Raw genomic sequence first — 114,115 nt, 5'->3', positions numbered from 1 at the left:
GATCATCGGCAGCCGGTCGCCCATGGCGGGCAGTTCGCCCGCCTCCGTCTCGTCCAGGCCGAGCGCGACCCCGAGGTGCTGGTTGATGTCCGCGTCGATCGCGACGACCGGTGCGCCGTCGGCCGCGAGATGCCGGATGAACAGGGAGGACAGCGTGGTCTTGCCACTGCCGCCCTTCCCGACGAAAGCAATTTTCATGTTCACGAAGGGTAGTGCGGCGATAGCTGTCGGTGGCAGACGGGCGTGAAGAAGACCACTCCATCGTGGGGTGCGCGCCCGGTGTGGCTAGTGTCGTACTCATGAGTACGACAGGTGCGGCCGCCGATCCGCTCGCGGCCCTGGGCTCGCTGCCCACAGTGGCCGAGTCCGTGGAGTCCGTGCGCAAGGCCGTGGACCGGGTCTACGGCCACCGGATCATGCGGCGCCGCAGCAACGAGATCACTTCCGAGGCGGCGCTGCGCGGCGCCCGCGGCTCCGGGGCGCTGTCCGGTGCCGACTGGGCCCTCGAAGAGGTGCGCCGGCGCACCGACTTCAGCGGCGACGACGAGGCCCGCACGATGGGTGCGGCCCTCAGGCTGACCGCGGAGGCGGGTCAACTCCTGTCCGTCTGGCGGCAGTCACCGCTGCGTGTGCTGGCCAGGCTGCATCTGGTGGCCGCGGCGAGCGACTCCGACGAGGTCGGGCGGCCCCGCCAGGAGGGCGAGCCGGTCGACGAGCCGCTGGTCGAACTGGAGCTGCCGAGCGCGGCCGAAGTGTCGGGGCGGCTGGACGGCCTGTCCGAGCTGATCATCGCGGGGAGTTCCGCACCCGCACTGGTCACGGCCGCGGTCGTGCACGGGGAACTCCTCGCGCTGCGGCCCTTCACCTCCCACAACGGCCTGGTCGCGCGCACGGCCGCGCGCATCGTCCTGGTCGGCAGCGGTCTCGACCCGAAGTCGGTCTGTCCGGCGGAGGTCGGCCACGCGGAACTGGGCCGCGCCGCCTATCTGGCGGCGCTCGACGGCTATGTCTCGGGCACTCCGGAGGGCATGGCCGCCTGGATCGCCCACTGCGGCAGGGCTGTCGAGCTGGGAGCGCGCGAGTCGGTGGCGGTGTGCGAGGCGCTGCAGCGCGGGGCGGCGTAGCAGGTGAGTCGCGGGGCCGGCGCAGTAGGAATGCAGTAAGAAAAGGCGCATGAAAAAGCCCCCCGAAGGGGGCTTGAAGGGTTGCGGCGGTACGAGTCCTCGTACCGCCGCTGGCATGTCCACCGGGGTACCAAGCGTCCTCGAGATATTGCCCATCAGGTCGGGACTTCGCCCGTCACCTGGTGCGGCTGGCCCGTAATCGACGGGTCGACGTCGCGTGGGTGCCCGGTGTCCATGCTCGGTCCGTGGGGCCAAATGCGTTATTAAGGTGATCCTCTCGGATGTCCTTGGTCTCGCGGGCCGTTGAGTCCTTTGTACTCCAGGTCCCGGGTAAGCGGAAGTGGTGGCTGCACTTCTTTACTTTTATGTTCAAAGGCGTACTAAACGGTCGCCGATATGTCGAGCACGCGCGCGTGGCGGCGACGGAGCAGGTCAGGCAGCTGTGGCCCGACGCCGGCTGGCGTACCAGACGAGGCCCGCGGTGGCCGCCGCGGCCCCTATGGCGGCTGCCGCGACCAGCGCCGGACGCGACGGTACGGAGAGGGTGGGCATCCGCTGCTTGAGCCGTACCGGGCGGTGGAAATCCAGGATCGGCCACCCGCGCGCGAGTGCTTCACGGCGCAGCGTGCGGTCCGGGTTCACGGCATGGGGGTGGCCGACCTCCTGAAGCATGGGCAGATCGGTCGCCGAGTCGCTGTAGGCGAAGCAGCGCGCGAGGTCGTACCCCTCGGATTCGGCCAGCTCCCTGACCGCTTCGGCCTTCGTCGGCCCGTAGGCGTAGTACTCCACCTCCCCGGTGAAGCAGCCGTCGTCGCCCACGACCATGCGGGTGGCGACCACCCGGTCCGCGCCGAGCAGTTCGCCGATGGGCTCGACCACCTCGGCACCCGACGTGGACACGATCACGACGTCCCGTCCTGCGGTGTGGTGCTCCTCGATGAGGGAGGCGGCCTCGTCGTAGATGATCGGGTCGATCAGGTCGTGAAGGGTCTCGGCCACGATCTCCTTCACCTGCTGGACGTTCCAGCCGCGGCACATCGCGGACAGGTACTTCCGCATCCGCTCCATCTGGTCGTGGTCGGCGCCGCCCGCGAGGAAGACGAACTGGGCATATGCGGTGCGCAAGGCGGCCCTGCGGTTGATCAGCCCGCCTTGGTAGAACGACTTGCTGAAGGTGAGCGTGCTCGACTTCGCAATGACCGTCTTGTCCAGGTCAAAGAAGGCCGCTGTGCGGGGCAAGGAGTGGTTTTCCACAACCCTGAGCATAGGGGGAGCCCATTCGGCGTAAGGTGGGCGCGTGGGTTTGCCTGAGAGGGCTCTCGGGTACACCATGGAAGTCACGGATCGTTCGCGACCGTGCTAACCCGGTCCGGCTCCTCCCCCCCCCGAGTCGGCCGTGGAGACGACCCCCGCTCTCCCCCCCGGCGGGGGTCGTCGCATGTCCGGATGCGTTTTCCTCCCTCTGTTCACGGCCGTAGGGCCATCGCGAGGCAGTCGCCCCCGGGCCATTGGCATGCTCATGATCTGTGACTGCGTGTAGTCGTGGGACTGCTCTGTGGAAGTCGCACAGCGAGCAGTACAGGGGTCACCGGTATGGGTGACGGCGATATTCACAACCGTCGAGTTGTCCACAGTTATCGACCAAGATCCACACGATTTCCCGGTTCGCTGCACCGTGATTCCAGCGCGCCCCGACCGGGCCGACTTCATGGCCGGTTCCGGTTTGTCGGGCGTGTTTGGCCGGTTCCTATCGGCCGTCCATATGGAGGCCGGATGCCGGTTCTTCACACGTTTGGGAATCGCGGGGCCTCAGGGGCTGCGCGAGAGGTGTGTCGCGGGTCCTGTGTGGGCCCGCGGGAAGGGGGATGGACATCGTGGCCGCAGCCGTCACTCACGATCCGCAGCCCACCGCCGGAGGGCGACAGGGCGGACCGCTGATCGTCACGGAAGACGCCGATCTGCTCGACGACCTGCTGCGCCTGTGCGCGGCGGCCGGTGCCACACCCGAGGTGCACCACGGGGTGCCCGAGCCCAGAGGCCGCTGGGAGGCGGCGCCGCTGATCCTCGTCGGGGACGACGCGGTGCGGCGGGTGCGCGGGGCCGCGCGCAGAAGGGGCATCGTGCTCGTCGGCCGGGACCAGGACGACCCCGGCGTCTGGAAACGGGCCGTCGAGATCGGCGCCGACCATGTGCTGATGCTGCCCGACGGCGAGCAGTGGCTGGTGGACCGCATCGCCGACGTGGCGGAGGGCGTGGGGCGTCCCGCGCTCACCGTGGGCGTCATCGGCGGCCGTGGCGGGGCCGGCGCGTCCACGCTCGCGTGCGCTCTCGCCGTCACCTCAGCGCGGGAGGGGTTGCGCACCCTCCTCGTCGACGCCGATCCGCTGGGCGGCGGACTCGACGTCCTCCTCGGTGGCGAGACCGCCGAGGGCCTGCGCTGGCCCGCCTTCGCCGCCTCGCGCGGGCGGGTCGGCGGGGGCGCCCTGGAGGAGTCGCTGCCGCGGCTGCACTCGCTGCGGGTGCTCAGCTGGGATCGCGGCGACCGTATCGCCGTCCCGCCGCAGGCCGTACGCGCGGTGCTCGCCGCCGCCCGACGCCGGGGCGGCACGGTCGTGGTCGATCTGCCCCGCCGTATCGACGACGGCGTCGCCGAGGTACTCGCGCAGCTCGATGTCGGGCTGCTCGTGGTGCCCGCCGAACTGCGCGCGGTCGCCGCCGCCGGGCGGGTGGCCTCCGCCGTCGGCATGGTCCTGCGCGACCTGCGGGTGGCGGTGCGCGGACCGTACGCGCCCGGCCTCGACGACCGCGAGGTGGCCCGGCTGCTCGGACTGCCGCTGGCCGGCGAAGTCCCCGTGGAATCCGGGCTGCTGCGTCCGCACGAGAGCAAGTCGCCGCCCGGGGCCTCCGGACGCGGACCGCTGGCGCGGTTCTGCAAGGGGTTCTGGGAGCGGGCGCTGATGGAGGCGAACGCCGCATGAACACCTTCTCCGGGCCACTGCTGGACGGCGTACGGCAGTGGCTGGCCGAAAGCGGTGCCGAGCCGACACCCGCGCGCGTGGCACAGGCCCTGCGGGAGCAGGGGCGGGTGCTGGGGGACGCCGAAGTTCTCGGCGCGGCCCGGCAGTTGCGGTCCGAGCTGGTCGGCAGCGGCCCGCTGGAACCGCTGCTCGCCGACCCGTCGGTGACCGACGTCCTGGTGTCCGCCCCGGACCGGGTCTGGGTCGACCGGGGCGGCGGACTGGAGCTGACGACGATTTCCTTCACGGACGCGTCGGCCGTACGACGTCTTGCGCAGCGTCTGGCCGCGGTGGCCGGACGGCGGCTGGACGACGCCCGGCCGTGGGTGGACGCCAGGCTGCCCGACGGGACACGGCTGCATGCGGTGCTGCCTCCGGTCGCCGTGGGCTGTGCGTGCCTGGCCCTTCGAGTCGTACGGCCCCGGGCCTTCACGCTCGACGAGCTGGTGACGGCGGGCACGGTGCCGCCCGGCGGGGACCGGGTACTGCGGGCGTTGCTGGAGGCCCGGCTGTCCTTCCTGATCAGCGGCGGGACCGGCAGTGGCAAGACGACGCTGCTGAGCGCGCTGCTGGGGCTCGTCGGCTCCGGCGAGCGGATCGTGCTCGCCGAGGACTCGGCGGAGCTGCGGCCCGACCATCCGCACGTAGTACGGCTGGAGACACGGCCCGCGAATCAGGAGGGCGCGGGTCTGGTCACCCTCGAGGACCTCGTACGGCAGGCCTTGCGGATGCGACCCGATCGGCTCGTCGTGGGGGAGGTGCGGGGGCGTGAAGTGGTCGATCTGCTGGCCGCGTTGAACACGGGGCATGAGGGCGGCTGCGGGACCGTCCACGCCAACGCGGCCTCGGACGTGCCTGCCCGGCTGGAAGCGCTCGGCACGGCGGCCGGGCTCGACCGGGCCGCCCTGCACAGCCAGTTGGCGGCCGCCTTGGCGGTCGTACTGCATCTCGTGCGTGACCGGGCCGGGCGGCGGCGGATCGCCGAGGTCCATGTGCTGGAGCGGGACCCGTCAGGGCTGGTGCGGACGGTGCCGGCACTGCGGTGGGGCGAGGAGGCCTTTGTGCGGGAGCGGGGGTGGGGGCGGCTGCGGGAGTTGCTGGGGGATTCGGCGGACGAGTGCGGTGCCGGGGAGCGGAGGAGTGGTCGGGATGGGTGAGCTGTCGGCGGGGGCTGCTGTGGCGTGTGCCGGGGCTCTGGTCTGGCTGATGGGTGGCTGGCATTCCGGGGCGCGGCGGGCGGAGTTGCTGCTCGCGGGCGGCGGGGTGGTGGGGACCGGTTCGCCCGCGTGGCGGGATGCGGTCGGTCGGGTGCGGCGGCTCCGCGGTCGGCTGCGGGTCGAGTGGTGGGCGCCGGCCGCCGGGCTGGTGCTGGCGGTGCTGGGTGCGTCGGTGCTGCCGCTCGTCGCGGGGGCGGCCGGAGTGCCCTTGCTGCGGCGGCTGCGGCTGGCCGCGGAGGCGCGGCGGGCGCGGGAGTGGCGCGCGGACGGGGTGATCGCGTTGTGCGCAGCACTCGCCGGGGAGGTGCGGGCCGGGCGCCAGCCGGGTGAAGCACTCCTGTGTGCGGCACGCGACTCCGGCGGGCTCGGGGGCGCGCAGGCGGCGGTGCTGGCTGCGGCGAGGTTCGGCGGGGACGTTCCGGGCGCGCTGGCGGGCGCGGCGCGACAGCCGGGGGCCGAGGGGCTGCTTGGGCTCGCGGCCTGCTGGCGGGTGGCCGTGGACCAGGGGGCGGGGCTTGCGGCGGGGCTCGACCGGCTCGAGGCGGCGTTGCGTGCGGAGCGGGACCAACGGGCGGATCTGCGAGCGCAGTTGGCCGGCGCCCGTTCCACGGCGGTGATGCTCGCCGCGCTTCCGGCCTTCGGGCTCACCCTCGGGACGGCTCTCGGTGCGGACCCGCTGCATGTCCTGCTGCATACCGGGGCGGGGTTCGGGTGCCTGGTGGTCGGGGGGCTGCTGGAGGTGGTGGGGGTGTGGTGGGTTGCTCGGATTGTGCGAGGGGCGGAGGTGGTGTGAGCGGTGACGGCGGATGCAGTTGATGCCCGGGGTGAACTCGGTCGGAATCAGCTGGGGGACCAGACGAGATCGGTCGGCGTAAGGCGAGATCAGTCGATATCGGTCGGGATCGAGAAAAGGAGGCGGAGTGAGTGCGGAGGTTTTCCACAGGGTGGGGGCGGTTCTGGGGGCCGTGCTGGTGCTCGGGTGGGTGGTGCGGTGGGTCGGGGCGGTACGGCGTGAGCGGAGGGTGCGGCGGCGGGTCGCCGAGTTGCTGGGGCTGGAGGTGGCTTCCGCGGGGGTGCACGTCGATGTGCGGGGCGCCGTGCGGCGGTGGGCTCCGGTGGCGGGAGTTCTGGGCGCTGGGTGGGCTGTCGTCGGCGGGGTGGCCGGGGTCGTTGTGGGGCTTGTGTGTGCGGTCGGGCTGTGGCGGTGGCGTCGCCGGCAAGTGGGCGCTGGGCGGGGCGAGGAGATCGACGTCGGTGAGGCGGCGCGTCAACTCCCGCTCGCGGCCGATCTGCTGGCGGCCTGCATCGCCGCCGGTGCCGGTCCGGTGATCGCGGCGCAGGCCGTGGGCGAGGCCTTGGGAGGTCCCGTGGGGGAAGCGCTGGCGCGGGGTGCGGCGGAGGTACGGCTCGGCGGTGAGGCCTGGCGGAGGCTGGCGTCGTTGCCGGGGGCCGGGGCGTTGGCGCGGCTGCTGGAGCGGGCCGACGTCGCCGGGATCCCGGCGGCCGGACCCGTCGCCCACCTCGCGGCGCAGGCCCGCGCCGACTGGGCCCGAAGCGCGACCGCGCGGGCCAGACGGGCGGCCGTCATGGTCACCGTTCCGGTGGGGCTGTGCTTCCTGCCCGCCTTCATCGCGGTCGGTGTGCTGCCCGTGGTGATCGGGCTCGCGGGTGGGGTGCTGGGAGGGGGTGGTGGATGACGGTACGGCGCGTGTGAAGGACGTACGACCGACAGCGAGTGAGCAACAGAACCGAAGAGCAACAGAACCGAACCTTACGGGGGTTGAGATGTACAAGGCGGTATGGGCGCGGCTGCGTGCCCTGATGTGCGGGGCGCGGGCGGCGCGGAGGGACGCGGGGATGGTCACCTCCGAGTACGCGATGGGGATCGTCGCGGCGGTGGCGTTCGCGGTGGTCCTCTACAAGGTGGTCACGAGCGGGCAGGTCGACGCCGAGCTGCAGGCCATCGTGAAACGGGCGCTCGATGCGGGGATGTGAGCGGGAGAAGGACCGGGGATTCGTCACGGCGGAGTCGGCCGTGGTGCTGCCGGTGCTGGTGATCGTCGCGATGGCGTTGGTGGGGGCGCTGCTCGCCGTGGTCGCGCAGATCGAGTGTGTGGACGCGGCCAGGGCGGGCGCCCGCGCGGCGGCCCGCCAGGACCCGGCCGACGCTGTCGTGGAAGTGGCCCGCGAGGCGGCACCTCGCGGCGCGAAGGTCACGCTCAGCCGGGAGGGGGACCAGGTTCGCGTGGCGGTCGTGGCGAAGCCGCCGGCGCTGGACGGGTTGCCTTTCGAAGTACGGGAGGAGGCCGTGGCGTTGGCGGAGGACAGTGTGGGGGTGGGGAGTTGAGGACCCGGGGCATGGTGGGCGGTGTCGGTCTGCGCCGGGGCTTCGTCGCCCTTCGGTGTTCTGACCGTGGCTCTGTCGACCGGTGTTCGGATCGTGGCTCTGTCGACCGGTGTTCGGATCGTGGCTCTGTCGACCGGTGTTCGGATCGTGGCTCCGCCGACCGGTGTTCGGACGGTGGCTCCGCCGACCGGTATTCCGACCGTGGGTCCGCAACCGTCTGGACCGTCGGTGCGATCGCCGTGCTGTGTGTGGTGTTCGGTGTCGTCCTCGCCTTGGGGCAGGCCGTCGTGACCCGGCATCGTGCGGCGGGCGCCGCGGACCTCGCAGCGCTGGCGGCGGCCGATCACTGGGCGGAGGGCGGCACCGCGGCCTGCGCCCGGGCGGACCGGGTGGCGAGAGCTCAGGGCACGCGGCTGGCGCGGTGCGATGTCGTGGGCGAGATCTCGGACGTGACGGCGAGATCGGGCCGGGGCCCGTTCGCGGCGGAGGTCAGGGCACGGGCGGGACCTGCGGAGACGGTGCCGCTGGATCCTGGACCGGCTCCCGGGCCGGACCGTTCCTCGGGTCCTGGATCGGGCCAGGGACCGGTTCCTCGAACGGACCCTGCGTCGGTTCCTGGACCGGACCGCGCACCGGCTCCCCTACCCCACGTTGCGCCGGCTCCTGGACCGGACCAGGGATCCGCTCCATCCCCGGCTCCTCCTCCGCCTTCTCCTCCGGAGCCCTCCGCAGCAACACCGTGAGCAGTCGTACCGCGCCCCTCTTGTGCAGCGGATCGTTCCCGTTGCCGCACTTGGGGGACTGGATGCAGGACGGGCACCCGGCGTCGCACTCGCAGGACGCGATGGCCTGTCGGGTGGCCGTCAGCCAGGAGCGGGCGGTGTGGAAGGCGCGTTCCGCGAAGCCGGCGCCGCCGGGGTGGCCGTCGTAGACGAAGACCGTCGGGAGGAGGGTGTCGGGGTGCAGCGGGACGGAGACGCCGCCGATGTCCCAGCGGTCGCAGGTCGCGAAGAGGGGCAGCATGCCGATCGACGCGTGCTCGGCGGCGTGCAGGGCGCCGCCGAGGATCTCCGGGTTGATCCGGGCGGCGTCCAGCTGGTCCTCGGTGACCGTCCACCACACGGCACGCGTGCGCAGCGTACGAGGAGGGAGGTCGAGTTTCGTCTCGCCCAGCACTTCACCGGTGATGACACGTCGACGCAGGAAGGAGACGACCTGGTTGGTGACCTCGACGGAGCCGTAGCAGAGGCGGCCCTCGCCCCAGGGGATCTCGACGTCCGTCTCCAGGACGGAGATCGACGTCGTGTCGCGGGCGACCGTCGTGTACGGCGGGTTGGCCTCCTCGACCAGGGCGACCGAGTCGTCCAGGTCCAGTGAGCGGACCAGGTAGGTACGGCCCTGGTGGAGGTGGACGGCGCCCTCGTGCGCGGACGTGTGGGCGGCGCCCGCGTCCACCGTGCCGAGCAGCCGTCCGGTGCCGGACTCGACGATCTGCACCGGCTGACCGCCGCCTCCCCGGAGGTCGGTCAGGTCGGCGGCCCGTTCGCGGCGGGTCCAGTGCCACGCCTTGGTCCGGCGGCGCAGCAGCTTCGCGGCCTCCAGCTGCGGCAGCAGGCTCTCGGTCTCGGGACCGAACAGCTCCAGGTCGTCGTCGGTCAGCGGCAGTTCCGCCGCTGCCGCGCACAGGTGCGGGGCGAGGACGTACGGGTTGTCCGGGTCGAGGACGGTCGACTCGACCGGCTGGTCGAACAGAGCCTCGGGGTGGTGGACGAGGAAGGTGTCCAGGGGGTCGTCGCGGGCGACCAGGACGGCGAGGGCCCCCTGCCCGGAGCGGCCCGCCCGGCCCGCCTGCTGCCACAGGGACGCGCGCGTGCCCGGGTAGCCGGCGATGAGGACCGCGTCCAGACCAGAGACGTCGATGCCGAATTCGAGGGCGGTGGTCGCGGCGAGGCCGAGGAGTTCGCCGGAGTGGAGGGCCTGTTCGAGGGCGCGGCGCTCCTCGGGGAGGTAGCCGCCCCGGTAGGCGGCCACGCGCCGGGCGAGGGAGCGATCCACCTCGGCGAGCCGTTCCTGGGCGATCACCGAAATCAGCTCGGCGCCGCGCCGGGAGCGTACGAAGGCGACCGTGCGCACGCCCTGGACGGCGAGGTCGGTCAGCAGGTCGGCCGTCTCGGCGGTGGCGGTACGGCGGACCGGTGCGCCCTTCTCGCCCTGGAGCTCGGTGAGCGGGGGCTCCCACAGGGCGAAGACCAGTTCGCCGCGCGGGGAGGCGTCGTCGGCGACCTCGACCACCGGGAGGCCGGTGAGGCGGCGGGCGGCGACCGACGGCTCGGCGGCGGTCGCGGAGGCCAGCAGGAACACGGGCGAGGCGCCGTACCGCGCGCACAGCCGGCGGAGCCGGCGCAGTACCTGGGCGACGTGGGAGCCGAAGACGCCGCGGTAGGTGTGGCACTCGTCGATGACGACGTACTTCAGCGACTTCAGGAAGGAGGACCAGCGGGGGTGGGACGGGAGTATGCCGCGATGCAGCATGTCCGGGTTGGTGAGGACGTAGTTGGCGTACTGGCGGATCCACTCGCGTTCCTCGAACGGCGTGTCGCCGTCATAGACCGCAGGCCGGACCGAATTGCCCAGCGGTTGTGAAAGTTCCTTCACAGATCGGCGCTGATCCGCCGCAAGGGCCTTCGTGGGGGCCAGGTAGAGGGCGGTGGTGCCGCGGCCGTTCGGCGCCTCGGAGCCGTCCAGGAGGGTCGACAGGACCGGGACCAGATAGGCCAGGGACTTGCCGGACGCGGTGCCGGTGGCGACGACCACCGAGTCGCCGTCCAGGGCGTGCTCGGCCGCACGGGCCTGGTGGGCCCAGGGATGCTCGATGCCCGCTGCCTGCACGGCCGCGATGACCTCGGCACGGATCCGGTCGGGCCAGACGGCATGGCGACCCTCACGCGGGGGCAAGTGCTCCGTATGAGTGATGCGCGAAGCCCGGCTCGGCCCCGCGGCGAGCCGGTCCAGGACCGTGCTCGGAGCGAGGCGCGAGGCGGGGTCCGTCGAGGGTCGATCGGATCGGTGATTCTTGGCCATCGGCACCGAGTGTGTCACTGGCGTGACGGACAATGGGACCAAGGCGTCGTGCACGCCTGCCGTAAGTGATTGAATGCCATCGCGGCTGGCGAACCGTCCCGGGCCCTGCCGAGGTGACCCGAGGGGCGACCGCTCGATAGCAAGGTGCTGGAGGATCCGTGGACCTGTCCCTGTCGACCGAGACCGTCGGCGATCGCACGATCGTCAAGGTCGGTGGCGAAATCGACGTTTATACCGCGCCCAAGCTGCGCGAGCAGCTCGTCGAGCTGGTGAATGACGGGAGTTTCCACCTCGTCGTCGACATGGAGGGCGTGGACTTCCTCGACTCCACCGGTCTCGGCGTACTGGTCGGCGGCCTGAAGCGTGTGCGTGCCCATGAGGGCTCGCTGCGCCTGGTCTGCAACCAGGAGCGCATTTTGAAGATCTTCCGCATCACCGGCCTCACCAAGGTGTTCCCGATTCACACCTCGGTCGAGGAAGCGGTGGCGGCCACAGACTGACCGCCGCGCCCGGGCCAGTGATCAGTCGTCCGTGCCCGGGACGGAAGAAGTTCATGAGGGGGTCCGGGCTATCGGCAGCCCGGTCCCCCGACAGCACGCCCGAAGTTCCGAGGGGGATGCATGGCCACCGTTGAACTCCGCTTCAGCGCGCTGCCCGAGCACGTCAGGACCGCCCGACTGGTGGCGGCAGCGGTGGCGCGCAGGGCCGGAGTGGACGAGGCCGTCCTCGACGAGGTCAGACTCGCTGTCGGCGAGGCCTGCACCCGTGCCGTCGGACTGCACCAGAGCGGCGGCATCACGGCGCCGGTCAAAGTGCTGCTGATCGAGGAGGAGAAGCAGTTCTCCATCGAGGTCGGCGACGAGGCGCCGCGTTCGGCTCCCGGGCATCGCGCGCCCGGTGGCGCCGCCGAGGATCCCGACGCGGAGACCGAGGAGGACGAGATGGGCCTCGCGGTCATCAGCGGCCTCGTCGACGACGTGGAGGTCACCGCCGGCGAGCACGGCGGGTTGATCCGTATGACCTGGCCGACCACGCCGCCGACCGCGGTGCTCCCCTGAGTCCCACCACGCTTCACCACGAAGGGCCCTGCTGAGCAGGGCCCTTCGTGTTTTCTGTCGCAGCGCCGGGCAATTCGTGAAGGAATTCACGATCATTAACCGATAATTCGATCAAGGGTCAATGCAGGCGTCAATGCCTTTGAGGCATTACCGCTTTCGGGTTGTGTGGCGTGACGTCGATCATTTGCTGAAGAGCATGTGAAGGCTAATTCCGTTTACCGCGCACTGTTTTGATCAGGTCCGGGTACCTAGAATCCGTCCACATCTTGAGCTCAGCACAGGCGTCAAGGAGGACGAATGGCGGGGCTTTCTACCCCTCATCAGTTTGACCATCCCACTACCTTCGCAGCCGCAGTCCTGACCGACGACAACCGCATCCTCGTGATGGTCATCGGGGTCGTCGCGCTCGCGGCTCTCGTGGTCGCAGGCATCCTGGTGCGCCAGGTGCTCGCGGCAGGCGAAGGCACCGACAGCATGAAGGAGATCGCGACAGCCATCCAGGAAGGCGCCAACGCCTATCTGGCCCGGCAGCTGCGCACGCTCGGCGTATTCGCCGTCGTCGTGTTCTTCCTGCTCATGCTGCTACCCGCGGACGACTGGAATCAGCGCGCCGGCCGATCAGTGTTCTTCTTGATCGGCGCGGCGTTCTCGGCGGCCACCGGCTATATCGGTATGTGGCTCGCCGTACGGAGCAATGTGCGAGTCGCCGCCGCCGCGCGCGAGGCGACCCCCGCGGAAGGTGAGCCGGAAAAGGATCTCACCGCCGTCTCGCACAAGGCCATGAAGATCGCTTTCCGCACGGGCGGCGTCGTCGGCATGTTCACAGTGGGGCTCGGTCTGCTGGGCGCCTCTTGTGTGGTGCTGGTCTACGCGGCCGACGCGCCGAAGGTGCTCGAGGGATTCGGCCTCGGGGCCGCCCTCATCGCCATGTTCATGCGTGTCGGCGGCGGCATCTTCACCAAGGCCGCCGACGTCGGCGCCGACCTGGTCGGCAAGGTCGAGAAGGGCATTCCGGAGGACGATCCGCGTAATGCCGCGACCATCGCCGACAACGTGGGCGACAACGTCGGCGACTGCGCGGGCATGGCGGCCGACCTCTTCGAGTCGTACGCCGTGACGCTCGTCGCCGCGCTGATCCTCGGCTCGGCCGCCTTCGGCGACGCCGGACTCGGCTTCCCGCTGCTCGTGCCCGCGATCGGCGTGATCACGGCCATGATCGGCATCTTCGCCGTGGCGCCCCGCCGGTCCGACCGCAGCGGCATGACGGCGATCAACCGCGGTTTCTTCATCTCCGCGGTGATCTCGCTCGTACTGGTCGCGATCGCCGTCTTCATCTATCTGCCGTCGTCGTACGCCGAACTCGACGGCGTCACCGACGCGACCATCGCCGCCAAGGACGGCGATCCACGGATCCTCGCGCTCGTCGCGGTGGCCATCGGCATCGTGCTCGCCGCTGTCATCCAGCAGCTGACCGGCTACTTCACCGAGACCAACCGCCGGCCGGTCATGGACATCGGCAAGACCTCGCTCACCGGTCCCGCCACCGTCGTCCTCGCCGGGATCTCCGTAGGCCTCGAATCGGCCGTCTACACCGCCCTGTTGATCGGCCTCGGCGTGTACGGGGCCTTCCTGCTCGGCGGTACGTCGATCATGCTGGCGCTGTTCGCGGTGGCGCTGGCCGGAACCGGCCTGCTCACCACGGTCGGCGTGATCGTCGCGATGGACACCTTCGGGCCGGTCTCCGACAACGCGCAGGGCATCGCCGAGATGTCCGGTGACGTCACGGGCTCGGGCGCGCAGGTGCTCACCGACCTGGACGCGGTCGGCAACACCACCAAGGCCATCACCAAGGGCATCGCCATCGCCACCGCGGTCCTCGCGGCAGCGGCGCTCTTCGGGTCGTACCGTGACGCGATCACGACCGGCGCGCGGGACGTCGGCGAGAAACTGACCGGCGAGGGCGCGCCGATGACCCTGATGATGGACATCTCGCAGCCCAACAACCTCGTCGGCCTCATCGCGGGCGCCGCGGTCGTCTTCCTCTTCTCGGGGCTGGCGATCAACGCGGTGTCGCGGTCGGCGGGATCCGTGGTCTACGAGGTGCGGCGGCAGTTCCGTGAGCGGCCCGGGATCATGGACTACACGGAGAAGCCGGAGTACGGCAAGGTCGTCGACATCTGCACCAGGGACGCCTTGAGGGAACTCACCACGCCAGGCCTGCTGGCGGTCATGGCGCCCATCGCCATCGGGTTCACGCTCGGTGTCGGCGCGCTCGGCGCGTTCCTCGCGGGCGCGATCGGCACCGGCACGCTGATGGCGGTCTTCCTCGCCAACTCCGGCGGCGCCTGGGACAACGCCAAGAAGCTCGTCGAGGACGGTCACCACGGAGGCAAGGGCAGCGAAGCCCATGCCGCCACGGTGATCGGCGACACCGTCGGCGACCCCTTCAAGGACACCGCGGGGCCCGCGATCAACCCGCTGCTGAAGGTCATGAACCTGGTGGCCCTGCTGATCGCGCCCGCGGTCATCAAATTCAGCTACGGCGAGGACAAGAGCATCGGTGTCCGCATCGCGATCTCGGTCCTGTCGCTGCTGGTGATCATCGGCGCGGTCTACATCTCCAAGCGGCGCGGCATCGCCGTGGGTGACGAAGGCAACGCCGAAAGGGTGGCCAAGCCGGCCGATCCAGCGGTGGTTTCGTAGGCGGTCTTACGACGCCCAGCTCACGGGGCGGGCAGGCGGCGCGCATTGACGCGTCGTCTGCCCGCCCCGTGCGTGTTCACGCCCTGAGCCGTGACCCTTCTCTCTCTGGTGTAAATCGCACGAAAAGGGTTCTTACTGGGCCTTCGGTGTGTAGGTGTCGTCCGTCCGGCGTGTATGTTCCGGGGCCGAGAGCCACGGAAGGGACCAAACCGGTGAACAAGAAGCTCGCGGCCGCACTGTCCGGCGGTGCGGTACTGGTACTGGCGCTGTCGGCATGCAGCGGCGACGAGGGCAACGAGGAGCTCGACGCCTGGGCCAAGAAGATCTGCAACACGGCCACGGCGCCGAACGCGAAGATCGCCGCTGCCGACGCCGCGATCAACAAGGTGGCCACGGACAGCGAGCCCGAGGAGCTCCAGAAGGTCGATTCCAAGTCATTCGGAGACCTCTCCGATGGCTTCAAGGAGCGGGCGACCCACCTTCAGGACGCCGGAGCGCCTCCGGGTGTGGACGACGGTGCGACGAAGCAGCAGGACGCCGTCAAGAAGCTCAACGCCGTCTCCACGGCCTACGCCGACCTGAAGAAGCAGGTCGACGCGCTGAACACGAAGGACCAGGCGAAGTTCGCGTCCGGACTCAATGACCTGTCGGACGGCATGAAGGACGTGGTGACCCTGCGCAAGAACGCGGTCGCCGCGCTCAAGCAGCTCGAAGAGGGCGACGCCAAGGAGTCTCTGGTCAAGCAGGAGAGCTGCAAGAAGGCAGCCGCGTCGGCGCCGGCCACCGACAGCTGAGGGAGCCTCTGCGGCCCGGTGCGCGTCACAATGAGGGCGTGAGTAACTCCAGCCTGTCCTCGCTGCCCTCCATCGACCGCCCCGAGATCACCTCCCGTCTCCGGGACGCCCTGCTCGTGGCCTCCTTCACCGCCGACGGACTGCTCGAGCTGCTCGGTGCGCCCGCGTACGCGGCGCTCGCACGGAGCGAAACCGTGCCCGCGCTCCGGGCGACCCGCGGCGACACGCCGCTGGAGATGCTCGTACGGCTGTTCCTGTTGCAGCAGCCCGTGCCGCACGCGCGCGTGGAGGGCGTTCTGCCCGTCGACGCGTGCCTGAAGAGCGGGTGGCTGGTGCGTGCGGGCGCGGACGAGGTCGCGGCGGCCGTGGACGTACGGCCGTACGGCGGGCCCGGTGGCGAGGACTGGTTCATCGTGTCCGACCTGGGGTGCGCGGTCGGCGGGGCCGGTGGGATCGGCAGCCGGGACGAGCGCGTCGTCCTGGGCGTCGGCGGCGCCTCCACGACCCTGGCCGGCATCACCGTACGGACGCCCGTCTCCGCCGCGCTCGATCTCGGCACCGGTTCCGGGATCCAGGCGCTGCACGCCGCGCAGCACGCCACGCGCGTGACGGCGACCGACGTCAACCCGCGCGCGTTGCACATCACCGCGCTCACGCTGGCGCTGTCGGGCGCCCCGGGGGCCGACCTCCGGGAGGGCTCGCTGTTCGAGCCGGTCCGGGACGGGGAGACGTACGACCTGATCGTGTCGAACCCGCCGTTCGTGATCTCGCCGGGCGCCCGGCTGGCGTATCGCGACGGCGGGATGGGCGGGGACGATCTGTGCCGCTCGCTCGTTCAGGGGGCGGGGGAACGGCTGCGGGAGGGCGGGTTCGCGCAGTTCCTCGCCAACTGGCAGCACGTGGAGGGGGAGGACTGGCAGGACAGGATCCGGTCGTGGGTGCCGCGCGGGTGCGATGCGTGGATCGTGCAGCGCGAGGTGCAGGACGTCACGCAGTACGCCGAGTTGTGGCTCAGGGACGCCGGCGATCACCGGGGCGACCCGGCCGAGTACCAGGCGCGGTACGACGCGTGGCTGGACGAGTTCGAGGCGCGCAAGGTGAAGGCGGTCGGCTTCGGCTGGATCACGCTGCGCAGGACGGGGACGGCCGTGCCCTCGGTGACCATCGAGGAGTGGCCGCACCCGGTCGAACAGCCGCTCGGTGAGACGGTCCGGGCGCACTTCGATCGCCTCGACTTCCTGCGCGCACACGACGACGCCGACCTGCTCGAAGGCCACTTCCGGCTCGGCGCCGAGATCGTCCAGGAGCAGGTCGGGCTGCCCGGCGCCGAGGACCCGGAACACGTGGTGCTGCGCCAGCACCGCGGGATGCGCCGGGCCACCAAGGTGGACACGGTCGGCGCGGGCTTCGCGGGTGTCTGCGACGGCACGCTGAGCGCGGGCCGCATTCTGGATGCCATCGCCCAACTGATGGGTGAGGACCCGGTCTTGCTGCGCGACCGCACGCCCGCGCAGATCCGGCTGCTGGTGGAACAGGGGTTCCTCGATCCGGCGTAGGGACGAGGCCCGCGGTCAATGGGCACGGATGTGCTCCGTCGCCGAATGGAATGAGCCAGAAGAAGGGCAGCGACAACTCGATCATGTTGTGCCGCGACAAATTCGAGTCGATCTGGGAACCCGGTTCGGAGCCGGTCGAGATCGGGCCGAGACCGGTCAGTGGTTGTCGGCGGGTGATCCACAGCCGCGTCGGTCCCTCGTTCACCTGAGGTTCGCCGGGTCGCCGTCCGCACGTGTCAGCCTCCCGGCACTGGGCACGCGTGAACGGGAGAAAAGGGGCACAAAGGGCCATGGAGAGCGGACCGGCGATCTTCGCGGGTGTGGTGTTCGCCCTGTTCGGCGGCGGGCTGCTGGTGTGGACGGCGGTGCGCGTGCGACACCGCGAACCCGTCGCCCACGGTGTGAGCCCCGTCGCATCGGCGACGCTCGCGACCATCGCCGCGGTGATCGCGCTGATTCTCGGAACGTGGTGCTTCACCCGCGTCTGAGAACCGCCCGGGGACAGGGACTTCGATAAGAAGAAGGTCGTCCTCCGGATAGGTTCGAAAAGGCCGGTGGGCACTCCGGGCGGCAGGAATGGCGGGAGTCGGGTTACCGTTCGAGTGGCCGTTGCGGGCTTTTCCCGTTTGACACGGGGGCGGGATGTACCGTCACACTCCGCAGCGTCAGCATGACCCGACCCCGGGAACCAAGGCCTGGGGAGTGACCCCAGCGTCGACCGGAGAGAAGAGCGAAGTTGTCCCCGACCAGCGACACCGCACACGGCGGCCGCCGACTCGTCATCGTCGAGTCGCCTGCCAAGGCGAAGACGATCAAGGGCTACCTCGGCCCCGGCTACGTCGTCGAAGCGAGCGTCGGGCACATCCGCGACCTCCCCAACGGCGCCGCGGAGGTGCCGGAGAAGTACACCGGCGAGGTCCGCCGCCTCGGCGTGGACGTCGAGCACGACTTCGAGCCGATCTATGTCGTCAACGCCGACAAGAGGGCCCAGGTCAAGAAGCTCAAGGACCTGCTGAAGGACTCCGACGAGCTCTACCTCGCCACCGATGAGGACCGCGAGGGCGAGGCCATCGCCTGGCACCTCCAGGAAGTGCTCAAGCCCAAGGTCCCGGTCAAGCGGATGGTCTTCCACGAGATCACCAAGGCCGCGATCCAGGCCGCCGTCGCCAACCCGCGCGAGCTCAACCAGAAGCTCGTCGACGCCCAGGAGACCCGCCGCATCCTCGACCGCCTCTACGGCTACGAGGTCTCGCCGGTCCTGTGGAAGAAGGTCATGCCGCGCCTGTCGGCCGGCCGTGTCCAGTCCGTCGCCACCCGGCTCGTGGTGGAGCGGGAACGCGAGCGCATCGCGTTTCGTTCTGCTGAGTACTGGGACCTGACGGGCACCTTCGCGACCGGCCGCGCCGGGGACTCGTCGGACCCGTCGTCGCTGGTCGCCCGCCTCCAGACCGTCGACGGCAGGCGGGTCGCGCAGGGCCGCGACTTCGACTCCCTGGGACAACTCAAGAGCGCGAACACCCTCCACCTCGACGAGGCGAACGCCCGCGCCCTGGCCGCCGCCCTGGAGCAGACGCAGTTCGCCGTCCGGTCCGTCGAGTCCAAGCCGTACCGCCGCTCGCCGTACGCCCCGTTCCGTACGACGACGCTGCAGCAGGAGGCCAGCCGCAAGCTCGGCTTCGGCGCGAAGGCCACGATGCAGGTCGCGCAGAAGCTGTACGAGAACGGCTTCATCACGTACATGCGTACGGACTCCACGACCCTGAGCGACACGGCGATCGCCGCCGCCCGCGCCCAGGTCACGCAGTTGTACGGCGCCGACTACCTGCCGTCGTCCCCGCGGACGTACGCCGGGAAGGTCAAGAACGCGCAGGAGGCGCACGAGGCGATCCGCCCCTCGGGCGACCGTTTCCGCACGCCTGCCGAGACCGGACTGACCGGCGACCAGTTCAAGCTGTACGAGCTGATCTGGAAGCGGACCGTCGCCTCCCAGATGAAGGACGCGACCGGTAACTCCGTCACGGTGAAGATCGGTGGCACCGCCGCCGACGGCCGCGACGTCGAGTTCAGCGCGTCCGGCAAGACGATCACCTTCCACGGCTTCCTGAAGGCATACGTCGAGGGCGCCGACGACCCCAACGCCGAGCTGGACGACCGCGAGCGCCGGCTGCCACAGGTGCGCGAGGGCGACGGGCTCAGCGCCGAGGAGATCACGGTCGACGGGCACGCCACCAAGCCCCCGGCCCGCTACACCGAGGCCAGCCTGGTCAAGGAGCTCGAAGAGCGCGAGATCGGCCGTCCGTCGACGTATGCGTCGATCATCGGCACGATCCTGGACCGCGGCTATGTGTTCAAGAAGGGCACGGCACTCGTCCCGTCCTTCCTCTCCTTCGCCGTGGTCAACCTCCTGGAGAAGCACTTCGGGCGGCTCGTGGACTACGACTTCACCGCCAGGATGGAAGACGACCTCGACCGCATCGCGCGCGGCGAGGCGCAGGCCGTGCCGTGGCTGAAGCGGTTCTACTTCGGCGAGGGCACCGGCAACGGCGGCGCGGCCGAGGCCGGCAACGGCGACGGGGACCACCTCGGCGGCCTCAAGGAGCTGGTGACCGACCTGGGCGCGATCGACGCGCGCGAGGTGTCGTCGTTCCCCGTGGGCAGCGACATCGTGCTGCGGGTCGGACGCTACGGCCCGTACATCGAGCGCGGCGAGAAGGACTCCGAGAACCATCAGCGCGCGGACGTCCCCGAAGACCTGGCCCCGGACGAGCTGAGTGTCGAGTACGCGGAGGAACTGCTCGCCAAGCCGAGCGGCGACTTCGAGCTGGGCACCGACCCCTCGACCGGCCACCAGATCATCGCCAGGGACGGCCGTTACGGCCCGTACGTCACCGAGGTGCTCCCCGAGGGCACCCCGAAGACCGGCAAGAACGCCGTCAAGCCGCGCACGGCCTCGCTGTTCAAGTCGATGTCTCTCGACACGGTGACGCTCGAGGACGCGCTGAAGCTGATGTCGCTGCCGCGTGTCGTCGGCACCGATGCCGAGGGCCAGGAGATCACCGCGCAGAACGGGCGCTACGGGCCGTACCTGAAGAAGGGCACGGACTCGCGTTCGCTGCAGTCGGAGGAGCAGCTCTTCACGATCACCCTCGAAGAGGCACTGGCGATCTACGCTCAGCCCAAGCAGCGCGGGCGCGCCGCCGCCAAGCCCCCGCTCAAGGAGCTGGGCACGGACCCGGTCAGTGAGAAGCCGGTCGTCGTCAAGGACGGGCGCTTCGGGCCGTACGTCACCGACGGCGAGACCAACGCGACCCTGCGGTCCGGCGACAGCGTCGAGGAGATCACCCCGGAGCGGGGTTACGAACTGCTCGCGGAGAAGCGCGCGAAGGCACCCGCCAAGAAGACGGCGAAGAAGACGGCCGCGAAGAAGGCCCCGGCGAAGAAGGCTCCGGCCAAGAAGACGGCTGCCAAGAAGACCGCGGCGAAGAAGACAACGACCACGGCGAAGAAGACGGCTGCGAAGACGGCGGCCAAGAAGGCGACGGCTTCGAACTCGGCGGCGTCTTCGGCGGAGGACTGACGCTCACCGCGCGTCGTGTGAGCGTCCGTATCTTCACTTCTGCTTCGCAAAACGCGCGTCCCGGCAACGCTTTGGTGTCGGGGCGCGTGCACGTTCGGACGGGCCCGTCGGGCTGTCGGTGGCTGCCGATAGGCTGAATGCATGACCCGAGCCGAGCAGCCAACGGGCCCTCACCCGGCCCCCGACGACAGCCTGGTAGCGGATTCCCGCGAGCGTGCCGTCCGCGCCCTGCTGCGCCATCCGCAGCTCAAGCGCTTGTGGAGCGCGCACCTCGTCGGCGGAGTCGGTGATGTGCTCGCGCTGCTGGTGCTGGTCGTCCTCGCCCTCCAGGTGGCCATCGCCGAGGGCTCGTTCGGCGGCGGCTACCGTGGCGTGGCGTTCGCAGTGGCGACCGTCTTCGCCGTGCGCATCCTCGCGACGCTGCTCTTCGGAGCCGTGCTGCTGGGCCCGCTCACCTCGCTGACGTCCCAGGACGGTCCGCTCGACCGCCGCTGGACCATGGTCGGCGCGGACGGGCTGCGGGCCGCGCTGCTGATCGTCGCGCCGCTGTGGATCGACTGGATGCCGGACGACGCGCTGTCCGTCCTTCTGGTGACCGTCTTCGTGACCGGTGTCGCCGAGCGCTTCTGGACCGTGTGCCGGGAGAGCGCTGCACCCGCGCTGCTGCCGGCCCCGCCCCCGGAGGGGGCGACGGTGCGCCCGCTGCCGGACCACCTGGACGCCCTGCGCCGCCTGTCGATCCGTACGACCTTCGTGGCGATCCCCCTCGCGGCTGCCGCGCTCGTCGCGGCGGGCCTGCTCAACAACCTGCTGGGCGCCGGAATCGACTGGTTCGAGCAGCACCAGGCCGCCCTCGCCTCATATGTGGCGGCCGGTCTCTTCGCCGCCTCGCTGTCCGTGCTGTCCTTCCTGGAGCTGCCCGGAACCCGCACCCCGCGCGCGCGTTCGCCGCTCGAAGGGCTGCGCCGGCCCAAGACCGGCGCCGGTGTCGACCGGGGACGCACCGGCGTGCTGCCCCTGCTGGTGCTGGCCTGCGCCGCCGTCGCCGCGGCGATCGCGGCCGCCGTCGCGGTGTCGGTGCTGCACGCCAAGGACCTGGGCGGCGGCCCGGTGACGTACGGGCTGATGGTGCTCGCGCTGACCGGCGGTGTCGTCGTCGGCATCCGTACGGCACCTTCGGTGCTCCCCGCCCTGTCGCGCCGCCGACTGCTCGCACTGGCCATCGCCTTCACCGGGGTCGCGCTGCTCGCCGCCGGACTGGTGCCGGACCTGACCACGGTGCTGCTGATCGTCGCGCTGGCCGGTGTCGGGGCGGGCGTAGCCGCCAACACGGGGCACACACTGCTCGACCAGGAGGCCGAGGACCACCGGCGGGTGCGGACGACCGAGCATCTGCACGCGGTCGTACGGGTTTTCGTGGCGCTCGGCGCGGTGATCGCCCCGCTGGTGGCGGCGCTCATCGGGCCGCACCGGCTGGAGAACGGCAAGTTCGTGTTCGCGCACGGCGGCGCCGCGTTCACGCTGATGCTGGTCGGCGCGCTGCTGCTGCCGGTGGCCGCGCTGGTGCTGGCCAAGGTCGACGACCGCTCCGGTGTGCCGCTGCGGAAGGACCTGCGGGACGCGCTGCTCGGCGGGGACGACCCGGAGACGGTGCCCGCCGCGTCCGGCTTCTTCATCGCCCTGGAGGGCGGCGACGGTGCCGGGAAGTCCACCCAGGCCGAGGCGCTCGCCGAGTGGATCCGGGCCAAGGGGCACGAGGTCGTGGTGACCCGCGAGCCGGGTGCGACGCCGGTCGGCAAGCGGCTGCGGTCGATCCTGCTGGACGTGTCGTCGGCGGGGCTGTCGCACCGGGCGGAGGCGCTGCTGTACGCGGCGGACCGCGCGGAGCACGTGGACACGGTCGTACGGCCCGCACTGGAGCGTGGCGCGGTGGTCATCTCGGACCGCTACATCGACTCGTCCGTGGCCTACCAGGGGGCGGGGCGTGACCTGTCCCCGACAGAGATCGCCCGCATCAACAGGTGGGCGACGAACGGGCTGGTGCCGCATCTGACCGTGCTGCTGGACGTCTCGCCGGAGACCGCGCGCGAGCGGTTCACCGAGGCGCCGGACCGGCTGGAGTCGGAGCCCGCCGAGTTCCACACGCGCGTACGGTCCGGTTTCCTGACGCTGGCCGCCGCCGACCCCGGGCGGTACCTGGTCGTGGACGCGGGCCAGGAGCCCGAGGCCGTCACGACCGTCGTCCGCGCGCGGCTCGACCAGATGCTGCCGCTGTCCGAGGCCGAGATCCAGGCCCGCGAGGAGGCCCGCCGGAAGGCGGAGGAAGAGGCCCGACGCAAGGCCGAGGAAGAGGCCGCCCGCAAGGCCGAGGAGGAGCGGCTGGAGCGCGAGCGCCAGGAACAGCTCGAGCGGCTGCGCGCCGAGGAGGAGGAGCGCAAGCGGCGCGAGCTGGAGGAGGCGCAGCGGCGCGAGGCCGAACGGCAGGCGGAGGAGGCCCGGCTGCGGGCCGAGGAAGCGCGTCGGCGTGCGGAGGAGGAGCGGGTCCGGCTCCTCGCCGAGGAGAAGGCGCGCGCCGAGGAGGAGGCCCGCCGCAAGGCCGAGGAGGAGCGGCGACGCAAGCAGGCCGAGGAAGAGGCCCGGCTGCGCGCCGAAGCGGAGGCACGGCGCCTGGAGAAGCAGCGCAAGGCCGAGCAGGCGCTGCTGCGCGCCGAAGAGGCACGCCGGCTGGCGGAGCAGGCGGCGGCTGCGGCGGAGGCGGGGCCTCGGCAGGAGACGGCTTCTGGGACGCCGGGGGGAGTTCCGGGCGGGGCTCCGGAAGAGACGCCGGGTGGGAGTCGGGACGCGACGCCGGGTGCTGCTTCGGATGCGGCGCGCGGTGCGGCTCGGGAAGCGACGCCGGGTGTGGCTCCGGAAACGGCGCGGGGTGGGGCCCGGGGAGCGACGCCGGGTGCTGCTTCGGATGCGGCGCGCGGTGGGGCTTCGGACACAGGTCGCGGTGCGGCTTCTGACGCGGTGACGGTGCCTACGCCGGTTGTGACGCCGGAGGAAGCGGCGCGCAGGCGGTCGGCTGAGGATACGGCTGTGCTGCGGCCGGTGCGGGGGGATGCGGCTGAAGGCGGGACCGGCAAGGCTGGTTCTTCGGAGGCCGGATCTTCGGGAGAGGCCGCTGCTGGTTCCTCCGGGGCCGGCGAGTCCGAGGTGACGGCTGAGCTGCCCAAGCCGGAGGTGGCTCCGGGAGCCGCGGATGAGACGGCCGTGTTGCCGCCGGTGGTGCCTGGTGCCGCCGACGAGACGGCCGTAATGCCGCCGGTCGTCCCTGGTGCCGCGGACGAGACTGCGGTCCTTCCGCAGGTGCCGCCCGGTGCGGCGGACGAGACCGCGGTACTTCCTCCCGTACCGGGGGAAGATCCGGCGGACCGGGTTCCGCCGGGGTTCTTCCGGGACGAGTCGGCGGGGCCGCGGCCGGACGGGACCGAAGACCGTACGCGCGAGATGCCCCAGGTCGATGAGGAAGGGGCGCCTCGGCGGCGTACGCGGTCCGACTGGGCCGAGGAGACGCCGCTGGATGATCTGCCCACGCTGGCGGACGAATTGCTCGGGCCGCGCGAGGACGACGAGTTCGACGACGAGCGGGGTGGGGGGCGCGGTCGGCGGCGCTGAGCGCGGTTGGCGGGCCGTCCGTGCCGAGGAGGGCTCCCGGTGTCCCGGATATCTCGGTGGTCCGGCTGTCCCGGTGTCCCGGATATCTCGGTGGTCCTGGCTGTCCCGGCGTTCCGGATATCTCGGTGGTCCTGGCTATCCCGGCGTCTCGGCTGTCCCGGCCGTCTCAGGAACCCCGTTGTCAGTGCCACCCCCCACAATGGGTGGCACAGCACGGACCGTGACGAAAGGGCGGGGTGACCCATGACCGTATGGGATGACCTGGTCGGCCAGGAGAAGGTGAGCGCGCAGCTCGATGCCGCCGCTCGCGATGCCGATGCCCTGGTCACCGCCGTGGCCACGGACGCGCCGCCCCCTGAGGCGTCCAAGATGACGCATGCCTGGCTGTTCACCGGTCCCCCCGGCGCGGGGCGCATCCAGGCGGCGCGGGCCTTCGCCGCCGCGCTGCAGTGCGTCAGCCCCGACCGCGCGCTCGGCGGAGCCCCTGGCTGCGGGTTCTGCGACGGCTGCCATACGACCCTGATCGGCACGCACGCCGACGTCAGCACGGTGGTCGCCGTAGGAACGCAGATCCTCGCCGACGACATGCGGGACACCGTCCGCAAGTCGTTCACCTCGCCGGCGACCGGCCGCTGGCAGATCATCCTCGTCGAGGACGCCGAGCGGCTGAACGAGAAGTCGGCCAACGCCGTCCTCAAGGCCGTCGAGGAGCCCGCCCCCCGCACGGTGTGGCTGCTGTGCGCCCCCTCCATCGAGGACGTGCTGCCCACCATCCGCTCCCGCTGCCGCCACCTGAACCTGCGGACGCCCTCGGTCGACGCCGTCGCCGACATGCTCGTACGACGTGAGGGCATCGAGCCCCCGGTAGCCGCCGCCGCGGCCCGCGCCACCCAGGGACACATCGACAACGCCCGCCGCCTGGCCACCGACCCGGCCGCACGCGAGCGCCGGGCCGCCGTGCTCAAGCTGCCGCTTCGCGTCGACGACATCGACGGCTGCCTCAAGGCCGCCCAGGAACTCGTCGACGCGGCGGCCGAGGACGCCAAGCAGCTCGCCGCCGAGAGGGACGACAAGGAGACCGACGAGCTGAAGGCGGCGATGGGCGCGTCCCAGGGTGGCCGGATGCCGCGAGGCACGGCCGGCGTGATGAAGGACCTGGAGGACAAGCAGAAGCGCCGCCGGACGCGTACGCAGCGGGACAGTCTCGACCTCGCCCTGATCGACCTCACCGGCTTCTACCGCGATGTCCTCGCCCTCCAACTCGGCTCCCGCGTGGCCATAGCCAACGCCGACGCGGAGGACACCCTGCAGCGCCTCGCCCGCGCCGGCTCCCCGGAGTCCACACTCCGCCGCATCGAAGCCATCGCCGCCTGCCGAGACGCCCTCGACCGCAATGTGGCCCCGCTGCTGGCCGTGGAGGCGATGACGATGGCACTGAGAGCGGGCTGACGGGCACCGGTCCGGCGACCTCGAGCATACGGGGGCTGCGGGGACGGCCGATGTGTTGACGACGTAACTCTTACGAGGCACAACTGCAGCAGCCGTCCGAGGCGGGACGGGCGGTCGTGCGGGACAGGCCCAGCACCTGTCCGAGGTGGAACTCGTACCGGTACGTGGCTGGCCCCGCACGTGTCCGAGGCGTAACCCGTACCCGCCCGGGGCGCACCGCAGGCCCGATCGTTGGCCAGCCTGCGTCCGACCTGCGTCCGACCTGCGTCCGACCTGCGTCCGACCTGCGTCCGACCTGCGTCCGACCTGTGTCCGGCCTCAGGCCTGCGTCCGACCGACAGCCGACCCGCATCCGACCGAGACCCGACCCGCACACCTACGAGCCACACCTTGCACGCACAGCAACCAACCCACCGCTCAGGGTTACGCTCGCTGGATGCACATCAGGCGCGCCTCCCGACCGACCAGCCGGAGCCCGAAGCCCGAGCCCAGGTTCCAGCCCCCCGCCCGCCACGCCATGGACACGGCAGGCACCCCCCGCACCACCCCCCGCACCACAACTACCACCGCTGCTGCCGCCCTCCTCACCGCAGTCGCCCTGCTCGCCTCCGCCTGCTCCTCCGGAGGTGGTGCGACGACGTCGGCCGGTACGGCGGCCGAGGCGGCGCTGGTCGCGCTGCCGCAGGCGACGCCGGCGGCGCTCTCGCGGTTCTACGAGCAGAGACCGGGCTGGCGCGGCTGCGGGGTCCCCGGGTTCGAGTGCGCCACGATCAAGGCACCGCTCGACTACGACCGGCCCGACGCCGGCGACATCCGGCTCGCCGTCGCCCGCAAGAAGGCCACGGGACCGGGCAAGCGTCTCGGTTCGCTGCTGGTGAACCCGGGCGGGCCGGGCGGCTCGGCGGTCGGTTACCTGCAGGCGTATGCCGGTGTCGGCTACCCGGCGCAGGTCCGTGCCCGCTACGACATGGTGGCGGTGGACCCGCGCGGGGTCGCCCGCAGTGAGCCCGTCGAATGCCTCGACGGGCGGGAGATGGACGCGTACACCCGGACGGACACCACGCCCGACGACGAGCGGGAGACGACCCAACTCGTCGACGCGTACAAGAAGTTCGCGGAAGGCTGCGGCAGCGACTCGCCCGAACTGCTGCGTCATGTCTCGACTGCCGAGGCGGCGCGGGACATGGACATCGTGCGGGCGGCGCTGGGGGACCGGAGGCTGAACTTCGTGGGGGCGTCGTACGGGACGTTCCTCGGTGCGACGTACGCGGGCCTCTTCCCGGACCGGGCCGGGCGGATGGTGCTGGACGGCGCGATGGACCCGTCGCTGCCCGCACGCCGACTGAACCTCGACCAGACCGCGGGCTTCGAGACGGCGTTCCAGTCGTTCGCGAAGGACTGCGTGCAGCAGCCGGACTGCCCGCTCGGCGGCAAGGGCACGGCGCCGGCGAAGGTCGGCGCCAACCTCAAGGCCTTCTTCACGAAGCTCGACGCGCAGCCCATCCCCACCGGCGACGCGGGCGGCCGTACGCTCACCGAGTCCCTCGCCACCACCGGCGTGATCGCGGCGATGTACGACGAGGGAGCGTGGGCGCAGCTGCGCGAGGCGCTGACCTCGGCGATGAAGGAGAAGGACGGCGCCGGCCTGCTCGTCCTCTCCGACAGCTACTACGAGCGTGACGCCGACGGCCGTTACACGAACCTGATGTTCGCCAACGCCGCCGTGAACTGCCTCGACCTCCCGGCCGCCTTCGACACCCCCGAGGAGGTGCAGAGGAACCTCCCCACCTTCGAGAAGGCCTCCCCGGTCTTCGGTGAAGGGCTCGCCTGGGCCACCCTGCCCTGCGCGTACTGGCCGGTGGCGCCCACGGGCGTACCGCGCCGCATCGAGGCCAAGGGCGCCGCCCCGATCGTCGTCGTCGGCACCACCCGCGACCCCGCGACGCCCTACCGCTGGGCCCGCGCCCTGGCCGGCCAGCTGTCCTCCGCCCGCCTCCTGACCTACGAAGGCGACGGCCACACCGCCTACGGCCGCGGCAGCGACTGCATCGACTCCACGATCAACGCCTACCTGCTCCGCGGCACCCCTCCGACAAAGGGAAAACGCTGCTCATAAGCCACCCCACCGGCCCCGGGACGGGCGGCCCGGGGCCGGTACGGAGCACCCACCGAAACTGTGTAGACTTACCGACGTTGCTGATCGCACCATAGTGCGGACAGCGCGCCGCCTTAGCTCAGATGGCCAGAGCAACGCACTCGTAATGCGTAGGTCTCGGGTTCGAATCCCGAAGGCGGCTCTGTGGAAGCCTCAGGACTCACTCGCCGTGACCTGGGGCTTTTGCTTTTAGCGGATGCGGCGGCGACGGCGAGCGTGGGCCGCGCGGCTGTCAGCGGTCTCAGTTCTGGTCTCAGTGGGGCCCGGAATAGGGTCCGGGGGAGCGGGTGCGAAGAACTCGTCCATGCGCCGCATCGCGTCCTTCGACAGGTGTGATCTGCCCTTCACGTAAGGCCGGGTCTGACTGATCTGGGTGTGCCGCAGGATCTCCATGATCGTGGCCATGTCGACCCCCAGCTCGTTCAGAATCGTGCCCGCTGTGTGGCGGCTCCCGTCGTACAGGCGGCGGTCGTCGATCCCGGCTTCGGCAAGCAGCTCCACGTGATGGCGCCGTGCAGCACCAGACGACCGACCTGTTCCCGGGCGACGAGGTCGTGCACCGTGACCGTGCCGCTCTGGTTCCCCGTCGCGAGGTAGCGGCCGTCTCTGGTGAGAGCGGCGACCTCTTCATCGGCGGGGAGGCGGAAGGGCGGGTCTGTATCGTCGGGCCACAACACCTGGGACAGCTCGCCGGTGCCGAGGCTCCACTTCCCCGCTCCAACCACAACGGGCTGTACAGGCCACCGAGTCGGGCGACGGTGACGAGGTGGGTTCCGTCCGGCGCGAACCGGGCGGCCCGGACGAGGTGCCCGCCCTGTGTCACCTCGCGTACGAGATCGCCGGTGTCCGCATCCCAGACACGTACCACCCCATTCAAGGTTCCGGTCACGATGCGGCGACCGTCTGGTGAGTTGTCGAGGGCCTACACGGGGGGCCATGGCCACGGTTGACGTGTGTCGGCCAGTCCGCGCGGGGCAGTTACCGGCTCCCACTGGAGGCAGCGCCTCGCCGCGGGCGCCGTCGCGTGTCCGCCAGTTCTCGTCGCAGGGGTTGCCGTCGACCACGAGCGGGCGTATCCGGGACCGCGCGCGTACGGGGCCAGTAGCCGAGGCTGACAGATGATCGCAGCCGCTTGCTCGTCAGTACTGCCCGCTCCAGCAGAGCCAGGCAGGCAGGTTGTGGCGGGACGCGCGTACGCCCTACGGTGAAGTCAGGCAAGGAGCTCGGGACAGTACCTGGGCCACCGCCGGTCTCTTCGAGGCATGGAGCGTCGGAACGTACCCTCGCAACCGCCTTTTTCCGCATTCTCCCGTGACCATCGGGCTGTCTCAGCTTGGTGGCCGAAAGGCGTTCTCATGACCGTTTATTCTCAGCACGCGAACCGCGGGAAGACGCAGATCCTGGCGACCTACCAGGGTCCGGGCGGGGTCGAGTCGTCGACTGTGACGAGCCTGGCCACATCCGCCCTTGCGGCACCGATCGTTGACGCGCTCAATCGGATCTCCGCTCTCACCACCGTCCCGGTGAGCGTTCACGATCGTCGTGACCACGGGGTGGCGCACTATCCGACGAAGCACCTTGCAGCGCTGACCGACGTGGCTTCGCGCGCCGATCTTCTGAGTGGTGCGCACAGCCTGTGGTACGAGTACACCTGCCTGGAACTCCACCAGGCGCTCGCCGATTTGGACGAAGCTCTGACGGTGGTGCCTGAGCCCATCCGCATCGCGATCAACGCGGAACTGGAAACGGAGGCACGTCAGTTGTCCGAGGCGCTCGCCGAGTACTCAGAGGGAGCTTCCGTGCCCGAGACGGAGGGCCGGCGTTCCTGGGACTTCGGCCAGCCGTTCGTGACGCATGACGGCGGAGTGGACATGCTGAGTCGTGAGGCACGCGAGCAGCTGGATCGTCTCGAAGAAGGGATCACTCCCGAGGAGCGTGAGAAGGCCATCGCGAACCTGCGGGTGCTGGTCACCGCCTGTTCTCGGTTCCCTGACATGCTTGGGGGGCTGGAAGAGGCCAACCTTGCGATCTTCGCTGAGCCATACGATTCAGACGGGTACTACCTGTCTGTCCATGCGCCGGAGCCCGGTGACGACGGCGCCGATTCCTGGCACGTCGAGATCGGCCGCTGGGTACCCGATGACCCCGACGAGGACTACGAGGATTGCGATAGCGCAACAGGTAGTGCGGTAGTTCGCTGTGTGCTCCCCGCGTCGCCGGGCGCTGATGAGATCGCCGATCTGTTGAACCGGGCCGAAGGCCAGCCGGACCTACTTGCTAAGTGGGCCGAGACGCGTGTCGGAGGGGTACTCGAGGGGACACGGTTCGTCGTCACCGAGTGCTACGACGACTGAGCCCCTGCCCTCACAATCAGGCGGCCGACTATCCCGAGGCGGCAGCGCTCGACCTGGTTCTCGATCTACTTGTCGTCCCCACCAAGTTGGCGGTCAGCCGCCCAGGCGAGCGGGCCGCTGCCTCCGGAGTCCCCGGCCAGGCATGCCGAAAATGCGTGAGCGATGCCTGAGCGATGCCTGAGCGGACGGTGCAGCACCCATTGGATCAAGCGTCATGCCATCGAGCGTGATCACGGGTCAGCGACCGTCACGATCTTGTGGGCCCTCGTAATGCGTAGGTCTCGGGCCCGGGCGACAGCGTCGTCTGCCCGGGTGGCTTCCGCACTGACGGCGTGGCCTCGGCGACCGGGACCGTGTCCGCATCTTCGCGGTTCAGAACGAGCCTGGCACCGACGACCGGCACCCCGCCGACACGAGCCCGCGCCGATCAAGTGCGCGTTCAGCCGGGACCCCTGCCATAGGACCGGCCCTATGGGGCGTATTCCGCCGGAGTGGTGGACGCCGGCCGAGTCTGCTTCTCCGCCTCTTCCTCCGCTTCCGCCCCTGCCCCGTCATCCGCCCTGCGTGCCGGGTGGGTTCGGTTGAAGGCCAGGTTCAGGCCGAACGCGATCAACGTCGCGCTCGTCACCGGTGAGCCCAGCACGATGCGTACGCCGTCCGGGAAACGGGAGTAGAGGTCCGGGGCCACGTCGGGTGCCATGCCCACGCCGATCGACACGGCGATGATCAGCAGGTTGTGGGTTCCCTCGAACTCGACCTTTCGCAGTGTGCTGATGCCGACGGCGGCGACCGTGGCGAACATGACCAGTCCCGCCGCGCCCACGACCGGTCCGGGCAGCCCGGCCACCACCGCTCCCAGCTTGGGGACATGGCCCAGGACGACCAGGATGGCGCCCGCGATGGTGGCCACGTGGCGGCTGCGTACCTTGGTCATCGACACCAGGCCCACGTTCTGGGCGAAGATCGTGTCGATGAAGGCGTTCATCACTCCGCCGAGCACCCCGGACAGTCCGTCGGCGGCGAGTCCACGCGCAACGTCCGCGGTTTTCAGCTCCTTGCCGGTGAGTTCGGCGACCGCGATCAGGTCCGCGGTCGACTCGGCGAACAGGACCAGCATCACGACACACATGGAGATGACCGCGACGGGCGGGAACTCCGGTGCGCCGAAGTGGAACGGAGCGCTCACCCCGATCCAGTCGGCGCCGCGGGCGGCGGACAGGTCCACCAGACCCAGCGGTACCGCGACTGCCGTACCGGCCAAGAGCCCGAGCAGGACGCCGGTCTGGGCCAGAAAGCCCCGGCCGAACCTCGCCACCAGCAGGATCACGATGACGACGAGGGCGGCGAGGGCGAGGCGCGACGGCGCCGCGTAGTCCTCCGCCTCGGGGTCGTTGCCGATCACGAGGTTGACGCCGACACCGATCAGCGCCAGGCCGACCACGGTGATCACCACACCGCTCACCAGCGGCGGGAAGAAGCGCGCCGCCTTGGCGAACGGCCAGGCGGCGAGCAGGCCGAAGATCCCGGCGGCGAGCATCGAACCGTATACGGCCTGGAGCCCGTACTCACCGGCGATCAGGATCATCGGCGTCACGGCGGTGAAGGCGGCGCCGGCCACCACGGGCATACGGACGCCGAGCACCCGCCCGACGCCCGCGCCCTGGATCATCGTGACGACGCCGGCGACCAGCAGGTCGGCGTTGATGAGCAGAGCGATGGTCTTTGCATCGAGCCCGGCGGCCGCGCCGAAGACGAGCGGCACCGTGACACAGCCCGTGTACATCACCAGAACGTGCTGGAGACCCAGCACCGCGAGCCGCCCGAACGGCGACCGCTTCTTCGCTGACATCATCACGACGACACCCCTATCGTGCGAAGTTGGCAGCGATGCGCTGCTGGATGTACTGCTCCGCAGTGATCGGCGGATACCGGCCGTCCGGCCCCTCGATCACCACGTCACGGTCGGCCTGGGCGAAGAAGGCGATGCTGTAGCGGGCGCCCCGGTCGTCGCCGGGGCCCGGGGACTTGACCCGGTGGAAGTTGGACGGCAGCCGGTCGTCGCTCCACCGCGTCAGCATGTCGCCGATGTTGCAGGTGATGGCGTCGGCCGAGGGCACCACGGGAGTCCACTCCTGGGCCTCGGCCTCCTTCCCCGGGCACACCTGCAGCCCGCCCTGCCCGTCCCGCTGGAAGAGCAGCGTCAGGCAGTCGAAGTCGGTGTGCGCACCGGCCCGCCACACGTTCGGGTCGTACTCGGCGTCCTCGGGGAGCGCGAAGTAGTGCAGCATCCGCAGGGTGGACTGGTAGTGCTCGCTTTGCGGGTCGTGGGAGCGTGCGAAGAAGTCGCTGTCGAAGCCCAGCTTGTCGGCGAAGCAGGACAGGACCCGCATCGCCACCTCGCGGCAGCGGGCCTCGAAGGCGAGGGCGCGCGGCCGGAACCCGGGCAGGACGTCGTCGGGCCACAGCCCTTCCATGTGAGGGCGGGTGACCTGGTACGACTCCTTCTGGTCCGGTGTCCCGACGGACGGCCTGACCTGGGTCATCGACTCCCAGCCGGAGTTGAGGCCCTTCTTCAGCCCGTGCCGGGCCTTGTGGGCCTCGGGCAGCGCGAAGAATCCCTCGGCGTTCGTGAACGCCTCGTCCACCAGGGCCTGATCGATGCCGTGGTTGACCAGTTGGAAGAACCCGATGTCCGTGGCCGCCGCCCACAGCTCCTCGGTGATCTCGGCCTTGCGGGCCTCGAAGTCGGAGAGGTCGATGCGGCGGATCTCCCGCGCCGTGGTCTCGGTTCCGGCCCCGCCCATGCGGGTTTCCTTGTCGAGTTCGGCGAGGCCGTACGTCGATCGAGGCGTCGTGTGCGGCACCGCACGCGTCGTGATGTCAGTCATGTCAGTCATCGCGGCAAGTACTCCTGCGTACGTCGGAGTGGTGTTCTCCGAAGTCCTACGAGGTGCAGTCACCGCCCCTGCACCCCCACCGCGGGCACACAGAGGTCCGCGGGCACGGTCGGCCTCGGACCCGTTCGTGGGTCCGGCGCCGTGGGCTGGCATACGCCCCGTCGACTGGGGCCATGCGCGATGGAGCCAGCGTGACGGCGGCGTGTTTCATCCAGGGACCAGTTCTGTTACTGCGACAGCACGTCCACCCGAGCACCTCGTTGTCGCCGCACGGGGATCACCGGCAGCGATGCAACAAGCGCGAGGCCCGCCTGTTCCGCCCCGCCGTCAGCTCGCAGGCAAGGTCACGAGCTCCAGTCGGCCTCCGGCGAGGGCGACGACAGCGGAGACCAGAGCCTGCAGACAGGTGTGCTCGGCCTCATCGTCGGGCAGTGAGAGATGCTGCTCCGCGAGGCCGTCGAAGCCGGCCAGGAAGAACCGGGCGATGATCTCCGCCGGCTGGGCGAGCCGGTGACCGGTGCGCTCGGCAGCCTCGTTCACCAGCCTCGTCGTCACCGCCGTCACCTCGCGGGCGTGGCCCTCAAGGGTCTCCTGCAGCCGAGGTGTCCGGAGCGCGAACATGGACAGCTCGGTGAGCAGCTGGTGGGTGGTCGGCTGCTCGCGCACGGTCTGCCACAGGGCGGCGGCGAATGCCGCGACCGTCTCCTCGAAGCCGGCGTCCGCTTGCGCCGCCCCTTCCACCTGGGCGATCAGATCATGGGTGAGCTGCTCCATGACGGCCCGGTACAGATCTTCCTTCGTGCCGAAGGTGTAGTGCACCGTTGCCTGAGCCACGCCCAGCTCGGCCGCGATGGCGCGGGTGCTTCCGGCAGCCACGCCCTCCCTCGTCATGAGGTCGATGGCGGCCTTGATCAGCTGCGGGCGGCGCTCTGCCGCGGAAACGTGAGCCATGGAGGCATCATAACGACTTAGTCCAATGAGTAAGTCGTTCGATCAAGTGGGCCCAACCCCGCATCCCGCGCCAGCAGCGCCGCCTGTACCCGGTTCTCGCACTGCAGCTTCGTCAGGATCCGGCTGACGTACGTCTTCACCGTCGCCTCGCTGACATGGATCCGCTCGCCGGCGTCGGCGTTCGAGAGTCCCTCGCCGAGGAGCGCGAGGACCTCCAACTCCCGTTCGCTGAGCGACTGCAGGCGTCGCCGCGCCTCCTCCGCGCGGGCCGCAGCCGGGCCCGAGGCGAGCGAGTCGACGACGTGGCGGGTGGCGCCGGGGGAGAGGTACGCGTCCCCGGCCGCCGCAGCCCGTACCGCTTGGATCAGCTCGCCCGGTGCCGAGTCCTTCAGAAGGAATCCCGCGCCGCCGTGGCTCAGTGCGCGCAGTACGTTCTCGCGTTCGCCGAACGTCGTCAGGATCAGCGGGCGTACGGACGGCGCGACCCGCCGTAGCTCGGCCAGGGCACTCAGCCCGTCCAGCACCGGCATCTGGATGTCGAGCAGGGCCACGTCGACGGCGTGGGCCCGGACCAGGTCGACCGCCTCGCGGCCGTTGCCGGCCTCCGCCACGACGTCGATGTCGTCGGCGGAGGTGAGGATCATCCTGATGCCCGCCCGGATGAGCGGTTCGTCATCCGCGACGAGGACCCTGATCACAGCTCTCCCGCAAGGCTTTTGGTACGGACGGGACGTGAGGACGCCCCACGCCCCCACCTTACTCACGCCCCAAGAGTCGCCGTACGCCTACGACTTGACCGTGTACGACTGCTTCTCGATCAGTTTTCCGTCCCTGAAGCAGAACCGGAAGAGCGGCTCGTCGTCCAGGTTGTCCGGTATCTCCGTCGACAGGAGGACCAGGCAGTCGGCGCCTTTCGGCTTCGCGGGCCCCTTGTCGCGCAGACCGTCGGTCAGGAACGACTCGCCGTCCGGCAGCTTGCCTCGTACGGCCGTCTCGGTGTCGCCGACCTTCACGGACTTGTAGACGGACGGTTCGATCATGGCCTTGTCGCTCTCGTTCCACAGTTTGGCGATGCCCCAGACGGCAAGCGCCCCGAGACCGACGATGATCACGAGTGCGGCGCCGCACCCGATCGCGATGCCCTTCTTCTTGCTTCCCATGGCGAGGTCGAGCTCCTTCTGCTTCTCCGGCGGGCCGGACCAGTCGATGACTGCTCCACCGTCGCCGGGCCGCGCCCCCTCGCTCTGCCCCCGGAAGTCGTTCGTCGCTTCGACGAACGTCGTCACCTGCGCCACCGAACCCGCCCGCTCCGCGCTCCCGTACGGCAGGACGCCCGCGACCCGGAACCCCCCGCCCGCCGCCGGCCCGGCATGCACCATGCCGCCGACCAGCCGGGCCCGTTCCTGCAGCCCGGTCAGCCCCTGCCCGCCGCTCACCACGAGCCGTCGCCCGCCATCCGCCGCCTCGGACACCGGCCCGTTGGCGACCTCGACCACCAGGGAGTCCGGCTCGTACCGCAGCTCTACGACGATCGGGGCCCCCGGCGCATGCTTCAGCGCGTTGGTCAGCGCCTCCTGCACGATCCGGTACGCCGCATGGTCCGCGGCGGGTGCCGGCGACCGCTCCTCGCCCGCCCGCCGCAGCTCTACGTCCGCCCCCGCGCCCCGCGACGCCTCCACCAGGCCGTCGATCCCCGCCACGCCCCGGGCCGCGGGCGCCGTCTCGCTCTCGTGCTCCTGCGCGTGCGTACCGTCGCGCAGGATGCCGACGGCCTCACGCAGCTCGTGCATCGCCGCCACGGACGCGTCGCGCAGCACCCCGACGGCCTCGCGCTGCCGGTCCGTCAGCTTCCGGTCGACCTCCAGCGCGCCGGTGTGCACGGCGATCAGCGCCAGCTGGTGGCCGAGGCTGTCGTGCATGTCCTGGGCTATCCGCTGCCGTTCCCGAAGGCGCGCATGGGAGGCGATGATCTCGCGTTCCCGCAGCAGTTGGGCGTTGTGCTCGTGCAACGCGTGCATGAGGGTGCGGCGTTGGGTGCGGTAGCGGGCGGCGAGGCCGGGCACGACGGTCATCGCCAGGAACGTGAGCGTGCTGAACAGCAGCGTCGGCCCCACGGAGAGGACGGATGCGCCCTGGGAGACGGTCAGCGCCGCATAGAGGACGTACGACACCGTGAACGCCGCCAGCGCCCACCGCGGCGCCTTGATCCTCGGGCCCGCCGACCAGCCCGCGACCGTCAACAGGGCCCAGAAACCGACGAGTACGCCGGCGAGCGCGCCCGCGAGGACGAGCACGCTCGCCGGGAACACCCGCCGCAGCAGGGACATCGCGGCGGCGCCCAGCGCCACGGCGACCGTCGCCGCCGGGCCGTTGTCCAGCACACCCATCGTCGCCGACAGGGCCAGCACCAGGGCGAGGACCGTCTCGCCGACGATCCGCCGTCGGGACCACATCCCCGGCACGACCAGTCGTTTCCAGCCGTCACGGGCCATCGTCGTCACATTCACACGGCAAAGGTAGGTGTCGACGACCTTGCCCACAGCATCCCTTCGTCGCACCCGCGTCCGACGAAAGTCGCACCGTCGTCCGCCCGGACGGCGCGCTCACTTCCGGCAGGTCGGGTTTCCGGTGGGCAGCCGCCCGGACTCCAGGTACGCGTTCACCTTCGCGTCGACGCAGGCGTTGCCGTACTCGCCGAACACACCGTGCACGATGGCTCCTTGCAGGGTCAGCAGCCGGGAGCCGGTCAGCAGGCCGTGCATGGCCCTGCTGCCCCGGTAGGTGGTGGCGGTGTCGCCGGTGGCGGAGACGATCAGCGCGGGGGTGTCGTTGGCGATCGTGGTCGGCTGCTCGCGGGGCGACTCGGGCCAGAAGGCACACGGGGCGATGTTGTTGGTCATCGGTCCGAACAGGGGGTGGCGGGCCCGGCTGCGTTCGATGTCGCGCCAGTAGACCTCGGGATCCCGGGACGCGGCCGCGTCGCCGCAGATGATCGCCGCCGCGGGGCTGGCGAGAGGCGAACTCGAGGCGTCGAGCGCGAACCGCAGGAGACCCGCCAGCTCCGGGGTCGGTTCGACGGCGACCCCCTTCGCCGCCTTGTCCAGCACACCCACGGCGCGTGCGAACGCGGCACGCTGCTCCTCCTGGTCGCTGCCGCTGCTGTTCGAGATCAGATACGGCAGCGGTGCTCGTCGATGTCGTACGGGCCGACGCGCAACGGCCGTTCCGTCGCCGCGTCGACGATCCGCCGCACGGTGGCGAGAACGGCGTCCCGGCTCGTGCCCAGGCCGTACGTCCCGTGCCGCGCCGCGGTCCAGGACGCCCAGGCCCGCAGCGCCCGCTCCGCGGGGACCTCCCTGCCCCGCAGCAGACGGGGGCCGTACGTGCGGGGATCGCCGGCGCTGTCGAGGACGACCCGGTCGGTGCGGCCGGGGAACATCTGCATGTACACGGCGCCGAGATAGGCGCCGTAGGAGTACCCGAGGAAGGAGATCCGGGGTTCGCCCAGCACCGAGCGGACGACGTCCATGTCGCGGGCGGTGTTGCGGGTGGTGACATACGGCAGCACATCGCCGTGCCGGGCGGCGCACCGCTCGGCGAGGTCCTTCTGGAAGGCGACCTGGCGGTCGAACGCGGCCCGGCTGTACCCGGCCGAGCGGATCCAGATACCGGCGGGCCAGCCGCAGTCGAGTGCCTCACTGCGGCCCACGAATCTCGGGTCCATGCCGATGATGTCGTACCGCGCGGCCGTCTTGCCGAGGTGGGCGCGGGTCCTCAGCGGCATGCCGAGCGTCGGCTCGGCGGGGCCGCCGCTGTTGAGCATCAGGGTGCCGATCCGGTGCTTCCGGTCGGCCGCGGGTAACCGGGACAGGGCGATCTCCATCGTCCGGCCCGTCGGGCGGGAGTAGTCGAGCGGCACGGTGACCCGGGCGCACCGGGCCCCGGCGCGGTCCAGCGCGGTCCCCTCCTCGTCGTCCGGTCCCTGCCGGCAATCGGTCCAGGTGATGTGCTGGCGGTGGTAGGCGGCGAGTCCGGTGGCGGGGTCCTCGGTGGCGTGCGCGGCGGTGCCTGAGGCGGCGAGGGCCAGTACGCCGACGGCTGCGCCGAGGCGCTTCGCGGAGGCGCTCCAAGTCAGAGCGTGGGTGCGGGTTTTGCGTGTCTTCGTCGTCATGCGGCGAAGCTAAGCGCTTCGCCGGACGCGTGGAAGTCCAGACGAGGGTGACACCTGCGGGCCGGTGGGGGCTGGTCGCGCAGTTCCCCGCGCCCCTTCGGGGCGCTTATTTCGCGTCTGCATAACACTCCACCACCGCCGTCGTGAACGGAAACCGCACCGGCGTCTCACCGAACGTCAGCCGGCCCGCGAGGTCCGATGCCTCCCGGATCGCCGTCACGACCGTTTCGGCCTCCTCCTCGGGACAGTGGACGATCACCTCGTCGTGCTGGAAGAAGACCAGTTCCGCCGACATGCCCGCGCAGGCTTGCCGGAGCGCGGCGAGGAGCAGCAGGGTCCAGTCGGCGGCGCTGCCCTGGACGACGAAGTTGCGGGCGAAGCGGCCGCGGGCGCGGGCGTTGGTGGAGGCGTAGCCCGGCACCCAGGCGTCGTCGCCGGGCGGCGCGTCGGCCGGATCGTCCTGCGGAATCCCCGCCTCCTCGGTGGTGGCGTCGGTCGCTCCGGCCGCCGGGGGACACGTACGCCCGAGCCAGGTCCGTACGAGCCGCCCCTCCTCGCCCTCGCGCGCCGCGTCGTCGACGTACGCCACCGCCTTGGGGAAGCGGCGTCTGAGGGCGGCGAGGTTCTTCAGGCCGTCGCCGGACGTCTGCCCGTACACCGCTCCCAGGACGGCGAGCTTGGCCTGGGCGCGGTCTCCGGAGAAGGCGCGGTCGGAGACGGACTGGTACAGGTCGGTCTCCCTGCCCGCCACCTCCATCAGCCCGGGGTCGCGGGAGATGGCCGCGAGGACGCGCGGCTCCATCTGGTCGGCGTCGGCGACGACCAGCCGCCAGCCGGGGTCGGCGACCACCGCGCGCCGGATGACCTTGGGGATCTGCAACGCGCCCCCGCCGTTGGTCACCCAGCGGCCGGTGACGGTCCCGCCCGCGAGGAACTCGGGCCGGAACCGGCCGTCCCGGACCCAGTCCTGCAGCCAGGACCAGCCGTGCGCCACCCAGATGCGGTACAGCTTTTTGTACTCGATCAGCGGCTTCACGGCCGGGTGGTCGACGGACTCGATCTCCCAGCGGCGGGTCGATCTGACCTTGATCCCGGCCTGCGCGAAGGCCTTGATCACATCGGCCGGCAGATCGGGCCGCACCCGGCGCCCGAAGGCGGCCGACACCTCGTCCGCCAGCTCCGCCAGCCGCCGCGGCTCCCCGCCGCCCGCATACCGCTCGCCGAGCAGTTCGTGCAGCACCCGGCGGTGGACGTCAGCGCTCCACGGCAGCCCCGCCCGGTTCATCTCGGCGGCGACCAGCATCCCCGCCGACTCGGCTGCCGTCAGCAGCCGCATCCGCCCCGGGTGCGCCGCCTTGTCGTGCCGGCGCTGCTGCTCGGCGTAGACCTCGATGAGATCGGCCAGCGGTACATGCACGGACTGCGGCTCGAAGAGGGGTGACTGGGCGCCGGGTTCGGCCGAGCGCTGGGGTGGGTCCGGCGGTACGGGGCCGCGGCGCAGCCGGGCCAGGGCGGCGGCCGCCGAGCGGGGTTCGCCGGACCGCCCCTCGTGGCCGAGCAGGAGGGTCTCGGCGTCCTCGATGTCGTAGCACCGCTCGACTCGCACCCCCGTGGCGAGCAGACGCGGATAGACCTCGGCGGTGGAACGCCAGACCCAGCGCGTGACCTCCGGCCGGCCGCGCACCGCCGCGGCCAGGTCCGGCTCCCGCACGACCGGTCCGGCGGGCAGCCCGTCCGGGCCGAGGGGGGCGAGCTCGGCGCCGCCGTCCTCGGCCGGAGCGAGTGCCCACCGATCGGTCATGCTGCGAGTGTGGCACCCGGGTCTGACAACGGCCTCAGCCTTGCGTTTTGCCCTTCCTGAGCCCTACGCGGAGCCCTCCCCGGAGTCCTTCTCGCTGGACTCCTCAGCGGCCTTCTTGGTCGTCTCCTCACCGCTCTTCAGGAACTGGGAGAGCAGCCCGACGATGTACTCCTCCATCGCCTGCTTGGTGAGTCCGAGGCCGGACAGAACACCCGTGCCGTTCTCGAACTCCAGCAGGGCCAGCAGGATGTGCTCGGTGCCGATGTAGTTGTGGCCGAGGCGCAGGGCCTCGCGGAAGGTGAGCTCCAGGACCTTCTTGGCGTCGGAGCCGTAGGGGACGAGGTCGGGGACCTTGTCCGCGGCGGGCGGCAGCGCGGCGGTGGCGGCCTGGCGTACGGAGTCCAGCGGGACGCCGTGCGCCGTGATCGCCTTCGCGGCCAGGCCGTCCGGATCGGCCAGCAGGCCGAGGACCAGGTGCGCGGGGCGGCCCTCGGGGTTGCGGGCCGCGACGGCCTCGTTGTGGGCGGCCATCACCGCGTTGCGGGCACGCGCCGTGTAGCGGCCGAAGCCCGCTTGCGGGTCGAGGTCGGCCGACTCCTTCGGCACGAAGCGCTTCTGCGCGGCCTGCCGGGTGACGCCCATGCTCCTGCCGATGTCCGTCCAGGAGGCGCCCGATCGCCGGGCCTGGTCCACGAAGTGGCCGATCAGATGGTCGGCCACCTCCCCGAGGTGATCACCGGCGATCACCGCGTCCTGGAGCTGGTCGAGGGGCTCGTCGTGGACCTTCTTGATGGCTTCGATGAGTTCGTCGAGACGTACGGATGACGTGGTTGGGTTCGTCGACATGTGTCAACCGTAGGTTGCGCCCTTAGGGGTGTCAACCCCGGGTTGACACCCCATGCCGTCCACGCGCGCGTGCCCCCATGGCACGATCGCCACGTGACCAGCAGCACCGTCGAACGTGCCTTCCGGGCCGCCCTCTACGGCGACACCGACACCGCCCTCGACACCGGCGCGTCCCTCCTCGCCGCCGACCCGAGCGCGGACGCCGAACTCGCCCGCCGCGGCCAGGAGTTCGTGGCGACGGCCTGGCGACGCGGCTGGCAGCCCGCCGACGTCGTACGGATCGTGCGGCGCGAGCTGGACGACGTACACGTACGCCTCGTATCGGCCCTCATCCGCGCGCAGATGTCGTACGACCGACCGCGCGGCCCCCGCTGGACCGCACAGCTCGACGAACTGACCGCCGAAGCCCCGCCCGCCACCGACCGCTTCTCGCACGCGACGGCCGTCCTGGAGCTGTACCGGCTGCTGCTGCGCCTGCCCGCGCTGGAGCCCCTGGACGAGCCGTCCGGCAGCCACCCCAAGTCCGAGTCCCGCATGCTCACCCGCATCCGCGCCCTGCTGGCGAAGGCGGAGGCGACCGGCTTTCCGGAGGAGGCGGAGGCGCTCAGCGCCAAGGCGCAGGAGCTGATGGCGCGGCACAGCATCGACGAGGCGCTGCTGGCGGGCCGGGCGCCCACCGCGGACGTGCCCGGCGCCTGCCGGATCGGGGTCGAGCCGCCGTACGAGCAGGCCAAGGCGGTGCTGCTGGACGCGGTCGCCACTGCCAACCACTGCCGTGCCGTGTGGAACGAACCTCTCGGCTTCACCACCGTCGTCGGCTTCGAACCCGACCTGGAGGCCGTCGAACTCCTCTACACCTCACTGCTGGTGCAGGCGCAGACCGCGATGACGAAGGCGGAGGCCGCCCAGCGCGCGGGCGGACGCAGGCGGACCAAGACCTTCCGGCAGTCCTTCCTCGCGGCCTACGCCCACCGCGTCGGCACCCGCCTGGCAGCCGCTGCCGAGACCCAGGTCACCGGCGACCTGCTCCCGGTCCTCGCCTCCCGGGAACTCGCCGTCACCGGCCGCCTGGACCGCATGTTCCCGGAGACGACCACGACCCGGCTGCGCGGGGTCACGGACGCGGCGGGCTGGACGGAAGGGGCTGAGGCGGCGGACCGGGCGCAGGTCGGCCGCCGGAAGCCGCTGCGCTGAGCCTCAGTCGCCCGTCTGCTGGAACCCGCTGAGCGAGGCGTCCGGCACGTCACCGCTCTTGAGGGCGACATCGCCGTACTCCCAAGGGAAGTCGCGAGGGCTGGTGTCGCCGGGCAGGTAGATCTTCAGCGTCTTCGCGGCGAGGCTCTTCGCCCCGCCTTCCTCGCCCCGCACATAGGTGAGCGTGAAGGACACCTCGGCGTCCTTGGCGAGCGTGAGCTTCTGGGGCTTCGCCGCCTTGTCCACGGGGACCTTGCCGACGGAGTCCCCGGTGTCCAGGCCGGCGGCGGGCAGGCCGTCCACGGTGCACTCGGCGTCGCGGTTGATGATCGTGACGGCGAGGTTGCCCGTGTCTCCGACGGCGGGTGCGCTGTTGGCCGGCCCCAGGTGCATGGCGACGTTGTGCATCTTGCAGGGCTCACCGGGTTTTGTGCTCTGCGTGACTTCTCGCTCCTCGGCGCTGCTGTTGCTGCTGCCGCCGCTGTCGCAGGCGGTCAGCAGCAGGGCCGCGGCGAGGGCGGTGACGGCGAGAGGTGTGGCGCGCATGGGCTTCCTCGGGGGCGTGGGCGGTCGCGTGCATGGATCATCACGCATGAGGGTGGGGCGCGGTTGCGGACCCCCGCTCACCGAGCCGCCGGTGATCAGCCCAGGCTCGCCGTGGGCAGCCCCGAAGGCAGCTGCCCGCCCTCCGCCTTGGTGTACGTCTCCGCGCCGAGCCCGTCCTCCCACGTCACCTTGAGCGTCTTCCCGTCGACGGAGTCGACCATCCCCGTCGCCCGGTCCTTGCTGCCGTCGGTGCACTTGAGGTGGATCATCCGCATGCCGGACTCCTCGCCCGAGGTCCCGCTGCACACGGTCCCGCCGGTCGCGAAGAGCCCGGCCTCCGTGCCGGTGATGACCAGCGCGACGGCCTTGCCGTCGGTCGTGGCGAGCCAGCTGCCCGTCAGATCGCCGGACGCGGACGCCGACCCGCCGGTGCCACCGCCCGTGTCCGCCGTCTCGGTCGAGGAGGCGGAGGCGCTGGGGCTCGGCGCGGAGTCGTCGTCCGAGCCGCCACCGCAGGCGGTCAGCACCAGCGCGCCCACCACGCCGGCGACCGCGAGTCGCACGTTCGTCACCGAAGTCACTGCTGGCTCCCAAGCTCTGGCCGGAAGGTTCGCAGCAAGCTACCAGTACTTGCCAGTAGGGGACTTACCAGGAGGACTTCCGGACCCCCGGCAGGTACCCCGCGTGCGCCTGTCCACGCAGGTTCACCCGGGACAGCCCGAAGGCGCGGAAGTAGCCGCGGGGCCGCCCGTCGACGCTGTCGCGGTTGCGTACGCGGGTGGCGCTGGCGTTGCGCGGCTGCCTGCGCAACTCCTGCTCGGCGGCGAGGCGTTCGGCCTCCGTCGAGGACGGCCGGCGGATGATCTCCTTCAGCTCGGCCCGGCGCCCGGCGTACCGCGCGACGATCTCCTGCCGCTTCTCGTTCTTCGCGATCTTGCTCTTCTTCGCCATCAGACCCTCACTCCCCGGGCGCGGATCCGGGCCACGGCCGCCTCGATGCCGATCGTGTCGATGGTCTTGATGCCCTTCGTGCTCAGCTTCAGCCGGACGTAACGGCCCTCGCTGGGCAGCCAGTAGCGCTTGGACTGGATGTTCGGGTCGAAGCGGCGGGAGGTCCGCCGGTGCGAGTGGGAGATCGTGTTGCCGAAGCCCGGCTGGGCCCCGGTCAGCATGCAGTGGGCGGACAAGGGTGACGCACCTCTCTCGACGGTGTTGTGTAAATGGAATTCATTTTCAGTAAGATACCAGCATGGCACGCAACGAACTCCGACCGGTCATCAAGCTCCGGTCCACGGCGGGGACCGGCTACACGTACGTGACCCGCAAGAACCGCCGCAACGACCCGGACCGTATGACCCTGCGCAAGTACGACCCGGTCGTCGGCCGTCACGTCGACTTCCGAGAGGAGCGCTGAACCACCCCATGCGCAAGGAAATCCACCCCGAGTACGGCCCCGTCGTCTTCCGTGACCGTGCCGCGAACTACGCCTTCCTCACCCGCTCCACGATGACCAGCGAGAAGACCGTCGAGTGGGAGGACGGCAACACCTACCCGGTCGTCGACGTCGAGATCTCGAACGTCAGCCACCCCTTCTACACCGGCACCGCCCGCGTCCTGGACACCGCAGGCCGCGTCGAGCGCTTCGAGCGCCGGTACGGAAAGCAGGGCTGATGCTCTCCGTCGTCATCGTCGGCGGGCTGCATGCCGACGCCCGCAAGGCGACCGTGGAGCGGTTGCTCACCGACGTCCCCGGCAGCGTCGTACTCCATCACGACCTGGCGACGGCCGTCGCCGGAACGGTCGTACGGACCGTGCGCGACGCCACCGGCATCCTGTCCGCCGGTGAGGCCCCGCTGGTCAACGACTGCGCGTGCTGCGCGCTGCGGGAAGACCTGGTGCCCGAACTGCTGCGCCTGCGCGACGCCGGAACGGTCCGGCTCGCGATCGTCGAGCTGTGGGACTCCGTCGAGCCCAAGGCCATGGCCGAGGTGGTCACCGGCGGCGGGCTCACCGTCACCGGCGTGATCACCGCGGTCGACCCGGCGCTCCTGCTGCCGTACCTCGGCAACGGCGACGACCTGGCGGAGCGCGGCCTCGCCGCCGCGGCCACCGACCAGCGCACGGTCGCCGACACCTTCGCGCGACAGCTGGAGTACGCCCCCGTCCTCGCCCTCGTCGACTCCCCGGAGGCCGACGACGAGGACCGCGAGCTGCTCGCCCAGCTGCACCCGACGGCCCGTCAGGTCCCGGTCGGCCACGGTGACCTGGCGGGCGCTCAGGGCGATCGCGCGCCGGAACCGTCCGACGACGGCCTGACGGTGCCCGCCCCGCGCCGCCGCCCCCTGACGCCGCTCGCGCAGGCGGCCCTTGCCGGCTTCGACGTCGAGTCGGCCGCCGCGGCCCAGCACCCCGCGTGCGCGCTGCTGCCCGCCGACGCCGACGCGCACGGCGTCTCCACGCTGGTCTGGCACCGCCGCCGGCCCTTCCACCCGGAGCGGCTGTATGCGGCGCTGGAGGACCTGACCTGCGCGGCGGCCCGCAGCCGGGGCCGGTTCTGGCTCGCCGACAAGCCGGACACGCTGCTGCACTGGGACGCGGCGGGCGGTGCGCTGTGCGTGGAGAGCGCGGGCCCCTGGCTCGCCGCGCTGCCGGACGCGGCCTGGGAGATGGTGCCGCCGGTGCGCCGCGCCGCCGCCGCGATGGACTGGCATCCGGAGCACGGCGACTGCTGCCAGCACCTGGTCTTCACGTCCCCCGGCCTCGACCGCGACGGACTTCAGGAGCTGCTGGAGTCCTGCCTGCTCACCGACGCCGAGTACGCCGCCGGGCGCGACGCCTGGAAGCGGCTGCCGCCCGCCTTCGACACCCTCCTGGAGGTCTGACCCCCCATGGCCCGCAAGCCCGAACGCAAGCCCGCCAAGAACCGCCCCAACCCGCTGGACCAGGCCAAGGTCGAGTACATCGACTACAAGGACACCGATCTGCTGCGGAAGTTCATCTCCGACCGTGGCAAGATCCGCAGCCGCCGCGTCACCCGCGTCTCCGCCCAGCAGCAGCGCCTGCTGGCCCGCGCGATCAAGAACGCGCGCGAGATGGCACTGCTCCCGTACGCGAGCCGCTGAGGCCGCGCGCTCCCTCAGGACACCGCCGGCTTCGGTGACACCCGGCGCCGACGCGGGGCCTGCTCTCCCCGGCAGGCCCCGTTCTGCTCGTGCAGCGGCACGATCCCCCGGCCGATGGAACAGGAATGGCGTGGAACGCGTCTGTTCCTAGGACACGAGGAATCCGATCCGGTCCCCGGGGCAGACGCTGGAGAGCTTCGGTGAAGGGGCCGCCCAAGCTGTAACCGCAGGACCACCGCGCGTGCACGTGCATCTGCCCATGCATCTGCACTGGAACACGGTTATGATCCGGGTCAAGTTGACCACTGCATCAATGGCCTCACCAGCCAGTGCACCACCGGGGAGCGACCTGTGGACCACGACGTGTACGACGTTGCCGACGCGTCCGGCGTGTACAACGGCATGGCCGCCGCCCAACTGCGGGTGGCCTGGCAGAAGAGCAGGCACAGCAACTCGCAGGGCTCCTGCGTGGAGTTCGCGCGGCTGCCCGGCGGCGAGGTCGCCGTGCGCAACTCGCGCTTCCCGGACGGTCCCGCACTCGTCTACACGCGTGCGGAGATCGAGGCGATGCTGCTGGGCATCAAGGACGGCGAGTTCGACCACTTGATAGCGGGCTGAGACCCGGTCCAGGCAGCGGACCGGGAACCGGCCGGCCAGGCGACAACTGACGGTGGTCGTCCCCTGGCCTTGCGTAACGCGCGTAGAACCGCGGCCCCAGAAAGGGCCGCGGTGGATCACTCGGCCGCGCTCGGCGCCGACAGCAGGAACAGCGCCCAGACGACCTTGCCGCCCATGGTGCCGGCCAGCGGATGCCAGCCCCAGCTGTCGCTGAACGAGTCCACCAGGAACAGGCCGCGGCCGGACTCCGCCGAGAAGTCGTCCGAATCGCGCGCGACCGGGCTGTCGTCACTGGGATCACGCACCGCGCACACCAGCCGCTCGGTCCAGCGCATCAGGTGCAGCCGCACGGGCGGTATCTGCTCCGTGACGCAGGCGGGCCCCGGCAGCGCATGACGCAGGGAGTTGGTGACCAGTTCGGAGACGACCAGGCACACATCGTCGAAGCGGTCGCTCAGTTCCCACTGGTCGAGCGTTCTGCGGGTGAACTGCCGCGCCTCGCGCACCGCTTCGTAGCGGGCGGGCAGGGCACAGGAGGCGGCGTTGGACACGGCCGCGGGATCCAGCGGCGGAAGGCCCTGCCGTAACGGCTCGAGCATGGTCGATCCATTCGTCCCCATGCGAGGCACTCCCGGGAATCGCGGTCGTTGCGATGCAGATGCAGCGGTGACGCGGGACCATGGTTTCGGATGCGCCAACCAGATGCAAGGGCAGATGCACGTGCACGCGACCGAATTGGACCCTCCCGTACCACTTCTTGGTCATTTTTTCTGCCCACTTCCCTCCTGTTGGTGGCCCCTCTCCCCTTGAACCCGAGTGGAATCTTTGGCTTCTTTCCATCTCTGTAATCGGACGAGTACTGCTCGGAGTGTTTTAGTGGCAGACTTCGGGCCCTGAAGACGGTTGGGGAGGCTGGCGAACGTGAGCGCGGGAGAGCCCGGATCGGTGGTGCGGCGGATGCTGCTCGGCTCGCAACTCAGGCGACTGCGTGAGACACGTGGCATCACGCGCGAGGCCGCGGGGTATTCCATCCGTGCCTCCGAGTCGAAGATCAGCCGGATGGAGCTGGGCCGGGTGAGCTTCAAGACGCGGGACGTCGAGGATCTGCTGACGCTGTACGGCATCACGGACGAGTCGGAGCGCACCTCGCTGCTCTCACTCGCCAGGGAGGCCAACGTGGCGGGTTGGTGGCACAGTTACTCGGACGTCCTGCCGAGCTGGTTCCCCACCTATGTGGGCCTGGAGGGCGCGTGTTCCCTCATCCGCGCCTACGAGGTGCAGTTCGTGCACGGACTGCTGCAGACCGAGGCATACGCCCGCGCGGTCGTCCGGCGCGGTATGAAGGGCGCGAGCGAGGCGGACGTGGAGCGGCGGGTGGCGCTGCGCCTGGAGCGGCAGAAGTACCTCGTCGACGAGAGCGGCCCGGAGTTCCACATCGTCCTCGACGAGGCCGCCCTGCGCCGGCCGTACGGCGACCGCGAGGTGATGCGCGGTCAGCTCCAGCACCTCATCGAGGTCTCCGAGCGGCCCAACGTACGACTGCAGATCATGCCGTTCAGCTTCGGCGGCCACTCCGGCGAGTCCGGCGCGTTCACGATCCTGTCCTTCCCGGAGTCCGACCTGTCGGACGTCGTCTACCTGGAGCAGCTCACCAGCGCGCTGTACCTCGACAAGCACGAGGACGTGGCCCAGTACGAGAAGGCGCTGAAGGAACTTCAGCAGGACAGCCCGGGGCCCGGCGAGAGCCGCGATCTTCTCCGAGGTCTCCTTCAACTCTCTTGAAACGCAAGTACGATGACTTGTGATCAGACCGTGAAGTCGATCGACGGTGATGGCAGTCGATCGGTGTCTGCTAGGGATTGAGGGATCACATGTCGTCCTACTTCACCGACCTGGCTCAGCAGTACATCGACGGTGAGTGGCGCTCGGGCACAGGCTCCTGGGACATCATCGACTTCAACCCGTACGACGGCGAGAAGCTGGCGTCGATCACCATAGCCACGGTCGACGAGGTCGACGAGGCGTACCAGGCGGCGGCCCGCGCCCAGAAGCAGTGGGCCGCGACCAATCCGTACGCGCGCCGGGCGGTCTTCGAGAAGACCCTTCGCGTGATCGAGGAGCGCGAGCAGGAGATCACCGAGGTGATCATCGCCGAGCTCGGCGGCACCCATCTGAAGGCCGGCTTCGAACTCCACCTCGCCAAGGAGTTCCTGCGCGAGGCGATCCACCTGGCGCTGCGCCCCGAGGGCAAGATCATCCCCTCTCCGGTGGACGGCAAGGAGAACCGCGTCTACCGCGCGCCGGTCGGCGTCGTGGGCGTGATCAGCCCCTTCAACTTCCCGTTCCTGCTGTCCCTGAAGTCCGTCGCCCCCGCCCTGGCGCTGGGTAACGCCGTCGTCCTCAAGCCGCACCAGAACACCCCGATCTGCGGTGGCTCCCTGGTCGCGAAGATCCTCGAGGACGCGGGCCTGCCGCCCGGTCTGCTGAATGTCGTCATCACGGACATCGCGGAGATCGGCGACGCCTTCATCGAGCACCCGATCCCGAAGGTCATCTCCTTCACCGGCTCCGACAAGGTCGGCCGCCACGTCGCCACCGTCTGCGCCGCGAACTTCAAGCGCTCCGTCCTCGAACTGGGCGGCAACAGCGCGCTGGTGGTGCTCGACGACGCCGACATCGACTATGCGGTCGACGCGGCGGTCTTCAGCCGGTACGTCCATCAGGGCCAGGTCTGCATGGCCGCGAACCGTGTGCTGGTGGACCGCTCGGTCGCCGACGAGTTCACCGAGAAGTTCGTCGCCAAGGTCAGGACCCTCAAGGCCGGCGACCCGAGCGACCCGCAGACCGTCATCGGTCCGGTCATCAACTCCTCCCAGGCGGACGCCCTTTCGGCCACCGTCGAGCAGGCGATCGCCGAGGGCGCGACGGCCCTGGTGCACGGCACGATCACGGACAACCTGGTCGAGCCGTCCGTCCTGACCGGCCTCCCCGCCGACTCGGCCCTCCTCAGGCAGGAGGTCTTCGGCCCGGTCGCCTTCCTCGTCCCCTTCGACGGCGAGGCCGAGGCCGTCCGCCTCGTCAACGACACGCCGTACGGCCTCAGCGGCGCCGTGCACACCGGCAACATCGAGCGCGGCGTGAACTTCGCCAAGCAGATCGACACCGGCATGTTCCACGTGAACGACGGCACCGTCCACGACGAGCCGATCGTCCCCTTCGGCGGCGAGAAGAACTCCGGCCTCGGCCGCCTCAACGGCGAGACCATGCTGGACTCGTTCACCACCCTGAAGTGGATCTCGGTACAGCATGGGCGGAGCAGGTTCCCGTTCTAGGACGCCGGGCCGCGGGGCACCTCGACGAACGGCCTAATCTGGACCGCATGTCAGCGATCCGTCTCCTCGTGCTCGGTGCGGTCCGTCAGCACGGGCGGGCCCATGGGTACCAGGTGCGCAACGACCTGGAGTACTGGGGCGCGCACGAGTGGTCCAACGCCAAGCCCGGCTCGATCTACCACGCCCTGAAGCAGATGGCGAAACAGGGGCTGCTGCACGCGCACGAGATCGCGCCGTCCACGGCCGGCGGACCGCCGAGGACCGAGTACGAGATCACCGAGAAGGGCACCGAGGAATACCTCCGGCTGGTGCGCGAGGCGCTGACCTCGTACGACCAGAAGATGGACGTCAAGTCGGCCGCCATCGGCTTCATGGTGGACCTGCCGAGGGCCGAGGCGGTCGCCCTCCTCAAGGAGCGGATCCGGCGGATCGAGGAGTGGCGCGCGGCCGTCACCGAGCACTACATCCCCGAGGACGGACCCGGACAGTTCGGTCACATCGGCGAGATCATGAACCTCTGGATCCACACCGCCCACGCCGAGGCCGCCTGGGCGCTGGGGCTCATCGAGCGGATCGAGGGCGGGGCGTACACGTTCGCGGGGGAGGGCGAGCCGTTCGTCGGTGTCCTCGCCGAGGGCCAGGAGAACCCGTACGCGACGAAGCAGCCGCATCCCGAGGACCATCGTTAATCAAGTTTGACTAATCGAGGTCGGGGTACTATCTTCGAGCTGGTAGTCAAGTTTGACTAGCGAGGGAGTCCCAGTGGCCGACACGGCGATCACCGTCGAAGGCGCACACAAGAAGTACGGCGACAAGAAGGCACTGGACGGGCTCGACCTGGCGGTCGGGCGCGGCACGGTGCACGGAGTGCTCGGCCCGAACGGCGCCGGCAAGACGACCCTGGTCCGCATCCTGTCCACCCTGCTGCGCCCCGACAGCGGCCGCATCGAGGTGGCGGGACACGACGTGCTGACCGAGGCCCAGGCGGTCCGCTTCCGCATCGGCCTGCTCGGCCAGCACGCGGCGCTCGACGAGGAACTCGGCGGCCACCAGAACCTGGAGATGTTCGGCCGCCTCTACCACCTCGGCGCCCGCCACGCGCGCGTGCGGGCCGGCGAGCTCCTGGAGCGCTTCGGCCTCGCGGACACCGGACGCAAGGCGGTCAAGCAGTACAGCGGCGGCATGCGGCGCCGCCTCGACCTGGCCGCCTCCCTGATCACCGACCCGGAGGTGCTCTTCCTGGACGAACCCACGACCGGTCTCGACCCGCGCGGCCGAGCCGAGGTGTGGGCCGCGGTCCGCTCACTGGTCGGCGGCGGTACGACGGTCCTGCTCACCACCCAGTACCTGGAGGAAGCCGATCAACTGGCCGACCGCATCTCGGTCGTCGACTTGGGCCGGGTCATCGCCGACGGCACGGCGGACGAGCTGAAGCGGCTGATCGGCGGCGACCGCATCGACGTCGTCCTGCGCGACGCGGGACAGCTGGGAGCCGCCGTGGCCCTGCTGCCCGTACCGAAGGACGACATCTCCGTCGACCCCGACCGCCGGCTGCTAAGCGCCCCGGTCACCGACCGGATGGCGGCGCTCTCCGGGGTCGTACGGGCCCTGGAGTCGGCCGGGATCGTGGCCGAGGACGTCGCGCTGCGGCGCCCGACGCTGGACGAAGTCTTCCTGCATCTGACGGCGGACCGAGCGAAGGAGGCCGTATGACCACATACGCACTGACCGACTCCTGGACCATGACCCGCCGTGAACTCGCCCACTGGGCACGGCAACCCGTCCAGGTGATCGTCGGGCTGGTCTTCCCCGTGATGCTGCTGGTGATGTTCGGCTACCTCGTCGGCGGCGGCCGGGGCGTGCGCGGCGACTACATCGACTATCTGATGCCCGGCATGCTCGCGCTCACCATGGCCTTCGGCCTGGAGGGCACCATGCTCGCCGTCACCCAGGACCTCAACAAGGGGGTCATCGACCGCTTCCGTTCGATGCCGATGACCAACGGGGCGGTCCTGGTGGGCCGTTCGACCGCCGACATGTTCCAGTCGGCGGTCGGCCTGGCGGTGATGATCGGCGTCGGCTACGCACTCGGCTGGCGGGCGAACGGCTCGGTGGGAGGCTTCCTGGGCGCGGTCGGCCTGTTGCTGCTGTTCCGGTTCGCGATGCTGTGGATCGGCATCCACCTGGCGATGGTGGCGGGGAAGCCGGAGATGCTGGTGGCCGTCCAGATCCTGATCTGGCCGGTCGGCTTCCTCTCCAACGCCTTCGCCACCCCCTCCTCCATGCCCGACTGGCTGGGCACGGTCGTCGAGTGGAACCCGATGTCCCAGACCGCGACCGCGGCACGGGACCTGTTCGGCAGCCCGGGCGGCGAACCGGGCCACGTCTGGGCAGCGGTCGTATGGCCACTGCTCCTGCTCGCCGTGTTCTTCCCACTGGCGGTGCGACGGTTCGGGCGGCTGAGTCGCTGAGCAGGACTGGTGGAGGCCGGTGGCGCACAGCGCCCCGAAGGGGCGCGGGGAACTGCGCGACCAGCCCCCACCGGCCCGCAGCAGGCGAACCGCTCAGTGGTGGAACCCGGTGGCCATCTCCCGGTCCCGCGTCAGCGGACCCGGCTGCTGGCGCAGCTCCGGCACCAGCCGGCCCAGGTCCTCGACGAACAACTCGGCGAGATCCGCCGAGAAACCGTTACGGCAGACGACCCGCAGCACGGACAGGTCCCCGCGGTTCGGCGGGAACGTGTACGCCGGGACCAGCCAGCCCCGCTCGCGCAGCCGCCGGGAGACGTCGAAGACGTCGTACGACGTCACGTCCGGACCGGTCGTGAAGGCGAAGACGGGCAACTCGTCGCCGTGGGTCAGCAGCCGGAAGTCACCGAGCGCCGCGACCCGTTCGGCGAGGCCCCGGGCCACGTCCCGGGTGGACTGCTGCACCGCCCGGTAGCCCTCGCGGCCCAGCCGCAGGAACGTGTAGTACTGCGCGACCACTTGGGCGCCAGGGCGGGAGAAGTTGAGCGCGAAGGTGGGCATCTCGCCGCCCAAGTAGTTGACGCGGAAGACGAGTTCCTCGGGCAGCTCGGCGGGGGAGCGCCACAGGGCCCAGCCGACGCCCGGGTAGACGAGCCCGTACTTGTGCCCGGAGGTGTTGATCGACGCCACGCGCGGGAGGCGGAAGTCCCACACCAGGTCTTCGTCGAGGAAGGGCGCGACCATCGCGCCCGACGCGCCGTCGACATGCACCGGGATGTCGAGGCCGGTGCGCTTCTGAAGGTCGTCCAGGGCCGCGCACAGGTCCGCGATCGGCTCGTACGAACCGTCAAAGGTGGAGCCGAGGACGCCGACGACCCCGATGGTGTTCTCGTCGCACAGCTCGGCGGCGGCCTGTGGATCGAGGTGGAACCGCTCGCCGTCCATGGGGACCTGGCGGGCTTCCACCTCCCAGAAAGCGCAGAACTTGTCCCAGCAGACCTGGACGTTGACGCCCATCACGAGATTCGGCCGGCCGCCCTGATTCCGTTTGCTCCAGCGCCGCTTCAGCGCCATCCCCGCGAGCATGCACGCCTCGCTCGAACCGGTCGTCGAACAGCCCACGGCCGCCGCCGGATCGGGCGCGTTCCACAGGTCGGCAAGCATCGCCACACAGCGCCGCTCCAGCTCGGCGGTGCGCGGGTACTCGTCCTTGTCGATCATGTTCTTGTCCCGGCACTCCGCCATCAGGACCCCGGCCTGCGGCTCCATCCAGGTGGTGACGAAGGTGGCGAGGTTGAGCCGCGAGTTGCCGTCCAGCATCAGCTCGTCGTGAACGAGTTGGTACGCCGTCGTGGGCGCCATGGGGTGGTCCGGCAGCCGGTGCTTGGGCGGCGCCTGGGCCATACCGGCGACCGGGTTGGCCTCGCCGTAGAGGGGATTGACGGAGAGGGGGCGCTCGTCGGGTTCGGCTGGGCCTTTGTGGAGGGGCATTCTGCGAGGGTACGGACGGATCGGGCGTATCGCCCGGCGGGTCAGTCTTCGATCAGGGAGCGCAGGTCGATCTCGACGGGGAAGGGGACGATGGTGCTGAGTTTGTCGGTGTGGACGGGGCGGTCCGGGCGTGGGATGAAGACGCCGCTGTCCTCGTCGAGCCAGAACTGGTGGACCTCGGGGATGTCGTCCTGGCCGCGCTCGACGCGCCAGTAGTGGGCGATGCCGGCCTGGGCATACCTTCCGGGCTTGTGGAAACGGTCCATGCCACGGGAGCCCGGGGAGACTACCTCGATAGCGAGGACAACGCATGCCACCGGCGTGCACTCCATGGTGTAGAGGTCAACTTCGGTTTTGTCGTACACGACGATGTCCGGCTTGGGCACGTTGTTCTTATCGAACATGGTCCAGCGTTCGGTATTCAGGCCATATGGGTCCCGTTTCGCCCGCCGCAGGTGGAAGAACAGCTCGTCCCGTACATGGTCGTGCCACCAAGTCGTCGCCCCACGTACCACGATGTTCCCATCCACGAGTTCCCAGTCGAACGGGACGTCCAGCTCCTTGACCTGGTCCCATGTCCAGCCCTCCTTGGGCGGGAACATCCAGTTCTCAGGAGTGGCCCGCGTGTGGTGCTCGGTGTCTGCCTCTGCGGCCATGACTGCTCCCATGGGGAAGATCGTGGGTGGCGGTGCATGTCTCTGTTCCCGGTACGACGGTAGCGCCACCCGTCCGAGTGAAGCCGCATCGTTCCTGCATATGGGTGCGGGCGGGAATCGGGCTTGCACCTCACGCAACGTGAGGCCCCAGCCTGGAGCGCGTACCCAGAAGGGAGCGGAAACCGTGAGCTACTCGGTGGGCCAGGTCGCCGGATTCGCCGGTGTGACCGTGCGCACGCTGCACCACTACGACGACATCGGCCTGCTCGTCCCGAGCGAGCGCAGCCACGCGGGGCACCGGCGTTACAGCGACGCCGACCTCGACCGGCTGCAGCAGATCCTGTTCTACCGCGAACTCGGCTTCCCGCTCGACGAGGTCGCCGCCCTGCTCGACGACCCGGAGACGGACCCGCGCGTACACCTGCGTCGCCAGCACGAACTGCTGACCGCCCGGATCGAGAAGCTGCGGAAGATGGCGGCGGCCGTGGAACACGCCATGGAGGCACGCAAGATGGGCATCAACCTCACGCCCGAGGAGAAGTTCGAGGTGTTCGGGGACAAGGATCCCGAGCAGTACGCCGAGGAGGCGGAACAGCGCTGGGGCGGCACGGAGGCGTACGCCGAGTCACAGCGCCGCGCCGCGAGCTACACCAAGGAGGACTGGAAGCGCATGCAGGCCGAGGTGGCTGACTGGGGCGAGCGCTATGACGCCCTGATGGCCGCCGACGAGCCGCCGACCGGCGAGCGGGCCATGGACATGGCCGAGGAGCACCGGCGGCACATCACCCGGTGGTTCTACGAGTGCACGTACGAACTCCATACAGGGCTGGCCGAGATGTACGTCTCCGACGAGCGCTTCAAGGCGTTCTACGACTCCATGCGCCCCGGCCTCGCCGAACACCTCAGGGACGCGATCACGGCGAACGCGGCCCGGCACACCTCGTAACCCCCTGGCCCGGGCGTCGCCCTACTCCCGGGCCAGGATCACCGCCGTCCCGTACGCGCACACCTCCGTGCCGACGTCCGCGGCCTCCGTCACATCGAAGCGGAACGCCAGCACTCCGTTGGCTCCACGCGCGCGTGCCTGCTCGACGAGCCGCTCCATGGCCTGGTTCCGGGTCTGCACCAGCGTCTTCGTCAGCCCTCGGAGCTCGCCGCCGATCATCGACTTCAGCCCGGCGCCGATCTGACTGCCCAGGTGCCGCGACCGCACGGTCAGCCCGAAGACCTCGCCCAGAACCTCCTGGACGCGATATCCGGGGATGTCGTTCGTCGTCACGACCAATACGTCCGGCTGGGGCCCCTGGCCGCCGCCGTAATCCTCGATGCCCATGACCCACAGCTTCGCCTCACTGACCGCACAGTGCATCCTGGAGACACCGGTGGAACCTGGGACGGACGCTTTGCGTTGATAGCTTTGTCCGGCCGCACCGGCCACCGCACTTCCCAACCCCTCAGGAGCCCGGAACCGTGACGACGCTTGCCCTCGGACCGAGCTGGCTGGATCCGAACACGCTGCTGGACAACTTCGGGATGTGGGGCCTGCTCCTCATCGTCTTCGCGGAGTCGGGTCTGCTGATCGGCTTCTTCCTGCCGGGTGACTCCCTGCTGTTCACGGCCGGTCTGCTGATCACCTCGAAGCAGCTGGACTTCCCCCTGTGGGGCGCCATCGTCCTGATCTGCGTCGCCGCGATCCTCGGCGACCAGGCGGGCTACATGTTCGGCAAGAAGGTCGGACCCTCGCTGTTCACGCGCCCGGACTCCCGCTTCTTCAAGCAGGAGAACGTGACCAAGGCCCACGACTTCTTCGAGAAGTACGGCCCCAAGTCCCTGGTCCTGGCCCGCTTCGTGCCCATCGTGCGCACCTTCACGCCGATCATCGCCGGCGTCAGCGGCATGCGGTACCGCTCGTTCCTGATCTTCAACGTCGTCGGCGGCATCCTGTGGGGCGCCGGCGTGACCGCGCTCGGCGCGTGGCTCGGCGACATCGACTTCGTCAAGAAGAACATCGAAGCGATCCTCATCCTGATCGTCTTCATCTCCGTGGTCCCGATCATCATCGAGCTCCTCCGGGCCCGCTCCAAGAACAAGAAGACCCCGCCCCAGCAGCCGCAGCCCCCCCAGCCCCAGCCCCAGGTCATGGACGACGCCACGACCCAACTCCGCCGCATCTCCCCGACCGACCAGGGCCAGCAGCAGTACGGCGACCAGCAGTACGGCGACTACTACCACCAGCCCCAGCAGTCGTACGCCCCGCCGCAGTACCCACAGCAGCAGTACCCGCAGCAGCAGTACCCGCAGCAGCAGTACCCGTACAACGAGGACGGCTACCCGCGGAACTGAGGGATGTGAAGCGCCCCGTCAGGGGCGCGGGGAACTGCGCGATCAACCACAGACAACCCGCAGTCGCCGCCGGACAGAAGCACCCGAGCTCCTAGGCGCTCAGAAACCCCGCGTCCGCTTGGCCGCCCGGCGCCCCGCCCCAGCCCCGCCGGGAATCCGCAGGAACAGCCGCGAGATCTCCGACCCGAGATTCACGCCGATCGCAATGGCCATGGCAAGCGACGCTGCCTTGGCCAACGAAACCAACCCCTCGTCAATCTGGTTCTGCGCGATCGACAACAACCCGAAATACGTGGCCGACCCCGGCAACAGAGGCCCGATCGCCGCTGTCGTGAAGGGCAACGCGGAAGCGAACCGATACCGCGACAGCAACTGCCCGAACAGCCCCACCAACCCGGCAGCCACGGCCGTAGAAGCGACCGGCGACAGATCACCCGGGTAGTGCATCGCGCCGTACACGGTCCAGGCGACACCCCCGTTGAGGGTCACCCACAGCACCGTGGACCGCTCCTGCTGCAACAGCACCGCGAACGTCAGCGACAGCAGCATCGACGCACCGATCTGCCACAGCGGCCGGTTCGTGTCCCCCAGCGCTGCGTCCGGATTCAGCTCCGCACCCAGCTTCACACCGAAGTAGAGGACCAGGAGCACCCCGACCACGATGCCCACGAAGAAGTACATGACCTCCAGCAGCCGTGCCGCCGCGGTGATGTAGAACCCGGTCAGCCCGTCCTGCACGCCCGCCACCAGCGCCCGCCCGGGCAGCAGCGCGAACAGCCCACCGGTGATGACGGCGGACGCCTTCACGTCCACGTGGGCGACGGTCAGCGCGACCCCGATCGCCGCCGGAGGCATCGCGGCGACGGTGAACTGATAGAACTCCGGCAGCCCCCGCCCCGCGCACAGCCACGCCAGCCGGTCGCCGAGCATCGCGCCCAGCATGGCCGCGACGAACACGATCAGATCACCGCCGACGAGCACGGAGGCGGCACCCGCGAGCAGCCCGCTGGCCAGGGTCAGCACCCAGGTGGGATACGGGTGCCGGTTGCGGCGGATCTCGGCGAGCCGCCGGTACGCCTCCTCCAGGGAGATCGAGATCTCCGGATCACTGAGGTCGTCCACGAGGTGGAACACGGCCGCGAGCCGCGTGTAGTCGGTGGCCCGGCGCCGCACGGTCCGGGAGGCCGTCACCGGATCGTCGACGAGGGAGGGCTGGTAGGAGATCGCCAGCAGCGTGAAGGTGACGTTCGGCTCGCAGCGGTCGAGCCCGTAGGACCGGCAGACCGCGAACATCGCCGTCTCGACGTCCTCCGCGCCCTCACCGCCCGCCAGCAGCAACTCGCCGATACGCAGGGTCAGGTCGAGCACGCGGGGGACGGCCCGGCCCTCGTCCTCCGTCTTGTGCACCGCCTCCGGTGCGGGCCGCTCGGCCACCGGCAGACGCAGCATCGTGCGCATCCGGTCCTGCCAGGGCAGGTCCTTCGTCAGGCTGACGACAGGGATGCCGCTCGGCGGCGTGAACGCGGGCGGCGCCTGCCGCGCGCGGTACATCTTCGGCGTACTGAACGCCGACCCCTCCGGCTCGTCGAACGCCGGCGGATGCACCTCCAGCCCGTCCGGCACCGCGAACTCGGACGTCGTCTCCGACTCACCGCCGGTCCTGGGGGTGGCCAGCCCCTGAGGGATCGCGAACTCCGACGTGACCTCGGAGTCGTAGACAGTCCTCGCTTCGTCCGACCTCGGCTTGCGGTCCTCCGCGTCCGTCACTGCGTAGCGCTCCCTGAACGACCCGTATCGCAAGCCTCAGTATGCGCACAGATACGCGAAGGGGCCGCACGTGCGTGCGGCCCCTTCGGCGACGGCAGAATCAGTGACCGCCCTGGTCCTTGAAGCGCTTGTACGACCGCTCGATCTCGGCCTCGGCCTCGGTACGGCCCACCCAGTCGGCGCCCTCGACGGACTTGCCGGGCTCCAGGTCCTTGTAGACCTCGAAGAAGTGCTGGATCTCCAGGCGGTCGAACTCCGACACGTGGTGGATGTCACGCAGGTGCTCCACCCGCGGGTCGTGCGCGGGCACGCACAGCAGCTTGTCGTCGCCGCCGGCCTCGTCGGTCATCCGGAACATGCCGATCGCGCGGCACTGGATCAGGCAACCGGGGAAGGTCGGCTCGTCCAGGATGACCAGCGCGTCCAGCGGGTCGCCGTCCTCGCCGAGGGTGTTCTCGACGAAGCCGTAGTCGGCCGGGTAGCTGGTCGAAGTGAAGAGTCGACGGTCCAGGCGGATCCGACCGGTCTCGTGGTCCACCTCGTACTTGTTCCGCGAACCCTTCGGAATCTCGATCGTGACGTCGAACTCCACCGGTGGCTCCTCCATGATCAACACATAGTTCTGGTGGTTAAGTGTCCCTCACGCAGGTGTGTGATCGCGAAAGGGGCTGGTGGTCGTGCCAGAGCAGAGGCCGTGGCGGGTCGCGAAACCGCATGTGGTGCGGATCGCGAACGCCGTACGACCGCGTCTCGCACGAGCAGCGGACGCCGTACGACCGCGCGTCGAACGGGCCACGGCGGCGGTGCGGCCGCGGATCACGCGGCTGGCCCGGGCCGCGAAACCGCAGGTCGCGCGGGGTACGGGGCTGAAGACCTGGCAGTACACCACCGGTGCCGCCATCGCCGGACTGGCCCTGGCCGCCTCTGTGGTGACCGCGGCCGGCCCCTGGGACTCCTCCGGTCAGCGTACGGCCGAGCGGGACCGGGCAGCCGCTCAGGAGTCCACGGGTGGCGCAGATCACGGTCGTCCTTCCGGTACGACAGCCAGGGCGCCCCGGCCCGCCCCCAGCGCCGCGTCCGTGCTCACCGGCCTCGGCGGTACCGCCAACACGGTGAAGTCCGCGCCGAACGGCAGGGCTCTCGCCGACGTCCTGGACCCCCTCCTGAACGACTCCGCACTCGCCCGGCACACCGCCGCGGTCGTCGACCTCGCCACCGGCAAGCAGCTGTACGCCTCCGGCGCGGGCGAAGCGCTGACCCCCGCCTCCACCACGAAGATCGCCACCGCGGTCGCCGCCCTCTCCGCGATGGGCGCCGACCACCGCCTCACCACCCGCGCCGCCCTCGAACCCGACACCAAGGAACTCGTCCTCGTCGGCGGCGGCGACCCCACTCTCACGGCCCGCGAGGACGCCGAGGGCTGGGCCAGCCTGCGTACTCTGGCCGACAAGACGGCCGCGGCCCTGAAGAAGCGCGGGCTGCGCGAGGTGACGCTCTCCTACGACACCACGCTGTACGCCGGTCCCGAACTCCACTCCATCGGCGAGAACCCCAACCTCGCCCTCGTCACCGCCCTGATGGCCGACGAGGCCCGCACGGACGACTCGACGAGCGGCCAGGTCAAGCGGGTGCAGGACCCGGCGGCGGACGCGACCCGCACGTTCGCGGACCTCCTGAAGGATCACGGCATCAAGACGACCGCGCCCGGCCCCTCCAAGGCGACGGGCCGCGCCGACGCCCTCGCCACGGTGCAGTCGCCCCCGCTGTCCGCCCTGGTCGAACGCATGCTGACCAACAGCGACAACGACATCGCCGAGGCCCTGGCCCGCCAGACCGCCGTCGCCACGGGCGAGGAGGCGAGCTTCGACGGCGCGGGCAGGGCGATCCAGGCCCAGCTGAAGAAGCTCGGACTCCCCGTGGCGGGCGCGCACTTCAAGGACGGCAGCGGCCTGAGCCGCGACGACCGCATCACCGCCGGCCTCCTCACCGGCCTCCTGTCGAAGTCCGCCGACCCCGCCCACCCCGAACTCCGCCCCGCCCTCACCGGCCTCCCCGTGGCAGGCTTCACCGGCACCCTGACCAGCCGCTACACCGACGGCGCGGCAGGCATCGTACGAGCCAAGACCGGCACCCTGACCGGCGTCAACGCCCTGGCGGGAACGGTGGTGGACCAGGACGGACACCTGCTGGCGTTCGCGCTCCTGGCGTCGGACACGACCGATCCGGAGGCGGCGCAGAAGGCCCTGGACACGGCGGCGACGGCGCTGGCGAGTTGCGGTTGCCGCTGATCCGGCCCCCGTCCGACTCCCCACGGCCTGCCCCAAGTGGGAACGCTCACGTACCGTTGACGCATGACGAGCATCGGTGGTGCCGAGATGGTCGACTGGAATCTCGCGGTGGCGACCGCGACCCGGCTCGTAAGGCCGGGCCCCGAGGTGAGCCGCGACGAGGCCAGGGCCGTCGTCGCAGAGCTGCGCCGGCATGCCAAAGCCTCCGAGCAACACGTCCGGGGCTTCACCCGAATGGGCACGGAAGACGCCCATGACACCCCCGTACTCGTCGTCGACCGCCCCGGCTGGGTCCGGGCGAACGTCGCCGGGTTCCGGGAGATCCTCAAGCCGCTGCTCGACAAGATGCAGGAGCGGCGCAGCAGCACCCCCGGCGGAGCGGTCCTCGGCGCCGTCGGCGGCAAGGTCACCGGCGTCGAACTGGGCATGCTGCTGTCCTTCCTGGCCTCCCGTGTCCTCGGCCAGTACGAGACCTTCGCCCCGGCCACCCGCGAACTCCCGGCGGGGGAGAACGGCGGCGGCAGGCTGCTGCTCGTCGCGCCGAACATCGTGCACGTGGAACGCGAACTCGACGTACAGCCGCACGACTTCCGGCTCTGGGTGTGTCTGCACGAGGAGACGCACCGCACGCAGTTCACGGCCGTGCCCTGGCTGCGGGACCACCTGGAGGGCGAAATCCAGTCGTTCTTGGGGGAGACCGACGTCGATCCCATGACCGTCCTGGAGCGCATCCGGGAAGCCGCGCAGTCCCTCGCGGGCGGACGCCCCGAGGGCGAGGAGGACGACGGCGGCCGCTCCCTCGTGGAGATCGTGCAGACCCCGGCCCAGCGGGAGATCCTCGGCCGCCTCACCGCCGTGATGTCCCTGCTGGAGGGACACGCCGACTTCGTCATGGACGGCGTCGGCCCGGCCGTCGTGCCGTCCGTCGCCGAGATCCGCGAGAAATTCCAGCAGCGCCGCGCCAAGGGCGCCTCCCGACTGGACATGGCCCTGCGCAAGCTGCTGGGCCTGGACGCCAAACTCAGGCAGTACCGGGACGGCGAACGCTTCGTACGCGCCGTCGTCGACGAGGTCGGCATGGACGGCTTCAACCGCGTATGGACTTCCCCGAACACACTGCCGACCAAGGTGGAGATCGCCAAACCGGCGGACTGGATCGCGCGGGTGCATCGCAAGGCCGAGTCGTGAATCAGCGCGGTCCGTGGTGAAAGGGAGCCGTGTGGTGTGAAGGGAATTCGGCCGACGACGGGTGAACGCCCCTCCAATCACCCGTCCGAGGGACCGTGAGCCCTGGGTAGGCGTGCGATGCTCGGGGAACGGCCCGGCTCTGTCACCATCTACACACTCTGAGTGACCGAACCGAGCTCACCCCCGAAAACTTCATGAAGGGAACCGGACATGGGTCCCCATCCTGCGGTCGCGGCGATACGCCTGGCGGTTCGCCGCGTCCTCCACGACATCCTCAACGAACACAGCCACCCCACCGCCCGGACCGCGCACGAGCGCCCGTCCTCGCCGCTCGTGCTCGTGGCGTGTTCCGGCGGCGCCGACTCCATGGCCCTCGCCTCCGCCCTCGCCTTCGAGGCCCCCAAACTCGGCATCCGCGCGGGCGGCGTCACCGTCGACCACGGTCTGCAGCCCGGCTCCGAAGTGCGCGCAGCGGAAGTCGTCCTGCGCCTCACCGAACTCGGCCTGGACCCGGTCGAGTCCGTCGCCGTGCGCGTCGGCCGCGAGGGCGGGCCCGAAGCCGCCGCCCGCGACGCCCGGTACGCCGCCCTCGACGCCGTCGCCGTCCGCCACGGCGCTGATGCCGTCCTGCTCGGCCACACCCGCGACGACCAGGCCGAAACCGTCCTCCTCGGCCTCGCCCGCGGCTCCGGCATCCGCTCCCTGTCCGGAATGGCCGCTGTCTCCGGGGCCGACGGCCGTTATCGCCGGCCTTTCCTCCACCTCGACCGGCAGACCGCCCGCAAGGCCTGCATGGTCCAGTCCCTCCCCGTCTGGGACGACCCGCACAACGCCGACCCGGCCTACACCCGCTCCCGGCTGCGCCACGAGGGCCTGCCCGCCCTGGAGAAAGCGCTCGGCAAAGGCGTCGTCGAAGCCCTCGCCCGCACCGCCCAGCTCTCCCGTGACGACGCCGACGCCCTCGACGCCTGGGCCGGCCAGGCCGAGGCCGCCGTCAGGGACGCAGCGGGCCGCCTGGAGTGCGCGAAGCTCTACGCCCTGCCGCCCGCCGTACGCCGTCGGATCCTGCGCCGCGCCGCCATCGAGGCAGGCGCCCCCGCCGGTTCGCTCTTCGCCCGCCACATCGAGGAAGTCGACAAGCTGATCACCGGCTGGCGCGGCCAGGGGGCCATCAATCTCCCCGGCAAAGTCGTCGCCCAGCGGCAGGGTGGCAGACTGGTGATTCGGCAAGGCTGAATCCTTGCCCCCCTTCCGGGGGGTGGGTGGCCGGTGGGACGACCGAAAGTGATGCGGGTGGACGCGAAAGACATGGGTGCCGACCTCAAGTCGGTACTCATCACCAAGGAAGAGATCGACGCGAAGCTGGTCGAGCTGGCCGCGAAGATCGACGCGGAGTACGCGGGCAAGGACCTGCTGATCGTCGGCGTCCTCAAGGGCGCGGTGATGGTCATGGCGGACCTGGCGCGCGCGCTGTCCACCCCGCTCACGATGGACTGGATGGCCGTCTCCTCGTACGGCGCGGGCACCCAGTCCTCCGGTGTCGTACGGATCCTCAAGGACCTCGACACCGACATCAAGGGCAAGCACGTCCTCATCGTCGAGGACATCATCGACTCGGGCCTGACCCTGTCCTGGCTGATCTCCAACCTCGGCTCCCGCGAGCCCGAGTCCCTGAAGATCTGCACCCTGCTCCGCAAGCCCGAAGCCGCCAAGGTCGCCATCGACGTCGAGTGGGTCGGCTTCGACATCCCCAACGAATTCGTCGTCGGCTACGGCCTCGACTACGCCGAGAAGTACCGCAATCTCCCGTTCGTGGGTACGCTCGCGCCTCACGTCTACGGCGGCTGAGCCACTCGGGCCAAGCCCTGTAAGACGATCGGGAACCCCAGCGGGTTCAGCGGCGTTGGAGCATGCAGACGGGATTGCCTGCGGCCCTGTGCGGCTTCGGCCCACAATGCTGGGGTACCGTCAGAAGAACTGTCTTATCAAACTCACTATGGCAGGAGGGACGGGGCGGCACCGCTCCGTATGGATGGACGTGAAGCGATACTTCCGTGGGCCGGTCATGTGGATCGTGCTGGCCGTCCTTGCCGTGGTCGTGTTGATGCAGGTCGTCGGCTCGTCCGGCGGCTACAAGACGGTGGACACCGGCCAGGTCGTCCAGGCGATCAATGAGAACAAGGTCGAAGCGGCCAAGCTGACCACCGGCGACGAGCAGACCATCAAGGTCACACTCAAGGACGGCCAGAAGATCGAGGGCAGCTCGAAGATTCAGGCCAGCTATATCGGCGACCAGGGCGTGACCATCGCCGGTACGCTGCAGCAGAAGTACCAGGACAAGCAGATCACGGACGGCTACACAGTCTCGCCGTCCAAGCAGAACCCGTTCGTCGGGATCCTGCTCTCCCTGCTCCCCTTCGTCCTCATCGTGGTCGTTTTCCTGTTCCTGATGAATCAGATGCAGGGCGGCGGCTCCCGAGTGATGAACTTCGGGAAGTCCAAGGCGAAGCTCATCACCAAGGACACCCCGAAGACGACGTTCTCGGACGTCGCAGGCTCGGACGAGGCCGTCGAGGAGCTCCAGGAGATCAAGGAATTCCTCCAGGAGCCGGCGAAGTTCCAGGCCGTGGGCGCCAAGATCCCCAAGGGCGTACTGCTCTACGGGCCTCCTGGCACCGGCAAGACGCTGCTCGCGCGCGCCGTCGCGGGCGAGGCAGGCGTGCCCTTCTACTCGATCTCCGGTTCCGACTTCGTCGAGATGTTCGTCGGTGTCGGTGCCTCCCGAGTCCGTGACCTGTTCGAGCAGGCCAAGGCGAACGCCCCGGCGATCGTCTTCGTCGACGAGATCGACGCGGTCGGCCGCCATCGCGGCGCCGGCCTCGGCGGCGGTCACGACGAGCGCGAGCAGACCCTCAACCAGCTGCTCGTCGAGATGGACGGCTTCGACGTCAAGGGCGGCGTGATCCTCATCGCCGCGACGAACCGGCCCGACATCCTCGACCCGGCCCTTCTGCGCCCCGGCCGCTTCGACCGCCAGATCGCGGTCGACCGCCCGGACATGCAGGGCCGTCTGGAGATCCTCAAGGTTCACCAGAAGGGCAAGCCGGTCGCTCCGGACGTGGACCTGTCGGCGGTCGCGCGCCGTACGCCGGGCTTCACGGGTGCGGATCTGTCGAACGTGCTGAACGAAGCCGCGCTCCTCACCGCGCGCGGCGACAAGAAGCTGATCGACAACCACTTCCTGGACGAGGCCATCGACCGCGTCGTGGCGGGCCCGCAGAAGCGGACCCGGATCATGTCGGACAAGGAAAAGAAGATCACCGCGTACCACGAGGGCGGCCACGCCCTGGTCGCGGCGGCTTCCCCGAACTCCGATCCGGTCCACAAGATCACGATCCTGTCGAGAGGCCGGGCCCTCGGCTACACGATGGTCCTGCCGGAGGAGGACAAGTACTCCACCACCCGCAACGAGATGCTGGACCAGCTGGCCTACATGCTGGGCGGCCGGGCGGCGGAGGAACTGGTCTTCCACGACCCGACGACGGGCGCTGCGAACGACATCGAGAAGGCCACCGCAACGGCCCGCGCGATGGTCACGCAGTACGGCATGACCGAGCGTCTCGGCGCCATCAAGTTCGGCGGCGACAACACCGAGCCGTTCCTCGGACGTGAGATGGCTCACCAGCGCGACTACTCGGAAGAGGTCGCCGCGCTGGTCGACGAAGAGGTCAAGAAGCTCATCGAGACCGCGCACAACGAGGCCTGGGAGATCCTGGTCGAGAACCGCGACGTCCTGGACAACCTGGTCCTCGCGCTGCTCGAGAAGGAGACGCTGAACAAGGAGCAGATCGCCGAGATCTTCGCTCCCATCGTCAAGCGCCCGCCGCGTCCTGCCTGGACCGGCTCGTCCCGTCGCACCCCGTCCACCCGCCCGCCGGTGCTCTCCCCCAAGGAGCTGGCACTGACGAACGGAGCCAACGGAGCGACCCCGGCGATCACCACCGCCAAGGCCACCACCTCGGCGGAGCCCGTCCCGGAACCGGCCCCCGAGGAGCGTCCGGAAGGCTGACCCTCCCGGCCTCGGTGGTCTCACCAGGCCCGGAATGATTGCCGCGCCCCCCTGGTTTTAGCCTGGGGGGCGCGGCATCTTCGTATGCCTGTGCACGACATCTAGGAACGAGGCACGACATGACCGACCCCGTGACGCTGGACGGCGAGGGCTTCATCGGCGAATTCGACGAGAAGCGAGCCGAGAACGCCGTGCGCGAACTGCTGATCGCGGTCGGCGAGGACCCGGACCGCGAGGGGCTCAGGGAGACGCCGGGGCGGGTGGCTCGGGCCTATCACGAGCTTCTGGCCGGGCTGCGGCAGGAGCCCGAGGACGTTCTGACGACGACGTTCGATCTGGGGCACGACGAGATGGTCCTGGTGAAGGACATCGAGATCGTCAGCCTCTGTGAACATCACTTGCTGCCGTTCCACGGCGTGGCTCACGTCGGCTACATTCCGGCCGAAACCGGCAAGATCACCGGCCTGTCGAAGCTTGCGCGCCTCGTCGAGGTGTTCGCCCGCCGCCCTCAGGTGCAGGAACGACTCACCACGCAGATCGCCGACTCGCTCATGCGGATTCTCGAGGCGCGGGGCGCGATCGTCGTCATCGAGGCCGAGCACATGTGCATGTCGGTACGCGGCATCCGTAAGCCGGGCGCCAAGACGACCACGTCGGCGGTGCGGGGGCAGCTGCGGGATGCCACGACTCGTGCCGAGGCGATGAGTCTCATACTGGCGCGCTGACCGTCACGCTTACGCCGCTGAGGCTGCTCCTGGCGTGTGGTGATCGTCGTCGTCCTCCGGGAGCTTGCAGACCCGCTCCAGGAAGATGGCTGCCGCTATGACGGCGATACCGGCCACGACCGAGAAGCCGGCGTAGATGGCCTGGTCGCGGCGGGCGGGGATGTCGAGGGATTCCAGAAGGAAGACGCCGGCGCCGCCGTACATACCGGCGACCAGGGCGGCGACCAGTGCGCTGGCCTGGCCGAAGACGACCGCCCGGGCCGCCATGAGAGGGTCGACGCCCTTGGCCTCGGGGCGGCGCTCGCGCTGGGCCTTGAGGCGGGCGCGCAGCGAGAGCGCCGTGGCGAGGAGGACCGCGGCGATCACGGCCAGCACGATGGGCGCAGCCAGCGGGACGCTGGGGAGCGTCCCGATCGAGTTCCAGAGGCGGGCGCCCGCCCAGGACAGGACGCCGGCGACGACGAAAACGCCCGCCAGCAACCTGATGCGCAGCTCTCTCACGGTGTCCCTTCAGCTCCCCGGATCGGTGCCGGCCCCGCGGCCGAGGTGACCCGGCCGGTCCGACCCTGTGGTCGTGTCGACCTTAACGACTATTCAGGCAGCTGGAGTTCCAGGTCCTTGCGGGCGGTGACGCCTTCTCGGGTGACGTGGTCGAGGAGGTCGGCGACCGCGCCGCGGCCGGGGAGCTGGGCGCCCGGCTCCAGGTCGTACCAGGGGGCCAGGACAAAGGCGCGTTCATGGGCGCGCGGGTGGGGGAGGGTGAGCTGGGGGTCGTCGGAGACGACTTCGGCGTACGCGACGATGTCGACGTCGAGGGTGCGTGCGCCCCAGTGCTCGTCCCGGACGCGGTGGAAGGCCTCCTCGACCGCGTGCGCCCGCTCCAGCAGGGAAGACGGGGGGAGAGTCGTCTTCAGGACCACGACCGCGTTGAAGTACGAGGGCTGACTGCCGGGCTCCACGCCCCATGGCTCCGTCTCGTACACCGGCGAGACCGCCTTGATGCGGACGCCGGGGGTGTCCTCGAGGGCGTCGATGGCGCCCTGTAGGGTCTCCAGGCGGTTGCCGAGGTTGGCGCCGAGGGAGATCACGGCCCGTTTCGGATTCTGCAGGGTGGTGTCGGCGGCGTCGACCTTCTCGACGACGGAGGCGGGTACCGGCTGTACGGTCGGGTCGCTGTGACCCTCGGTGAACGATGCGGTCATACTCGGCTCCGGGTGATGGTGACGGTCACGTCGTCGAAGGGGACCGTGATCGGCGCGTCCGGTTTGTGGACGCAGACCTCGGCCTCCTGAACCCCTTCGTGCTTCAGACAGACCTGGGCGATGCGCTCGGCGAGCGTTTCGATGAGGTTGACGGGCTCGCCCTCGACGACGGCCACGACCTCCTCCGCCACGATGCCGTAGTGCACGGTCTTCGCCAGGTCGTCGTCGTCGGCGGCCGGCCGGGTGTTCAGGCCCAGGACGAGGTCCACGATGAACGTCTGGCCCTCTTCACGCTCCCTGGGGAACACACCGTGGTGCCCGCGGGCCTTGAGGCCGCGCAGCGCGACACGATCCACGCGAATCACTCCTGCAATCGTCGGTGACGGCCGATGTGCACCGGGTGCGGGCGGCGCACCGGCCTCGAACGAATCTACCTGCGGACACTGACAGGGCCGGGCCACGGGGGTCCGTGCCCGAGTCGGGCTCGCAGCTTTCATCGTGTGTTTCCCCGGGGGAACCCGGCGGCTCACGGGTTGGTAGCCGCCCATACCCGGGGCTCGGTGATTCCAACCACTTCTCGTTTCCCCTTGGTCCCTGAAGGTGCGCCTACCCACTCAGGCGGGTGTGTCGTCGCCTTCCTCCTCGTCGGTTTCGGCCAGAACCGGAGAGGCGTGGTGCGACCAGAGCTTCCAGCCGGCGGGAGTCCGGCGGAACACGTTCGTGGCGACGACGAGCTGTCCGACCAGGGGGCCGAGTTCCTCGGTCCCCTCGGGGGCCGGGCCGCCGCTGAGGATGTTCTCGGTGCAGGTCACCAGGGCGGTGTCGCCGGTGACGGAGACATGCACATCGGTGAGGAAGAACTGGATGTAGTCGGTGTTCGCCATGATCAGCGCGTACGAGCGCAGGACCTCGCCGCGGCCGGTCAGTACCGGCCAGCCGGGGTGCACGCAGGAGATCACGCCGGAGTCCGCCGGGTCGTGGTAGGTCTCGTCGACGCCGAGGTCGGACGGGGTGAGCCAGAGCGAGGACAGCTCTTCGAAGTCGCCGCGTTCCATCGCTTCGTAGAAGGCGGTGTTGGCGAGCTCGACCTGCTCGACGTCGGTGTGGGGGGCGCTCACCGGGCTCCTTCGGTGCCGCGCGCTCCTTCTGCGCCGGGGGTGCGCGCTCCCTCCACGGCGCGCGCGACTCGTACGGCGTCCGCCGTGGCGCGCACCTCGTGCACGCGGACCGCCCACGCACCGGCGTGCGCCGCGAGTGCGGAGACGGCTGCCGTGGCGGCGTCGCGCTCGCGTGCGGGCGGGGGTGCGCCCTCCGGGCCGGCCAGGACGCGGCCGAGGAAGCGCTTGCGGGAGGCGGCGACGAGCAGGGGATGGCCGAGGGAGTGCAGGCGGTCGAGGTGGGCGAGGAGGATCAGATCGTGTTCGGCCTCCTTGGAGAAGCCGAGGCCGGGGTCGACGACGATGCGGTCGGGGGCGATTCCGCCCGCCAGGACGGCGTCCACGCGCGCGTGGAGCTCGTCGACGACTTCGCTGACGACATCGGCGTAGACGCCCTTGACGGTGCTGCCTTCCAGGAAGCCGCGCCAGTGCATGACGACGAAGGGGGCGCCCGCTTCCGCGACGACGGGGATCATCGCGGGGTCGGCGAGGCCGCCGCTGACGTCGTTGACGAGGGCGGCGCCGGCCGCGAGGGACTGCTGGGCGACGGAGGCGCGCATGGTGTCCACGGAGACGGTGACGCCCTCGGAGGCGAGCTCGCGTACGACGGGGATGACGCGCCTGAGTTCCTCCGCCTCGTCGACCCGGGTGGCGCCGGGGCGGGTGGACTCGCCGCCGACGTCGATGAGGTCGGCTCCCTCGGTGACCAGGGCGAGGCCGTGCTTCACGGCGGCCGTCGTGTCGAACCAGCGGCCGCCGTCGGAGAAGGAATCGGGGGTGACGTTCACGACTCCCATGACCGCGCAGCGGTCCCACTCGGGAAGACCGGCGACGTGCCCGCGTCCGCTCTGCTTGCTCATACGTTCAGCCTAGGCCCCTGGTCGGGCCGCCGAGCTCCGGCGGCCCGAGCACGAGCCCCGGGCTCGGCGGGCGGGGCCCGCTCGGGCCTGTCTATGCCGCGCGGACGTCTCCCTCCCCGACCGCGTGGGCGCACGGGCGCGAGGTGGTCGTGCGGCGCCGCAGGAAGCGGGGGAGGGGGAGGGCCAGGTTGACGAAACCTTCCGCCTGCATGGCGGCGAAGCCGATGCGCGGGAGGTCGGCGGAGGCGCGGTAGACGACGAAGCGGGGCTCCCAGCGGGGCCGGAACTTCGCGTTGAACTTGTACAGGGACTCGATCTGGAACCAGCGGGAGAGAAAGACCAGCAGGCCTCGCCAGGCGCGCAGCACCGGTCCCGCGCCGATCTTCTCGCCGCGTGCCAGCGCCGAGCGGAACATGGCGAAGTTGAGCGACACGCGCGCGATGCCGAACTTCGGGGCCGCCTGGAGGGCCGCCACGATCAGCAGTTCGTTCATGCCGGGGTCGGCCGAGCGGTCGCGCCGCATGAGGTCCAGGGACACCCCGTCCGTGCCCCAGGGCACGAAGTGCAGGATCGCTTTCAGATCGCCGTACTCACCCGGCTCGTCGTCGGCCCACCCGTCGCCCACCACCGCCCTACCTGAGGCGCTTCGCGCCGCCCCTTCGATTCTGTGGGCGGTGGCGATGAGGCAGTCGCCGTCGGACGCGTCGCCGATGCGGCCGAGGGCCATGGAGAAGCCGCGTTCGGTGTCGGTGCCGCGCCAGTCGTCGGCGGCGCGGCGGATGCGGTCCAGCTCGGTCTCGCCGAGGTCACGCACGCGTCGTACCCGGGTCTCGTAACCGGCGCGCTCGATGCGCTTGACCATCTGACGCACATTGCGCATCGCACGGCCGGTGAGGGAGAAATCCGGGACGTCCACCACCGCCTCGTCGCCCAGTTCGAGGGCGTCGAGGCCGGTCTCACGGGTCCAGACCTCGCCGCCGGTCTCGGAGCAGCCCATGACGGCGGGGGTCCAGGAGTGCGCCTTGGCCTCGTCCATGAACCGTTCGATGGCGCCCGGCCAGGCCTCCACGTCACCGATCGGATCGCCGCTGGCCAGCATCACGCCGGAGACGACGCGGTACGTCACCGCCGCCTTGCCGCTGGGGGAGAACACCACCGCCTTGTCGCGGCGCAGGGCGAAGTGGCCGAGGGAGTCGCGGCCGCCGTGCTTGTCCAGGAGGGCGCGCAGCCGGGCCTCGTCCTCGTCGGTGAGGCGTGCGGCCGGGTGTTCGGGGCGGAAGGCGAGGTAGATGGTCGTGACGGCGGTGAGCAGGCCGAGGGCGCCCAGGCACATGGCGACGGTCCACGACGTGGTGCCCCGGTAGTCGACCGGGCCCTCGAAGCCGAACAGGCCGTACAGGACGTGCGTGAGGCGGTCGGCGAGGCTCGGGTCGCCGACCAGGGTCTTGGGGTGGGCGCTGACGATGAGCAGCCCGAGGAGGAGCGAACCGGCGCCCATGAGGACGAAGTTGGCGAGCGCGCGCCATCGGCTGCGCGGGTCGGGCAGGGCCCTGAACTGGTCGCGGTGGCGCACCAGCGGCGCCAGCAGCGCCAGCGAGATCACCACGCCGACCACGGAGTGGCGGTAAGTGAACTGCGCCAGCGCGCCGAACGGCAGCAGCACGACGGCGGCCCGCCAGGCCCGGCGCTTGCAGCGCCTCAGGCCGTGGGCGAGCAGCAGCAACAGCACGCCCGCGCTGAGCGAGAGCGCCGCCGCGAACGGGCCGAACGAGCCGGGCAGCACCTCGGCGAGCGTGTGCATACGGCTGTGCCTGAACCGTGGGAAGACGCCCGCGGCGATGTCCAGCAGGCCCACGAGGGCACACGCTCTGGCGACGAGGACGGGAACGGCTTCGGGGCGCGGGCCGCGCAGCACGTGCCGTACCCGGTGGGTTCGCTGCGGAACCCCACCCGACATTTCCACATCTGTCCTGACAGACATCGCATCCCGTAGTTCTGCGAGAGAGCTTGGATCCGGTACCGATTCGGGCATCCGGCGACATTGCGCCCTCTAGGACGGTGTCTCGGAGGGAGAGGTTCACTCGTCTTCTCAAAGCTGTTGAAAAGGCCGGGGAAAGCCCCGGACAAGCCCTTGCGAAGACGTGCGGGGCGAGCCGTAGAGCGCAGGGCAGGGAACGGTTCATGGGTCTCACGAGCAACAAGATGCTGGCGCTGGCGCTCTGCACCGCCGTCCTGCTGTTCGCCGGCACGGTGTGGCTGTGGCCGCGGCTGGCCCGGCGGACCTGGCGGGCCGTCGGCGGCCGGGTCGCCCTGCTCCTCGCCGTGCAGCTGACGCTCTTCGCGTCGGCCGGCCTCGCCGCCAACCAGGCCTTCGGTTTCTACGCCAGCTGGGCGGACCTGCTGGGACAGGAGACCGACGAGGGCGTGGTCGTCGACCACACGCCCGGCGGCCCCGAGGGCGACCCGCTGCGCGTCGTCGACACGGAGAGCGTTCCGGGGGCGGGCAGCCCTGATGCGCGCGCCGGGGGCCGGATCCACGAGGTCGACATCCTCGGTCGTACGACACACATCGCCACGCGCGCGTACGTGTACTTGCCGCCGGAGTACTTCCAGGCGCGATACCGCACCCGCACATTCCCCGCGGCCGTCGTCCTCACCGGCTATCCGGGCACCGCCAAGGCGCTCGTGGACAAGCTCGACTATCCGCACACGGCCCGTGGGCTCGCCAGGGAAGGCCGTATGCGGCCGATGATCCTGGTGATGATGCGGCCGACCGTCGCACCGCCGCGGGACACCGAGTGCGTGGACATCCCAGGCGGGCCGCAGACGGAGTCGTTTTTCGCCAAAGATCTGCCGGACGCCGTGGGCGGGCACTACAGGGTGGGCGGAAAACCGGGGAGTTGGGGCATCATCGGCGACTCGACGGGCGGCTACTGCGCACTCAAGCTCGCCATGCATCACCCCCGGGTCTACGCCGCAGGGGCGGGCCTGTCCGCGTACTACAGGGCGCCGATCGACCCCACCACGGGCGACCTCTTCCACGGCGACAGGACGCTGCGGAACCGCGCCGACCTGTTCTGGTACCTCAAGAACATGCCCGCGCCCGACACTTCACTGCTCGTCAGCAGCAGCAAGATCGGTGAATCCAACTACAAGGACACGCTGAAGTTCATAGCGGACGCCAAGGCGACGAACCGGACGCGGATCTCGTCGATCATCCTGGAAAGCGGCGGGCACAACTTCACCACCTGGCGGCGGGAGATTCCGGCGACACTGGAGTGGATCAGCGGGCGATTGAGCGACCGGTGAACGCGAAACCCCCTTGAGCCGTATGAATGACACGGGATGGCTGTGTTTTTGCGGGGCGGGCCACCAAGATTCGCCTACGCGCGGTAAGTTTCTGGCCATGCCACGTGGACGTCACCGCCATTCCCCGCCTCTGCACAGGGTCCTGCCTCCGTCGGCGATCGCAGGAGTCTCGGTCGTCTGCGCGCTAGGCCCCTGGGTGTTCTCGGAAACTACGGTGCTCCGCGGTCTTGCCGCGGCCGCCGCGGCGACGGCGGTCATCGGCGCGGTCGTGCTGCGCCGTTGGGACATCCAGGCCGGTAAGCAGGTCGCCGACCTCACGCGCGCGCGTGCGAGCGACGAGTGGCGGCACGAGGAGCGCGTCGCCGAACTCGAGACGGACCTCGAGGAGTCCCGCGAACTGCGCGTCAAGCTGGAGCAGCGGCTGCGCGCGAAGCGTGCGGAGCTGGCCGGACTGCGCAACGAGCACGCGGCGTTGCTGCGCCGGTACGCCACCGCGGAGACCGAGCGCGCGACCGCCCTGGAGGGCCGCCGTCTGCTGGAGATAGAGGCCACCACCACGCCGCCGGCCCGTGCGCTGCCGCCCGTGCCGGCGCAGGCGTCCGCTCCCGGGGAGGAGACCGACGCGGTGGCTGCCTCGGACGAATCCGCTGAATCCGCCGTGCCGGTGGACGCCGCCGAGGACGAACAGACGGGACAGGCGGAGCAGGCGGAGCAGGTCGAGGCTGCGGCTCCCGCGGTCTTCTCTCCGGAGGGGTCCAAGCTTTTCCTGCGGGCCAAGGTGGCGTTGGCGAAGTTCGACGCGGACCTCGACACGGACAGGGCGCCCAAGGGGGACGCCGACGCCGCGTCCAAGGGTGATGCCGACGGCGACGACGACGCTCCCAAGGGTTCCCCCGACGACGACGGTTCGCCCAAGGGCGGCGCTCCGGGCGGGCAGAAGCCGGTGAAGGCCGGTGCCGGGGAGGCCGCGCAGGAGGACGAAGCGCAGGGGAAGCCCGAGGCGGTCGACGGGCACGAGCGCGCGGCCGCCACCTCGATGGGCAAGTCGGCTCCGTCCGGGCAGCAGCCCTCCGGGCACTTCACCGTGCCGACCGCGGTGGCCGTCGTACCGGCGACGCCCGTGCGGCGTCCGGCGGTCGAGGGCGGTTTCGACTTCTTCGGTACGAAGACGGAGTCGGAGTCGGAGGCCGCCGCGCTGGAAGCCGTGCAGAACGAGGACCTCGCCGATGTCGTCGGCCAGGAGGCGCTCGCGCTCCACAAGGCGGAGACCGAGGCGGAGTTCAAGCCGGCGGACGCGGAGTCGCGCGGTGTCGGGCAGGTCATCGACCTGACGGCGCACGACGAGACGGAGCAGATCGACGTGCAGGGGCTGCGCAGCGCGGTTTCCTGACACCGCTCACCAGTTGGGCGGCTCGGCTCAGGCCATCCACCGGTCCGGCAGCGCGTCCCTGCGTCCCGTGCGTGACCGCTCCGCCTGCCCGCGCAGCAGCTCCGCCGCCTCCTCAGCGTCCCGCAGCCGCGCTGTGACGGTCTTGTTGGCCCCCGTGTCCACATGCACGTCCGCAAGCCGCCAGGCGCGCTTCCAGGGCCCCTGAGCCAGCCGTACGCTCTGCACCTTCGCGTGCGGTACGAGCGCCAGGCTCCGGCGCAGGAGCCCGTGCCGGGAGGCGAAGACCGTGTCGGTGACCGCGATGCCGTAGCCGCGCCACCACAGCGGCAGGCACCGGCCGGCGCGGCGCGGCGGCCGGGACAGGGACGGTGGCACCGTCACCCCGGGCAGCACGCGCGCGATGACGGCCTCGGCGATCTCACGCGGGGCGACCGGCAGCAGCAGGGAGTTCGAGGACCCGGCGACATCCAACTCGACCCGCACCCAGCCGCGCCTCCGCCACAGCAGCGGCTCCACGATCCGTACGGTCTGCACCCGCCCCGGCGGCACCGTCTCGTGGACCCGGTCCAGCAGGCCGCGGTCGATGCGCAGCCCGTCCGGGGACTCGGCGACCGTCCAGTCGTACTCCGCGACGAACCGCCCCACGCTGCTCGCCCCCGCCCCACCCAGCAGCGGCAGGGCGACCGCGAGGACCGTCCACACGCTGTGGGTGGCGAGCCATATCAGCGGCGGTACGACGAGTGCGGCGGCGAGGGTGCCCCAGGTCGCGCCGGTCAGGACGAGGGAGACGGCGAGTACGCCCGGGGGCGTGCGCAGCAGCTCCTGCGCCGGCGCTTCCCCGACTTCGTGCGCCGTCTCGGGCGCGAAACCCGCCGCGCGCGCGAGCAGTTCGGCGCGCAGCGTGCGCGCCTCGTCCGCGCCCAGGAAGGCCAGCTCGTCCTTCTTGTCCGTGCCGACGACGTCGAGTTTGAGCTTGGCGACGCCCGCGACCCGCGCGAGCAGCGGCTGGGTGACGTCGACGGCCTGGATGCGTTCGAGCCGGATGTGCGCGGCGCGCCGGAACAACAGGCCGGTACGGATGCGCAGTTCGGTGTCGGTCACCGCGAAGTGCGTGAACCACCAAGTGAGGAAGCCGTACAGGGCGGCGGCCGGGACGATCACGGCGAGCGCGATCAGCAGGGTGGTCGTCGTCAGCCTGGTCAGCTGGCGCTGCGTCTGGTCGGGGTCGTGCAACGCCCACCCGATGATCACGGCGACCGGCGCCCACGCCCGCCTCAGCGGTGTCACGGGATGCAGCCGCCGCTCGGTGACGGGTTGCTTCTCCCGTACGGCGCCGTCGACGCCCGGCGCTGTCACAGCCCCGCCGATCGTGCCTCGCCCAGCTCGGTGAGCCGGTCGCGCAGCCGTTCCGCCTCGACCGGATCGAGCCCCGGAATCGTCGCGTCGGTCGCGGCGGCCGCGGTGTGCAGCTGCACGCTGGCCAGCCCGAAGTGCCGTTCGACGGGCCCGGAGGTGACCTCGACCAGCTGCATCCGTCCGTACGGGACGACGGTCAGCTCACGCCACAGCACGCCTCTGCTGATCAGCAGGTCGTCGGCGCGCTCGGCGTACCGCCAGGAGCGCCAGTTGCGCTCGACCATCACCCAGCCCCACAGCAGCAGGGCCAGCGGCAGCAGCGCGAACGCGGCCCACGCGGGACCCGCGAACAGCCCGGGCAGCACACCGGTGGCCGCCGTCAGCAGCCCCAGCCACACCACAAGCAACAGCCTGCGCATCCGCAGCAGCCCGGGCGGCAGCCCGATCCACGCCGGCTCGACCCCCGCCGCCTCCGGGTTCTCCCGGCTCCCCGTCTCCATACGGCAAGCGTACGTAGGGGAGACTGGGGCCATGACTCCTACGACGGAGACCACGGTCGGTATCGGCGGTGCCGCGGAGAGCACCGACATGGTGCTCAACATCGGGCCCCAGCACCCGTCCACGCACGGCGTGCTGCGGCTGCGGCTCACCCTCGACGGCGAGCGCATCACGAGCGCGGAGCCCGTGATCGGCTATATGCACCGCGGCGCGGAGAAGCTCTTCGAGGCGCGCGACTACCGCCAGATCATCATGCTCGCCAACCGCCACGACTGGCTGTCGGCCTTCTCGAACGAGCTGGGCGTGGTCCTCGCCGTGGAGCGCATGCTCGGCATGGAGGTGCCCCCGCGCGCGGTGTGGACGCGCACGCTGCTCGCGGAGCTGAACCGGGTGCTCAACCACCTGATGTTCCTGGGCTCGTATCCGCTGGAGCTGGGCGGGATCACTCCGATCTTCTACGCCTTCACCGAGCGCGAGGAGCTCCAGCACGTCATGGAGGAGGTCTCCGGCGGGCGGATGCACTACATGTTCAACCGGGTCGGCGGCCTCAAGGAGGACCTGCCCGCGGGATGGACCACGCGCGCGCGTGCCTCCGTCGCGGCCCTGCGCTCCCGTATGGACCGCTTCGACGACCTGGTCCTCGGCAACGAGATCTTCCGCGGGCGCACCCGCGGGGTGGGCGTCCTCGCGCCGGAGACCGTCCACGCGTACGGCGTGAGCGGGCCCATCGCGCGCGGCTCCGGCGTCGACTTCGATCTGCGGCGCGACGAGCCGTACCTCGCGTACGGCGAACTCCAGAACATCCTCCAGGTCGTCACCCGGCAGGAAGGCGACTGCCTCGCCCGCTTCGAGTGCCTCCTGGCGCAGACCCACAACTCCCTGGACCTCGCCGACGCCTGCCTGGACCGGCTCGCCGAGCTGCCGCCCGGCCCGATCAACCAACGGCTCCCCAAGGTCCTCAAGGCGCCCGAGGGCCACACGTACGCCTGGACCGAGAACCCGCTCGGCATCAACGGCTACTACCTCGTCAGCAAGGGCGAGAAGACGCCGTACCGGATGAAGCTGCGGTCGGCGTCGTTCAACAACATCCAGGCGCTGGTGGAGCTGCTGCCGGGGACGCTGGTGGCGGACATGGTGGCGATCCTGGGGTCGCTGTTCTTCGTGGTCGGGGACATCGACAAGTAGGAGCCCCTAGGTGAGCGGGTTCGGAATTCCAACCGGCTGCACCAGCCATCCGAAGTCGCCGAGGCCGCCGACCGCTGTGAGTTCAGCGCCCTCTCCCGCGTTCGCGAGGGCGCGCACGTAGGCCGCGGGGTGTGTGGTCGCCAGCGCGAGCGGGGGCCGGGCGCCTGCGATGCCCAGGGCGCGCAGCGCTTCGCGCTGGCGCACGAGGAGTGCGCGGGGAAGTGCGTCGAGGGGCGCGCCAGGAAGTGCGTCGAGGGGCGCGCACGCGTCCAGCGCGACGTGCGCCGTTATGTCGCAGGACCCGTCCGGCACGGGCCGTGTCTCGCGCCCTTCCCGGAAGCCGGTGAGCGTGCCGAACGGCGGTCGGGCGTCCGCCGTGTGCACGTAGTCCACGGCGACCGCGAGACCTTGGTCGAGCGTCGCGACCGCCGCCGCCCAGGCCTCGTCCCGGGGCAGCCCGATCTCGGCGCGCAGACCCTCCTCGGCCGGCAGCGGCCACCACCGGCGGAGCCACTGCGCCTCCGGGCCGGAGACGCGCTCACCGAGCAGCTCGGTCCCGTCCTGCCGGACGAGCACCAGCCGGGGTATGCCGGAGGAGTCGACCTGGGCCACCTCCACGGGCACGTTGTCCAGCCACTCGTTGGCGAACAGCAGCCCGGTCGCGCCCTGCGGGGGCGCGCTGAGCCACTCGACGCGGTGGTCGAGGCCCGCGGGGCGGTCGGCGACCTCGACGGCGTACGCGCGCGTGCGGGCAGCCACGCCGGCGGGCAGCGCGGCCAGCACGCCGGTGACCAGCTCCCCGCGCCCCGCCCCCATGTCGACGAAGTCGAGCGCCTCGGGCCCGCCCAGCGCCTCGTCGACCAGGCACAGCAGCCGGGCCACGGCCCCGGCGAAGAGCGGCGACGCGTGCACGGACGTACGGAAGTGGCCCGCAGGGCCCTCGGGCCTGCGGTAGAAGCCGTCCGGCCCGTACAGGGCGGCCTCGGCCGCCGCCCGCCAACCGCGCCAGTGCCCCGCTGTCTCGTCCGTCACGCCGTCAGGTTAAGCGCACAGGGGAACGGAGCCTCCACCTTGCGGAGTATGCGGGCCCTATGCGGATCGGCCCTCCGGTTGACCCCTGCACGCATCTTGCTTCCCTACGCTGGGTTACGTGCAGCTCCTCTACGACTTCCTCCGCAGGCACCCGACATGGGTGGACAGCTTCTGGGCCGTCCTCCTCTTCGGGATCTCCGTGGTGAGCGAAGCCGTCCGGCAGGAGGGCGGGCAGTCGGCTCCGGGCACCGACTCCGAGGCGGTCATCGTCCCGGTCCTCCTCCTGTTGTGCCTGGTCGTCGCGTTGCGCAGGCGTATGCCGGAGAAGATGCTGCTGCTCGCCATCGGCGTGGGAGTGGCGCAGCTGGCGCTGAACGTGGCGACGACACCCGCCAACTTCGCCTTCCTGGTGATCACCTACACCGTGGCCGCGACCGGCGCCCGCTGGGCCTCCCGGCTCGCGCTGGCCGTGGGCCTGACCGCGGCGCCGCTGGCGCAGGTGCGCTGGCCGGAGAAGGATTCGAGCGTCCTGGGCAGTATCGCCCTGATGATTTTCATGACGGTGCCCTTCGCCCTCGCCTGGGTGCTCGGCGACTCGATCCGCACCCGCCGCGCCTACTACGAGCAACTGGAGGAGCGCGCCACCCGGCTCGAGAAGGAGCGCGAGGCGCAGGCCAAGGTCGCGGTCGCCGCCGAACGCGCCCGCATCGCGCGCGAGCTGCACGACGTCGTCGCGCACAACGTGTCGGTGATGGTGGTCCAGGCCGACGGCGCGGCCTACGTCCTCGACTCCGCGCCCGACCAGGCGAAGAAGGCCCTGGAGACGATCTCCTCCACCGGCCGCCAGGCCCTCGCCGAGATGCGCCGCCTGCTGGGCGTGCTGCGCACCGGCGAGCACCAGGAGAGCGGCGAGTACGTCCCGCAGCCCGACGTCGAGCAGATCGACGAGCTGATCGAGCAGTGCCGCACCTCCGGCCTGCCCGTCGACTTCAAGGTCGAGGGCACCCCACGGCCGCTGCCCAGTGGCGTCGAGCTCACCGCGTACCGCATCGTGCAGGAGGCGCTCACCAACACCCGCAAGCACGGCGGGCCCAACGCGGGCGCCAGCGTGCGCCTGGTCTACTTCGACGACGGCCTCGGTCTGCTGGTCGAGGACGACGGCAAGGGCGCCCCGCACGAGCTGTACGAAGAGGGCGGCGCCGACGGCCAGGGGCACGGCCTGATCGGGATGCGCGAGCGGGTCGGTATGGTCGGCGGCACCCTGGACGCGGGCCCGCGCCCGGGCGGCGGCTTCCGCATCAGTGTGCTGCTCCCGCTCAAGCCAGCGCACTGACGCCGACGCACGCCCCCTCTTGACACCTGTCACGCCCCCGAAAACGCACACACAGACACAGACCCGACGAGACAGACGAGACAGACGAGAACGGAAGAGGCCCCGATGACGACGATCCGCGTGATGCTCGTCGACGACCAGGTGCTGCTGCGCACCGGGTTCCGGATGGTGCTGGCCGCCCAGCCGGACATGGAGGTCGTCGCGGAGGCGGGCGACGGTGTCGAGGCGCTTCAGGTGGTGCGCTCCACCCCCGTCGACGTGGTGCTGATGGACGTACGCATGCCGAAGCTCGACGGCGTCGAGGCCACGCGTCGTATCTGCGCCGAGCCCGATCCGCCGAAGGTGCTGATCCTGACCACCTTCGACCTCGACGAGTACGCCTTCTCGGGGCTGAAGGCGGGCGCGTCCGGCTTCATGCTCAAGGACGTGCCGCCCGGGGAACTGCTGACCGCCATCCGGTCCGTGCACAGCGGCGACGCCGTCGTGGCCCCCTCGACGACCCGGCGCCTGCTCGACCGTTTCGCGCCGATGCTGCCCAGCGCCGGCAAGGAGCCGCAGCACAAGGCGCTGGAGCGGCTCACCGACCGTGAGCGCGAGGTCATGGTGCTGGTCGCTCAAGGGCTCTCCAACGGCGAGATCGCCGCCCGGCTGGTGCTGTCCGAGGCGACCGTCAAGACGCACGTGGGCCGCATCCTGACCAAGCTGGGCCTGCGGGACCGGGTCCAGGTGGTGGTCCTGGCATACGAGACGGGGCTGGTGCGGGCCGGCGGACACGGCTGACCGGGGCGCGCGGGCGTCGGTAGGGTCGGCGCATGCTCCTGTGGATCAACGGCCCCTTCGGGGGCGGAAAGACACAGACCGCGTACGAGATCCAGCGGCGTCTGCCCGGCAGTGTCGTCTGCGACCCCGAGCACATCGGCTTCGGCCTGAACCGCACACTGCCGCCCCAACTGCGCGGCGACTTCCAGGACTTGACGTCGTGGCGGCAGGGCGTCGTCGAGACCCTCGATCTCGCCCTCACCAAGCATGACGGCATGGTGATCGTGCCCATGACGGTCACCGACTCCGGCTACTTCGGGGAGACCGTCGGCCGACTGCGTGAACTCGGCCACGACGTACATCACTTCACCCTCCTCGCGCGGCGTGAGACCGTCCTGAAGCGGCTGCGAGAGCGCAACTTCGGGCACCTCCTCACGTACGTCGGCGGAAAGAACGTCCCCCTGCGCAGGGAGAGTTGGGCGGTACGGAAGCTCGACCACTGCCTGGAGAGGCTGCAAGAACCGGAGTTCGCCGAGCATCTGTGGACGGACCACTCGACCGTGCCCAAGACCGCGGACCGTGTCGCCGTGCTCGCCGGTCTGTCGCTCAGGCCGACCACCGAGGGCTCGGTGCGGACGCGGATGAGGCAGGTGCGGGTCGGGGTCAGGCATATCCGGTTCGACTGAAGGGGCGGCGGTTACCTGAGGAGCGCTTCCAGGAAGTCGCTGCCGAGGCGGGCCATTGCCGTGACGTCGAGCTGGTACAGGACGTACCGCCCGCGCCGTCGGGTGGTGATCAGGCCCGCCTTCTTCAGCACGCTGAGGTGCCGGGATATCTCGGGGGCCGTCATGCCGTGGATCTGCGCGAGTTCGCTCGTGGTGTACGTGGTGCGGGCCAGGTTCCGGCACAGCTGTATGCGCACCGGATGGGACAGCGCGGTCATCCGCAGGGTCAGCTGTTCGACCGAGGGTGGCGCGGCGGGCTCCGGGGAGCCGACCGGGTAGTGCAGGACCGGCTGCCAGCCGTGCCGGTGCAGCACCTGGAGATGCGGCCAGCCCAGGCTCGTCGGCACGAGCAGCAGGCTCCGGTCGCAGATGTGGCTGTGGCGGAGCTTGTCGATGGTGATGCGTCCGGCGGCCTCGTCGAGCACCACCGCCGGGGACACCGCGGCCAGCGCCTGGCCCAGCCCCTTGTGGCGCAGCAGATCGGTCTTGTGGCGGGCGTCGGCCGTGAGCTGGTGGCGCAGCCGGGACCAGGTGTCCGCGAAGAACGCCTCGTCGCAGTCCTGAAGGAACTGCCGCAACCAGGCCCGGATCCGCGGCGGATCGTCCAACAGCCGTCGGCTGAACCGCAACTGCCGCGGCCCGCGCGCGGCGGCCAGCTCCAGGGCCCGGCGGCGCGACTCCGCGTCGCAGAGCACGGGCGGGCCCTGGACCTCGTACGGCAGCGCACAGGTGAACTCCAGCGCCGCATCGACGAACTGCTCGTCCGTCAGCTTGTCCAGCAGGTCCAGTTCCTCGGCGATCGTCGCGCCGGGGAGCGTGGCGCCGCCCGGGACACCCGCATACGGCAGGAACAGGTCGGAGAACGTCGTCCGCCACAGGAAGTCGGCCTCGCACATCCGGTCCGCCAGATGCGAGTCGAGCCGGGCGGTCACGCTCGTCGCCCAGCCCTGCAGGCCCGGATGGTGTCCCGGCTCGGACAGCGCGTGCAGCGCCATGCCGAGCTCGGCCAGGGGCGAGGGGACGACGGCGACCCTCTCCGGCCGCAGCCCCGCGATGTCGATGCTCACGCTCATGCCCTCATGGTGCACTCCGCCACTGACAACGCGGTCTCCGATTGACGGCGGCCGTCAATCGACGCGACGTCACCGCGGCGGCGACGCAACCTGGGACATCCGGGGCAGCCGCGGAGCCCGATTCCTACGTCCCGAGAACCCGAGAAGGCGATCCGCCATGAGCATCACCCAGTTCCACGTCCTCGACTCCTACCGCGCCCGGCAACTCGGCGAGCCCGACCCGCCCGCGCCCGGCGCGCACGACTGGCAGGTCATCCGCGAACTGCGCGACCACCGGCGCTTCCGCGCGGTCCTCGCGGGCCGCCCGGCCCACGGCCGGCTACGGCAGGCCCTGAGCCGTTGGCCGCGTCGGCGCCCGCGCTCTACCCGCTGACCCGCGCGATCAGCCGGGCGGCGAAGTCGGCGACCGCCGCCTTCACGTCCTCGGCCGTCCACTCCAGGCCCGCGGCCCGTACGTCGATCTCCGTGACGGCGAGCCCCGGGCCGGAGGCATCCCAGGGCCGGGCGAAGAGCAGGGTCCCGGTCTCCTCGGCCTGCCGGACCGCGACATCGGCGACGACATCGGCGTCGTACGGCAGCCAGACCTGGAACTCGTTGGTGTGCGGCTCCTCGGGGTGGACGCGCGTCCAGGGGACGCCGGCCGCCGCGAAGCCCTCGCGCAGCGCGGCGGCGACCACGCGCGCGTGCCGCACGTACTCGGGAAGCCGGGGCAGTTCGCGCTCCAGTCCGGCGAGGGCCGACAGCACGGTCGGGAACTGCTGGAAGACGGTGCCGCCGTACCGGTGCCGCCAGGCCTTGGCCTCGTCCACCAGCGTCCTGGGGCCGGCGAGGGCGGCCCCGCCGAACGCGTCGAGGGACTTGTAGAACGACACGTAGACGCTGTCCGCCAGGCTCGCGATCTCGTTCAGGGGGCGGCCGAAGTGGAGGGTGGTCTCCCACAGGCGCGCGCCGTCGAAGTGCACCACCGCGTCGCGCTCCCGCGCCGCCTCGACGATCTCGGTGAGCTCCTCCCAGGAGGGCAGCACGAAACCGGCGTCCCTGAGGGGCAGTTCGAGCATCAGTGTCCCGAAGGGCTCCTCGAAGTCGCGTACCTCGGCGGCGGTCGGCAGCCGGGGCTCGCTCGTCACCCGGACCGGGCGCAGGCCGCTGACCTCGCGCAACGCGTTGCGCTCATGGACCTCGGGGTGGGCGAGCGCGTGCAGGGCCACCACGGGGCTGCCGGTGCGGCCCGCCCAGCAGCGCAGGGCGACCTGCTGCGCCATCGTGCCCGTCGGGAAGAACGCGGCGGCCTCCATGCCGAGCAGACCGGCGACCTTCTCCTCCAGGGCCTCGACGACGCCGTTGCCGTACATGTCCACCGTCTGATCCAGGTCGTACACCTCTTCGGCGGCCTCCAGGACCGCCAGGCGCTCCCGGAGCGTGCTGAGCACGCTGCTGCGCGCGAACACGCGCTCCGCGCCCCGGTAGGCGCTGATGCGCCGTTCACGGCGTGCCTTGCGCCGCTCGTCGTCCGACTCGGATGTGACTGGTCGCGTGCCCTGCTCCGACGTATCGCTCATGCGACGGATCATGCCGGTCGGCGATTCACGCGGGCACCCACTTTTCCGCAGCCGCCTTCCGGACCCGTCACTCCGCTCCCGCCTTTCGGCAGTCGGCGCGACTGACGTGTGGCCGCCCACAGCCTGTGGACAACCGGACGCCCCGGCAACCGATCGCGTTAACATGACGAGAAATCGTCCGGTACCCAGAGCGGACTGGAACGGGAAGGCCTCCGTCGCGTGAGTACAGTCCAACAGCCAGACCCCAAGGACCGCCCCGCGCGGCTCACCGTCGGCGTCGTCGGCGCCGGTCGCGTGGGACCCGCGCTGGCCGCGTCCCTCCAACTCGCCGGACACCGCCCGGTAGCCGTCTCCGGAGTCTCCGACGCCTCCAGGAAGCGGGCCGCGCTGCTGCTGCCCGACGTGCCGCTCGTACCGCCCGCCGACGTCCTCGAGCGCGCCGACCTCGTCCTGCTCACCGTCCCGGACGACGCCCTGCCCGCGCTCGTGGAGGGCCTCGCCGAGACCGGCGCCGTGCGGCCGGGGCAACTGCTCGTGCACACCTCCGGGCGGTACGGCGCCAAGGTCCTCGACCCCGCCCTGCGCGCCGGCGCGCTGCCGCTGGCCCTGCACCCCGCGATGACCTTCACCGGCACTCCTGTGGACGTCCAGCGCCTCGCCGGGTGCTCCTTCGGCGTGACCGCACCCGACGAACTGCGGCTGGCCGCCGAGGCCCTCGTCATCGAGATGGGCGGCGAGCCCGAGTGGATCGCCGAGGAGAACCGGCCGCTCTACCACGCGGCCCTCGCGCTGGGCGCCAACCACCTGGTCACGCTGGTCGCCCAGTCCATGGAGCTGCTGCGCGCGGCCGGCGTCGGCGCCCCGGACCGGATGCTCGGCCCGCTGCTCGGCGCCGCACTCGACAACGCCCTGCGCTCCGGCGACGCCGCCCTCACCGGGCCCGTCGCGCGCGGGGACGCCGGTACGGTCGCCGCGCACGTCAGCGAGTTGCGCAGGCACGCCCCCCAGGCCGTCGCCGGATATCTGGCGATGGCGCGCGCGACCGCCGACCGGGCGCTCGCCCACGGTCTGCTGAAACCGGAGCTGGCAGAGGACCTGCTGGGGGTACTCGCCGACGGGACCAACGGGACCGAAGGGGACGCCCGATGACCACCGCCCTGCTGCGCACCTCCGCCGAGCTACACGCACGCGCGCGTGAAGGCCGTCGCGCCGTCGTGATGACCATGGGCGCCCTGCACGAGGGCCACGCCACCCTGATCCGCACCGCGCGCGAGATCGCCGGCCCGGACGGCGAGGTCGTCGTCACCGTCTTCGTCAACCCGCTGCAGTTCGGCAAGGGCGAGGACCTCGACCGCTACCCGCGCACCCTGGACGCCGACCTCAAGCTCGCCGAACAGTCGGGCGCGGACGCCGTGTTCGCCCCCTTCGTGGACGAGGTCTACCCCGGCTGGGGGTCCCCCCGGACGAAGTCTGGGGGAGAACCCCAGGTGCGCATCAGCGCCGGCCCCATGGGCGAACGCCTGGAGGGCGCCTCCCGCCCCGGCCACTTCGACGGCATGCTCACCGTCGTCGCCAAGCTGCTGCACCTCACCCGCCCCGACATCGCCCTGTACGGCCAGAAGGACGCCCAGCAACTCGCCCTGATCCGCCGGATGGTGCGGGACCTGAACTTCGGCGTCGAGATCGTCGGCGTACCGACCGTGCGCGAGGACGACGGCCTGGCCCTGTCCAGCCGCAACCGCTATCTGTCACCCCAGGAACGGCGCACGGCCCTCGCCCTGTCCCAGGCGCTGTTCGCAGGTCTCGACCGGCACGCTGCGCAAGAGGCGCTGCGCGCGCGGGCTCGCGAAGTGCCCGCCACGCGCGCGCGTGCCGAGGCGCTCAGCGCCATAGGGGAGTCCCGCGCGGCGGCCGACGCGCATGCGGTCGCCAAGGCCGTGCCGGGTGGCCCGTCGGCCGTCCGCGCCGCCGCCCGCCTGGTCCTCGACGAGGCGGCCCGCCTCAACCCGCCGCTCCAACTGGACTATCTGGCCCTGGTCGACCCGTCCGACTTCACCGAGGTCGCGGACGACTTCACCGGGGACGCCGTCCTCGCCGTCGCCGCCCGGGTCGGGACGACCCGGCTGATCGACAACATCCCCCTCACGTTCGGAACCTTCGGAGCCGCCTCGTGACCAGCACCGGTATACGCCTGCACGCCCCCGCCCCCGGCTGGTCCATCTCGGCGGACGTGGTGGTCGTCGGATCCGGCGTCGCCGGCCTCACCGCGGCCTTGCGCTGCGAGGCCGCCGGCCTCACGACGGTCGTCGTCACCAAGGCCCGCCTCGACGACGGCTCCACCCGCTGGGCGCAGGGCGGCATCGCAGCGGCCCTGGGCGAGGGCGACACCCCCGAGCAGCACCAGGACGACACGCTGGTGGCGGGCGCGGGCCTGTGCGACGAGGAGGCCGTACGGATCCTCGTCACCGAGGGCCCGGACGCCGTACGGCGGCTCATCGAGACGGGCGCCCACTTCGACGAGTCCTCCGAGGGAGAGCTGGAACTCACCCGCGAGGGCGGCCACCACCGCCGCCGTATCGCGCACGCCGGGGGCGACGCGACCGGCGCGGAGATCTCCCGGGCGCTGGTCGAGGCGGTGCGCGCGCGTGGGCTTCGTACGATCGAGAACGCGCTGGTACTCGATCTGCTGACGGACGCGGACGGCCGTACGGCGGGCGTCTCCCTGCACGTCATGGGCGAGGGCCAGCACGATGGCGTGGGCGCCGTGCACGCCCCCGCGGTCGTCCTCGCGACCGGCGGCATGGGGCAGGTCTTCTCGGCGACCACGAACCCGTCCGTGTCGACCGGCGACGGCGTGGCGCTCGCCCTGCGCGCGGGCGCGGAGGTCTCCGACCTCGAGTTCGTGCAGTTCCACCCCACCGTGCTGTTCCTCGGCCCGGACGCGGAAGGCCAGCAGCCCCTCGTCTCCGAGGCGGTACGCGGTGAGGGCGCCCACCTGGTCGACGCCGGCGGCGTGCGCTTCATGACCGGACAGCACGAGCTGGCTGAACTGGCGCCCCGGGACATCGTCGCCAAGGGCATCATGCGCCGCATGCAGGAGCAGGACGCCGAGCACATGTTCCTCGACGCCCGGCACTTCGGCGCCGACATGTGGGAGCACCGCTTCCCGACGATCCTCGCAGCCTGCCGCGCCCACGGCATCGACCCCGTCCACGAGCCCATCCCGATCGCCCCGGCCGCCCACTACGCCTCCGGCGGCGTCCGCACGGACTCCCAAGGCCGTACGACCGTGCCCGGGCTCTACGCGTGCGGCGAGGTCGCCTGCACCGGCGTGCACGGCGCGAACCGGCTCGCGTCCAACTCCCTCCTGGAGGGCCTGGTCTACGCCGAGCGCATCGCCGAGGACATCGCGGCGAGCCACGCCGAAAACGGCCTCCACGCGCGCGTGCCGCACCCGGTGCCGTACCCCGAGGTCCCCGAACACCCCCTGCTGGAGCCGGAGACCCGGTTCGCGATCCAGCGGGTCATGACCGAGGGCGCGGGCGTCCTGCGCTCCGCCGACTCCCTCGCCAAGGCCGCCGAACAGCTCCAGCAGCTGCACGCCGACGCCCGTGACGCCCTCCACGAGAACGGCAAGACGGCCGAGGCCGGCGTCGACACCTGGGAGGCCACCAACCTCCTGTGCGTGGCCCGTGTCCTGGTCGCCGCCGCCCGGCAGCGCGAGGAGACCCGTGGCTGCCACTGGCGCGAGGACTATGCCGAGCGCGACGACACAGCATGGCGGCGCCACATCGTCGTACGGCTGAATCCGGACCGCACACTCGCCGTACACCCCACCGATACCGCAGACTTCCCCCCGACCCGGCAGCACCATCCGGCGCAGCGTCCCCAGGAGCAGTGACAGCAGTGGATACCCCCGACCTTCCCCTCGCACAGGACGACGGCTGCGGCGACGGCTGCGCCTGCGGTGCGGACACCGGCGACGAGTACCTGGAGTGCGGGCTCGATCCCGCACTCGCCGAGCTCCTGGCCGAGGCCGGACTCGACCCCGTGGAGGTCGAGGACATCGCGAACGTGGCCATCCAGGAGGACCTCGACCACGGGGTGGACGTGACGACGGTCGCGACCATTCCCGAGGACGCCGTCGCCACCGCCGACTTCACCGCGCGCGAGGCGGGCGTCGTGGCGGGCCTCCGGGTCGCCGAAGCGGTGCTCTCCGTGGTCTGCGAGGACGAGTTCGCCGTCGAGCGGCACGTGGACGACGGCGACCGGGTGGAGGCCGGGCAGAAGCTCCTGTCGGTCACCACGCGCACACGTGACCTGCTGACGGCCGAGCGCAGCGCGCTCAACCTCCTGTGCCGCCTGTCGGGCATCGCGACCGCCACGCGCGCGTGGGCGGACGTTCTGGACGGCACGAAGGCGAAGGTCCGCGACACCCGGAAGACGACGCCGGGGCTCCGGTCGCTGGAGAAGTACGCGGTGCGGTGCGGCGGCGGCGTGAACCACCGGATGTCGCTGTCCGACGCGGCCCTGGTGAAGGACAACCACGTGGTCGCCGCGGGTGGTGTCGCGCAGGCCTTCAAGGCCGTACGGGAGGCCTTCCCGGACGTGCCGATCGAGGTCGAGGTCGACACCCTGGACCAGCTGCGCGACGTCGTGGACGCCGGCGCCGATCTGATCCTGCTGGACAACTTCACGCCGGGCGAGTGCGAGGAGGCGGTGGCCCTCGTGCACGGCCGGGCCGCCCTGGAGGCCTCCGGGCGCCTCACCCTGGAGAACGCGAAGGCGTACGCGGACACCGGCGTGGACTACCTCGCCGTCGGAGCCCTGACCCACTCCTCGCCGATCCTGGACATCGGCCTCGACCTCCGTGAGGCGGAGTAAGTCATGCTCCTCACGATCGACGTCGGCAACACGCACACCGTCCTCGGCCTGTTCGACGGCGAGGACATCGTCGAGCACTGGCGGATCTCCACGGACGCACGCCGTACGGCCGACGAGCTGGCGGTCCTGCTGCAGGGCCTCATGGGCATGCATCCGCTCCTCGGGGACGAGCTGGGCGACGGCATCGACGGGATCGCGATCTGCGCGACCGTGCCGAGCGTGCTGCACGAGCTGCGTGAGGTGACGCGGCGGTACTACGGCGATGTGCCGGCCGTACTGGTCGAGCCGGGCGTCAAGACGGGTGTGCCGATCCTCACCGACAACCCCAAGGAGGTCGGCGCGGACCGGATCATCAACGCCGTGGCGGCGGTCGAGCTGTACGGCGGGCCCGCGATCGTCGTGGACTTCGGTACGGCGACGACGTTCGACGCGGTCAGCGCGCGCGGGGAGTACATCGGCGGGGTCATCGCGCCCGGCATCGAGATCTCCGTCGAGGCGCTCGGCGTCAAGGGCGCGCAGTTGCGGAAGATCGAGGTGGCGCGGCCGCGGAGCGTGATCGGCAAGAACACGGTCGAGGCGATGCAGTCCGGGATCGTGTACGGGTTCGCCGGGCAGGTGGACGGTGTGGTGCACCGGATGGCGCGGGAGTTGGCCGACGATCCGGACGAGGTGACGGTGATCGCCACGGGTGGGCTGGCGCCGATGGTGCTGGGTGAGTCCTCGGTGATCGATGAGCATGAGCCGTGGCTGACGCTGATCGGTCTACGGCTGGTCTACGAGCGGAACGTCTCCCGCATGTGACCCACGTCCGCCGTGCCCCAAGGTTTCCTCGCCCCCGCCGCCCCTACCCGCCCCATCCCTGAGGGCTGCGCCCCCAGACCCCCGCTTCGGCCTGAACGGCCTCGTCCTCAAACGCCGGACGGGCTGAGTGATGTGGCTCGGCGCTGAGAGGCCGGGCCCGCGTCAAACGCTGGGCGGGCCGGCGCTCCCGGCGGGTGGGTGGGGGTTCGGGACGGCGCGTCTCGTTCTCGAACGCGGGCGGGCTGAGTGATGTGGCTCGGCGTTGAGAGGCCGGGCCCGCGTCAAACGCTGGGCGGGCTGGCGCTCCCGGCGGGTGGGTGGGGGTTCGGGACGGCGCGTCTCGGTCTCAAACGCCGGACGGGCTGAGTGATGTGGCTCGGCGTTGAGAAGCCACCCCTGGGGCGAACGTCGGGCGGGCGGGATGGTGCGTGCTTGTGCTGGCGGTACGGCCCCGGCGGGTGAGTGGGGATCGGGATGGCATGTCCCGTTCTCGAACGCGGCGGGCTGGATGATGCGGCTCGGCACCGAGAAACCGGCTCCGCGTCAAAACGCCGGGCGGGCTGACGATGTCGGCAGCGGCCGACCGGCGCTGAGCAGTCAGGGGGCGGGGCGGTAGGGCTCGTGGTTGTCGCGTCCGGGTGGGTGGCTCTTGCGCCACACCCGGGAGATGTGGCCGGGTTTGTCTGATTAGCGCGTATCGTCACCGCATGCCCACGCCATACGGATACCGCGGCGGCATGGCGTTCGGCGTGGAGGAGCTGCGTGTGCTCCGCCGCGCTCTCGCCCTCGCCCTTCAGCCCAGCCCGGTCTCGGCCGAGGACGTCCAGGACTGTCTCCGCCTTGCCGAGTCCCTCGACGAGGCGATGTGTGAGGGGGCGCGGATGCGGGCCTTCCTGGTGGCCGACGTCGCCCGGTACCGCACCGCCCTGCCCGGCACCGCCGCCGGCTACCTCGCGCTGCTGGGGGAGGCGCTGGGTGCGGGGTACCGGCCGGTTCCCGATGACATCACCGCACTCCAGGCGTTGAGCGGCAACCCTGCCGCAGCCGCCCTCCTCGACCGCTGCCGAAATCTCGCCGAGCCGGATCAGCGGGATCAGCGGGATCACCGGGATCGGCGTGATCAGCAGGACCGGCGGGATGAGTCGGGCGGGACGGGCGTACGCGGCCATCTCGCGCCCCGTGCCGGGCGATCCGCGACATCGCCCCTCGCGCCCGGCGCCCCAGCCTCCTGGACGCGCTTCACAGCCCTTCCCGGCGGTCTCGCCGCGGACGCGGGGGAGGGGCCCGGACGTAAGCCCGAGAAGAAGCCCGCCGAGAAACCGGCCCCCAAGCCCGCCCCCGCCCCGGCCACTCCGAAGCCCGCTCGACCCATCCCCACCCCGGGCGAGGTCTTTCCGCGCCGCAAACCCGCATCGCCGCCCGCGAACCCGTCACGGCAGCTCGTCGTCGCAGGTTGAGCGGCACGCTCGGCACAGGCGGACGAAAACCCTCAACCCGGCACCGTCCGCTCCACGCCCCGTGGCTACCCTGGTCGCATGGACTATGTCTCCGCGCTGCTGCCCCCGGCCGTGATGGCCGTGTTCTTCATCGGTGTGATCCGGGTGATCGTGAGGAGCCAGGGCGGGGCCAACAAGGCCAAGGAGGACGCGGCTGTCGACGCCGCCATCGCGCGCGTGGACGGCGCCCGCCAGACCCCCTCCGGCACCGACGCCTGACGTACGGCGTACGGCTCCCGTGCCCCTCGGGCACTTTCGGGCTGTACGCCCTTTTCGTTCCCGTTTGTTCTCCATGTGCCCGCCCCGGGCGCCAATACGGAGATCTCCCACTATTGTGTCGAGTTGTGCCTCGCCCATTGGGAGAACTCGAAGACGCGGTCATGACGCGGGTGTGGAAGTGGAACCGCCCGGTGACCGTTCGAGAAGTCCTCGAAGATCTTCAGCAGGAACGGTCCATCGCCTACACCACGGTGATGACCGTTTTGGACAATCTCCATCAGAAGGGCTGGGTGCGCCGCGAGGCGGAAGGCCGGGCCTATCGATATGAGGCGGTCTCCACCCGGGCCGCCTACGCCGCCGCGCTGATGAACGAGGCCTGGTCGCAGAGTGACAACCCGGCCGCCGCTCTCGTCGCCTTCTTCGGGATGATGAGCGACGAACAGCGGCAGGCCCTGCGGGACGCCATCCGCGTCGTCGGAGACCCGGAAGAATCCCCTGCACCCGCCGAAGAGGCCGGCGCCACCGATAGCGCCGAACGCGATACGGGTGGGGAGAACCCCGGCTCGGCACCGGAGGCGGGCGGGCGATAGCGTCCGCTCATGTCAGCAGAGCGTCCCGAAGTCACCGCAAAAGCCATCACCGTCCGCCGGGCCCGCACCCGCGATGTACCGGCGGTGCGTCGACTCCTCGACACCTACGTCCGCGACCGGATCCTGCTCGACAAAGCCACGGTGACCCTTTACGAGGACATCCAGGAGTTCTGGGTCGCGGAACGGGACGACAACGCCGACGTGGTCGGCTGCGGCGCCCTGCATGTGATGTGGGAAGACCTCGCCGAAGTGCGCACTCTCGCGGTGAAGCCCGGACTGAAGGGTGCCGGTGTCGGGCATCAGTTGCTGGAGAAGTTGGTGCACACCGCACGCTGGCTCGGCGTTCGCCGCGTATTCTGCCTGACCTTCGAAGTGGACTTCTTCAGCAAGCACGGCTTCGTCGAGATCGGCGAGACACCTGTTGACACCGACGTCTACGCGGAGCTGCTGCGTTCCTATGACGAGGGCGTCGCGGAGTTCCTCGGTCTCGAACGAGTGAAACCGAACACCTTGGGCAACAGCCGGATGCTTCTGCATCTGTGATCGCCAACGAGATTTCAAGCGGACTGCGCTGCCCAGGTTCCCTATGTCCGAAACGCGCATGTTTCCGGACCAAGGATGACCTGTGGGTCTCTCCCAGGGGTTTGTGTTTTTCCAGCAAAAGCGGTTTGCTTTCCGATGTACTGCAGTACTGCATATAACAGGGGACGGCGAAACGGCGGACGCCGCAGACCCCAGGCCCTCAAGTTATCGATGAAAGGAAATCCGGTGGCACAGAAGGTTCAGGTCCTTCTTGTCGACGACCTCGACGGCGGCGAGGCGGACGAGACCGTGACGTTCGCGCTGGACGGCAAGACGTACGAGATCGATCTCACGACCGCCAATGCGGACAAGCTGCGCGGCCTTCTCGAGCCTTACGTGAAGGGTGGTCGTCGCACCGGAGGCCGTGCTTCGGGTGGACGCGGAAAGGCGCGTGCCGCTTCGGGTGGCAGCCAGGACACCGCGCAGATCCGCGCCTGGGCGAAGGAGAACGGTTACGAGGTCAACGACCGCGGCCGTGTTCCCGCGACCATTCGCGAGGCATACGAGAAGGCGAACGCCTGATCGCGAGGCCTTTGGCAAGGCCTATGACAAGGCCGATGGCTGAGCGCAAGCGCGCCGCAGCCGCAATCGGTGGCAGTGGGTTGCCACCGTGTTCACAAGTCGCACGAGATCGGGGGCGTCTCCACCGCCCCCCAGAGCCGACAGCGTCGGCAGCGAGGCTTCGACCTCGCATCCCGGCTCGGGGGGTCGCAGCCACACGGCGGCCCCCCGGAGGGCTGCGGTCCCCGTCCACGGCGGCCGGGCTCCCGTGGCGGAGCACCGTCCCGGAGGCACGGGTGCGTCCATGAGGCCGCCCTCGCCGATCGCCGTCAGGTCGAGCGCCAGCGTGCCCCACTCCAGCCAGTCCAGCAGCCCGGGCAGCTCTTCCCCGCTGCCCGCGGCCACCAGCAGCCGCATCCGGTCGCCCTGTACGGCCACCGGAGAGCCCGGCGCCAGGTGGCGCAGCGCGGACCGGCCCGCCTCGGCCGGCACGTCCAGGACGTCGAAGCGCAGGCCCAGGGGAAGTCGTAGGGGAATCCCGGGCACCGTCGCCCATCCCAGTTCGTTCTCGTACCACCGGCGGACCTGATCGCTCGGATCGAGCGGCCGCCGGGGGAAAGGGACCGCTGCGGAAACGGTGGAGGCGGTGGAGATTGCGGGCGAAGTCGAGCGGCCGGTGGCAACCATGCCAAGCGCAACTGCCGAAGGACCGTGCGAGTTACGCTGGGTGTTCACGTGAGTGCGCAGCGTGCTGGAAAAGGGGGCGTGCGGGGGTGTGGGGTCGTGCAAGGTTGTTCGCCCGTAGCGGAGGGAACGGGTGCACGCGGCATGGACTGTCGGTGCGAGCGGGTAAGACATCCCTAGTGAGAGGGGGCGACACGCAGGACAGGGCGTCTCACGTTCGCCATCGGCGTACTGATGGTGAGGGTAACTGCCTGGCCTGCGGGAACATCGTCTCGCACCATCGGGTTGGAGCAGATGTCGGCGTTAGCGGGGTCAGGAGGCCATCGACGGTGTCGGCAGTTGGAATGAGCGGTCCCCGCTTGCGGGACTAAGCTGCGGAAGGACAGGGAGGGGAAGTTCCCCCCACTGCCTGACCGCTCTGAGGAGCGATTAACGATGTTCGAGAGGTTCACCGACCGCGCGCGGCGGGTTGTCGTCCTGGCTCAGGAAGAAGCCCGGATGCTCAACCACAACTACATCGGCACCGAGCACATCCTCCTGGGCCTGATCCACGAGGGTGAGGGTGTCGCCGCAAAGGCCCTGGAGAGCCTCGGCATTTCGCTTGAGGCGGTCCGTCAGCAGGTGGAGGAGATCATCGGTCAGGGCCAGCAGGCCCCGTCCGGCCACATCCCCTTCACTCCCCGTGCCAAGAAGGTCCTGGAGCTGTCGCTCCGCGAGGCCCTTCAGCTGGGCCACAACTACATCGGCACGGAGCACATCCTGCTCGGCCTGATCCGTGAGGGCGAGGGCGTCGCCGCCCAGGTCCTGGTCAAGCTGGGCGCTGATCTCAACCGTGTGCGGCAGCAGGTGATCCAGCTGCTCTCCGGTTACCAGGGCAAGGAGACCGCCACCGCCGGCGGGCCTGCCGAGGGCACCCCCTCGACGTCCCTGGTGCTCGACCAGTTCGGCCGGAACCTCACCCAGGCCGCTCGTGAGTCCAAGCTCGACCCGGTCATCGGGCGCGAGAAGGAGATCGAGCGGGTCATGCAGGTGCTGTCCCGCCGTACCAAGAACAACCCGGTCCTGATCGGTGAGCCCGGCGTCGGCAAGACCGCCGTCGTCGAGGGCCTCGCCCAGGCCATCGTCAAGGGCGAGGTGCCCGAGACCCTCAAGGACAAGCACCTCTACACCCTGGACCTCGGCGCGCTGGTCGCCGGCTCCCGCTACCGCGGTGACTTCGAGGAGCGCCTGAAGAAGGTCCTCAAGGAGATCCGCACCCGCGGCGACATCATCCTGTTCATCGACGAGCTGCACACGCTGGTCGGTGCGGGTGCCGCCGAGGGCGCCATCGACGCCGCTTCGATCCTGAAGCCGATGCTGGCCCGTGGTGAGCTGCAGACCATCGGCGCGACCACGCTGGACGAGTACCGCAAGCACCTGGAGAAGGACGCGGCCCTGGAGCGCCGCTTCCAGCCCATCCAGGTCGCCGAGCCCTCGCTCCCGCACACGATCGAGATCCTCAAGGGTCTCCGTGACCGGTACGAGGCGCACCACCGCGTCTCCATCACCGACGAGGCGCTGGTGCAGGCCGCCACCCTGGCCGACCGGTACATCTCGGACCGCTTCCTGCCGGACAAGGCGATCGACCTGATCGACGAGGCCGGTTCCCGGATGCGCATCCGCCGGATGACCGCGCCGCCGGACCTGCGCGAGTTCGACGAGAAGATCGCCGGTGTCCGCCGCGACAAGGAGTCCGCGATCGACTCGCAGGACTTCGAGAAGGCCGCCTCCCTCCGCGACAAGGAGAAGCAGCTCCTGGCCGCCAAGGCCAAGCGGGAGAAGGAGTGGAAGGCCGGCGACATGGACGTCGTCGCCGAGGTCGACGGCGAGCTGATCGCCGAGGTCCTCGCGACCGCTACGGGCATCCCGGTCTTCAAGCTGACCGAGGAGGAGTCCAGCCGCCTGCTCCGCATGGAGGAGGAGCTGCACAAGCGGGTCATCGGCCAGACCGACGCCGTCAAGGCGCTGTCGAAGGCGATCCGCCGTACGCGTGCCGGTCTGAAGGACCCGAAGCGTCCGGGTGGTTCGTTCATCTTCGCGGGCCCGTCGGGTGTCGGTAAGACGGAGCTGTCCAAGGCCCTGGCCGAGTTCCTCTTCGGTGACGAGGACGCGCTGATCTCCCTCGACATGTCGGAGTTCAGCGAGAAGCACACGGTGTCGCGTCTCTTCGGCTCGCCCCCCGGATACGTGGGCTACGAAGAGGGCGGTCAGCTGACCGAGAAGGTCCGCCGCAAGCCGTTCTCGGTGGTCCTCTTCGACGAGGTCGAGAAGGCCCACCCGGACATCTTCAACAGCCTGCTGCAGATCCTGGAGGACGGTCGCCTGACCGACTCCCAGGGCCGGGTCGTGGACTTCAAGAACACGGTCATCATCATGACGACCAACCTCGGCACCCGGGACATCTCCAAGGGCTTCAACCTGGGCTTCGCGGCCTCGGGCGACAAGAAGACCAACTACGAGCGCATGAAGAACAAGGTCTCGGACGAGCTCAAGCAGCACTTCCGTCCCGAGTTCCTCAACCGCGTCGACGACGTGGTCGTCTTCCCGCAGCTGACCCAGGACGACATCCTCGCGATCGTCGACCTGATGATCGGCAAGGTCGACGAGCGCCTCAAGGACCGGGACATGGGCATCGAGCTCTCCCAGTCCGCCAAGGAACTGCTCTCGAAGAAGGGTTACGACCCCGTGCTGGGCGCGCGTCCGCTGCGCCGCACCATCCAGCGCGAGATCGAGGACTCCCTCTCCGAGAAGATCCTCTTCGGCGAGCTGCGCCCCGGCCACATCGTGGTCGTGGACACGGAGGGCGAGGGCGAGGCCAAGACCTTCACCTTCCGGGGTGAGGAGAAGTCGGCACTGCCGGACGTTCCGCCGATCGAGCAGGCGGCCGGTGGGGCTGGGCCGAATCTGAGCAAGGAGGCGTAAGCCTCAGAGCGAAGGGGCCGGTGCCGTGACGGCACCGGCCCCTTCGCCATGTGTGGCGTCAGGAGCGGGATTCCACGATGACCGCCGCGTCCGGGAAGACCAGCCCGGCACCGGGGCCGTCCGAGGCGAACAGCTTGCGTACGAGCGGGCCGACCACACTGGACGCCAGCCGGCCGCCCAGTACCGTGGGCTCCATCCGCCTCACCCCCGTGATCGCGCGAACGGGGGTGAGACTACCCGGAGTTGGGTGGATGGGTCAGGACAGCTGACCGTCGTAGTCGGGCAGCTTGTACGTCTTCTCGGCGTGGCCGCCCGAGAGGTCGGTGGCGCTGTTTCCGATGTTGGCGATGATCGTGTAGCCCTTGTTCTCGATGTCGACGCGCTGGGCGGTCTTGTAGGCGGCGACGTTCTTGAAGAGGTCGAGGAAGTTGCGGACGTAGAGACCGGAGACGTCGTAGCCCTGGTGCTCGAGGTTGTACTCGGTGGGCGCGTAGATGATGCCGGGGCGGGCGGTCACGAAGAAGAGGTCGACGCCGTGGGCCTGGGCGTACTCGGCGACCTCCAGGACCGGCTGGTTGGCCGGCTGCGGGTAGCTGAAGCCGAAGTCGGTCTCCAGCGCGGTGTTGTCGATGTCGAGGACGATCGCCTGCTTCTCGCCCGGCTTGGTGGCGGCGATGCGCTGCTTCAGGTACGGCATCGCCTGGTCCATCACCGCCTGGCAGTCCCGCTGCCAGGTCGCGTAGTCGACGTCCTCGGCTGCGGCGGCGCTGACGGACGTGCTCGTGGCCGTCGCGGCCTGGGCGCCGGCGGGGACGGCCATCGCCGTGACGGCGACGGTGGCGACGGCGGTCATGCCGATACGGCGCGTCCAGGTGCCTCTGCTCATGGGGGTGGGGGTCCTCTCACGTCACACGTGCGCTGCCGGTTGTCGCGTGCATGCTCGTCGGCGGGGGTGGCGCGAGGGGAAAGAAGTGGTTACTTGACGGTAACTCCACGCGAGATGCGGGTCACACCGCGGGTGGTCGCTCGGTGACAAGCCGCACAGGCGATTTGCCCGGTACTAGAGGGAATAGTGGAAACCGCCGTTTGGGCAAAAGGGACTATTGGTGCGGAGGGGTGGGGCGGTTCCGCCCTCATGGGTCGATTTGCGCTTGATGGTTGCTCTGTCAATAACCGGGAAGTTTTGCGGTGAAGTACTAGCTTCCGTCGTAGATCGGGGGTTTGGGGGTCTCTGGGCGATGGGGGTACCAAGGGGTGTCCCATCCGGCGGCTGCCTGTGCGCCGGGTGGTTTTCTGTCCCCTTCCCCCGTGAGGTTCTGATGTTCCAGCGCGTCTCCGCTCGCTCTTCCCGTACGTCCCTGCTCCGCACCCGTGGGGCCGTCATGGCTGCCGCCGTCGGTGCCTCGGTTGTGCTGGGGGCCGGAGTCGCGACCGCCGCGCAGGGCACGGTCGCCAAGGCCGCGCCCACCGCCGCCGCGAAGAAGGCCACGTCCTGGGTCAAGCCGGTCGCGAAGTACACAAAGTCCGCGAGCTTCGCGGCGAACGGCGCCATGTGGCAGTCCACCCACAGTGGTCAGGACTTCGCCGTGCCCAGCGGCACCGTCGTCAAGGCCGCGCACGGCGGCACGGTCGTCAAGGCCGGCGGCAACGGCGCCGGTGACGGCCCCGCCTACGGCAACGCCATCGTCATCAAGCACGGCAACGGCACGTACTCCCAGTACGCCCACCTGTCGAAGATCAACGTCAAGTCCGGCCAGATCGTGAAGACCGGCCAGCGGATAGCCCTGTCCGGCAACACCGGCAACTCCAGCGGCCCGCACCTGCACTTCGAGGTCCGTACGACCGCGAACTACGGCTCCGCCATCGACCCGGTCGCCTTCCTGCGCGGCAAGGGCCTGGCGCTCTAAGCGTTCCGGCTTCCGGTGTGTGCCTGTGTCACCAGATCGATCGCGACCTCGAGGACGGCCTTGCGCTTGTCCTCGGGGTCGCCTTCGAGGTCCCGCAGGACGAACATCCCGGCGTGCATCGTGAACAGGGCGCTGATGCAGCGGACCTGGTCGACCAGGTCGGCGTCCGGGTCGATGATGATGTCGCGCATGCCCATCATGCGGTTCTTGAACATCTCGCCGATGCTCAGTTCCCGTACGGTCGCCTGGTTCTCCTGCATGAACTGGAACAGCGGCGCCGCCTCGGACAGGATCCGGCCGTAGCGCCGTACGATCTCCTGCTTCGTCTCCAGGGTGTGCGGCTGTTGCTTGCCCCACTCGATCAGGTCCTCGATCGGCTTCGTCAGGTCCTCGAAGAGGCTGACCAGGATCTCTTCCTTGGTCTTGAAGTGGTAGTAGAGCGCCGCCTTCGTGACATCGAGGCGCTCGGCGATCTCCCGCAGGGAGGTCTTCTCGTAGCCCTGCTCGGCGAAGAGTTCGAGGGCGATGTCCTGGATGCGCTGGCGGGTGTCCCCGCGGCGCCGGTGCTTGGTGCCGTCCATGGTGCCGCCCATCCTCGTACTCCTCGGCTTTCCAGAAAACTTACTTGACGCCCGGCTAGTTACGCCTCTACCTTCCGAGTGTAGACAACTAGCCGGGCGGCAAGTAAGTAGCGGTGCCGGGGGAGTGGGAACGATGGTGGCGACAGAGACAGTCACAGACGAGGCGGGCGGTCGGCCCAGGAGCGTGCGGGTCGTGCTCTTCGCGCTCATGATCGCGATGATGCTGGCGATGCTCGACAACATGATCATCGGCACCGCGATGCCGACGATCGTCGGTGAGCTGGGCGGGCTCGAGCATCTGTCGTGGGTGGTGACGGCGTACACCCTGGCGACCGCGGCCTCCACCCCGCTGTGGGGCAAGCTCGGCGACATGTACGGCCGCAAGGGCATCTTCATGAGCTCGATCGTGCTCTTCCTGATCGGCTCCGCGCTCAGCGGCATGGCCCAGGACATGGGGCAGCTGATCGGCTTCCGCGCCGTGCAGGGCCTCGGCGCCGGTGGGCTCATGGTCGGCGTCATGGCGATCATCGGTGACCTCATACCGCCCCGCGAGCGCGGCAAGTACCAGGGCATGATGGCCGGCGTCATGGCGCTCGCGATGATCGGCGGTCCGCTGGTCGGCGGCACCATCACCGACCACTGGGGCTGGCGCTGGGCCTTCTACATCAACCTGCCGCTGGGCATCGTCGCGCTGCTCGCCATCAGCGCCGTACTGCATCTGCCGAAGAAGCGGGCGCAGACGCGGATCGACTACCTGGGCGCGGGCCTGCTGACGGTCGGCATCACCGCGATCGTGCTGGTCACCACCTGGGGCGGTACGGAGTACGCCTGGACGTCCGCGCGGATCATGGAGCTGATCGGCATCGGGGTCGCCGCGCTCGTCGGGTTCGTGTTCTGGCAGACCAAGGCCGCCGAACCGGTGCTGCCGCTGCACATCTTCCGCAGCCGGAACTTCACGCTCATGTCGATCATCGGCTTCATCGTCGGGTTCGTGATGTTCGGCGCCACGCTGTTCCTGCCGCTGTACCAGCAGTCCGTGCAGGGCGCGTCCGCGACCAACTCCGGGCTGCTGCTCCTGCCGATGCTCGGCGCGATGCTGGTGACGTCGATGGTCGCGGGGCGGGTGACCACCAACACCGGGCGGTACTACGTCTTCCCGGTCGTCGGCAGTGCGCTGATGGCCGTCGGGCTGTATCTGCTGTCGACGATGGACACCGGGACCTCGCGGCTCACGTCCGGCGTGTTCATGGCCGTCGTCGGACTCGGCATGGGCTGCCTGATGCAGATCACCATGCTGGTCGCGCAGAACAGCGTGGAGATGAAGGACATGGGCGTCGCGTCCTCGTCCACCACCCTCTTCCGCACCCTCGGCTCCTCCTTCGGCGTCGCGATCATGGGCGCGCTGTTCAACCACCGGGTCCAGGACGTCATGGCCGACCGGGCCGGTGCACTGGGCTCCAAGGTGACCGAGCAGTCCGCCCAGCTGGACGCGGCGAGCCTGGCGAAGCTGCCGGAGGCGGCGCGCGAGGCGTACCAGCACGCGGTGTCGGCGGGCACCCACTCGGCGTTCCTGCTGGGGGCCGTGGTGGCCGTGATCGCGCTGGTCGCGGCGGTGTTCGTGAAGGAGGTGCCGCTGAAGGGGGCGGGGCCGAAGGAGGACTCCCCGGGCGGTGAGGACTCCCCGGGCGGTACGGCGGTGCGGGCGCCGGCGACCGAGACGGTCTGAACGAGCGGTGAGCGAACGGCCCCCGGGGTGTGGACCCGGGGGCCGTTGTCAGTGCCGCGTGCCACCATCGGGCCATGGACACGATGCGGCCGCTGCGCCTGGCCAAGGACGCCATGGACCGCGACTGGGCCGAGCCGTCCCTCGACCTGGACGCGGTGGCGGCGCATGCCGGGTACTCGCGCTATCACTTCATACGGGCTTTCAAGGCGGCGTACGGCGAGACGCCCGGCCAGTATCTGACGCACCGCCGGATCGAGCGGGCCGAGGATCTGCTGCGCACCGCGGATCTGACGGTCACGGAGATCTGCCACCTCGTCGGCTTCAGCAGCTTGGGTACGTTCTCGACCCGGTTCAAGGCGCGCACCGGGCTGACGCCGAGCGAGTACCGGAGCAAGCACGTGGGGCAGGGGGCCGCGCTGATACCCGGGTGTTACGCACTGTTCTGGGCGGGGGATTCCGGCGCCCTTCGGCCGGAGTGGACAGCAATTCCGGAGAAGCGGACTGACCGGCGGGCTGCCTACGGTGACGGACAAGAGCCGACACCGACAGGAGAACAGAGCCATGATCAAGGGCCTGGGCATCACCACCGTATGGACCTTCGACCAGCAGCGCACCAAGGCCTTCTTCACCGAGAAGCTCGGTTTCGAGGAGCGCACCGACCTGTCGATGGGTGACATGCGGTGGGTCACCGTGGGCGCCAAGGACCAGCCAGAAGTCGAGCTGGCGCTGATGAGCCTCGACGGACCAGGGCTCGACCCCGAGTCCTCCGAGGCTCTGAAGACGCTGGTCGGCAAGGGCGTCATCGGCGCCGGGGCGTTCCGGACCGACGACTGCCGCGGGGACTACGAGACCTTCAAGGCACGCGGGGTGGAGTTCATCCAGGAGCCACAGGAGCGGCCGTACGGCATCGAGGCGATCTTCCGTGACGACAACGGGAACTGGTACTCGCTGACCGAGCGGAGTGAAGAACTGGACATGTCGAAGCCGTTCTGAGCCGTCTACGGCAGCATCTGATAACTGCCCGTGCTCGTCGGCGCATGCTCCGGCAGCCACAGCACGGCCACCGCGCCCTCCGCCGGCACGTGCTCCGGCGCGCCCGCCGGGCGGATGTTGCGGAAGGTCAGCCGGGCGCCCAGGACGCGGGCCTGGCCGGCGGCGATGGTCAGGCCGAGGCCGTGGCCGTGGCCGGAGCGGTCGCTGCGGCCGGTGCGGAAGCGGCTCGGCCCCTCGGCGAGGAGCTCCTCGGGGAAGCCGGGGCCGTGGTCGCGGACCCGGATGACCCGGCCCTCGACGGTGACCTCGATGGGCGGCTTGCCGTGCCGGGCGGCGTTGGCGAGCAGGTTGAACAGCACGCGCTCCAGGCGCCGCGGGTCGGTGGTGACCTCCGACTCATGGACCACGCGCACCTCGATGGCCGGGTCCTTCGCCGCCACCCGCCGGCTGACGAACTCGCCCAGCATGATGTCCTGCAGCTCGGCCCGCTCCGAGGCACCGTCGAGGCGGGCCACCTCCAGGACGTCCTCCACCAGCGTGCGCATGGCCTTCGCCCGGTCCAGGACCAGCTCGGTCGGCCGGCCCGGCGGCAGCAGCTCGGCCGCGGTCAGCAGCCCGGTCACCGGCGTGCGCAGCTCGTGTGCGATATCGGCGGTGACCCGGCGCTCGGCCTCCAGCCGCAGCTGTAGGGCGTCCGTCATGGCGTCCACCGCGCTGGCCAGGTCGTCGGTCTCGTCCCGTACGACACCGCCGATCGCGTCCCGCACCCGGACGTCCGTCTCGCCCTTGGCGACCTGGTTCGCCGCGGCCGCCGCCTTGCGCAGCCGGCGCGACAGCTGTCCGCCGATGAGCACACCGAGCGCGCTGCCGCCGAGGACGACGGTGATGGAGCCGATGACGAGGGCCTGGTCGAGGTCGTTGAGGATGTCGGTGCTGCGGTCGGTGAACCCGGTGTGCAGGGACAGCACACGCCCGTCCGTGACCGGCACGGCGGCCCATATGTCCGGCACGCCGCCCTTGTGGTCGGTCACATAGGTGGCCCGGCGACCCTGCTCGACCTTCAGCCGCAGCTCGGGCGGCAGGTCCGGGTCGTTGATCTCGACGTTCGGGAAGTTCGGCCGTTTGGACAGCTCATAGTTGCGCTGGGCGATCTGGATCCGCTCGTCGGCCAGCTCGCGTGCGTTGTCCAGCATCGAGACCCGGGCCGCGTTGTGCACGACCAGGCTCAGCGCGATCGCCACCAGCGCACCGACGAACGCGATCGCCGCGCTCAGCTTCCACCGCACGCCCGTACGGATGCCCGTGCGTGCCCATCGCGCCGGGAGCAGGCGCCCCAAGATCCCCCGCATACCCCTGCTCAGGCCTTCAACTTGTAGCCGAAGCCGCGAACCGTCTCGATACGGTCCTGGCCGATCTTCGTACGCAGCCGCTGCACATGGACGTCCACCACGCGCGTGTCACCGCCCCAGCCGTAGTCCCACACGCGCTCCAGGAGCTTGTCCCGCGACAGGACCGTGCCCGGCGCCGACGAGAACTCCAGGAGCAGTCGCATCTCCGTGGGCGTCAGCGCCACCGGCTGCCCGCCCTTGCGCACCTCCATGCCCTCGGTGTCGATCTCCAGCTCACCGAAGGTCAGCACGCCGCCGGCCGACAGGGACTCGGGCTCCTCCGGCTGCCCGGCGCCGCCCGCGTGCCCGAAGCGGCGCAGCACCGCCCGGATCCGCGCGACCAGCACGGCCCCGTCGAACGGCTTGGTCACATAGTCGTCCGCGCCGGCTTCCAGACCCAGCACGACGTCGATGGAGTCCGCCCGCGCGGACAGCATGATCACCGGCACCGTCGACTCGTCCCGGATACGGCGGCACAGGCTGACGCCGTCCAGGCCCGGGACCATCACGTCGAGCAGCGCGATGTCGGGGCGGTTCGCCCGGAACGCCTCCAGGCCGGACAGCCCGTCGGGCATCGCGGTGACCGCGAAGCCGTCCCGCTCCAGGGCGAGCTGCGTGGCCTCACGGATGACGTCGTCGTCCTCGACGAACAAGACGTGGGTCTGGTCTGCCATCCCGGTGCTCTCTGTCCTCGTATGGGTCTCGTGGTGCGTTCACTGTGCTGATGCGTTCACTGTCCTGACGTTGGAATCAGGCGAGCGGTTCACTAGGGGATCGTCCTGGCCGGCCCGATCGGTTCACGCCTCAGCTGGTCTTTGGTGCCTGGGTCGGATCCCCGCCGACGCCGCTGCTGTAGTCGTTGCGTGTGCGGTCTTCCTCGGTGAAGCGGCCCGACGCCAGCCAGCGGTACGTGATCACATACTGGGCGGACGGACTCGACACCGGGTCGCCCTTCTCGTACACCTGCTTGGTCACCACCAGGTCGCCGCGGTCTATCTCGGCATAGACCGGCGGTTCCTCGGCCCTGAACACATTCTCGTACCGCCCGTCTTCCTCGCGATACACATACGAGCCGACCCCTACCGCATCTTCGCAGGTCAGCACATTGACGACGACATCGTGCGAGGCTCCTCCGGTCAGATCGCCGTACGACACGTCGACCGGGTACTCGTCGCCGATACAGGGCTTCAGCTCGCGTTTGACCCCGGCCGATACGGTCGGGTCGTCCTGTACCAGCTTGACGGCGCCCAGACTGTCCGGGGTCGGGGAGGCCGAGGCGGGAGGTGACACGCTCGCGCCCGCCGCCTCGGCGTATGCGGGGCCCTCGTCACGGGCGCCGGTGCCGCCGGTGCCGCAGGCGGACATGAAAAGGGCGAGGGCGGCGAGCACGGCCACCGCCGTGAACGCCGCCTGCAAAGTGCCCCGACCCGCGGTGGCCCGTTGGCCCGCTTCGGGATCCGGGTCGGTCAAGCCGCGCACCGCTCCTGCTCCTCACGCTCCAGCGCGCGTGCGTCCAGATCGCGGCGCTCCAGCTCCTCGCGGAGCCGGGCGAGCGCCCGGTGCAGCGTGCTCTTGACCGTTCCGGCCGACATGCCGAGGGCGGCGGCCGTCTCCTCCGTGGACATCTGCTCCCAGTGTCGCAGCACCACGACGCTGCGCTGCTTGGGAGCCAGCACCTTCATGATGTCCATCAGCAGGGCACGGTCCGCGTGCTGCTCGGTGGCGTCGTCGACGCAGGCGTCCGGGAGCTGCTCGGTCGGCACCTCCTCCAGCTTGCGCGCCCGCCACCACTCGGTCCGCGTGTTGATCATCACGCGGCGCAGATAGGCGTCCGCCAGCCGCTTGTCGGCTATGCCCTCCCAGCGGCCGTACGTCCGTACCAGCGCGGTCTGGAGCAGGTCCTGCGCGTCGACAGGGTCCGGGACCAGGCGGCGGGCACTGCGCAGCAGCGCGTCCTGCCGGGTACGGACGTACTCCTCGAACTCGAGCACCTCGCCCACTGCGCCCACCTCGCGCTGCTCCATGATCGACCGCCTCCATCCCCGTGCTTCTGTAGCTGTGCCACCCCGTCGGGCACAGAAATGAAGCTACGGAGGCGTTGTCACGGCGCTGTGCGAAGCAGCCTGCGGCTAGCGCTCGGCTGTCCGTCGGTTGTGTAACAGAGGTAGGACGGACATAAACGTGCAGGTGAGATGGGTTGGGTATGGGGTGATTTGGGGGTGGGCGGGACAGAGGTTTCCCTGTGGTGGCTTGTGACTCGGCTGTACGTCAGCTCAGCGGCAGCCGGTACAGACCGCCCGCCAGCGGCTCCACCAACCCGTCCGCGACGAGGCCGTCGAGAGCACGGGCGCGCTGCACCGGCTCGTGCCACACCCGGTCGAGGACGGACTGCGGGACCGGCGCGTGGGCGTCGCGCAGCACGGCGAGGAGCTTGCCGCGTACCTGGCGGTCGGTGCCCGCGTATGTCTGCCCGCGGCGCGGCGGCCCTTCGTGCTCGGGCTTGCCCGCGAGCTGCCAGGCGCACTGGGAGGCGATGGGGCAGCGGTGGCAGGTCTCGTTCTTGGCGGTGCACACCAGCGCGCCGAGTTCCATCGAGGCGGCGGCCCAGCGGGCGGCGGTCCGCTCGTCCTCGGGCAGCAGCGCGCGGGCGAGCTTGCGCTCGGCGGCGGTGGTGGCGTTAGGCGGGTACTGGACGCCGGTGACCGCGCGGGCGAAGACCCGGCGGACGTTGGTGTCGAGCACGGCATGCCGCTGGCCGTACGCGAAGGAGGCGACCGCGGCGGCCGTGTACTCGCCGATGCCGGGCAGCGCCAGCAACTGGGCGTGATCCGTCGGTACGTCACCGCCGTGCCGTTCCGTTATGGCGACGGCGGCGCCGTGCAGCCGCAGCGCGCGGCGCGGGTAGCCGAGCCGGCCCCAGGCGCGGACGGCCTCGCCGGGAGCCTCCTTCGCCAGGTCGGCGGGGCGGGGCCAGCGAGCCAGCCACTGCTCGTAGACGGGCCGGACGCGGTTGACCGGTGTCTGCTGGAGCATGAACTCGCTGACCATCACCCCCCATGGCCCGGCTTCGGGCCGCCGCCACGGCAGATCGCGGGCGTGTTCGTCGAACCAGGCGATGACGGGGGAGTGCAGGGGCTCGCCGAGAAGACGGTCGGCGGTGGTGTCGGCGCGGTGCGGGGGCTGGGGCATCGTGGGCGCAGTCATGGCCTTCCGATCCTGCCACGGCCCGCGGCGCTTGGGCTGCTTTGGCCACGGCCGGTCGGTGGGTCGCCGGTGTGACGGCGGTCGTGGGTGTGCGCCGCATCCCCTGCTGTCCGGTGGGGTCGGGCGGAATGATGATCTGGAAAAGTTGCCGCAGGGCGGCGGGTGGGGGCAGCAGCGGCGCCGATCTCTCGTACAGTTTGCGCCGTGGGATCTCTGCGCAATCCGGTCGGGCCGCTTCCCTCCTCCATCTACTGGCGTCGGAGGGCCGTACTGCTGTCTGTGATCGCCCTGTTGGCCTTGCTGATCACCTGGATCGTCACCATGGGCGGAGGCGGCGGCAAGAACGGCGCCGACGGGGGCAACGGCGACTCGAGTCCCACACCGTCCACCATCACGCCCGGACCGTCCGGCTCCGGCCCCGCGATCAGCCAGGCGCCGGGCGGGCGCGACGAGACGGGGGACGGGGACTCCAACGGGTCCTCCTCCGGAGCGGGTTCGGGCGGCGGGGACACGGGCGGAACCTCCGACGGAGCCAACGGTGACGGTGGGGGCGACGACGGGTCCGCGGGTGGCGGGTCCGAGGGCGGTGCCGGCAGCGGTGGTGGTGTCGGTACGGGGGACACGCTTCCGGCAGGGTCCACGCTGCCCAACTGCGCCACCGGAGCGGTCAAGTTGAGCCTGCGCAGTGTGCACAACGCGTACGGGCCGGGGCAGACGCCGACCCTCGTACTGACCGCGACGAACTCCTCCGCGGCCGACTGCAAGGTCGATCTCGGGCCGAAGAGCACGGTGTTGACGATCACTCAGGCGGGCGAGGACGACGACTTCTGGTCGTCCGAGGACTGCGTGAGGTCCTCCGGGAGCGTGTTGTACCGGGTGCCGGCCGGCAGCAGCATCACGTACACCGTGGAGTGGGACCGGAAGGGAAGTGCTCCGCAGTGCGCGACGCCTTCGGCGGGGGCGGCTGGGGCGGGGACGTATTTGGTGGAGGCTGCGGCGCCGGGGTTTGCGAAGGTGCAGACGTCGTTTGTGCTGGAGAAGGACTAAGCGCTTCGCGTGGGTGCCGCGGTTGGTCGGTTGGCGTCTGCAGGTCCGTTGTGGCTGGTCGCGCAGTTCCCCGCGCCCCTAAAGGGGCGCTGAAGCAACTGTGTGAATTAGACGTACCGTTCCAGGATCGAGCTCTCCGCCAGCCTCGACAGGCCCTCCCGTACGCTTCGGGCCCTTGCCTCGCCCACTCCGTCCACCGTCTGCAGGTCGTCGACGCTCGCGGCGAGGAGTTTCTGCAGGCCGCCGAAGTGGTCTACGAGGCGGTCGATGATGGCCCCCGGGAGGCGGGGGACCTTTGCCAGGAGGCGGAAGCCGCGGGGTGATACTGCGGTGTCGAGGGCCTCGGGGGATCCGGTGTAGCCCAATGCCCGTGCCACCGTGGGGAGTTCGAGGAGTTCGGCGTGGTGGAGGGCGTCCAGTTCGGAGAGGGCTTCCTCGACTGTGCGGGAGCGTTTCGCGGTGGGTTCGGGGACGTAGTCCCGGACGACCAGCTCGCGCTCGGGCTCCACGCCGGCGATCAGCTCGTCTAGCTGGAGGGCCAGGAGCCGTCCGTCGGTGCCCAGTTCGACCACATACTCGGCGATTTCGGTGGCGATACGGCGCACCATCTCCAGGCGCTGGGCGACGGCGGAGACGTCCCGGACCGTCACCAGGTCCTCGATCTCCAGCGCTGACAACGTTCCCGCGACCTCGTCCAGGCGGAGCTTGTACCGCTCCAGGGTCGCCAGCGCCTGGTTGGCGCGGGACAGGATCGCCGCCGAGTCCTCCAGGACGCGGCGCTGGCCGTCGACGTACAGCGCGATCAGCCGCATGGACTGGGAGACGGAGACGACGGGGAAACCGACCTGCTTGGAGACCCGGTCCGCCGTGCGGTGCCGGGTGCCCGTCTCCTCGGTCGGGATCCTCGCGTCGGGGACGAACTGCACGCCCGCTCGCAGGATCTTCGACAGGTCGGAGTTGAGCACGATGCCGCCGTCGAGCTTGCACAGCTCGCGCAGCCGGGTGGCCGTGAACTCGACGTCCAGCACGAATCCGCCCGTGCACATCGCCTCGACGGTCTTGTCGAAGCCGAGCACGATGAGACCGCCGGTATTGCCGCGGAGCACCCGCTCAAGGCCGTCGCGCATGGCCGTGCCGGGTGCCACGGCGCTCAGTGAGGCGCGCATCAGGCCATCGGCACCGGAACTCCCACCGGACTTTCCGGGAGCTGCCGCCCGGTCGTTGGCTGCCACTGCACTCCTCCGGTCGCAGGTACTTCTGGCACTCCCGTTTCGCACACTCGGTTCGTACGCACGGGCGAGACCAGGGCAAAGTCTACCGGCGCTCCTCCTCGTCCCGTGGGGCGTCTCGGCGACGCGAGCGCGGAAGGACTCTCAGAGCGTCCCCTATGTCGGCCACTTCCAGGACCTTCATACCGGCAGGGATCTTGCCGGGATCGCCCGGCACGAGCGCGTGCGTGAAGCCCAGACGGTGCGCTTCGGAGAGTCTGCGCTGCACGCCCGTGACCCGTCTGACCTCGCCCGCGAGCCCCACTTCGCCGATCGCGACGAGGTTCTTCGGCAGGGGGGTGTCGCTCGCGGCCGAGGCCAGGGCGAGGGCGATGGCCAGATCCGCGGCGGGTTCGGAGAGCTTCACTCCGCCGACCGTCGCGGAGTAAATGTCCCGTTTGCCCAACGCGCTGATTCTGCCCCGCTGCTCCAGGACGGCCAGCATCATCGAGACCCGGGAGGTCTCCAGGCCGGATGTGGTGCGGCGGGGGGAGGGGATCTGGGAGTCGACGGTCAGCGCCTGGACTTCGGCGACCAGGGGGCGGCGGCCCTCCAGCGTGACGGTCAGGCAGGTGCCGGGCACCGGCTCGGCCCGCCTGGTCAGGAACAGGCCGCTCGGGTCGGTGAGGCCGGTGATGCCCTCGTCGTGCAGCTCGAAGCAGCCGACCTCGTCCGTGGCGCCGTACCGGTTCTTGACGCCTCGTACGAGCCTGAGGCGCGCGTGCCGGTCGCCCTCGAAGCTCAGGACGACATCCACGAGGTGCTCGAGGAGCCGGGGGCCCGCGATGGCGCCGTCCTTGGTGACATGGCCCACAAGGAGCGTGGACATGCCGCGTTCCTTGGAGGCCCGGATCAGCGCCCCGGCCACCTCGCGCACCTGCGCCATGCCGCCGGGTGCGCCGTCGATCTCCGGGGAGGCCACCGTCTGCACGGAGTCGAGGATCAGCAGGGACGGCTTCACCGCGTCCAAGTGGCCGAGCACGGCGGCCAGATCGGTCTCGGCGGCGAGATAGAGGTGGTCGTCGAGGGCCTTGATGCGGTCGGCGCGCAGCCGGACCTGGCTCGCCGACTCCTCGCCCGTGACGTAGAGCGTGCGGTGCTCGTCGCTCGCCGCCTTGGCCGCCACGTCGAGCAGGAGCGTGGACTTGCCGACGCCGGGCTCGCCCGCGAGGAGGACCACGGCGCCGGGGACCAGGCCGCCGCCGAGCACCCGGTCCAGCTCGGGCACGCCGGTGGAGCGGGCGGTGGCCTGACGGCCGTCGACCTGGCCGATGGGCAGCGCGGAGGTGGTGACGCGCCCCGGTGTCGTCGTGCGGACCGCGGGTGCGCCGTACTCCTCGATCGTCCCCCAGGCCTGGCACTCGGGGCACCGACCGAGCCACTTCGCCGTCTGCCAGCCACACTCCGTGCAGCGGTAGGACGGGCGGTCCTTGGTGGATTTCGTACGGGCAGCCATGCGGAGAACCGTAGCCGGGAGCACTGACAACGCTGCCGCCGGACGTGTGCTCACCCGGCTCCATCGCCGCCGCGGTGGGCGCCCGAACCATGGAATCCAGCGTTCCTGTCCCCTTATGAGGGATCGTTTCACCCGTATGGATTAAAAGTGCTCAAGGGGCGAGAAGCCGCCAACCCCCGCCGCCTACGGTCCACGGGTGATGAGCAGCAGTTCGGAGACCACGACCCGCACCACCGGCGCACACAAGGCGCACCGGGAGGCGCGTGACCGTGCTGCCGCGCGCACGCTGGCGCAGCGGCCGTCCGCGCGCTACGAGCCCTACCTGGACGGCCTGTTCACCTACTGCCTGTCCGTGCTGTGCGACCACGACGCGGCGACCACCGCCCTCGGAGACGTCCTCGTACTGGCCGAACGGCGTGGCCGGCACGGCCCGGACGCGGCGGGCGACCGCAGGGCCTGGCTGTACGCGCTGGCCCGCTGGGCGTGCCTGCGCAAGCTGGCCGAGGCCAAGCAGAAACGTCAGGCCACCCACGCCGCGGGACGACATACCGGCGACCGGCGGCGCACCGAGGAGTCCCCCGCGCCGCCCGTCTCCCCGGAGGTCCAGGAGCAGCGCCGGTGCGAACTCGCCCTGCTCGCCTGGCCGGAGGCCGCCGGCACCACCCCGGAGCAGCGCGAGGCGCTCGAACTCGCGGTGCGCCACCACCTCGCCGCGCACGAGGTCGCCGCCGTCCTCGGCCTGGACCTGGCCGCCGCCCGCGAACTGCTCGCCTCCGCCGCCTGCGAGGTGGAACGCACGCGGGCCGCCCTCGCCGTCGTGGAGACCGGCGGCTGCCCGGGCGTCGCCCGCCTCACCGGCGACAACCAGCTGGTGCTCAGCGCCGCCGTCCGCCGTGAGCTGGTGCGGCACGTCGACGACTGTCCGCGCTGCCGCCGTACCGCCGAGCGCGCGATCCCCGGCCGCTGGCCCGGCGCGAACGCCACCACCGCCGAGCTGCCCGTCCTGGAAGCGCCCCGCGCGGAGCTGCACATCGCCCTGGCGCACGGCCCGCGCGCGCGGATCGCCGCTCCCCGCTTCGACCGGCGCGGCTTCCCGATGGACCCCAAGGACCGCGCGGCCCGCAGAGACCGGCTACGCGCGCGTGCCCTGACGACCACCGTGGTCGCCACCGTCGTGGCCGCACCCGTGCTCGCCCTGTGGGCGGCCTACCGCGGCACACCGGCCGCCGAGGGCCAGGAGGGCGGCTCGGCCACCGCGAGCGAGGCGTACGGCCCCGGCGGCCTGGACGGCGAGACGCCGGACGGCGGCTACGAGCACGCCGGCAACGCCGACACCAGGCCCGGCACGCGCTTCGCGACGGGCGGCAGGCCCGACGTCTCGGTGGAGGTCATCAGCGTCACCGGCGCCGCCAGGAAATCCCACCTCGAGGTGACGGCCGGCCACAGCGGCGACACCACGCTCCTCACCCTCACCGCGACCGGCTCCGCGCCCGTCCGCTGGTCCGCGACCACCGCCGCCCCCTGGCTCTATCTGAGCCAGTCCGCGGGAACCCTCGCCCCCGGCGACACGTTGACGATCAAGGTGTACGTCGACCAGCTGCGCGAGCCGTCCGGGCCCTGGAGCGCGCGCGTGGCGATCTCACCGGCCGGCGCCGTCGTCTCCATCGAGGGCTACGGCACCGCGCCCACCCCGCCCCACCCGGGACCCGCCCCGGGCACCCCCGGCAACCCGCCCCCGTCGACCTCCGACCCCACTCCGCGCCCGCCCGACCCGACACCGACCGAGCCCACGCCGAGCGACCCGCCCCCGACCTCGGCGGACCCGAGCCCGACACCCACCGAGCCATCACCGACGGACCCGGGGGACCCGTCAGGCCCGCCGCCCCCGCCGCCGAGCGACACCGGCGCCCCGAACCCGCCCCCGACGTAGGGGCTCGATCAACGAGCCGCCCGCCCCACCGCGATCCGCAGCGGCTCACTCCACCGGATCTGCCGGATGCGGCGCCAGCAACGGCAGCTGCGACGCCAGCCGCTCCTCGCACAGCTCGACCAGCCGGTCGTAGCCCGCCTTGCCCATCAGCTCGGTCAGCTCCGCCCGGTACGACACATAGACCGGATCGCCGGCACCGTGCGCCGAGGTCGCCGAGGTGCACCACCAGTGCAGGTCGTGGCCGCCCGGACCCCAGCCCCGGCGGTCGTACTCACCGATGGACACCTGGAGCACGCGCGTGTCGTCGGGCCGGTCGATCCACTCGTACGTCCGCCGGACCGGCAGCTGCCAGCACACGTCGGGCTTGGTCTCCAGCGGCTCGCGGCCCTCCTTCAGGGCGAGGATGTGCAGCGAGCAGCCCGCGCCGCCGGCGAAACCGGGCCGGTTCTGGAAGATGCAGGAGCCCTGATACGGGCGGGTCTGCCGGTCGCCGTCCTCGTCGACCGAGACCCAACCGGTCTGGGTCCCCACGTCATGGTGCTGCCAGATGTCCGGCGTGAGCCTCGCCACATGCCCGGCGACCCGCTTCTCGTCGTCCTCGTCGGAGAAGTGCGCGCCCAGCGTGCAGCAGCCGTCGTCCGCGCGGCCCGCCTGGATGCCCTGGCAGCCGCTGCCGAAGATGCAGTTCCACCGAGAGGTCAGCCAGGTCAGATCGCACCGGAAGATCTGCTCGTCGTCCCCCGGATCAGGGAATTCCACCCACGCGCGCGCGAAGTCGAGACCCTTCTCGTCGCTCACCTGCGGGACCTTCGGCTGCTCGGCCGCCTTCGCCTGCGAAGAACCCTTGCCGGATTTGACCTTCTTGGCCGACTTTTCGTCCTTCGTCTTTTTCGTCTTTGGCACGGGACCAGGGTAAGTCGCCCGGAACCCGTTCCGGGACCGCCGAGGTGGCGGTGCAGGTCTTCGCTGGCAGTAGCGTTCTGTCCATGAGACTCGGTGTCCTCGACGTGGGATCGAACACGGTGCACCTCCTGGTGGTGGACGCGCACCCCGGCGCGCGCCCCCTGCCCGCCCACTCGCACAAGGCGGAACTGCGCCTTGCCCAACTCCTCGACGACGACGGAGCGATCGGCCCCGACGGCGTCGACCGGCTGATCGGCGTCGTCCGCGAGGCGCTCCAGGCCGCCGAGGACAAGGGCGTCGAGGACCTGCTGCCCTTCGCCACCTCCGCCGTGCGTGAGGCCACCAACGCCGACGACGTCCTCGCGCGCGTGCAGGCCGACACCGGCGTCGAGCTCCAGGTCCTCACCGGCGCCGAAGAGGCCCGCCTCACCTTTCTCGCCGCCCGCCGCTGGTTCGGCTGGTCGGCGGGGAAGCTGCTGGTCCTGGACATCGGCGGCGGCTCCCTGGAGATCGCGTACGGCATCGACGAGGAGCCCGACGCCGCCGTCTCCCTCCCCCTCGGCGCCGGCCGCCTCACCGCCGCCTGGCTCCCCGCCGATCCGCCGGACCCGGAGGCGATCCGCACCCTGCGCCGCCATGTCCGCGCCCAGATCGCTCGCAGCGTCGGCGAGTTCACCCGCTTCGGCCCCCCGGACCACGTCGTCGGCACCTCGAAGACCTTCAAGCAACTGGCCCGCATAGCCGGCGCCGCCCGCTCCACCGAGGGCCTCTACGTCCAACGCGACCTCAAGCGCGAGTCCCTGGAAGCCTGGGTCCCGCAGCTGGCGGGGATGACCGCGGCTCAGCGCGCGGAACTCCCGGGTGTCTCGGAGGGACGCGCGGGCCAGCTCCTGGCGGGCGCCTTGGTGGCGGAGGGCGCGATGGACCTGTTCGGCGTGGAGACGCTGGAGATCTGCCCGTGGGCGCTGAGGGAGGGCGTGATCCTACGGCG

General features: G+C 70.4%; 107 protein-coding genes, 1 tRNA gene and 3 pseudogenes (2 of these 111 only partly in view). 64 read left to right on the top strand and 47 right to left on the bottom strand.

Annotation, left to right across the window (positions count from 1 at the left end):
* Positions 1-198, bottom strand: partial view of an ATP-binding protein gene (locus tag OG828_RS22590; RefSeq protein ID WP_328502126.1) — the beginning only. Its footprint begins 783 nt before the window's first position; 198 of the gene's 981 nt are visible here — the first part of the coding sequence; it begins with the start codon at positions 196-198; the stop codon falls past the left edge of the window.
* A 101-nt stretch (positions 199-299) separates the two neighbouring features.
* Between OG828_RS22590 and OG828_RS22585 the strand changes: the two genes are divergently transcribed.
* Entirely contained in the window at positions 300-1,124 is an 825-nt protein-coding gene (locus tag OG828_RS22585) for an oxidoreductase (protein ID WP_328359761.1), read from the top strand.
* Between the two features lie 432 nt (positions 1,125-1,556).
* Here OG828_RS22585 and OG828_RS22580 read toward each other — a convergent pair whose 3' ends face one another.
* The gene (locus tag OG828_RS22580) at positions 1,557-2,390 is read right to left on the bottom strand and encodes an HAD family hydrolase (RefSeq protein WP_328359758.1); all 834 of its coding nucleotides are present in this window, start codon (positions 2,388-2,390) and stop codon (positions 1,557-1,559) included.
* A gap of 599 nt (positions 2,391-2,989) precedes the next feature.
* On the opposite strand from OG828_RS22580, the gene ssd reads away from it, so the two are divergent.
* The 7 genes and pseudogenes from ssd to OG828_RS22545 all read left to right on the top strand — a co-directional run.
* Entirely contained in the window at positions 2,990-4,102 is a 1,113-nt protein-coding gene (gene ssd, locus OG828_RS22575; protein ID WP_328502125.1) for a septum site-determining protein Ssd, read from the top strand.
* Entirely contained in the window at positions 4,099-5,298 is a 1,200-nt protein-coding gene (locus OG828_RS22570) for a TadA family conjugal transfer-associated ATPase (protein ID WP_328502124.1), read from the top strand. The genes ssd and OG828_RS22570 overlap by 4 nt, the downstream gene beginning before the upstream one ends.
* Entirely contained in the window at positions 5,291-6,151 is an 861-nt protein-coding gene (locus tag OG828_RS22565; RefSeq protein ID WP_328502123.1) for a type II secretion system F family protein, read from the top strand. The genes OG828_RS22570 and OG828_RS22565 overlap by 8 nt, the downstream gene beginning before the upstream one ends.
* A gap of 127 nt (positions 6,152-6,278) precedes the next feature.
* Positions 6,279-7,055: a type II secretion system F family protein gene (locus OG828_RS22560; RefSeq protein ID WP_328359746.1), complete on the top strand. Its 777-nt coding sequence runs from the start codon at positions 6,279-6,281 to the stop codon at positions 7,053-7,055.
* 88 nt (positions 7,056-7,143) lie between these two features.
* A complete protein-coding gene (locus OG828_RS22555) occupies positions 7,144-7,353 on the top strand; it encodes a DUF4244 domain-containing protein (protein ID WP_210577896.1) in 210 nt (69 codons plus the stop codon).
* Positions 7,340-7,705, top strand: coding sequence for a TadE family type IV pilus minor pilin (locus OG828_RS22550; RefSeq protein ID WP_328502122.1), 366 nt, complete (start codon positions 7,340-7,342; stop codon positions 7,703-7,705). The genes OG828_RS22555 and OG828_RS22550 overlap by 14 nt, the downstream gene beginning before the upstream one ends.
* Before the next feature lie 233 nt (positions 7,706-7,938).
* A pseudogene (locus OG828_RS22545) lies at positions 7,939-8,253 on the top strand (Rv3654c family TadE-like protein); the annotation flags it as partial.
* Here the strand turns inward: OG828_RS22545 and OG828_RS22540 are convergent.
* A complete protein-coding gene (locus tag OG828_RS22540; protein WP_328502121.1) occupies positions 8,195-10,786 on the bottom strand; it encodes a DEAD/DEAH box helicase in 2,592 nt (863 codons plus the stop codon). The pseudogene OG828_RS22545 and the gene OG828_RS22540 overlap by 59 nt on opposite strands.
* Before the next feature lie 158 nt (positions 10,787-10,944).
* Between OG828_RS22540 and bldG the strand changes: the two genes are divergently transcribed.
* The 11 genes from bldG to OG828_RS22485 all read left to right on the top strand — a co-directional run bounded on the left by bldG (position 10,945) and on the right by OG828_RS22485 (position 27,880).
* Positions 10,945-11,286, top strand: a complete 342-nt coding sequence (gene bldG, locus OG828_RS22535) for an anti-sigma factor antagonist BldG (RefSeq protein WP_097267104.1) — start codon at positions 10,945-10,947, stop codon at positions 11,284-11,286.
* Between the two features lie 120 nt (positions 11,287-11,406).
* The gene (locus OG828_RS22530) at positions 11,407-11,844 is read left to right on the top strand and encodes an ATP-binding protein (RefSeq protein WP_328359736.1); all 438 of its coding nucleotides are present in this window, start codon (positions 11,407-11,409) and stop codon (positions 11,842-11,844) included.
* A 297-nt stretch (positions 11,845-12,141) separates the two neighbouring features.
* Positions 12,142-14,547, top strand: a complete 2,406-nt coding sequence (locus tag OG828_RS22525; RefSeq protein ID WP_328359733.1) for a sodium-translocating pyrophosphatase — start codon at positions 12,142-12,144, stop codon at positions 14,545-14,547.
* Positions 14,548-14,759: 212 nt separating this feature from the next.
* A complete protein-coding gene (locus tag OG828_RS22520) occupies positions 14,760-15,341 on the top strand; it encodes a small secreted protein (protein WP_328359730.1) in 582 nt (193 codons plus the stop codon).
* Positions 15,342-15,379: 38 nt separating this feature from the next.
* Positions 15,380-16,897, top strand: coding sequence for a class I SAM-dependent methyltransferase (locus tag OG828_RS22515; protein ID WP_328502120.1), 1,518 nt, complete (start codon positions 15,380-15,382; stop codon positions 16,895-16,897).
* A gap of 290 nt (positions 16,898-17,187) precedes the next feature.
* Positions 17,188-17,385 (top strand): hypothetical protein, encoded by a 198-nt coding sequence (locus tag OG828_RS22510; protein ID WP_210577902.1) that lies wholly within the window; start codon positions 17,188-17,190, stop codon positions 17,383-17,385.
* A gap of 248 nt (positions 17,386-17,633) precedes the next feature.
* Positions 17,634-20,474 carry a type I DNA topoisomerase gene (topA, locus tag OG828_RS22505; RefSeq protein WP_328502119.1) on the top strand — a complete coding sequence of 947 codons (2,841 nt, stop codon included), beginning with the start codon at positions 17,634-17,636 and terminating at the stop codon, positions 20,472-20,474.
* A 141-nt stretch (positions 20,475-20,615) separates the two neighbouring features.
* Positions 20,616-24,134 (top strand): dTMP kinase, encoded by a 3,519-nt coding sequence (gene tmk, locus OG828_RS22500; protein ID WP_328502118.1) that lies wholly within the window; start codon positions 20,616-20,618, stop codon positions 24,132-24,134.
* Between the two features lie 243 nt (positions 24,135-24,377).
* Entirely contained in the window at positions 24,378-25,583 is a 1,206-nt protein-coding gene (locus OG828_RS22495) for a DNA polymerase III subunit delta' (RefSeq protein ID WP_328502117.1), read from the top strand.
* A gap of 517 nt (positions 25,584-26,100) precedes the next feature.
* Positions 26,101-27,699, top strand: a complete 1,599-nt coding sequence (locus OG828_RS22490; protein WP_328504915.1) for an alpha/beta hydrolase — start codon at positions 26,101-26,103, stop codon at positions 27,697-27,699.
* A gap of 107 nt (positions 27,700-27,806) precedes the next feature.
* A tRNA-Thr gene (locus OG828_RS22485) sits at positions 27,807-27,880 on the top strand.
* 47 nt (positions 27,881-27,927) lie between these two features.
* Here the strand turns inward: OG828_RS22485 and OG828_RS22480 are convergent.
* A pseudogene (locus OG828_RS22480) lies at positions 27,928-28,236 on the bottom strand (tyrosine-type recombinase/integrase); the annotation flags it as partial.
* A 358-nt stretch (positions 28,237-28,594) separates the two neighbouring features.
* Positions 28,595-28,651, bottom strand: a pseudogene (locus OG828_RS49590) (hypothetical protein); the annotation flags it as partial.
* 442 nt (positions 28,652-29,093) lie between these two features.
* Here OG828_RS49590 and OG828_RS22475 point away from each other — a divergent pair.
* The gene (locus tag OG828_RS22475; RefSeq protein ID WP_328502116.1) at positions 29,094-30,092 is read left to right on the top strand and encodes a hypothetical protein; all 999 of its coding nucleotides are present in this window, start codon (positions 29,094-29,096) and stop codon (positions 30,090-30,092) included.
* A 469-nt stretch (positions 30,093-30,561) separates the two neighbouring features.
* Here OG828_RS22475 and OG828_RS22470 read toward each other — a convergent pair whose 3' ends face one another.
* From OG828_RS22470 to OG828_RS22430, 9 genes are all read right to left on the bottom strand, one after another.
* Positions 30,562-31,944 (bottom strand): nucleobase:cation symporter-2 family protein, encoded by a 1,383-nt coding sequence (locus OG828_RS22470; protein WP_328504914.1) that lies wholly within the window; start codon positions 31,942-31,944, stop codon positions 30,562-30,564.
* A 13-nt stretch (positions 31,945-31,957) separates the two neighbouring features.
* Entirely contained in the window at positions 31,958-32,989 is a 1,032-nt protein-coding gene (locus OG828_RS22465; protein ID WP_328502115.1) for an isopenicillin N synthase family dioxygenase, read from the bottom strand.
* A gap of 327 nt (positions 32,990-33,316) precedes the next feature.
* On the bottom strand, positions 33,317-33,940 hold the full coding sequence (locus OG828_RS22460) for a TetR/AcrR family transcriptional regulator (RefSeq protein WP_328439282.1): 624 nt from the start codon (positions 33,938-33,940) through the stop codon (positions 33,317-33,319).
* A gap of 17 nt (positions 33,941-33,957) precedes the next feature.
* Positions 33,958-34,638: a response regulator transcription factor gene (locus OG828_RS22455; RefSeq protein WP_328502114.1), complete on the bottom strand. Its 681-nt coding sequence runs from the start codon at positions 34,636-34,638 to the stop codon at positions 33,958-33,960.
* 87 nt (positions 34,639-34,725) lie between these two features.
* Positions 34,726-36,432 carry a histidine kinase gene (locus OG828_RS22450; protein WP_443062512.1) on the bottom strand — a complete coding sequence of 569 codons (1,707 nt, stop codon included), beginning with the start codon at positions 36,430-36,432 and terminating at the stop codon, positions 34,726-34,728.
* A gap of 111 nt (positions 36,433-36,543) precedes the next feature.
* Positions 36,544-37,053, bottom strand: a complete 510-nt coding sequence (locus OG828_RS22445; protein WP_328502112.1) for an alpha/beta hydrolase — start codon at positions 37,051-37,053, stop codon at positions 36,544-36,546.
* Between the two features lie 56 nt (positions 37,054-37,109).
* The gene (locus OG828_RS22440; protein WP_328502111.1) at positions 37,110-38,111 is read right to left on the bottom strand and encodes an alpha/beta fold hydrolase; all 1,002 of its coding nucleotides are present in this window, start codon (positions 38,109-38,111) and stop codon (positions 37,110-37,112) included.
* 106 nt (positions 38,112-38,217) lie between these two features.
* Positions 38,218-39,912, bottom strand: coding sequence for a bifunctional 3'-5' exonuclease/DNA polymerase (locus OG828_RS22435; protein ID WP_328502110.1), 1,695 nt, complete (start codon positions 39,910-39,912; stop codon positions 38,218-38,220).
* A gap of 63 nt (positions 39,913-39,975) precedes the next feature.
* On the bottom strand, positions 39,976-40,758 hold the full coding sequence (locus OG828_RS22430) for a Clp protease N-terminal domain-containing protein (protein WP_328359690.1): 783 nt from the start codon (positions 40,756-40,758) through the stop codon (positions 39,976-39,978).
* Between the two features lie 93 nt (positions 40,759-40,851).
* Between OG828_RS22430 and OG828_RS22425 the strand changes: the two genes are divergently transcribed.
* Positions 40,852-41,952, top strand: a complete 1,101-nt coding sequence (locus tag OG828_RS22425; RefSeq protein WP_328502109.1) for a DUF2786 domain-containing protein — start codon at positions 40,852-40,854, stop codon at positions 41,950-41,952.
* A gap of 3 nt (positions 41,953-41,955) precedes the next feature.
* Here OG828_RS22425 and OG828_RS22420 read toward each other — a convergent pair whose 3' ends face one another.
* From OG828_RS22420 to rpmB, 4 genes are all read right to left on the bottom strand, one after another.
* On the bottom strand, positions 41,956-42,498 hold the full coding sequence (locus OG828_RS22420; RefSeq protein WP_328502108.1) for a DUF4232 domain-containing protein: 543 nt from the start codon (positions 42,496-42,498) through the stop codon (positions 41,956-41,958).
* 95 nt (positions 42,499-42,593) lie between these two features.
* Entirely contained in the window at positions 42,594-43,070 is a 477-nt protein-coding gene (locus OG828_RS22415) for a hypothetical protein (RefSeq protein WP_328439271.1), read from the bottom strand.
* Positions 43,071-43,143: 73 nt separating this feature from the next.
* Positions 43,144-43,449 (bottom strand): 30S ribosomal protein S14, encoded by a 306-nt coding sequence (gene rpsN / locus OG828_RS22410; RefSeq protein WP_328439269.1) that lies wholly within the window; start codon positions 43,447-43,449, stop codon positions 43,144-43,146.
* The gene (rpmB, locus tag OG828_RS22405; protein WP_328439268.1) at positions 43,449-43,685 is read right to left on the bottom strand and encodes a 50S ribosomal protein L28; all 237 of its coding nucleotides are present in this window, start codon (positions 43,683-43,685) and stop codon (positions 43,449-43,451) included. Before rpmB ends, rpsN begins: the two co-directional genes overlap by 1 nt.
* Before the next feature lie 62 nt (positions 43,686-43,747).
* Here rpmB and rpmG point away from each other — a divergent pair, with 62 nt between their 5' ends.
* The 5 genes from rpmG (at position 43,748) to OG828_RS22380 (ending at position 46,238) form a co-directional block, all read left to right on the top strand.
* The gene (rpmG, locus tag OG828_RS22400; protein ID WP_003999141.1) at positions 43,748-43,912 is read left to right on the top strand and encodes a 50S ribosomal protein L33; all 165 of its coding nucleotides are present in this window, start codon (positions 43,748-43,750) and stop codon (positions 43,910-43,912) included.
* A gap of 8 nt (positions 43,913-43,920) precedes the next feature.
* Entirely contained in the window at positions 43,921-44,169 is a 249-nt protein-coding gene (locus tag OG828_RS22395; RefSeq protein WP_210577945.1) for a type B 50S ribosomal protein L31, read from the top strand.
* Positions 44,169-45,380 carry a CobW family GTP-binding protein gene (locus OG828_RS22390; protein ID WP_328502107.1) on the top strand — a complete coding sequence of 404 codons (1,212 nt, stop codon included), beginning with the start codon at positions 44,169-44,171 and terminating at the stop codon, positions 45,378-45,380. Before OG828_RS22395 ends, OG828_RS22390 begins: the two co-directional genes overlap by 1 nt.
* A gap of 6 nt (positions 45,381-45,386) precedes the next feature.
* Positions 45,387-45,620, top strand: a complete 234-nt coding sequence (gene rpsR, locus OG828_RS22385) for a 30S ribosomal protein S18 (protein ID WP_328359665.1) — start codon at positions 45,387-45,389, stop codon at positions 45,618-45,620.
* A 351-nt stretch (positions 45,621-45,971) separates the two neighbouring features.
* Positions 45,972-46,238, top strand: a complete 267-nt coding sequence (locus OG828_RS22380; protein ID WP_210577948.1) for a DUF397 domain-containing protein — start codon at positions 45,972-45,974, stop codon at positions 46,236-46,238.
* A 116-nt stretch (positions 46,239-46,354) separates the two neighbouring features.
* On the opposite strand, the gene OG828_RS22375 is transcribed toward OG828_RS22380, so the two are convergent.
* A complete protein-coding gene (locus OG828_RS22375) occupies positions 46,355-46,837 on the bottom strand; it encodes an ATP-binding protein (protein ID WP_246886070.1) in 483 nt (160 codons plus the stop codon).
* 358 nt (positions 46,838-47,195) lie between these two features.
* Here OG828_RS22375 and OG828_RS22370 point away from each other — a divergent pair, with 358 nt between their 5' ends.
* The 5 genes from OG828_RS22370 (at position 47,196) to OG828_RS22350 (ending at position 52,041) form a co-directional block, all read left to right on the top strand.
* Complete coding sequence (locus OG828_RS22370; protein ID WP_210578028.1) at positions 47,196-48,020, top strand: helix-turn-helix domain-containing protein; 825 nt, start codon at positions 47,196-47,198, stop codon at positions 48,018-48,020.
* Between the two features lie 89 nt (positions 48,021-48,109).
* Positions 48,110-49,570 carry an aldehyde dehydrogenase family protein gene (locus OG828_RS22365; protein ID WP_328502106.1) on the top strand — a complete coding sequence of 487 codons (1,461 nt, stop codon included), beginning with the start codon at positions 48,110-48,112 and terminating at the stop codon, positions 49,568-49,570.
* A gap of 47 nt (positions 49,571-49,617) precedes the next feature.
* Positions 49,618-50,259 (top strand): PadR family transcriptional regulator, encoded by a 642-nt coding sequence (locus OG828_RS22360; RefSeq protein ID WP_328359655.1) that lies wholly within the window; start codon positions 49,618-49,620, stop codon positions 50,257-50,259.
* A gap of 73 nt (positions 50,260-50,332) precedes the next feature.
* Positions 50,333-51,283 (top strand): ATP-binding cassette domain-containing protein, encoded by a 951-nt coding sequence (locus tag OG828_RS22355; RefSeq protein ID WP_328439266.1) that lies wholly within the window; start codon positions 50,333-50,335, stop codon positions 51,281-51,283.
* Positions 51,280-52,041 (top strand): ABC transporter permease, encoded by a 762-nt coding sequence (locus tag OG828_RS22350; protein ID WP_328502105.1) that lies wholly within the window; start codon positions 51,280-51,282, stop codon positions 52,039-52,041. Before OG828_RS22355 ends, OG828_RS22350 begins: the two co-directional genes overlap by 4 nt.
* 93 nt (positions 52,042-52,134) lie before the next feature.
* On the opposite strand, the gene OG828_RS22345 is transcribed toward OG828_RS22350, so the two are convergent.
* Together OG828_RS22345 and OG828_RS22340 are read right to left on the bottom strand one after the other, a co-directional pair.
* On the bottom strand, positions 52,135-53,529 hold the full coding sequence (locus OG828_RS22345; RefSeq protein WP_328502104.1) for a glutamate decarboxylase: 1,395 nt from the start codon (positions 53,527-53,529) through the stop codon (positions 52,135-52,137).
* Between the two features lie 41 nt (positions 53,530-53,570).
* Entirely contained in the window at positions 53,571-54,185 is a 615-nt protein-coding gene (locus OG828_RS22340; protein ID WP_328359643.1) for a Uma2 family endonuclease, read from the bottom strand.
* Between the two features lie 184 nt (positions 54,186-54,369).
* Here OG828_RS22340 and OG828_RS22335 point away from each other — a divergent pair, with 184 nt between their 5' ends.
* A complete protein-coding gene (locus OG828_RS22335) occupies positions 54,370-55,131 on the top strand; it encodes a MerR family transcriptional regulator (RefSeq protein WP_328502103.1) in 762 nt (253 codons plus the stop codon).
* A 21-nt stretch (positions 55,132-55,152) separates the two neighbouring features.
* Here OG828_RS22335 and OG828_RS22330 read toward each other — a convergent pair whose 3' ends face one another.
* Positions 55,153-55,518 (bottom strand): YbjQ family protein, encoded by a 366-nt coding sequence (locus OG828_RS22330; RefSeq protein ID WP_328359637.1) that lies wholly within the window; start codon positions 55,516-55,518, stop codon positions 55,153-55,155.
* Between the two features lie 137 nt (positions 55,519-55,655).
* Here OG828_RS22330 and OG828_RS22325 point away from each other — a divergent pair, with 137 nt between their 5' ends.
* A complete protein-coding gene (locus OG828_RS22325) occupies positions 55,656-56,528 on the top strand; it encodes a DedA family protein (protein ID WP_328502102.1) in 873 nt (290 codons plus the stop codon).
* Positions 56,529-56,627: 99 nt separating this feature from the next.
* On the opposite strand, the gene OG828_RS22320 is transcribed toward OG828_RS22325, so the two are convergent.
* Positions 56,628-58,295, bottom strand: coding sequence for a threonine/serine ThrE exporter family protein (locus tag OG828_RS22320; RefSeq protein ID WP_328439262.1), 1,668 nt, complete (start codon positions 58,293-58,295; stop codon positions 56,628-56,630).
* A gap of 100 nt (positions 58,296-58,395) precedes the next feature.
* Positions 58,396-58,887, bottom strand: coding sequence for an inorganic diphosphatase (locus tag OG828_RS22315; protein ID WP_030599677.1), 492 nt, complete (start codon positions 58,885-58,887; stop codon positions 58,396-58,398).
* 79 nt (positions 58,888-58,966) lie between these two features.
* Between OG828_RS22315 and dacB the strand changes: the two genes are divergently transcribed.
* From dacB to folE, 6 genes are all read left to right on the top strand, one after another.
* Positions 58,967-60,583: a D-alanyl-D-alanine carboxypeptidase/D-alanyl-D-alanine endopeptidase gene (gene dacB, locus OG828_RS22310; RefSeq protein ID WP_328502101.1), complete on the top strand. Its 1,617-nt coding sequence runs from the start codon at positions 58,967-58,969 to the stop codon at positions 60,581-60,583.
* Between the two features lie 63 nt (positions 60,584-60,646).
* Positions 60,647-61,771, top strand: coding sequence for a zinc-dependent metalloprotease (locus tag OG828_RS22305; protein WP_328359625.1), 1,125 nt, complete (start codon positions 60,647-60,649; stop codon positions 61,769-61,771).
* Positions 61,772-61,981: 210 nt separating this feature from the next.
* Positions 61,982-63,007, top strand: coding sequence for a tRNA lysidine(34) synthetase TilS (gene tilS, locus OG828_RS22300; RefSeq protein ID WP_328439260.1), 1,026 nt, complete (start codon positions 61,982-61,984; stop codon positions 63,005-63,007).
* 51 nt (positions 63,008-63,058) lie between these two features.
* Entirely contained in the window at positions 63,059-63,619 is a 561-nt protein-coding gene (hpt, locus tag OG828_RS22295) for a hypoxanthine phosphoribosyltransferase (RefSeq protein ID WP_210578031.1), read from the top strand.
* A 184-nt stretch (positions 63,620-63,803) separates the two neighbouring features.
* Positions 63,804-65,840: an ATP-dependent zinc metalloprotease FtsH gene (gene ftsH, locus OG828_RS22290; RefSeq protein WP_210578032.1), complete on the top strand. Its 2,037-nt coding sequence runs from the start codon at positions 63,804-63,806 to the stop codon at positions 65,838-65,840.
* A gap of 119 nt (positions 65,841-65,959) precedes the next feature.
* Positions 65,960-66,565: a GTP cyclohydrolase I FolE gene (gene folE, locus OG828_RS22285; protein WP_210577962.1), complete on the top strand. Its 606-nt coding sequence runs from the start codon at positions 65,960-65,962 to the stop codon at positions 66,563-66,565.
* Between the two features lie 9 nt (positions 66,566-66,574).
* Here the strand turns inward: folE and OG828_RS22280 are convergent, their stop codons facing one another.
* The 6 genes from OG828_RS22280 to OG828_RS22255 form a co-directional block, all read right to left on the bottom strand.
* Complete coding sequence (locus OG828_RS22280; RefSeq protein WP_328359617.1) at positions 66,575-67,066, bottom strand: DUF3180 domain-containing protein; 492 nt, start codon at positions 67,064-67,066, stop codon at positions 66,575-66,577.
* An 89-nt stretch (positions 67,067-67,155) separates the two neighbouring features.
* Positions 67,156-67,767, bottom strand: coding sequence for a 2-amino-4-hydroxy-6-hydroxymethyldihydropteridine diphosphokinase (gene folK, locus OG828_RS22275; protein ID WP_328502100.1), 612 nt, complete (start codon positions 67,765-67,767; stop codon positions 67,156-67,158).
* Positions 67,764-68,123, bottom strand: a complete 360-nt coding sequence (gene folB, locus OG828_RS22270; protein WP_328502099.1) for a dihydroneopterin aldolase — start codon at positions 68,121-68,123, stop codon at positions 67,764-67,766. The genes folK and folB overlap by 4 nt, the downstream gene beginning before the upstream one ends.
* Before the next feature lie 258 nt (positions 68,124-68,381).
* Positions 68,382-68,885, bottom strand: a complete 504-nt coding sequence (locus tag OG828_RS22265; RefSeq protein ID WP_328359610.1) for a nuclear transport factor 2 family protein — start codon at positions 68,883-68,885, stop codon at positions 68,382-68,384.
* Positions 68,882-69,784 (bottom strand): dihydropteroate synthase, encoded by a 903-nt coding sequence (gene folP / locus OG828_RS22260; protein WP_328439259.1) that lies wholly within the window; start codon positions 69,782-69,784, stop codon positions 68,882-68,884. Before folP ends, OG828_RS22265 begins: the two co-directional genes overlap by 4 nt.
* Positions 69,785-69,875: 91 nt before the next feature.
* Positions 69,876-71,741 (bottom strand): phosphatidylglycerol lysyltransferase domain-containing protein, encoded by a 1,866-nt coding sequence (locus OG828_RS22255; protein ID WP_328359604.1) that lies wholly within the window; start codon positions 71,739-71,741, stop codon positions 69,876-69,878.
* Between the two features lie 224 nt (positions 71,742-71,965).
* Between OG828_RS22255 and OG828_RS22250 the strand changes: the two genes are divergently transcribed.
* Together OG828_RS22250 and OG828_RS22245 are read left to right on the top strand one after the other, a co-directional pair.
* Entirely contained in the window at positions 71,966-73,093 is a 1,128-nt protein-coding gene (locus tag OG828_RS22250; RefSeq protein ID WP_328502098.1) for an alpha/beta hydrolase, read from the top strand.
* A 97-nt stretch (positions 73,094-73,190) separates the two neighbouring features.
* On the top strand, positions 73,191-74,483 hold the full coding sequence (locus OG828_RS22245; protein WP_328502097.1) for a hypothetical protein: 1,293 nt from the start codon (positions 73,191-73,193) through the stop codon (positions 74,481-74,483).
* Positions 74,484-74,510: 27 nt separating this feature from the next.
* Here the strand turns inward: OG828_RS22245 and OG828_RS22240 are convergent, their stop codons facing one another.
* Both OG828_RS22240 and OG828_RS22235 read right to left on the bottom strand, forming a co-directional pair.
* Positions 74,511-75,839, bottom strand: a complete 1,329-nt coding sequence (locus OG828_RS22240) for a PH domain-containing protein (protein ID WP_328502096.1) — start codon at positions 75,837-75,839, stop codon at positions 74,511-74,513.
* Positions 75,836-76,339, bottom strand: a complete 504-nt coding sequence (locus OG828_RS22235) for a PH domain-containing protein (protein ID WP_328359592.1) — start codon at positions 76,337-76,339, stop codon at positions 75,836-75,838. Before OG828_RS22235 ends, OG828_RS22240 begins: the two co-directional genes overlap by 4 nt.
* Positions 76,340-76,370: 31 nt before the next feature.
* Here OG828_RS22235 and OG828_RS22230 point away from each other — a divergent pair, with 31 nt between their 5' ends.
* Entirely contained in the window at positions 76,371-77,522 is a 1,152-nt protein-coding gene (locus OG828_RS22230; RefSeq protein WP_328502095.1) for an NADH-quinone oxidoreductase subunit D, read from the top strand.
* A 6-nt stretch (positions 77,523-77,528) separates the two neighbouring features.
* On the opposite strand, the gene OG828_RS22225 is transcribed toward OG828_RS22230, so the two are convergent.
* A complete protein-coding gene (locus tag OG828_RS22225; RefSeq protein ID WP_328502094.1) occupies positions 77,529-78,554 on the bottom strand; it encodes an SAM-dependent methyltransferase in 1,026 nt (341 codons plus the stop codon).
* A 118-nt stretch (positions 78,555-78,672) separates the two neighbouring features.
* Between OG828_RS22225 and OG828_RS22220 the strand changes: the two genes are divergently transcribed.
* The 3 genes from OG828_RS22220 (at position 78,673) to OG828_RS22210 (ending at position 81,332) form a co-directional block, all read left to right on the top strand.
* On the top strand, positions 78,673-79,887 hold the full coding sequence (locus OG828_RS22220) for a sensor histidine kinase (RefSeq protein ID WP_328359583.1): 1,215 nt from the start codon (positions 78,673-78,675) through the stop codon (positions 79,885-79,887).
* 105 nt (positions 79,888-79,992) lie between these two features.
* Complete coding sequence (locus OG828_RS22215) at positions 79,993-80,667, top strand: response regulator transcription factor (protein ID WP_328359579.1); 675 nt, start codon at positions 79,993-79,995, stop codon at positions 80,665-80,667.
* A 32-nt stretch (positions 80,668-80,699) separates the two neighbouring features.
* Positions 80,700-81,332 (top strand): AAA family ATPase, encoded by a 633-nt coding sequence (locus tag OG828_RS22210; protein ID WP_328502093.1) that lies wholly within the window; start codon positions 80,700-80,702, stop codon positions 81,330-81,332.
* A gap of 11 nt (positions 81,333-81,343) precedes the next feature.
* On the opposite strand, the gene OG828_RS22205 is transcribed toward OG828_RS22210, so the two are convergent.
* Positions 81,344-82,444 carry a DUF5937 family protein gene (locus OG828_RS22205; protein ID WP_328359573.1) on the bottom strand — a complete coding sequence of 367 codons (1,101 nt, stop codon included), beginning with the start codon at positions 82,442-82,444 and terminating at the stop codon, positions 81,344-81,346.
* A gap of 157 nt (positions 82,445-82,601) precedes the next feature.
* Here OG828_RS22205 and OG828_RS22200 point away from each other — a divergent pair, with 157 nt between their 5' ends.
* A complete protein-coding gene (locus tag OG828_RS22200) occupies positions 82,602-82,817 on the top strand; it encodes a hypothetical protein (RefSeq protein WP_328359570.1) in 216 nt (71 codons plus the stop codon).
* Here OG828_RS22200 and OG828_RS22195 read toward each other — a convergent pair.
* Positions 82,807-84,003: a threonine aldolase family protein gene (locus OG828_RS22195; RefSeq protein WP_328502092.1), complete on the bottom strand. Its 1,197-nt coding sequence runs from the start codon at positions 84,001-84,003 to the stop codon at positions 82,807-82,809. The genes OG828_RS22200 and OG828_RS22195 overlap by 11 nt on opposite strands.
* 219 nt (positions 84,004-84,222) lie before the next feature.
* Between OG828_RS22195 and OG828_RS22190 the strand changes: the two genes are divergently transcribed.
* The 10 genes from OG828_RS22190 to OG828_RS22145 all read left to right on the top strand — a co-directional run bounded on the left by OG828_RS22190 (position 84,223) and on the right by OG828_RS22145 (position 93,097).
* A complete protein-coding gene (locus OG828_RS22190; RefSeq protein WP_210577980.1) occupies positions 84,223-85,152 on the top strand; it encodes a Rossmann-like and DUF2520 domain-containing protein in 930 nt (309 codons plus the stop codon).
* The gene (gene panC / locus OG828_RS22185; protein WP_328439251.1) at positions 85,149-86,177 is read left to right on the top strand and encodes a pantoate--beta-alanine ligase; all 1,029 of its coding nucleotides are present in this window, start codon (positions 85,149-85,151) and stop codon (positions 86,175-86,177) included. The genes OG828_RS22190 and panC overlap by 4 nt, the downstream gene beginning before the upstream one ends.
* On the top strand, positions 86,174-87,904 hold the full coding sequence (locus OG828_RS22180) for an L-aspartate oxidase (RefSeq protein WP_328439250.1): 1,731 nt from the start codon (positions 86,174-86,176) through the stop codon (positions 87,902-87,904). The genes panC and OG828_RS22180 overlap by 4 nt, the downstream gene beginning before the upstream one ends.
* A gap of 5 nt (positions 87,905-87,909) precedes the next feature.
* The gene (gene nadC, locus OG828_RS22175; RefSeq protein WP_328442377.1) at positions 87,910-88,887 is read left to right on the top strand and encodes a carboxylating nicotinate-nucleotide diphosphorylase; all 978 of its coding nucleotides are present in this window, start codon (positions 87,910-87,912) and stop codon (positions 88,885-88,887) included.
* A gap of 3 nt (positions 88,888-88,890) precedes the next feature.
* Positions 88,891-89,688: a type III pantothenate kinase gene (locus OG828_RS22170; protein WP_210577983.1), complete on the top strand. Its 798-nt coding sequence runs from the start codon at positions 88,891-88,893 to the stop codon at positions 89,686-89,688.
* Between the two features lie 737 nt (positions 89,689-90,425).
* Positions 90,426-91,145, top strand: coding sequence for a hypothetical protein (locus OG828_RS22165; RefSeq protein ID WP_328504913.1), 720 nt, complete (start codon positions 90,426-90,428; stop codon positions 91,143-91,145).
* Positions 91,146-91,223: 78 nt separating this feature from the next.
* A complete protein-coding gene (locus OG828_RS22160) occupies positions 91,224-91,403 on the top strand; it encodes a hypothetical protein (RefSeq protein WP_328359553.1) in 180 nt (59 codons plus the stop codon).
* Positions 91,404-91,540: 137 nt separating this feature from the next.
* Positions 91,541-91,993: a BlaI/MecI/CopY family transcriptional regulator gene (locus tag OG828_RS22155; protein ID WP_443060167.1), complete on the top strand. Its 453-nt coding sequence runs from the start codon at positions 91,541-91,543 to the stop codon at positions 91,991-91,993.
* A 9-nt stretch (positions 91,994-92,002) separates the two neighbouring features.
* Complete coding sequence (locus OG828_RS22150; RefSeq protein ID WP_328359548.1) at positions 92,003-92,536, top strand: amino-acid N-acetyltransferase; 534 nt, start codon at positions 92,003-92,005, stop codon at positions 92,534-92,536.
* 225 nt (positions 92,537-92,761) lie between these two features.
* On the top strand, positions 92,762-93,097 hold the full coding sequence (locus tag OG828_RS22145; RefSeq protein ID WP_210577987.1) for a histone-like nucleoid-structuring protein Lsr2: 336 nt from the start codon (positions 92,762-92,764) through the stop codon (positions 93,095-93,097).
* Between the two features lie 21 nt (positions 93,098-93,118).
* Here the strand turns inward: OG828_RS22145 and OG828_RS22140 are convergent, their stop codons facing one another.
* Positions 93,119-93,763: an SCO3374 family protein gene (locus tag OG828_RS22140; RefSeq protein ID WP_328502091.1), complete on the bottom strand. Its 645-nt coding sequence runs from the start codon at positions 93,761-93,763 to the stop codon at positions 93,119-93,121.
* Between the two features lie 432 nt (positions 93,764-94,195).
* Here OG828_RS22140 and OG828_RS22135 point away from each other — a divergent pair, with 432 nt between their 5' ends.
* On the top strand, positions 94,196-96,721 hold the full coding sequence (locus tag OG828_RS22135) for an ATP-dependent Clp protease ATP-binding subunit (protein WP_328359543.1): 2,526 nt from the start codon (positions 94,196-94,198) through the stop codon (positions 96,719-96,721).
* A 58-nt stretch (positions 96,722-96,779) separates the two neighbouring features.
* On the opposite strand, the gene OG828_RS22130 is transcribed toward OG828_RS22135, so the two are convergent.
* Positions 96,780-96,917, bottom strand: coding sequence for a hypothetical protein (locus OG828_RS22130; RefSeq protein WP_328502090.1), 138 nt, complete (start codon positions 96,915-96,917; stop codon positions 96,780-96,782).
* Positions 96,918-96,977: 60 nt separating this feature from the next.
* Positions 96,978-97,607: an HAD family acid phosphatase gene (locus OG828_RS22125; RefSeq protein WP_328359537.1), complete on the bottom strand. Its 630-nt coding sequence runs from the start codon at positions 97,605-97,607 to the stop codon at positions 96,978-96,980.
* A 433-nt stretch (positions 97,608-98,040) separates the two neighbouring features.
* Here OG828_RS22125 and OG828_RS22120 point away from each other — a divergent pair, with 433 nt between their 5' ends.
* Entirely contained in the window at positions 98,041-98,628 is a 588-nt protein-coding gene (locus tag OG828_RS22120) for a M23 family metallopeptidase (RefSeq protein ID WP_328359534.1), read from the top strand.
* Here the strand turns inward: OG828_RS22120 and OG828_RS22115 are convergent.
* Positions 98,625-99,221, bottom strand: a complete 597-nt coding sequence (locus tag OG828_RS22115) for a TetR/AcrR family transcriptional regulator (protein WP_328439244.1) — start codon at positions 99,219-99,221, stop codon at positions 98,625-98,627. The genes OG828_RS22120 and OG828_RS22115 overlap by 4 nt on opposite strands.
* A 121-nt stretch (positions 99,222-99,342) precedes the next feature.
* On the opposite strand from OG828_RS22115, the gene OG828_RS22110 reads away from it, so the two are divergent.
* The 3 genes from OG828_RS22110 to OG828_RS22100 all read left to right on the top strand — a co-directional run bounded on the left by OG828_RS22110 (position 99,343) and on the right by OG828_RS22100 (position 101,928).
* Positions 99,343-100,935, top strand: a complete 1,593-nt coding sequence (locus tag OG828_RS22110) for an MDR family MFS transporter (RefSeq protein ID WP_328359528.1) — start codon at positions 99,343-99,345, stop codon at positions 100,933-100,935.
* Between the two features lie 74 nt (positions 100,936-101,009).
* Complete coding sequence (locus tag OG828_RS49585; RefSeq protein WP_443060166.1) at positions 101,010-101,609, top strand: helix-turn-helix transcriptional regulator; 600 nt, start codon at positions 101,010-101,012, stop codon at positions 101,607-101,609.
* Positions 101,497-101,928, top strand: a complete 432-nt coding sequence (locus OG828_RS22100; RefSeq protein ID WP_328359525.1) for a VOC family protein — start codon at positions 101,497-101,499, stop codon at positions 101,926-101,928. Before OG828_RS49585 ends, OG828_RS22100 begins: the two co-directional genes overlap by 113 nt.
* A 5-nt stretch (positions 101,929-101,933) precedes the next feature.
* Here OG828_RS22100 and cseC read toward each other — a convergent pair whose 3' ends face one another.
* The 5 genes from cseC to OG828_RS22075 form a co-directional block, all read right to left on the bottom strand.
* Complete coding sequence (gene cseC / locus OG828_RS22095; protein WP_210577996.1) at positions 101,934-103,277, bottom strand: two-component system sensor histidine kinase CseC; 1,344 nt, start codon at positions 103,275-103,277, stop codon at positions 101,934-101,936.
* 8 nt (positions 103,278-103,285) lie between these two features.
* Positions 103,286-103,990 (bottom strand): two-component system response regulator CseB, encoded by a 705-nt coding sequence (gene cseB, locus OG828_RS22090; protein ID WP_328359521.1) that lies wholly within the window; start codon positions 103,988-103,990, stop codon positions 103,286-103,288.
* 130 nt (positions 103,991-104,120) lie between these two features.
* On the bottom strand, positions 104,121-104,795 hold the full coding sequence (locus OG828_RS22085; protein WP_443060165.1) for a hypothetical protein: 675 nt from the start codon (positions 104,793-104,795) through the stop codon (positions 104,121-104,123).
* Positions 104,783-105,340: a SigE family RNA polymerase sigma factor gene (locus tag OG828_RS22080; RefSeq protein ID WP_210577999.1), complete on the bottom strand. Its 558-nt coding sequence runs from the start codon at positions 105,338-105,340 to the stop codon at positions 104,783-104,785. The genes OG828_RS22085 and OG828_RS22080 overlap by 13 nt, the downstream gene beginning before the upstream one ends.
* Before the next feature lie 244 nt (positions 105,341-105,584).
* On the bottom strand, positions 105,585-106,520 hold the full coding sequence (locus tag OG828_RS22075) for an A/G-specific adenine glycosylase (RefSeq protein WP_328359517.1): 936 nt from the start codon (positions 106,518-106,520) through the stop codon (positions 105,585-105,587).
* Positions 106,521-106,724: 204 nt separating this feature from the next.
* Here OG828_RS22075 and OG828_RS22070 point away from each other — a divergent pair, with 204 nt between their 5' ends.
* Positions 106,725-107,567, top strand: a complete 843-nt coding sequence (locus OG828_RS22070) for a hypothetical protein (RefSeq protein WP_328439243.1) — start codon at positions 106,725-106,727, stop codon at positions 107,565-107,567.
* A 107-nt stretch (positions 107,568-107,674) separates the two neighbouring features.
* Here OG828_RS22070 and disA read toward each other — a convergent pair whose 3' ends face one another.
* Positions 107,675-108,799: a DNA integrity scanning diadenylate cyclase DisA gene (gene disA / locus OG828_RS22065; RefSeq protein ID WP_210578002.1), complete on the bottom strand. Its 1,125-nt coding sequence runs from the start codon at positions 108,797-108,799 to the stop codon at positions 107,675-107,677.
* An 82-nt stretch (positions 108,800-108,881) separates the two neighbouring features.
* The gene (gene radA, locus OG828_RS22060) at positions 108,882-110,291 is read right to left on the bottom strand and encodes a DNA repair protein RadA (RefSeq protein ID WP_328359510.1); all 1,410 of its coding nucleotides are present in this window, start codon (positions 110,289-110,291) and stop codon (positions 108,882-108,884) included.
* Positions 110,292-110,490: 199 nt separating this feature from the next.
* Between radA and OG828_RS22055 the strand changes: the two genes are divergently transcribed.
* Positions 110,491-112,221, top strand: coding sequence for a BACON domain-containing protein (locus OG828_RS22055; RefSeq protein WP_443062427.1), 1,731 nt, complete (start codon positions 110,491-110,493; stop codon positions 112,219-112,221).
* A 45-nt stretch (positions 112,222-112,266) separates the two neighbouring features.
* On the opposite strand, the gene OG828_RS22050 is transcribed toward OG828_RS22055, so the two are convergent.
* Entirely contained in the window at positions 112,267-113,124 is an 858-nt protein-coding gene (locus OG828_RS22050) for a hypothetical protein (protein WP_328502088.1), read from the bottom strand.
* A gap of 83 nt (positions 113,125-113,207) precedes the next feature.
* On the opposite strand from OG828_RS22050, the gene OG828_RS22045 reads away from it, so the two are divergent.
* Positions 113,208-114,115: the 5' portion of a Ppx/GppA phosphatase family protein gene (locus OG828_RS22045; RefSeq protein WP_328359501.1), read on the top strand. The gene runs 109 nt beyond the window's last position; 908 of the gene's 1,017 nt are visible here — the first part of the coding sequence; it begins with the start codon at positions 113,208-113,210; the stop codon falls past the right edge of the window.

The sequence above is a fragment of the Streptomyces sp. NBC_00457 genome (genome assembly GCF_036014015.1).
GTDB lineage: Bacteria > Actinomycetota > Actinomycetes > Streptomycetales > Streptomycetaceae > Streptomyces.
This window is presented reverse-complemented; position numbering and strand designations above follow the sequence as displayed.

Bases quoted from the DNA above. Each gene is read 5' to 3' on its own strand.
- OG828_RS22585 (WP_328359761.1), top strand. From the start codon at position 300: ATGAGTACGACAGGTGCGGCCGCCGATCCGCTCGCGGCCCTGGGCTCG.
- OG828_RS22580 (WP_328359758.1), bottom strand. From the start codon at position 2,390: ATGCTCAGGGTTGTGGAAAACCACTCCTTGCCCCGCACAGCGGCCTTC.
- ssd (WP_328502125.1), top strand. From the start codon at position 2,990: ATGGACATCGTGGCCGCAGCCGTCACTCACGATCCGCAGCCCACCGCC.
- OG828_RS22570 (WP_328502124.1), top strand. From the start codon at position 4,099: ATGAACACCTTCTCCGGGCCACTGCTGGACGGCGTACGGCAGTGGCTG.
- OG828_RS22565 (WP_328502123.1), top strand. From the start codon at position 5,291: ATGGGTGAGCTGTCGGCGGGGGCTGCTGTGGCGTGTGCCGGGGCTCTG.
- OG828_RS22555 (WP_210577896.1), top strand. From the start codon at position 7,144: ATGTACAAGGCGGTATGGGCGCGGCTGCGTGCCCTGATGTGCGGGGCG.
- OG828_RS22550 (WP_328502122.1), top strand. From the start codon at position 7,340: ATGCGGGGATGTGAGCGGGAGAAGGACCGGGGATTCGTCACGGCGGAG.
- OG828_RS22540 (WP_328502121.1), bottom strand. From the start codon at position 10,786: ATGGCCAAGAATCACCGATCCGATCGACCCTCGACGGACCCCGCCTCG.
- OG828_RS22530 (WP_328359736.1), top strand. From the start codon at position 11,407: ATGGCCACCGTTGAACTCCGCTTCAGCGCGCTGCCCGAGCACGTCAGG.
- OG828_RS22525 (WP_328359733.1), top strand. From the start codon at position 12,142: ATGGCGGGGCTTTCTACCCCTCATCAGTTTGACCATCCCACTACCTTC.
- OG828_RS22510 (WP_210577902.1), top strand. From the start codon at position 17,188: ATGGAGAGCGGACCGGCGATCTTCGCGGGTGTGGTGTTCGCCCTGTTC.
- tmk (WP_328502118.1), top strand. From the start codon at position 20,616: ATGACCCGAGCCGAGCAGCCAACGGGCCCTCACCCGGCCCCCGACGAC.
- OG828_RS22495 (WP_328502117.1), top strand. From the start codon at position 24,378: ATGACCGTATGGGATGACCTGGTCGGCCAGGAGAAGGTGAGCGCGCAG.
- OG828_RS22490 (WP_328504915.1), top strand. From the start codon at position 26,101: ATGGACACGGCAGGCACCCCCCGCACCACCCCCCGCACCACAACTACC.
- OG828_RS22475 (WP_328502116.1), top strand. From the start codon at position 29,094: ATGACCGTTTATTCTCAGCACGCGAACCGCGGGAAGACGCAGATCCTG.
- OG828_RS22470 (WP_328504914.1), bottom strand. From the start codon at position 31,944: ATGATGTCAGCGAAGAAGCGGTCGCCGTTCGGGCGGCTCGCGGTGCTG.
- OG828_RS22465 (WP_328502115.1), bottom strand. From the start codon at position 32,989: ATGACTGACATGACTGACATCACGACGCGTGCGGTGCCGCACACGACG.
- OG828_RS22460 (WP_328439282.1), bottom strand. From the start codon at position 33,940: ATGGCTCACGTTTCCGCGGCAGAGCGCCGCCCGCAGCTGATCAAGGCC.
- OG828_RS22450 (WP_443062512.1), bottom strand. From the start codon at position 36,432: ATGGCCCGTGACGGCTGGAAACGACTGGTCGTGCCGGGGATGTGGTCC.
- OG828_RS22440 (WP_328502111.1), bottom strand. From the start codon at position 38,111: ATGACGACGAAGACACGCAAAACCCGCACCCACGCTCTGACTTGGAGC.
- OG828_RS22435 (WP_328502110.1), bottom strand. From the start codon at position 39,912: ATGACCGATCGGTGGGCACTCGCTCCGGCCGAGGACGGCGGCGCCGAG.
- OG828_RS22430 (WP_328359690.1), bottom strand. From the start codon at position 40,758: ATGTCGACGAACCCAACCACGTCATCCGTACGTCTCGACGAACTCATC.
- OG828_RS22420 (WP_328502108.1), bottom strand. From the start codon at position 42,498: ATGCGCGCCACACCTCTCGCCGTCACCGCCCTCGCCGCGGCCCTGCTG.
- rpsN (WP_328439269.1), bottom strand. From the start codon at position 43,449: ATGGCGAAGAAGAGCAAGATCGCGAAGAACGAGAAGCGGCAGGAGATC.
- rpmG (WP_003999141.1), top strand. From the start codon at position 43,748: ATGGCACGCAACGAACTCCGACCGGTCATCAAGCTCCGGTCCACGGCG.
- OG828_RS22395 (WP_210577945.1), top strand. From the start codon at position 43,921: ATGCGCAAGGAAATCCACCCCGAGTACGGCCCCGTCGTCTTCCGTGAC.
- OG828_RS22390 (WP_328502107.1), top strand. From the start codon at position 44,169: ATGCTCTCCGTCGTCATCGTCGGCGGGCTGCATGCCGACGCCCGCAAG.
- rpsR (WP_328359665.1), top strand. From the start codon at position 45,387: ATGGCCCGCAAGCCCGAACGCAAGCCCGCCAAGAACCGCCCCAACCCG.
- OG828_RS22375 (WP_246886070.1), bottom strand. From the start codon at position 46,837: ATGCTCGAGCCGTTACGGCAGGGCCTTCCGCCGCTGGATCCCGCGGCC.
- OG828_RS22370 (WP_210578028.1), top strand. From the start codon at position 47,196: ATGCTGCTCGGCTCGCAACTCAGGCGACTGCGTGAGACACGTGGCATC.
- OG828_RS22365 (WP_328502106.1), top strand. From the start codon at position 48,110: ATGTCGTCCTACTTCACCGACCTGGCTCAGCAGTACATCGACGGTGAG.
- OG828_RS22360 (WP_328359655.1), top strand. From the start codon at position 49,618: ATGTCAGCGATCCGTCTCCTCGTGCTCGGTGCGGTCCGTCAGCACGGG.
- OG828_RS22350 (WP_328502105.1), top strand. From the start codon at position 51,280: ATGACCACATACGCACTGACCGACTCCTGGACCATGACCCGCCGTGAA.
- OG828_RS22345 (WP_328502104.1), bottom strand. From the start codon at position 53,529: ATGCCCCTCCACAAAGGCCCAGCCGAACCCGACGAGCGCCCCCTCTCC.
- OG828_RS22340 (WP_328359643.1), bottom strand. From the start codon at position 54,185: ATGGCCGCAGAGGCAGACACCGAGCACCACACGCGGGCCACTCCTGAG.
- OG828_RS22330 (WP_328359637.1), bottom strand. From the start codon at position 55,518: ATGGGCATCGAGGATTACGGCGGCGGCCAGGGGCCCCAGCCGGACGTA.
- OG828_RS22305 (WP_328359625.1), top strand. From the start codon at position 60,647: ATGACGAGCATCGGTGGTGCCGAGATGGTCGACTGGAATCTCGCGGTG.
- tilS (WP_328439260.1), top strand. From the start codon at position 61,982: ATGGGTCCCCATCCTGCGGTCGCGGCGATACGCCTGGCGGTTCGCCGC.
- hpt (WP_210578031.1), top strand. From the start codon at position 63,059: ATGCGGGTGGACGCGAAAGACATGGGTGCCGACCTCAAGTCGGTACTC.
- ftsH (WP_210578032.1), top strand. From the start codon at position 63,804: ATGGACGTGAAGCGATACTTCCGTGGGCCGGTCATGTGGATCGTGCTG.
- folE (WP_210577962.1), top strand. From the start codon at position 65,960: ATGACCGACCCCGTGACGCTGGACGGCGAGGGCTTCATCGGCGAATTC.
- folK (WP_328502100.1), bottom strand. From the start codon at position 67,767: ATGACCGCATCGTTCACCGAGGGTCACAGCGACCCGACCGTACAGCCG.
- folP (WP_328439259.1), bottom strand. From the start codon at position 69,784: ATGAGCAAGCAGAGCGGACGCGGGCACGTCGCCGGTCTTCCCGAGTGG.
- OG828_RS22255 (WP_328359604.1), bottom strand. From the start codon at position 71,741: ATGTCGGGTGGGGTTCCGCAGCGAACCCACCGGGTACGGCACGTGCTG.
- OG828_RS22250 (WP_328502098.1), top strand. From the start codon at position 71,966: ATGGGTCTCACGAGCAACAAGATGCTGGCGCTGGCGCTCTGCACCGCC.
- OG828_RS22245 (WP_328502097.1), top strand. From the start codon at position 73,191: ATGCCACGTGGACGTCACCGCCATTCCCCGCCTCTGCACAGGGTCCTG.
- OG828_RS22235 (WP_328359592.1), bottom strand. From the start codon at position 76,339: ATGGAGACGGGGAGCCGGGAGAACCCGGAGGCGGCGGGGGTCGAGCCG.
- OG828_RS22230 (WP_328502095.1), top strand. From the start codon at position 76,371: ATGACTCCTACGACGGAGACCACGGTCGGTATCGGCGGTGCCGCGGAG.
- OG828_RS22215 (WP_328359579.1), top strand. From the start codon at position 79,993: ATGACGACGATCCGCGTGATGCTCGTCGACGACCAGGTGCTGCTGCGC.
- OG828_RS22210 (WP_328502093.1), top strand. From the start codon at position 80,700: ATGCTCCTGTGGATCAACGGCCCCTTCGGGGGCGGAAAGACACAGACC.
- OG828_RS22205 (WP_328359573.1), bottom strand. From the start codon at position 82,444: ATGAGCGTGAGCATCGACATCGCGGGGCTGCGGCCGGAGAGGGTCGCC.
- OG828_RS22200 (WP_328359570.1), top strand. From the start codon at position 82,602: ATGAGCATCACCCAGTTCCACGTCCTCGACTCCTACCGCGCCCGGCAA.
- OG828_RS22195 (WP_328502092.1), bottom strand. From the start codon at position 84,003: ATGAGCGATACGTCGGAGCAGGGCACGCGACCAGTCACATCCGAGTCG.
- panC (WP_328439251.1), top strand. From the start codon at position 85,149: ATGACCACCGCCCTGCTGCGCACCTCCGCCGAGCTACACGCACGCGCG.
- OG828_RS22170 (WP_210577983.1), top strand. From the start codon at position 88,891: ATGCTCCTCACGATCGACGTCGGCAACACGCACACCGTCCTCGGCCTG.
- OG828_RS22165 (WP_328504913.1), top strand. From the start codon at position 90,426: ATGGCGTTCGGCGTGGAGGAGCTGCGTGTGCTCCGCCGCGCTCTCGCC.
- OG828_RS22160 (WP_328359553.1), top strand. From the start codon at position 91,224: ATGGACTATGTCTCCGCGCTGCTGCCCCCGGCCGTGATGGCCGTGTTC.
- OG828_RS22150 (WP_328359548.1), top strand. From the start codon at position 92,003: ATGTCAGCAGAGCGTCCCGAAGTCACCGCAAAAGCCATCACCGTCCGC.
- OG828_RS22140 (WP_328502091.1), bottom strand. From the start codon at position 93,763: ATGGTTGCCACCGGCCGCTCGACTTCGCCCGCAATCTCCACCGCCTCC.
- OG828_RS22135 (WP_328359543.1), top strand. From the start codon at position 94,196: ATGTTCGAGAGGTTCACCGACCGCGCGCGGCGGGTTGTCGTCCTGGCT.
- OG828_RS22130 (WP_328502090.1), bottom strand. From the start codon at position 96,917: ATGGAGCCCACGGTACTGGGCGGCCGGCTGGCGTCCAGTGTGGTCGGC.
- OG828_RS22125 (WP_328359537.1), bottom strand. From the start codon at position 97,607: ATGAGCAGAGGCACCTGGACGCGCCGTATCGGCATGACCGCCGTCGCC.
- OG828_RS22120 (WP_328359534.1), top strand. From the start codon at position 98,041: ATGTTCCAGCGCGTCTCCGCTCGCTCTTCCCGTACGTCCCTGCTCCGC.
- OG828_RS22115 (WP_328439244.1), bottom strand. From the start codon at position 99,221: ATGGGCGGCACCATGGACGGCACCAAGCACCGGCGCCGCGGGGACACC.
- OG828_RS22110 (WP_328359528.1), top strand. From the start codon at position 99,343: ATGGTGGCGACAGAGACAGTCACAGACGAGGCGGGCGGTCGGCCCAGG.
- OG828_RS49585 (WP_443060166.1), top strand. From the start codon at position 101,010: ATGGACACGATGCGGCCGCTGCGCCTGGCCAAGGACGCCATGGACCGC.
- OG828_RS22100 (WP_328359525.1), top strand. From the start codon at position 101,497: ATGATCAAGGGCCTGGGCATCACCACCGTATGGACCTTCGACCAGCAG.
- cseC (WP_210577996.1), bottom strand. From the start codon at position 103,277: ATGCGGGGGATCTTGGGGCGCCTGCTCCCGGCGCGATGGGCACGCACG.
- cseB (WP_328359521.1), bottom strand. From the start codon at position 103,990: ATGGCAGACCAGACCCACGTCTTGTTCGTCGAGGACGACGACGTCATC.
- OG828_RS22080 (WP_210577999.1), bottom strand. From the start codon at position 105,340: ATGGAGCAGCGCGAGGTGGGCGCAGTGGGCGAGGTGCTCGAGTTCGAG.
- OG828_RS22075 (WP_328359517.1), bottom strand. From the start codon at position 106,520: ATGACTGCGCCCACGATGCCCCAGCCCCCGCACCGCGCCGACACCACC.
- radA (WP_328359510.1), bottom strand. From the start codon at position 110,291: ATGGCTGCCCGTACGAAATCCACCAAGGACCGCCCGTCCTACCGCTGC.
- OG828_RS22055 (WP_443062427.1), top strand. From the start codon at position 110,491: ATGAGCAGCAGTTCGGAGACCACGACCCGCACCACCGGCGCACACAAG.